Origin of the sequence: Citrobacter sp. Awk 4 (assembly GCF_028069725.1) — a bacterium.
Lineage (GTDB): Bacteria > Pseudomonadota > Gammaproteobacteria > Enterobacterales > Enterobacteriaceae > Citrobacter_D.
On the sequence record NZ_JANEWG010000015.1, the window covers coordinates 1 to 91,781 of the forward strand.

Genomic DNA, 91,781 nt, shown 5'->3' on the forward strand with positions numbered 1-91,781 from the left:
TCTTTTCGTCCCTCATTGGGACCCCCTGTTGATTTCTTGTTGAACATTTGCAGTTGCCAGACCGCAAGGTGTTTTAACAAATCAAAAGGGGTTTTAATAACTGGCTCAAAGCTGAAAGCTTTACTGAACCCCCAGCCTAGCTGGGGGTTTTCTATAGACAAAAAAGCCAGACAATGACTGTTCATGTCTGGCTTGCTGGAAGGGATCTCTCATTCGGGGGAATAAGGTAGATGTGGATTATCCAGCCAATGCGTTAAATAGTGAGAAACAGCCTGATTACGGCAATGCCCAATCACTGATAAATGAGGGAGCTCGGCAATCAGTTGCGGCATAGCGTTCCCCATGATCAAACCGCGTCCAACGCTCCCCAGCATTTCACGATCGTTCATGGCATCACCAAACGCCATACACTCAGCCAGCGTAAAGCCCAGATGATTGCTCAGTACCGTCAGGGCGGCTCCTTTATTACAACCCAGCGGCAAAACTTCCAGACAATCGACTGCGGAAAAACAGAGGTTTGCCCGTTCGCCCAGCGCGTCGTTCAGTTGAATACGAAGCCGGATCAGGTCATCGTGATCGCCACAGAAACAGATCTTCGTTACCTGATGAGCAGGGATCCGTTTTACATCCACGACCTGATAACGAAATCCGCTATAGACGTGAGCATGCAACATCGACGGGATTTCCTGCCCGGTGAACCAGCCGTTGTCATTGAATACGTGCATGCTGGCCTGCGTGTCCCACGTCTGATGCAGCACCAGATCCGCGATGTCTGGGTCAAGATCCTGCCGATGCAGAACCTCTCCTTCCAGCGTATGAACGCGCGTACCGTTACCGGTGATCAGGAAGGCTTCCAGTGAAAACGAGCCCAAAATATGCTGCATCTCCAGCACATGCCGACCCGTCGCAAATGTCAGGGTAATGTCACGTTCGCGCAAACGCGCCAGTGTTGAAAGGGTTTCATCGCCCAAATGGTGGTTTGGCATCAGTAGTGTGCCATCCATATCAAATGCTGCCAGACGAGCCATCTCTTTCTCCACTCTGTGACACGATTAACTTGTGGTTCAGTATCACCTGAGATATACGGAAGTAATAGTGAATAGATAAAAGGAATTGTTCCGGGTTTATGCGACTTCTCAATCGACTCAAACAATACCAACGCCTCTGGCAACCTTCTGCTGGCGAACCTCAGTTTGTGACCGTGGGCGAGCTGGCAGAACGCTGTTTTTGTAGCGAACGTCATGTGCGGACACTGCTTCGCCAGGCGCAGGACGCAGGATGGCTGACGTGGGAGTCGCAGTCCGGGCGCGGAAAACGAGGGCAACTCCGTTTTTTGGTCACGCCGGAATCATTGCGCAATACCATGATGGAGCAAGCGCTGGAGAAAGGGCAGCAACTCAATGTGCTGGAGCTGGCGCAACTGGCGCCAGGCGAACTGCGCGCCATGCTGCAGCCGTTTATGGGCGGGCAATGGCAAAACGATACGCCGACACTACGTATTCCCTATTATCGTCCTCTTGATCCCCTCCATCCTGGATTCCTCCCCGGGCGCGCTGAACAACATCTTGCCGGGCAGATTTTCTCCGGATTAACCTGCTTCGACCGTCATAATCAGCGTCCTTGCGGAGATCTGGCGCATCACTGGGATGTCTCCCCTGATGGTTTACGCTGGGATTTTTATATTCGCTCTCCACTTTACTGGCACAATGGCGATGCTGTGGCAACCTCGCAGCTACATGAACGGCTACTCATGCTGCTCAACCTTCCGGCGCTCAATAAATTGTTCATTAGCGTGAAGCGTATTGAAATCAGCCACCCGCAATGTCTGACATTCATTCTGCATCGGCCTGATTATTGGCTGGCGCACCGCCTGGCGAGCTATTGCAGCCTTCTGGCGCATCCGCAGCAGCCACTGGTCGGCACCGGTCCTTTCCGGCTGGCGTTATTTACGCCAGAGCTTGTCCGCCTTGAAAGCCACGATCATTTTCACCGAAGCCATCCGTTGCTAAAGGCGGTTGAATACTGGATAACACCGCAGCTTTTCGCACAAGACCTGGGGACCAGTTGCCGCCACCCGGTGCAGATAGCGATCGGGAAACCTGAAGAGCTGACCACGCTCAGTCAGGTGAGTAGCGGTATCAGCCTCGGATTTTGCTATTTAACACTCAAGAAAGGGCCGGGGCTGAGTGTGCAACAGGCGAGAAGATTGGTGGATATCATTCATCACACATCGCTACTGCAAACATTGCCTGTTGATGAAAACTTGATTACGCCGAGCCAGGCGTTGCTGCCCGACTGGAACATGCCCCGGTGGGAAAGGCTGGATGAGGTAGAACTGCCGGAAAAACTCACACTGGTCTACCATCTGCCCGTTGAACTGCATACCATGGCAGAACAGCTCAGGCACTATCTGGCTACGCTCGGTTGTGAGTTAACGCTTATTTTTCATAATGCTAAGAACTGGGACAACAGCACTATTCTGGCGGATGCCGATTTGATGATGGGCGACAGGCTCATTGGCGAAGCGCCAGAGTATACGCTTGAGCAATGGCTACGCTGCGATCCGCTCTGGCCGCATGTCTTAGACGCTCCCGCCTATTCCCATCTACAGGCAACGCTGGATGCGCTACAGATTCAGCCCGACGAGGACGATCGTTATGCGGCACTTGCGCAGGTGTTCGCAAATCTGATGAATGATGCCACGCTCACACCGCTCTTTAATTACCACTATCGCATTAGCGCGCCACCGGGCGTCAATGGGGTCCGACTAAACGCACGCGGCTGGTTTGACTTCGCCGAAGCCTGGTTGCCTCCTCCGCGTCATGAAGAAGCTGGTCGGCGCCCCCCTCAGACGCTACCATAGCGTTTTATCATTTGTCAGGATAAGCCATGAAACGTGCCGTCGTAGTATTCAGTGGGGGTCAGGACTCCACCACCTGCCTGGCGCAAGCACTACATCAATATGATGAAGTCCATTGCGTCACCTTTGATTATGGTCAGCGCCATCGCGCTGAGATTGATGTCGCACGTGACCTGGTCTTAAAACTCGGCGCACGTTCACACAAAGTGCTCGATGTAACGCTACTGAACGAACTGGCAATCAGCAGTCTGACGCGCGACAACATTCCTGTGCCGGACTACGAACCGGACGCAGATGGCATTCCCAACACCTTCGTGCCTGGGCGCAATATCCTGTTTTTGACACTGGCGGCCATCTACGCCTACCAGGTAAAGGCCGAGGCGGTGATCACCGGTGTTTGTGAAACGGATTTCTCCGGTTATCCAGATTGCCGCGATGAGTTTGTCAAAGCGCTAAATCACGCTGTCAGTCTGGGGATGGCAAAGGATATCCGCTTTGAAACACCATTAATGTGGATTGATAAAGCCGAAACCTGGGCGCTGGCCGATTACTGGGGCAAACTGGATCTCGTCCGTCAGGAGACGTTGACGTGCTATAACGGGATCAAAGGCGACGGCTGTGGGCACTGCGCCGCTTGTACCCTGCGCGCTAACGGACTGACCCATTATCTGGCGGATAAAGCTACAGTCATGGCGGCGATGAAGCAGAAAACCGGACTGAAGTAATTTCTGTCGGTTTCGCCAGATGACGGCGTAAAACACCTTATCCGGCCTACTCGTTACGCAAGATGAACATGTAGGCCTGATAAGCACAGCGCCATCAGGCAATAAGATGTTACTTCACCATCTGCTCCAGTTTTTCGCGTAACTCGCCTTCAAGCGGCAGCGCCTTTTGCGATTTCAGATCGATACACACAAAGGTAATCTGCGCATCCACTACGACCTGCCCCTCTGGCTCCAGTGTAATGACCTGACTTAAAACACCACTCTTACCGTTGATTTGCTGCACCTGACTGGTCACGGTCAGCAGATCACTCAGCACCGCCGGGCGACGGTAGTTGATATTGATGTTTACCACCACAAAAGCGATGTTATGGGCCGTCATCCACTGAAAGCTGTCGCTGTTTTCCAGGCCGTCCCAGCGCGCCTCTTCCAGAAATTCAAGATAGCGGGCGTTGTTGACATGCTGATAGACATCGAGATGATAACCACGGACTTTAATCTGTGTTTGCATAGCGCAGGAACCTTAGTTTGTTTTTATCGATTAGACGGCTGTATAGAGGTCACAACTGGTATGACCTCTATAGCATGGCAAATTTTTGCCACTACGCAAGTTATTAAAGTGTTAAAACTGCCAGGTTACGCTCCACCAGCGAACTCCCCATCCCTGGCACCTGTTTTAGATCATCAACGGTTTTAAACGGACCGTACTCTTCCCGATAGCTGACGATGGCCTGCGCCTTTTTCAACCCAACGCCATTCATTGCCCGCGCTAACTCCTCTGCAGAAGCGGTATTGATACTCACCCGAGTGCCCTCTTCATCACTGGCTTTCGCAGGGACTGATGCTTTAGTTTTAGCCGTAGCAGGTGCCTCAGCCTTAGTTTGTACTGCCGGATTTTTTGCCACTGGCTCTGCGGCCAGCGCACCGCCTGTCACACCTGTACAGGTCAGGGACAGCGCTACCAGCAAAGTTCTGATTCCACGTTTCATACTGTTTCTCCTTGTTTATTAACAGTGACGTCACGATAACGAGGCGAGGAAACAGGAACAAATGGCAAATATCAGAAATGGAAAAGGCCGCGAAAGCGGCCTTTGGGGATTACAACTTTTTGCAAATTTCTGCGAAGCGTCTCGATTACTGCTGCTGTTCCAGCGCATCACCGACTTTAATTTTCGCCGCTTTACGCAGGTTACTCATCAGCGCTTCAAAGACAATTTGAGCGTTGTTCTGGGTGATCCCCTGAACCATCGCTTTTTTCTGTTCTTCCGGCATTGAACCCGCTTTCACGGCATCCAGCGCCAGCAGCACCACGTTACCCTGCATATCATTGGCAACACCGTAGACAGGCTTATCCTTCGCAGGCAGGCTCAGAGCAAACGCGGCCTGACTCACCGGATCCTGACCTGTACGGCTCAGCGTTTTAGACTCACCAAAGCTCAGACCTGCCGCCTTCATCGCCTCAACGCCTTTACCGGCTTTCAGCTCAACCAGCAGTTTGTCCGCATCCAGTTTCGCCTGTTGCACCGCTTTATTGTGCTTCACAAGCGCAGTCACCTGTTCTTTCACCTCAGCCAGCGGTTTAACCGCTTCTGCTTTGTGCTCGGCAACACGCAGTACAAAGGCACGATCGCCATCGACGGTGATGATGTCGGAGTTGTTACCCGGCGCACCGTTCTGCCCTACCAGGCCACCATTAAAGACAGCATCGGAAACCGGTTTGAAATTCAGTTCTTCCGGCAAGCTGTCACGGCTAAACCAGCCTGTCTCAACGGCTTTCATACCAGCGGCCTGTTCTGCGCCCGCCAGAGATTCGTTGTCATTGCTTGCAGCATCGCTCACTTTCTGCTGCAACGCATAGTACGCATCCAGTGCTTTTTCTTGCTTCACTTTCGCAGCAATGTCGTCGCGCGCTTCGCTCAGCGGTTTGACTTTAGCAGGCTGGACGTCATCCAGACGCGCGACCAGATAACCGACAGACGATTTGATGACACCGGACAACTGGCCTTTTTCTTTCAGACCGGCATTTTTCAGCTCATCCGGCGTCGTAGCATCTTCCAGCCACCCCATATCGCCACCGTTACGGGCCGAAATGATGTCCGCGGATTTCTCTTTCGCCAGGGCGGCGAAATCACCGCCTTTATTCAGCGCATCCAGTACCGCTTTCGCGTCATCTTCCGTTTTGGTCTGAATGATGCTGTAACGGTTACGCTGCGGTTGAGTGAACTGCTCCTGGTGCTGGTCATAATAAGCCTGGATATCGGCATCGCTGGCCGTCTCCTGCATCGCTGCGGCATCCAGCTTGATGTAGCTCACGCGAAACTGCTCCGGCGTCATAAAGCTATTTTTATTCTGCTCGTAGTAGCTGGAAATTTCCAGGTCGGTAACCTGCTGCTTCGCCGCAAGGGCATTCACGTCGATAGTCGCTTCACGAACGACGCGCTGCTGGGCAACCAATTCCGCCAGTTCGTCAGTTTCGCCCTTCAGCATAAACTCGGTGCCTGCAACGCCGTTGATCACCTGTTGTGTCGTCAGCTGGTTACGCAGCGCCTGTGCGTATTGATCGGCCGTCATTCCCATCTTGTTAACAATCGCATTGTAGCGTTCGTTATCAAATTTACCGTCGACCTGGAAGGCTGGCGTTGCGAAGATAGTCTGCTTGACCTGCTCATCGCTGATGTTCAGTTTGAGTTCGCGGGAATACTGGTCCAGCAGCGCTTCGTCGATAAGACGGTTCAGCGTCTGCTGACGCAGCGTTTTCATGTAGCTTTCGTTCGCCGCCAGTTCAGAGAACTGATCGCCTAACTGTTGCTGCATGCGGTTGCGTTCATTGTTAAACGCATTCTCAAACTGCCCGCGGCTGATTTCCTGGCCATTCACTTTTGCGGCGTAGTTATTGCCTCCGCCAATCAGGTAACCACTCACGCCGGTCAAAATGAACGACACGATAATGATACCGAAAATAATCTTGAGCACGAGACTGTTAGCAGCCGTGCGTAAGCTGTCCATCATGGTGTAACCACACTCCGCTGTAGGTGATGTATAACCTCACGCAGCATAGCGTTTCCAAAACGCTGCGCGGAAAGGCCTATTGTGACAAGAAACGGGGGCAATTGTCAGCCCACAACGTGTAGAAAGTCCCGGATCACAAATAAAAAAGGCACATCTGATGATGCGCCCTTGTACTTTGCCACATCCCCTGGGGGGATCACTCTTAGTTTACCGCGTCTTTCAGTGCTTTACCTGCACGGAAACCCGGCACTTTAGCAGCAGCGATGGTGATCTCTTTACCTGTTTGCGGGTTGCGACCAGTACGGGCAGCACGCTCTTTAACAGCAAAAGTACCAAAACCTACCAGTGCAACATCATCCCCTTCTTTCAGAGATTCAGTAACAGAAGCAATAATTGCATCTAACGCACGTCCAGCCGCAGCCTTAGAGATATCAGCCCCTGCAGCAATTTTGTCGATCAGTTGAGATTTATTCACTCTTCTCTTCCTCTTTATAATTTATATCGCACCTGAATCCTTCAAAGTGCGACCGCGCAGCAGTTATATCAGGCCTGCCATGCCCTTACAACACCCGTTAATGATGGCAAGCCTAATTCAGCATCTAAGTTAGCGATACAAAAAAAGGCTGGCAAGTCCGAAATGGCCTGCCAGCCCTGTTTTTATTAGCGCTCTTTGCGCGAGGTCACTATTTTGCGGTTACAACTTGTATACCAGAGGGTTCATTTTGCAGCGCAAGCGTCAGAACTTCCTCAATACGTTTCACCGGATGAATATCAAGATCGGCAATAACATTATCCGGAATCTCTTCCAGGTCACGTTTATTTTCGTCAGGAATTAACACGGTCTTGATCCCACCACGGTGTGCGGCCAGCAGTTTTTCCTTCAAACCACCGATTGGCAGCACCTGGCCACGCAAAGTGATCTCACCGGTCATTGCCACATCAGCGCGAACCGGGTTACCGGTCAGACAGGAAACCAGGGCTGTACACATCGCAATACCGGCACTCGGACCATCTTTCGGCGTCGCACCTTCGGGTACGTGAACGTGGATATCGCGTTTCTCGTAAAAGTCCGGATTAATACCCAGTTTTTCCGCCCGCGCGCGCACCACTGTCAACGCAGCCTGAATGGACTCCTGCATGACTTCGCCCAGAGAACCCGTATAGGTGAGTTTCCCTTTCCCTGGTACACAGGCCGTTTCAATGGTCAGCAGATCCCCGCCCACCTCGGTCCATGCCAGCCCCGTGACCTGACCCACGCGATTTTCGCTGTCCGCGCGGCCATAGTCGAAGCGTTGTACGCCGAGGTAATCGTGCAGGTTGTCGCCATTGATCACAATGTGTTTCAGTGACTTATCCAGCAGCAACTGTTTAACGGCTTTACGGCACAATTTGGAGATTTCACGCTCCAGGCTACGCACGCCCGCTTCACGGGTGTAGTAACGAATAATGCCAATAATGGCGCTATCGTCGACCGTCAATTCGCCTTTTTTCAGTGCGTTACGCTCAATTTGCTTCGGCAGCAGATGACGCTTCGCAATGTTCAGTTTCTCGTCTTCGGTATAACCGGACAGACGGATCACTTCCATACGATCCAGCAGCGGCGCCGGAATGTTCATGGAGTTAGAAGTCGCGACAAACATCACATCACTGAGATCGTAGTCCACTTCCAGGTAGTGATCGCTGAACGCCACGTTCTGCTCAGGATCCAGCACTTCAAGCAGTGCAGAAGCCGGATCGCCACGCATGTCGGACGACATTTTGTCGATCTCATCGAGCAGGAACAGCGGGTTTTTAACCCCCACTTTCGCCATTTTTTGGATCAGTTTACCCGGCATAGAGCCAATGTACGTACGACGGTGACCGCGAATTTCAGCTTCATCACGTACGCCGCCCAGCGCCATACGGATGTATTTGCGCCCGGTCGCTTTCGCAATGGACTGGCCCAGAGACGTTTTACCTACCCCCGGCGGTCCAACCAGACACAGGATTGGCCCCTTGATTTTGTTCACACGGCTTTGTACCGCGAGGTACTCAAGGATGCGGTCTTTCACTCGCTCCAGACCGTAATGGTCGGTGTCGAGGATTTCTTGCGCCTGACGCAGATCTTTTTTGACCTTGCTACGCGCATTCCACGGTACCTGCACCATCCAGTCGATGTAGCCGCGTACCACGGTCGCTTCTGCCGACATCGGAGACATCATTTTCAGCTTCTGCAGTTCTGCTTCCGCTTTCTCTTTTGCCTCTTTCGGCATTTTCGCCGCGTCGATTTTGCGTTTCAGCGCTTCGTTTTCATCCGGCGCGTCGTCCATTTCGCCGAGTTCTTTCTGAATGGCTTTCATTTGCTCGTTCAGATAGTACTCGCGCTGGGATTTCTCCATCTGCTTTTTGACGCGGTTGCGAATACGCTTCTCAACCTGCAGCAGATCGATTTCGGATTCCATCATCGCCATCAGGTATTCCAGACGTTCGTTGACGTCGGACATTTCCAGCACAGATTGCTTGTCTGCCAGCTTCAGCGGCATGTGCGCAGCGATGGTGTCAGCCAGACGGGCCGGATCGTCAATACTATTGAGCGATGTCAGCACTTCTGGCGGAATTTTTTTGTTCAGCTTGATATAGCCTTCGAACTGGCTAATCGCGGTGCGTACCAGCACTTCCTGCTCACGCTCGTCAATAGCTGGCGACTCAAGGTACTCTGCCTTCGCAGAGAAATGCTCGCCATTATCAGACAGCGCAGAAATACGCGCGCGCTGTAACCCCTCGACCAGTACCTTTACGGTACCGTCAGGCAGTTTCAGCATCTGCAAAATAGAGGCCACGGTCCCGACGGTGAAAAGATCGTTTACACCCGGCTCATCCGTTGATGCTTCTTTCTGGGCGACCAGCATGATTTTTTTATCATGGTCCATAGCCGCTTCCAGACAACGGATAGATTTTTCCCGCCCTACAAATAAGGGTATGACCATGTGCGGATAAACCACCACATCGCGCAACGGCAATACGGGGATTTCAATGCGTTCAGAACGCTCAGGATTCATAGAGCTCTCTCTTAGTTTAGTGTCCGCCAGGTAATCTGGTTATGTGACTGTGTTTCACACGACCATTAACATGTAAGCAGTATATGGGGATGTTTCCCACACATTCAACGGCGTGTTTACAGGAAAAATAAAAGGGGGGATAAAATCCCCCCTTTTTGATTAACTGATTGTATGAAATGGCTAATTATTCGCCAGATGCTTGCTGCGCTTCGGGCTTGCCATAAATCAGCAACGGCTTGCTCTGGCCGCCGATGACGGACTCATCGATCACCACTTTTTCAACATCTTCCATTGAAGGCAAATCGTACATCGTGTCGAGCAGAGCGGCTTCTACGATAGAACGCAGGCCACGCGCCCCCGTCTTACGCGCCATCGCTTTACGGGCGATAGCGTCCAGCGCTTCATCACGGAACTCTAAATCCACACCTTCGAGATTAAACAGCGCCTGATACTGCTTGGTCAGCGCGTTTTTCGGCTCTTTCAGAATTTGGATCAGCGCTTCTTCGCTCAGTTCGTTCAGGGTTGCGACCACTGGCAAACGACCAATGAACTCAGGGATCAGACCAAATTTGATCAGATCTTCTGGTTCAACCTGCGACAGCAGTTCACCTTCGCTAGCCTTATCAGACTTCGCTTTTACCGTCGCGCCAAAACCAATGCCCGACCCTGTTTCTACACGATGGGAGATAACCTTATCCAGCCCGGCAAACGCACCACCACAGATGAACAGAATCTTAGAGGTATCAACCTGCAAGAATTCCTGCTGCGGATGTTTACGACCGCCCTGCGGCGGAACGGCGGCAACCGTCCCTTCGATCAGTTTCAACAGTGCCTGCTGTACGCCTTCACCGGAAACGTCACGGGTAATAGACGGGTTGTCTGATTTACGGGAAATCTTGTCGATTTCATCGATGTAGACAATACCGCGCTGTGCTTTCTGCACATCGTAATCGCATTTCTGCAACAACTTCTGAATGATGTTCTCAACATCCTCACCCACATAACCCGCTTCGGTCAGGGTGGTGGCGTCCGCCATAGTGAACGGTACGTCCAGCAGACGCGCCAGCGTTTCGGCCAGCAACGTTTTCCCGGAACCCGTTGGACCAATCAGCAGAATGTTACTTTTGCCCAACTCGACGCCATTGCTGGTGTCGCCGTTACGCAGACGTTTGTAATGGTTGTATACCGCGACCGCCAGCACTTTTTTCGCCTGCTCCTGGCCGATAACATAATCGTCCAGGTGATTGCGAATTTCATGCGGCGTCGGCAGCGCACTACGCTCACGGTGCGGTGCCACTTCCTTAATCTCTTCGCGAATGATGTCGTTACATAAATCAACACATTCGTCGCAGATATACACGGATGGACCGGCGATCAGCTTACGCACTTCATGCTGGCTTTTGCCGCAAAAAGAGCAGTACAACAATTTGCCCGAGCCATCTTTGCGTTTATCTGTCATGAGTCAAAACCTCTTCTTTGTTCTTTGTGCCGCACACGACGACGCAAATGCCATTCTCAGGCGCAAGTCGCTTGTCAGCGTTGTGCCGCCCTTAGATATTATAGCGGCACACTTGCGCCCTGGGCATCAATTACGATGGGTCAAAATCGAGTCGACTAATCCATACTCCACCGCTTCAGAAGCGGAGAGGAAGCGATCGCGCTCAGTATCACGTTCAATCTGCTCAAGAGATTGACCCGTATGGTGCGCCATAAGTTCATTCATGCGCCCTTTCACTTTCAGAATTTCACGGGCATGAATTTCAATATCCGTCGCCTGGCCCTGGTAACCGCCCAGAGGCTGGTGGATCATGACGCGAGAATTCGGCAGGCAGAAACGTTTACCTTTTGCACCTGCAGTCAGCAAAAATGCCCCCATTGAGCACGCCTGGCCCATACAAATGGTGCTAACGTCCGGCTTAATGAACTGCATGGTGTCATAAATAGACATCCCTGCGGTAATCACCCCGCCAGGGGAGTTGATGTACAGATAGATATCTTTTTCCGGGTTTTCCGCTTCCAGGAACAGCATCTGCGCCACAATCAGGTTAGCCATGTGGTCTTCAACCTGGCCTGTCAGAAAAATGACACGTTCCTTAAGTAGACGAGAATAGATATCAAAAGAGCGCTCACCACGTGAAGTCTGTTCAATGACCATCGGCACCAGCGCCATATGGGGTGCAAAGTTATCTCGTTCGCCGCTGTATGACATTTCCGTCTCCTGGATAAAAAATGAAAAAACCTGCTGTACCGATTGTAACCTTATGGACGGATTATCAGCTAGTCCCTCTGTTATGGGTACGGCATCGCCATAATTCAAGCATAACAATCTTTTGCTGTAACGCTAACACTGAAACGCTGTTTTCGCACTCTTCCCATGCAAAATGCGTGACAAAAAAAAACCCGCCACCGGGCGGTGACGGGCTTTTGTGCGAATTTCGTGCTACTTAAGCAACGAATTACGCCTGCTGGTTCATCAGCTCGTTGAAGGAAGTGGCTTTTTCAGTCACATTCGCTTTCGCCAGAACGGCTTCAACAGCTTGTTCTTCCAGAGCGACGTTACGCATGTTGTCCATAAGTTCTTTGTTTTTGCTGTAGAACTCAACAACTTCTTTCGGATCTTCGTAAGCGGAAGCCATCTCTTCGATCAGGCCTTTAACACGCTCTTCGTCAGCTTTCAGCTCGTTGGTACGAATCACTTCGCCCAGCAGCAGGCCAACAACAACGCGGCGCTTAGCCTGTTCTTCGAACAGTTCACGCGGCAGTTCCAGAGCTTGTTTCTCGTTGCCGCCGAAACGCTGAGCAGCCTGACGACGCAGAACGTCGATTTCGCTGTCGATCAGTGCCGCAGGAACGTCGATGTCATTCGCTTTTACCAGACCTTCGATAGCCTGAGATTTAACACGGTTACGTACCGCGCCTTTCAGCTCGCGCTCCATGTTTTTACGCACTTCAGCACGCAGACCTTCTACGGAACCATCTTCAACGCCGAAACGTTTGATGAATTCAGCAGTCAGTTCCGGCAGCTCACGCTCTTCAACTTTTTTCAGGTTGATAACGAATTTAGCCGCTTTACCTTTCAGGTTTTCAGCGTGGTACTCTTCCGGGAAGGTCACGTCGATGGTGAACTCTTCGCCCGCTTTGTGGCCTTTGATACCGTCTTCAAAGCCCGGGATCATACGACCCTGGCCCATCGCCAGTACGAAGTCAGTCGCTTTACCGCCTTCGAACTCTTCACCGTCTACAGAACCGGTGAAATCGACAGTAACGCGGTCTTCTGCATCAACAGCGCCGTCTTTATCTTTCCAGGTCGCCTGCTGCTTACGCAGAGTATCCAGCATCACGTCAACGTCAGCGTCAGTCACTTCAACAACCGGTTTTTCAACTTCGATTGCGTCCAGACCTGTCAGCTCAACTTCCGGATAGACTTCAAACTCTACCGCGTAGGTGAAGTCTTCACCCAGCTTGTATTCGCCCGGAACGTAGTTCGGAGCACCCGCCGGGTTGATTTTTTCTTTGATAATCGCGTCAACGAAGTGACGGCTCATCAGATCGCCCAGAACGTCCTGGCGAACAGAAGCGCCATAACGCTGAGCAACAACATTCATCGGTACTTTGCCCTTACGGAAGCCGTCAATACGTACTTTCTTCGCTACGTTGACCAGCTCGCTTTTCACAGCGGTCTCGATGCTGTCAGCAGCGATTGTAATCGTTACACGGCGGCCAAGGCCTTGAGTGGTTTCAACTGAAACTTGCATCTTGTTACCTCAAAAAATCACAGTGCTCGGTCAACTCTACTCCGCAAGCACAGGTTGTTGGCTTCGCGGAACTGGGATGTTCTCTTAATCAATCACATTCCCTGTCGTCAGAATCATCCCGAAGACATTCCGAAAAATAAGACGCCGCATTATAGCGGCATCACTTTTATGAGTCGAGAACGGTTATCGCGCGTTGCTGCGGCTTTTTTCACAATTCCCGGCTAATTTTTGTCTGAATACTGCACTACCCGTTCAAAATTCAGACAAAACAAAACGGCCCGCAGGCCGTTTTCACATAATCTGTAGCAACATACTGGAAAAGCGTCAGTTGTTGCAAATGCGTTTTTCTACGCGATGCTCCCTGCTCCACGACAAGGAGGCGACGCGAAAACCGTATCCTGCAACCCTTCCCACTCCTTAATGGTGTAGGTATGCAGCGCCAGCGCATGTACGGTTGTGGAGAGTTCCGCCGTTAACGTACTGTAAATCATCCGATGACGATTAAGAAAACGTTCGCCAGTGAAGCGATCGCTGACCAGCACAACTTTAAAATGGCTTTCAGAGCCTGCCGGAACATTGTGACGATAGCTTTCATCCACAACTTCAAGGAACACGGGTTGGAACGTTGTCCTTAATTTTTCTTCTATTTGCTCACGTATCATCATGAAATATCTCCTCCGACAACGCTGAGATGTCACCCATCCCTTTAAATACTAGCCGCTTTTACCGCTTCCATTACACTCTTACAACAAAAATTTAGCGTTCGTCTGATTTTCTCATTCAAACGTATGAAGTTTACTGACTTACCTGTCCATTTGAAGCTCAAAAACCGGGGTAGAGTGCCCCGAGGGTCAGAAAACCGACAACGCAATGAATTTACATGCGTTGAGCACTTCCCCTCGCCGTTGGCAATGTTATGATGGCGGGAATTTTTTTCTATCACGCTTAAGAGTCACTGAGAGTTCGAACATGTTAAAAAAAATCCTCTTTCCGTTAGTTGCTCTGGTTATGCTGGCTGGATGCGCAACACCGCCAACAACGATTGATGTCTCTCCCAAAATTTCCCTACCGCAGCAGGACCCGAGTCTGATGGGAGTTACCGTCAGCATTAATGGCGCCGATCAGCGTCCGGATCAAGCACTGGCGAAAGTGACCCGCGACAACCAAATGGTAACCCTGACCGCGTCTCGCGATCTGCGCTTCTTGCTGCAAGAAGTGCTGGAAAAGCAGATGACCGCACGCGGCTACATGGTAGGCCCGAACGGTCCGGTAAACCTGCAAATTATTGTTAGCCAACTGTATGCCGATGTGTCTCAGGGCAGCGTCCGCTACAACATCGCGACCAAAGCTGACATCGCTATCATCGCGACCGCGGCAAACGGCAACAAGATGACCAAAAACTACCGCGCAAGCTATTCTGTTGAAGGCGCACTGCAGGCCTCTAACAAGAATATTGCTGATGCCGTTAACAGCGTCCTGACCGACACCATCGCTGATATGTCTCAGGACACCAGCGTTCACGATTTCATTAAGCAGAACGCACGTTAATTTCTGCCCTCAGGCCCGGCATAACGCCGGGCCCGTAGAAGCCCATGTCCAGTCACTATTTACGTATATTTCAGCAACCGCGTTCCGCTATCCTGTTGATTCTGGGGTTCGCTTCCGGTTTACCTCTCGCGCTGACGTCAGGCACACTTCAGGCCTGGATGACCGTTGAGAACATCGATCTTAAAACCATTGGTTTCTTTTCCTTAGTGGGACAGGCCTACGTTTTTAAGTTTCTCTGGTCGCCCATCATGGACCGCTACACACCGCCTTTTTTAGGTCGTCGTCGCGGCTGGCTACTCACCACACAGTTTCTGTTGCTGATTTCCATTGCGGCAATGGGTTTCCTGGAACCCGGAACGCAATTACGCTGGATGGCCGCGCTGGCAGTGGTTATCGCCTTCTGTTCGGCGTCGCAGGATATTGTTTTTGACGCCTGGAAGACCGATGTGCTGCCCGCCGAGGAACGTGGGACTGGCGCGGCGATCAGCGTGTTGGGTTATCGCCTGGGCATGTTGGTTTCCGGTGGACTAGCTCTCTGGATGGCAGACCGCTGGCTCGGCTGGCAAGGCATGTACTGGCTGATGGCAGCCTTACTGATCCCCTGCATTATTGCCACACTGCTCGCCCCTGAACCCGCCGATAGCATCCCGGTGCCCAAAACGCTGGAACAGGCGGTCGCGGCGCCATTGCGTGACTTTTTTGGTCGCAACAACGCCTGGCTGATTCTGCTGCTCATCGTGCTCTATAAACTGGGCGACGCCTTTGCCATGAGCCTGACCACCACCTTTTTGATTCGCGGCGTCGGTTTTGACGCCGGTGAAGTTGGCGTAGTGAATAAAACGCTGGGATTGCTGGCCACCATTGTGGGTGCACTGTACGGCGGAGTGTTGATGCAGCGTCTTTCGCTGTTTCGCGCGTTATTGATCTTCGGCATTCTACAAGGCGCTTCAAACGCTGGATATTGGTTACTGTCAGTCACCGACAAGCACATGTTCAGCATGGGCGCGGCTGTGTTTTTCGAAAACCTGTGCGGCGGTATGGGGACGGCAGCATTTGTCGCGCTGCTCATGACCTTATGCAACAAATCATTTTCCGCCACTCAATTTGCATTGCTTTCCGCACTCTCTGCGGTAGGCCGCGTCTATGTTGGCCCCGTCGCGGGCTGGTTTGTCGAGGCCCACGGCTGGCCAACGTTCTATCTCTTTTCCGTCGCCGCCGCCGTTCCGGGGCTGCTGCTGCTGCTGGTTTGTCGTCAAACGCTGGAACACAGTTGGGAAAGCGAAAGCTTTATTCCGCGCACTGAATTTCGCCGGGCCTATAGTCTGGCCTTGCTCACACTGACAACAGGTTGTTGCTTACTGGTTGTGTGGCTGCTGTTGCTGACAATGAATGCCGCAGATTACACCAATTTCTCGTTCCTGCCTGCGATGCTGGAAACGGGCGTGGTGGTCGCCGTGTGCGGTATTGTGTTCGGCGGATTGCTCGATTATCTGGCGCTGCGGAAAACGCGCTTGCTGTAAAGAAAATGTTATTTGCCGTTGTAATAACATGCCGTAATTATAACGGTCAAATAACCATCAACTAATAAAAATTATATTTGTTCTTTTGTGCTCAATAGAATTTGGAAATTATTGACAATTTCACCGCCCCCTATTTTCCTTACACGATTCAGCCGATGAGTATTTAATTTTCCGTTTTTTAATTGTCCATTTATTGATAATGAGTTGTTAATTAATTGTTTTATTTTTGCATTGGTTATACCAATTGCCCTCCCTGTCTCAGTGGATCACCCACTTTCGTTATAACGTCATGTCGCAACAGGTTCTTAAAGTCAATTCAACACACCTTGCAACATATGTGACACGTGCGGCAGAACCCGGTAACACAGATCCAATCATGTTTACAGTAATGTAACCTTCCCGTAAAATGCCCACACACTTTAAACGCCACCAGGTCCCGTGGAATTGAGGTCGTTAAATGAGACTCAGGAAATACAATAAAAGTTTGGGATGGTTGTCATTAATTGCAGGCGCTACATTACTTAGTGGCTGTAATTCTGCGCTGCTTGACCCCAAAGGACAGATAGGACTGGAACAACGTTCGCTGATACTGACGGCATTTGGCCTGATGTTGATTGTCGTTATTCCCGCTATCTTGATGGCTGTTGGTTTCGCCTGGAAGTATCGTGCGAGCAATAAAGATGCGAAGTACAGCCCGAACTGGTCACACTCCAATAAAGTGGAAGCTGTGGTCTGGACGGTGCCTATCTTAATCATCATCTTCCTTGCCGTACTTACCTGGAAAACCACTCACGCACTTGAGCCAAGCAAACCGCTGGCACATGACGAGAAGCCCATTACCATCGAAGTGGTTTCCATGGACTGGAAATGGTTCTTCATCTATCCGGAACAGGGCATTGCAACCGTAAATGAGATCGCCTTCCCGGCGAACACACCGGTTGAGTTCAAAGTGACCTCCAATTCCGTGATGAACTCCTTCTTTATCCCGCGTCTGGGTAGCCAGATCTATGCCATGGCCGGTATGCAAACGCGTTTGCATCTGATCGCCAACGAAGTCGGTACCTATGATGGTATCTCCGCAAGTTACAGCGGACCAGGCTTCTCCGGCATGAAGTTCAAGGCTATTGCCACACCGGATCGCGCCGCATTCGACCAGTGGGTTGCTAAAGCGAAACAGTCTTCGAACACCATGAATGATATGGCGGCGTTCGAAAAAGTGGCTGCACCAAGCGAATACAACCAGGTGGAATATTTCTCCGCTGTGAAACCAGATTTGTTTAAAGACGTTATTAACAAATTCATGGCTCACGGTAAGAGCATGGACATGGCCCACCCTTCAGCCGAGCACAGCTCACATGAAGGAATGGAAGGCATGGACATGAGCCACGCGGAATCCGCCCATTCAGGGGGTTGAGGAAGAAAACGATGTTAGGAAAATTAACACTGGATGCAGTCCCGTTCCATGAACCTATCGTCATGGTTACGATCGCTGCCATTATCATCGGTGGAGCGGCCTTACTGGGCCTTATCACTTACTTCGGTAAGTGGACCTACCTGTGGAAAGAGTGGCTAACTTCGGTTGACCACAAACGCCTTGGCATCATGTATGTCATCGTCGCTATCGTCATGCTGCTGCGTGGCTTTGCGGATGCGGTCATGATGCGTAGTCAGCAGGCGCTGGCCTCGGCCGGGGAAGCAGGTTTCCTGCCGCCTCACCACTACGACCAGATCTTCACGGCGCACGGCGTGATTATGATCTTCTTCGTGGCAATGCCATTTGTTATCGGTCTGATGAACCTGGTGGTTCCTCTGCAGATCGGCGCACGTGACGTTGCCTTCCCGTTCCTGAACAACCTGAGCTTCTGGTTCACCGTTGTCGGTGTCATTCTGGTTAACGTGTCTCTGGGCGTCGGTGAGTTCGCACAGACTGGTTGGCTGGCGTATCCGCCGCTTTCGGGAATAGAGTACAGTCCAAGTGTCGGGGTAGATTACTGGATCTGGAGTCTCCAGCTCTCCGGTATCGGTACGACGCTAACCGGTATCAACTTCTTCGTGACAATTCTGAAGATGCGTGCGCCGGGGATGACCATGTTCAAGATGCCGGTATTTACCTGGGCATCGCTGTGTGCGAACGTGCTGATCATCGCTTCGTTCCCTATTCTGACAGTAACCATCGCGCTGCTGACCCTCGATCGCTATCTGGGCACCCATTTCTTTACCAACGATATGGGCGGCAACATGATGATGTACATCAACCTGATTTGGGCCTGGGGCCATCCGGAAGTGTACATTCTGATTCTGCCAGTGTTTGGGGTGTTCTCCGAAGTCGCAGCGACCTTCTCGCGTAAGCGCCTGTTTGGTTACACCTCACTGGTGTGGGCAACCGTGTGTATTACCGTGCTGTCGTTCATCGTCTGGCTGCACCACTTCTTCACTATGGGTGCGGGTGCGAACGTAAACGCCTTCTTCGGTATCACCACAATGATTATCGCCATCCCGACCGGGGTGAAGATTTTCAACTGGCTGTTCACCATGTACCAGGGGCGTATCGTATTCCACTCCGCGATGCTGTGGACCATCGGTTTCATCGTCACCTTCTCTGTAGGTGGTATGACGGGTGTTCTGCTGGCGGTACCGGGTGCCGACTTCGTTCTGCATAACAGCCTGTTCCTGATTGCCCACTTCCACAACGTTATCATCGGCGGCGTGGTCTTCGGTTGCTTCGCGGGTATGACTTACTGGTGGCCAAAAGCGTTTGGCTACACCTTGAACGAAACCTGGGGTAAACGCGCATTCTGGTGCTGGATCATCGGTTTCTTCGTGGCATTTATGCCGCTGTACGTGCTGGGCTTTATGGGGATGACCCGTCGTCTCAGCCAGCAGATCGATCCGCAGTTCCACGCCATGCTGATGATTGCCGCTTGCGGCGCCGCGCTGATTGCGCTGGGTATCCTGTGTCTGGTAATTCAGATCTACGTGTCTATTCGCGACCGCGACCAGAACCGTGACCTGACTGGCGACCCATGGGGTGGCCGTACGCTGGAGTGGGCTACCTCTTCCCCGCCTCCGTTCTATAACTTTGCCGTTGTGCCGCACGTTCATGAGCGTGATGCCTTCTGGGAAATGAAAGAAAAAGGCGAAGCGTACAAACAGCCTGCGCACTATGAAGAAATTCATATGCCGAAAAACAGCGGCGCGGGCATTGTGATTGCCGCCTTCGCGACACTCTTCGGTTTCGCCATGATCTGGCATATCTGGTGGCTGGCGATTGCAAGCTTCGCAGGCATGATCATCAGCTGGATTGTGAAAAGCTTTGACGAGGACGTGGACTACTACGTACCAGTCCCGGAAGTCGAAAAACTGGAAAATCAGCATTTCGCTGAGATTTCTAAGGCAGGGCTGAAAAATGGCAACTGATACTTTAACGCACGCGACTGCCCACGCGCACGAACACGGGCACCACGATGCAGGCCAGACCAAAATCTTCGGATTTTGGATCTACCTGATGAGCGACTGCATTCTGTTCTCTATTCTGTTTGCAACCTATGCCGTTCTGGTGAACGGCACTGCAGGTGGCCCAACAGGTAAGGACATTTTTGAACTGCCGTTCGTTCTGGTAGAAACGTTCCTGCTGTTGTTCAGCTCCATCACCTACGGCATGGCGGCGATCGCCATGTACAAGAACAACAAGAGCCAGGTCATCTCCTGGCTGGTGCTGACCTGGCTGTTTGGCGCAGGCTTCATCGGGATGGAAATCTATGAGTTCCATCACCTGGTTGTTGAAGGTATGGGTCCGGATCGCAGTGGCTTCCTGTCTGCGTTCTTCGCGCTGGTTGGTACGCACGGTCTGCACGTCACCTCCGGTCTTATCTGGATGGCAGTGCTGATGGTGCAAATCGCCCGTCGCGGCCTGACCAGCACTAACCGTACCCGCATCATGTGCCTGAGCCTGTTCTGGCACTTCCTGGATGTGGTGTGGATCTGTGTGTTCACTGTTGTTTATCTGATGGGGGCGATGTAATGAGTCATTCTACCGAACATAGCGGCGCGTCCCATGGCAGCGTAAAAACCTACATGACAGGATTTATCCTGTCGATCATCCTGACGGTCATCCCGTTCTGGATGGTGATGACAGGTTCTGCCTCTCCAGCCGTAATTCTGGGGACGATTCTTGCGATGGCAGTGGTACAGATTCTGGTGCATCTGGTGTGCTTCCTGCACATGAACACCAAATCTGATGAAGGCTGGAACATGACGGCTTTCGTCTTTACCGTGTTGATCATCGCCATCCTGGTTGTGGGCTCCATCTGGATTATGTGGAACCTCAACTACAACATGATGATGCACTAAGAGCGGCGAGTATGATGTTTAAGCAATACCTGCAAGTAACGAAACCAGGCATCATCTTTGGCAACCTGATCTCGGTGATTGGGGGATTCCTGCTGGCCTCAAAAGGCAGCATCGACTATCCCCTGTTTATCTACACGCTGATCGGTGTGTCACTGGTTGTGGCGTCGGGTTGTGTATTTAACAACTACATCGACAGGGATATCGACAGGAAGATGGAAAGGACCAAGAATCGGGTGCTGGTAAAAGGCCTGATCTCTCCTAACGTCTCGCTGGTGTACGCCACCCTGCTGGGTATTGCTGGCTTCATGCTGCTGTGGTTTGGCGCTAACCCTCTGGCCTGCTGGCTGGGGGTGATGGGCTTCGTGGTGTATGTTGGCGTCTATAGCCTGTACATGAAACGCCACTCCGTTTACGGCACGCTGATTGGCTCTCTCTCCGGCGCTGCGCCGCCGGTGATTGGCTACTGCGCCGTAACGGGCGAGTTCGACAGCGGCGCATTGATTCTGCTGGCGATCTTTAGCCTGTGGCAAATGCCGCACTCCTATGCCATCGCGATTTTCCGCTTTAAGGATTATCAGGCAGCCAATATCCCGGTTCTGCCGGTGGTCAAAGGCATTTCGGTCGCGAAAAACCACATCACGCTGTACATCATTGCGTTTGCAGTGGCCACGCTGATGCTAACCCTCGGCGGCTACGCAGGTTACAAATACCTGATCGTCGCAGCGGCGGTAAGCGTCTGGTGGCTCGGCATGGCGCTGCGCGGTTACAAAGTGGAAGATGATAAGGTCTGGGCGCGTAAGCTCTTCGGCTTCTCCATCATCGCCATTACCGCGCTCTCCGTGATGATGTCCGTCGACTTTATGGTGCCGAATTCGCAAAACCTGCTGACCTACGTCTGGTAAGTCAAACATCGCTTAAAAAGGGCGCTCCGGCGCCCTTTTTTATTTTTCGCGTTGTTTTTACTGACGTTAAGTATCGTCTTTTGAATTACTATTACCGATTTCAAATAACCATTTACCCGCCTCCGCTGATTCCGCAAACATCCTTACGGTTAAAGGCAAGCGTGTTGCCTCTACTTCTTCCCGTTTGGCTTTGAACCAGCGCGTCAGAAGTGGTGTATTTTCCCAGGGGAAGTAACGAGTCCAGTTAACCTCTGATAAATCAACATCAAATGCTTTCTGAAAAGCTTCAATTGCATCTGAAAGATCGTCTCGGGGCTCATTGAATAGATCTGTGTCCAGTTCTAACAGGATCTCTTTTCCGTTCTTATCCTCTTCTCCGGGTATCTCTTTCCTGAAAAGTTCCAACACGGCGTCTTGTATTTCCATTAGAAAGATGTCCACTGTATACGATCTTTTGAACGTGCAATCATATTGTATTTATTCTGCGTACGACGTGAGACTTGATAAATAGTATTCGTTAATGCCACCCACCCTATCCAGGGGCAGTAACGCCCAATCACTGTTGCAAGTTTGTTAGTTTTCCTCATAGAAAAACCAACAGGTGTTTTAACCCGAAGACCAAAAGGTAAACGCATATCTCTCAGTATGATTCTTGCATACTTTGAGGCAATACTTGTGCCCGGTTCAGCACCTCGAGGTTTCTGCCTTGTATTTAACCATGGCTGACCTGCGAGAATAGCTGCGCCAGAATTAATGCCAATTCCTAGCTCATCGCAAAACTGTTCCAGAAAAATCAAATCAAATAGCTCGCCGGCAGTAAGATTGGCATGCCCGTGATACCAATATGTTCCATTAGCTTCTTCAGTCGTGTCCATATGTTCCTCCAGTATCCATCTGAAATCTTTTTGCGTTGCTTTAACTCAACGAAAAACACACCTAAATTATATTAAAACTACTAATTTCAATTACAACTAATGTGTTTTTCGTTGTTCACACATCTACATATCGTTGTGGTTTACCCCATTCCTTCCCCGCTTTACACTAGTCGCGAAATTTATACAGAGGTGGGAATGAACGATTACAAAATGACGCCGGGCGAGTTGCGCGCCACCTGGGGTTTAGGGACCGTATTTTCATTGCGCATGCTCGGCATGTTTATGGTCCTGCCTGTTCTGACCACTTATGGCATGGCGCTACAAGGCGCCAGTGAAGCCTTGATTGGGATTGCCATCGGCATTTACGGGCTGGCGCAGGCCGTTTTTCAGATCCCCTTCGGATTGCTCTCCGACCGTATTGGCCGCAAGCCGCTTATTGTCGGTGGTCTGGCGGTGTTTGTCGCCGGTAGCGTGATCGCCGCCCTCTCCCACTCGATTTGGGGAATCATTCTGGGGCGCGCCTTGCAGGGGTCCGGCGCCATCGCCGCCGCCGTTATGGCGCTGTTATCGGATTTAACCCGCGAGCAAAACCGCACCAAAGCGATGGCGTTTATCGGCGTCAGTTTTGGCATTACCTTCGCCATTGCGATGGTGCTTGGGCCAATCATCACTCACGCACTGGGGCTGAATGCCCTGTTCTGGATGATCGCGGTACTGGCCACCCTCGGTATTATTCTGACTGTCTGGGTGGTGCCGAACAGTACTAACCATGTACTGAACCGTGAATCCGGGATGGTAAAAGGCAGTTTCAGCAAGGTACTGGCCGAACCCAAACTGCTCAAGCTCAACTTCGGCATTATGTGCCTGCACATCCTGTTGATGTCTACTTTCGTCGCCCTCCCCGGTCAGCTCGCCGCAGCGGGTTTTCCCGCCGCCGAACACTGGAAAATTTACCTGGTCACCATGTTGATCTCGTTTGGTTCAGTGGTGCCTTTCATTATTTATGCTGAAGTAAAACGCAAAATGAAGCGGGTATTTCTGTGGTGCGTGGCGCTGATCCTGATTGCGGAAATTGTTCTGTGGAGCGCAAACGTCCATTTCTGGGGACTGATTGCCGGGGTTCAGCTTTTCTTTCTCGCCTTCAACCTGATGGAAGCTCTCCTCCCCTCACTCATCAGCAAAGAGTCTCCCGCCGGTTATAAAGGGACCGCAATGGGCGTCTACTCCACCAGCCAGTTCCTGGGCGTGGCGATTGGCGGCTCGTTGGGGGGATGGGTCGATGGGATGTTTGACGGTCAGGCGGTGTTTCTGGCGGGTGCCATGCTGAGCATCGTATGGCTGGCGGTTGCCAGTACCATGAAAGAACCGCCGTATGTCAGCAGCTTACGTGTCGAAATTCCACCGGATGTTGCCGCTGATGACACCCTTAAACAGCGTCTGATGACAAAAGATGGGGTGAGTGAAGTGTTGATTGTGGCGAGCGAACATTCCGCCTACGTGAAGATCGACAGCAAAGTGACTAATCGGTTTGAGGTCGAACAGGCAATCAAGCTGGGGTAAGAGATTCGTTTGCCGGATGGTGGCTACGCCTTTTCCGGCAAACGAATCGACATCGCCCGTAGGCCCGGTAGGCGTCAGCACCACCGGGCAATGTGTCGGATGACGACTTAATCGCGGAAGTTTTTAAACTGGAACGGCTGCCCCAGATCGCCGCCGCGCACCAGCGCCATCACGGACTGCAGATCGTCGCGAGCCTTACCGGTCACACGAATCTCTTCGCCCTGAATTTGCGCCTGTACTTTCAGCTTGCTGTCTTTAATCAGCTTGACGATTTTCTTCTGCACGGCGCTTTCAATGCCTTGTTTCAGCTTTGCTTCAACAAACCAGGTTTTACCGCTGTGCACGAAAGTTTCCGGTACGTCCAGAGACGTCCCTTCAATGCCGCGTTTCAGCAGCTTGGCACGCAAAATATCCAGCAGTTGATTGACCTGAAAATCAGATTCGCTCAGGACTTTGATCGTCTTATTCGCCTCGTTCAGCTCAAAAGTGGCCTCAACGCCCCGAAAATCAAAGCGTGACTCAACTTCGCGGCTCGCATTATCGACGGCGTTACGCGCTTCCTGAAGATCAACTTCAGACACAATATCGAAAGATGGCATCTTTTCCTCTCCCTCTGTTTTTGATGCGAAGCATAATACCTGCAAAGTTCCTCGACAGACAGCGCTATACTATGTGGAAGAACACCCGGTGCTGTTGCGGGTGAGGAGGAAGAATGAAAATAACCGTATTGGGATGCGGAGCCTTAGGGCAGCTTTGGCTTACAGCGCTGTGCAAACATGGACATGAAGTACAAGGCTGGCTGCGGGTACCGCAACCTTATTGCAGCGTGAACCTGCTCGAAATCGATGGTTCGATTTTTAATGAATCCCTGACGGCAAACGACCCCGATTTTCTCGCGAAAAGCGATCTGTTGCTGGTGACACTCAAAGCCTGGCAAGTCTCGGACGCCGTGAAAGGGCTTGCGGCACTTCTGCCGGTGACCACGCCGATTCTGTTGATTCACAATGGAATGGGCACTATTGAAGAACTGCAAAGCATTTCTCAACCACTGCTGATGGGCACCACCACCCATGCCGCAAGGCGCGATGGCAACATTATTATCCACGTCGCCAATGGGACAACGCGCATTGGCCCGGCGCGTGAGCAGGATGGTGATTACAGTTACCTCGCCGATCTCCTGCAGAACGTGTTGCCTGATGTTGCCTGGCACAACAATATACGTGCCGAAATGTGGCGCAAACTGGCCGTGAACTGTGTGGTCAATCCGCTCACTGCCCTGTGGGGCTGTCCAAATGGCGAACTACGACAACACCCTGAACAAATCATGCTGATCTGTCAGGAGGTGGCCGCCGTTATCGAACGTGAAGGGCACCATACCTCGGTGGATGATTTACGCTATTATGTTGAGCAAGTGATTGACAGTACGGCACAAAACATCTCATCCATGCTGCAGGATATTCGTGCTCTGCGCCATACAGAGATCGATTACATTACCGGCTACTTATTAAAACGCGCCCGCGCGCATGGTATTGCCGTTGTGGAAAACGCCCGTCTGTTTGAAATGATAAAGCGAAAGGAAAGTGAGTATGAGCGCTCAAGCACTGGTATGTCTCGCCCCTGGTAGTGAAGAGACCGAAGCGGTCACCACTATCGACCTATTGGTTCGTGGTGGTATTCAGGTCACGACGGCGAGTGTGGCCAGCGACGGGTCCCTGACTATCGTTTGTTCGCGTGGCGTGAAACTGCTCGCAGACGCACCGCTGGTGGAAGTGGCTGACGGCGATTTCGACATCATTGTGCTACCGGGTGGTATTAAAGGTGCCGAGTGTTTTCGCGACAGTCCGTTGCTGGTTGAAACGGTCAAACAGTTTCATCGTTCCGGACGTATCGTCGCGGCAATCTGCGCGGCGGCGGCAACGGTACTGGTGCCGCACGATATCTTCCCGCTCGGCAATATGACCGGCTTTCCCGCGCTGAAAGATAAAATCCCGGCTGAACAGTGGCAGGACAAACGGGTGGTATGGGACCCGCGAGTTAACCTGTTGACCAGTCAGGGGCCGGGGACATCTATCGACTTTGGTCTCAAAATCATTGACCTGCTGGTCGGACGCGAAAAGGCCCACCAGGTTGCGTCACAGTTAGTTATGGCGGCAGGCATTTATAACTACTACGAGTAATTTCAAGGCCACTCCAGCGGCCGACGTAATCTTAATAAAGGAATAACAGATGAAGGGATGTCTGATCGGAGTGGCTTTATGGTTATTTTCTGGCTGTGTGATGGCGACGCAGTTAGACATTAAGAACCTTAACTTTAGCTATCCTGAGAGTACGGAAATTCAGTATCGTCTCCCCTGGTTCACCTCAGCGGATAACCCACAAGCCGCAAAACGGATCAACGATTTTATCTTCTCCCGTTTTCTGAACCAGTTGCCGGGTACCGATCCGCAGGCCACGTTGAATAAGCTGGCGAAAGCGGGCATTGATGCCACCGCCAATCTGGACTATACCGTCGTATATCGTGACGGTAAGATACTGACATTAAACATCTTTGTGGAAGGCTGCGGTGCCTATTGCGAGTCTTACAATGTTCCACTGAGCTTCGATTTAGCGAGTGGCGCGAGTATCACCCTCAACGATCTGCTTTCCCCAGCCGCCATTGCCCAGTTAAATACCCGCGTCAGGAAAGATATTCGTTCCCAGATAACTACCTTTGTTGAAAAGCATAAGTCCGAGTGGGCAGAGCAAACCAAAGCCGGAACAGAGGAAGATTTTAATTACGAGGAGCTCTATGCCTCATGTGCAACGTATGAGGGCGGGCTGTTCTATGTCGATAGATTCTCACTGCAGAAAGGCGATCTCGTCTTCATTAATGGACGTTGCAGCAACCATGCAAGCCGCGCAATGGATGAACTCGGTGATTTCACGACGAAAATCGCCGCCGCAACGCTACACGACCAACTGACCCCCTACGGGAAGTCACTGATTTCCGGTAACAGTGAGAAGTCCCTCTCCCCTGCCCCCTCGCTTAACGACAAGTTAGTCTACGGCACGTTGGGGAAAAGTATGCGCATCGTGATGAATATCAGTTGTGATGAATCGGCTGCCAGCGGAGCCTATTATTATGAAAAGTATGGCTCACCTATCGAACTGACCGGCAAATGCGGCACGGAGAGTCTTCAGCACTATGAGTTGAAAACTACCGTCTCTGCGGAAGTCGAAGAGAAGATTACGCTGGATTTAAAAGGTGGCATTTATCAGGGTGTCTGGGAATCGAACGGGAAAACGCTTCCTGTCCGCTTTCAATAACAGTGTCAGATAGCCGATCGGTTGGTGAGAAGCGTCGCGACGCTTGATTTGCAGGATTAAACTTACCCCGGCGCAGATGGCCGGGGTAATCAACGATTACGGGCGATAGACCTTCACGTTCTCAAAGCCTTGCTCGCGCAGATACAGCGCCTGCAAACGGCTCATCACACCGCGTTCGCACCACAACAGCCAGGTTTTACTCTGGTCGAGATCGCCGAATTTGGTGCTCAGTTTGTAGAATGGCAGAGACACCACATCCACGCCTTCAACTTTCAGCGGCTTGTCATCCTGCTCATCCACAGAGCGAATATCCAGAATCACATCGTTGGGGCCAAAACCGCTGACAGTCTCAACTTCCACCACCTCTTGCTGGGTCTGCTGCGCAATTTCGCGAATATCAACATTGTTCGCTTCCTCAACCACTTTATCGAGGATGCTAAAGTCGAAGTTCTCTTCTTCCGCTTCAATCTTCGCCTTGATCGCTTTCACGGTCGGGCTTTTCGAGATCACACCGCAATATTCCGGCATGGTCCGCGCAAAGTCTTCAGTACCGATCTGGCGCGCCAGGTTGATAATGTGCTCTTTATCGTAAGAGATCAGCGGACGCAGGATCAGCGTATCGGAGACGTTATCGATCAAACGCAGGTTGGTCAGGGTCTGGCTGGACACCTGGCCCAGCGCTTCACCGGTCACCAGCGCCTGTACGCCATAACGTTCCGCCACTTTCGACGCCGCACGCACCATCATGCGTTTAAGCACCACGCCCATCTGGCCATCATCCACTTTTTCGAGGATCTCGCCGACCACCGGTTCAAAGTTGATCGCAACAAAACGCACGCGGTGCGAACTGCCGAAGCGGTTCCACAGATAGTGAGCAACCTGGCGCACGCCGATTTCATGCGCAGCACCGCCGAGGTTAAAGAAGCAATAATGTACGCGGCAGCCGCGACGCATCAGCATGTAGCTGGAAACGCCAGAGTCAAAACCGCCAGAAATCAGCGACAGGACATCTTCCTGCGTACCAATCGGGAAGCCGCCGATACCTTCATAACGACCTTTGATCAGCAGCAGGCGATCGTCTTCCACTTCCAGATGTACCGTCACATCCGGGTGGGTCAGTTTCACACGAGCGGACTCAATGTGTTGATTCAAACCACCGCCGACATAGCGTTCGACTTCAATAGAGCTGAATGGGTGTTTACCACGACGCTTGACGCGGACACAGAAGGTTTTGCCTTCCAGTTGGTCACGATACTGGACCAGCGCTTTCTCGAAGATATCGTGCATGTCGGTGAACGGCACATCTTCCACTTCAAGAATATGGTGGATACCCGGGATACGGGTCAGCGCGTCGCGAATCGCCAGACGCTGGTTTTCATCTTTGGCGCGCACCTCAATATTGTCCCAGTGGCGGACAACGGCGAGCGTCTCATCATAGTGCTTTAAAACGTTACGAATGTTTCCGGTCAAAATTTTTATAAAGCGCAAACGCACAGATTGGCTTTTGATGGTGATTTCCGGGAACAATTTAATGATAAACTTCATGGCGGCAATGGTTCGTTGGCAAGTCTAAAGGACTTGTTATGGGAAAAATACAGCAGCCCACACCTGCGGCTGCATCCAGGCGCGCAAGTATACCACCATCGCGCGCCTCCTGTGCACATTGCGCGTTATTTGATAATTGCCCTGAGTCCGCTACCATGGTGGGGCTGAAAATATTGAGAGTCAGACATTCATTATGCCGAAGAAAAACGAGGCGCCCGCCAGCTTTGAAACAGCGCTGAGCGAGCTGGAACAGATTGTTACCCGTCTGGAAAGTGGCGACCTGCCGCTGGAAGAGGCGCTGAACGAATTCGAACGTGGCGTGCAACTGGCACGTCAGGGGCAGGATAAGCTGCAACAGGCGGAACAGCGTGTGCGGATCCTGCTGACTGATAATGAAGACGCCTCACCCACGCCGTTTACACCGGACAACGAGTAAGTACATGGATTTTACGCAGCAGTTACAGGCTTGCGTTGAGCAAGCAAACCAGGCGTTGAGTCGTTTTATCGCACCACTGCCCTTTCAGAACACTCCCGTGGTTGAAACCATGCAATATGGCGCACTATTAGGCGGTAAGCGCCTGCGCCCATTTTTGGTTTACGCCACCGGTCAGATGTTTGGCGTCAGTATCACCACGCTGGATGCCCCGGCAGCCGCCGTTGAGTGCATACATGCATATTCATTGATCCATGATGATTTACCGGCAATGGACGACGATGATCTGCGTCGCGGCCTGCCGACCTGTCATGTAAAATTTGGTGAAGCCAATGCGATCCTCGCGGGCGATGCCCTGCAAACTCTGGCGTTCTCCATCATCAGCGACGCGCCGATGCCGGAAGTCGCCGATCGCGACCGTATCGCCATGATCTCAGAACTGGCAAACGCGAGCGGTATTGCGGGCATGTGCGGCGGACAGGCATTGGATCTCGATGCCGAAGGGAAACAGGTCCCCCTGGAAGCACTGGAACGGATCCACCGTCATAAAACAGGCGCATTGATCCGCGCCGCGGTTCGTCTCGGTGCCCTAAGTGCCGGAGAAAACGGACGAAATGCCCTGCCGATACTCGACAAATACGCAGAAAGTATCGGTTTAGCCTTCCAGGTTCAGGATGACATTCTGGATGTGGTGGGTGATACTGCAACGCTGGGTAAACGCCAGGGAGCTGACCAGCAACTTGGCAAAAGTACCTATCCTGCACTTTTGGGCCTTGAGCAAGCCCGAAATAAAGCCCAGGATCTGATTGATGACGCTCGCCAGTCTTTACGCCAACTGGCAGCATTGTCTCTCGATACTTCGGCACTGGAAGCGCTAGCGGACTACATAATCCAGCGTGATAAATAATTGACTACCCTGAGCAATGAATTGCAGTAGATACACTGCAATTTGGGTAAACAAACGATGAGTCTCTGATGAGTTTTGATATAGCCAAATACCCTACCCTGGCACTGGTCGATTCCACCCAGGAGTTACGTCTGCTCCCGAAAGAGAGCCTGCCGAAACTCTGCGACGAACTGCGCCGCTATTTACTCGACAGCGTAAGCCGTTCGAGTGGACACTTCGCCTCCGGGCTGGGCACGGTGGAACTGACCGTGGCATTGCACTATGTCTACAATACCCCGTTTGACCAGTTGATCTGGGACGTGGGGCATCAGGCTTATCCGCACAAAATTCTCACAGGTCGCCGCGATAAAATCGGCACCATTCGCCAGAAAGGCGGTTTACACCCCTTCCCGTGGCGCGAAGAGAGCGAGTACGACGTATTGAGCGTCGGCCACTCTTCCACCTCCATCAGCGCCGGAATTGGTATTGCCGTTGCCGCTGAAAAAGAAGGCAAAGATCGCCGCACCGTCTGTGTCATTGGTGACGGCGCCATCACCGCCGGGATGGCGTTTGAAGCGATGAACCATGCGGGCGATATCAAGCCGGACATGCTGGTTATTTTGAACGACAACGAAATGTCGATCTCCGAAAATGTCGGCGCGCTGAACAATCATCTGGCGCAGCTGCTTTCCGGCAAGCTGTACTCTTCGCTGCGTGAAGGCGGGAAGAAAGTCTTCTCCGGCGTACCACCGATTAAAGAGTTGCTCAAACGCACCGAAGAACATATCAAAGGCATGGTCGTCCCCGGCACCCTGTTTGAGGAGCTGGGCTTTAACTACATCGGGCCGGTCGATGGTCACGACGTCGTCGGACTTATCACCACGCTGAAGAACATGCGCGACCTGAAGGGACCGCAGTTCCTGCACATCATGACCAAGAAAGGCCGTGGTTACGAACCTGCAGAAAAAGATCCGATTACTTTCCACGCCGTTCCTAAATTTGATCCTTCCAGCGGTTGTCTGCCCAAAAGCAGCGGCGGTCTGCCGAGTTACTCGAAAATCTTCGGTGACTGGTTGTGTGAAACGGCGGCCAAAGACAACAAACTGATGGCCATCACACCGGCGATGCGTGAAGGTTCCGGGATGGTGGAGTTCTCACGTAAATTCCCCGATCGCTATTTCGACGTGGCGATTGCTGAACAACACGCGGTGACCTTTGCAGCCGGTCTGGCGATTGGTGGTTATAAGCCAGTGGTGGCGATTTACTCTACCTTCCTGCAACGCGCCTACGATCAGGTGCTGCACGATGTCGCCATTCAAAAACTGCCTGTGCTGTTTGCTATCGACCGGGCGGGAATTGTCGGTGCTGACGGGCAGACGCATCAGGGGGCCTTCGATCTCTCCTTCCTGCGCTGCATTCCGGAAATGGTCATCATGACGCCGAGCGACGAAAACGAATGTCGCCAGATGCTTTTCACCGGCTATCACTACAACGAGGGTCCTGCCGCCGTACGTTATCCGCGCGGCAATGCGGTAGGCGTTGAACTGACGCCGCTGGAAAAACTGCCAATTGGGAAAGGTATCGTCAGACGCCACGGTGAAAAACTGGCGATTCTGAATTTCGGTACGCTGATGCCAGAAGCGGCCAAAGTGGCGCAGTCGCTCAATGCGACCTTAGTCGATATGCGATTTGTGAAACCGCTGGATGAAACGTTGATTCTGGAAATGGCGGCTCGCCACGAGGCGATGGTCACGATCGAAGAGAACGCCATCATGGGCGGTGCAGGCAGCGGTGTCAACGAAGTGCTGATGGCGCATCGTAAACCTGTGCCGGTGCTTAACCTCGGTTTGCCAGACCATTTCATCCCACAAGGTACTCAGGACGAAGCCCGTGCAGAACTGGGGCTCAATGCTGAAGGTATCGAGGCCAGAATCAAAGCCTGGCTGGCGTAACTCCCCTCCTCACTCCTGCTATGCTTGAACGATGACCAGCAAAGCAGGAGTGGTATCATGCAATACAATACGTTAGGAAAAACTGACCTCCGGGTCTCTCGCCTCTGCCTGGGCTGCATGACGTTCGGTGAACCGGATCGCGGCAATCACGCCTGGACACTACCAGAAGAAAGCAGTCGCCCCATCATTCAACGCGCACTCGCAGGCGGCATTAATTTCTTCGATACCGCCAACAGTTATTCCGACGGAAGCAGCGAAGAAATTGTCGGGCGCGCCCTGCGAGATTTTGCCCGTCGCGAAGACGTTGTGGTCGCGACTAAAGTCTTTTATCCCGTCGGCAACCTGCCGGAAGGCTTGTCCAGAGCGCAAATTTTGCGTTCCATTGATGACAGCCTCACCCGTCTTGGCATGGAGTATGTCGACCTCCTGCAAATTCACCGCTGGGACTACAACACGCCCATTGAAGAGACGCTGGAAGCCCTGAACGACGTGGTAAAGGCCGGCAAGGCACGCTACATCGGCGCTTCTTCCATGTACGCGGCACAATTTGCTCAGGCACTGGCGATCCAGAAACAGCATGGCTGGGCGCAGTTCGTCAGCATGCAGGATCACTACAACCTTATCTATCGCGAAGAAGAGCGCGAAATGCTGCCGCTGTGTTACCAGGAAGGTGTGGCGGTGATCCCCTGGAGTCCGCTGGCACGTGGACGCCTGACGCGCCCCTGGGGTGAAACCACCGCCCGTCTGATCTCCGATGAGGTTGGCAAAAATTTGTACAATGAGAGCGATGAAAATGACGCGCAAATCGCCGCACGTCTGGCAGGCGTCAGTGAAGAGCTTGGCGCGACGCGTGCCCAGGTCGCACTGGCCTGGCTGCTGAGTAAACGTGGCGTTGCTGCGCCGATTATCGGTACATCACGCGAAGAACAGCTGGATGAACTGCTGAATGCCGTAGATTTAACGCTGCAGCCGGAGCAGATTGCCGAGCTGGAAACACCGTACAAGCCGCATCCGGTGGTGGGATTTAAGTAATGTGGCAATGCCCGGTGGCGCTACGTTTCCCGTGCCTACACAAACCCGTAGGCCGGATAAGCGCAGCGTCGTCCGGCAAGATGCGTTTAAATCAACCCAATCGGCCAGTGATGTCCGATGAAATACAGTATCCCGGCGGAAATCACGCCCGCGACGATATCATCGACCATAATCCCCATCCCGCCATGAACGTTGCGGTCAAACCAGCGGATCGGCCAGGGTTTCCACATATCAAAAATACGGAAAATCACAAACCCTGCAGCCACCCACTGCCAGGCCGTGGTGGGCAACGCCATCAGGGTTATCCACATCCCGATAAACTCGTCCCACACAATGCTGCCGTGATCGTGTACGCCCATATCCTTCGCCGTCTGATGGCAAAGATAAACACCGATACAGATCCCGAGCATCACCACCAGAGAGTAAAGCTGCCAGGGTAAAAATGTCATCAGATACCAAAAAGGGATCGCCGCGAGCGATCCCATCGTACCCGGCACGACAGGACTCAGCCCGCTGCCAAATCCTGTCGCCAATAAATGCCACGGATTACATAGTGTTAACCGACTTTTCGCGACATCTTTATGGCGTGGCAAAATGGTCATATCCTTTCCAGTCAAAGGTGACAGGATTTCCGTCACGCACAAAATTCATGCCTTCCACATCCGCGCTCATTTGCCCAATGCAGGTAAACGGGACGCCAAGCTGACCAATGGCCACATCCAGCGCACCGCGGTTAATTTCCGGGACGGTGAAGCATAACTCATAGTCTTCACCGCCGGAGAGCGCCCAGCGCAGCGCCTGCTCGGGTGCCACATGACGGGAGAACGCAGTGGAGTACGGTAATGCGTCTACCTCAACGCGAGCGCCGCAACCGCTGGCAGTGACAATATGGCCCAGATCCGAGATCAGTCCATCGGAGAGATCGATAGCCGAGCTCGCCAGATCGCGCAGCGCCTGGCCGATCAAAATACGCGGCGTGGGGCGTAAATGGCGCTTCAGCAGATACTCTGCATCTTTCGCCTCTGTGACCTGTAATCGATTCTGTAAAATCGCCAGCCCTGCGGCGCTGTCACCCGGTGTCCCTGTCACGTAGATCCAGTCGCCCGGTTTCGCACCTGAGCGCTTTAAGGCGCGCCCCGTGGGGACATAACCATGAATACCCAGCGTCATCGACAACGGTCCACGAGTGGTATCGCCGCCGATCAACTGCATATCGTAATAATTGAGTTGTTCAAACAGACTGTCACTGAACGCGGCGAGCCAGGTTTCGTTCACATCAGGGAGCGTCAATGCCAGCGTTAACCAGGCAGGGTTGGCCCCCATCGCAGCCAGATCGCTTAAATTGACCGCCAGCGCCTTATAGGCCAGATCGGCAGGATCAATATCAGGAAGAAAGTGGTTGCCCGCCACCAGCGTATCAGTGCTGATTGCCAGGGTCTGTTTTTCAGGGATATTCAGGAGAGCGCAATCGTCACCAATGCCGGTTTCGACATCGAAGCGAGAACTTCTTACACGGTCAAAATAACGGGCAATCAGGGAGAACTCGCCGCATGCCATACGTTATGCCTCAGCAGGAAAAAAGAAAAGGCCGTCAGGCAAGCGGAAACATCCCGCTCTTCTGACGGCCTGGTGATTACTTTTTGTTGGGGCGAATCACAGGTGCTGCTTTATCCAGTACGCCGTTGACGAACTTGTGGCTATCTTCGGCACCGAAGGTTTTCGCCAGTTCGATAGCTTCGTTAATGGCCACTTTATAAGGCACATCACTACGTTTGGACAGTTCAAACAGCGCAATACGCAGCACCGCTTTTTCTACCTGACCCAGTTCATCCAGCAGACGAGACAGGTAAGGTTTCATCAATCCGTCCAGGTACGCGGTATTAGTCGCCACCCCGGACAGCAGTTCACGGAAGTACAGTACGTCTACATCTTTTACGTCCTGTTCCGCCAGGAACTGGTATTCAACATCAGCGATGTCGTTCTGGGACAACTGCCAGGAGTAGAGTGCCTGAACGGCACACTCACGGGCGCGGCGACGAGCAGCAGGTTTCACGGATTTCCCCTTACAAAAATCAGGCCTTAATGGCTTTCAATACATTAATCATTTCAAGCGCGGTCAGTGCAGCTTCAGCGCCCTTATTACCGGCTTTAGTGCCAGCACGTTCGATAGCTTGTTCAATACTTTCAGTGGTGAGAACACCAAAGGCTACCGGGATTTCGCTTTCCTGAGCGACATGCGCCAGGCCATTGCTTGCCCCGCCAGCGACATATTCGAAGTGTGCAGTACCGCCACGGATAACGGTACCCAGCGCAATCACCGCGTCATATTTACCGGTTTTTGCCAGTGCGCCTGCCGCCAGCGGCAACTCATACGCACCTGGAACCCAAACGACAGTAATGTTTTCATCTTTTACCTGACCAATACGTTTCAGGGCGTCAATCGCACCTTCGAGCAGGCTGTCATTGATAAAGTTGTTGAAACGCGCAATGGTGATGGCGACGCGAGCATCCGGGGTAGCAACGTTAGCTTCAATAATGTTCATACTCTTCCTTCGGGTTCATTTGTGGCCCCGCAGGGGGGCGGATTTTATCATAATATTTTGTGCGCTGCTTCCCTTTCGAACCGGGAGATCATGCACCCACTAAATGCAGGCAAATATCCGGACCTACATGGCGTATCTCGTTGAATTTAAAATGGGGGGCCTGACTTAATTTCTCAAGCCCCGGCAGTACACATAATCCCCGGGCGTCGCTTCCTAACAGTTTAGGCGCAACATAAACGATAAGCTCATCCACTAATCCAGCCTGTAACAGCGCTCCAGCCAGCGTCGGCCCGGCTTCTACCCAGAGACTGTTAATTTGCTGTTTGCCAAGCTGCATCATCAGCAGGACAAGGTCAAGATGACCGTTGTGCTCCGGGATGATGAGTGACTGCACGCCTTCCGGCCAGTTGCGATCGTCACGCTGTGTGCGGGCAAACCAGGTTTCACCCGGCTGCTGCACAATGCGATGTTCTGGTGTGACGCGGTTCTGGCTGTCGATAACAATGCGCACCGGCTGGCGCAGATTTTCCTGCGGATAAATCGCCTGCGTATCCGCATTCAGTTCATCCCAGCGCACCGTTAATGCCGGATCGTCAGCCAGCACCGTCGCACTACTGGTCAGAATGGCATGGCTTTGCGCGCGCAAACGCTGCACGTCACGCCGCGCCTGTGGCGAGGTTACCCACTGGCTTTCGCCGCTGGCCATTGCCGTACGGCCATCGAGTGAAGCGCCGAGCTTCAGCTGTATATACGGGAATCCCGTACGCATCCGCTTGAGAAAGCCTTTATTCAATGCTTCCACTTCGCTCATCATCAGCCCGTGGCTCACGTCAATTCCGGCTTGTTGCAGACGATAGAGCCCACGTCCCGCCACCTGCGGGTTGGGGTCCTGCATGGCCGCGACGACGCGGGTGACGCCCGCCGCCACTAATGCGTCACAGCACGGCGGCGTACGACCATGATGGCTGCACGGCTCCAGCGTGACATACGCAGTGGCACCTTTGGCTTTCTCACCTGCCATTCGCAACGCATGGACTTCAGCATGAGGTTCACCGGCGCGATGATGATAGCCTTCACCAACAATCTCGCCCTCTTTGACGATCACGCAACCTACGTTCGGGTTGGGATGGGTGGTGAACCGCCCGCGCGCAGCAAGTTTAAGCGCTCGCGCCATGTAAAACTCATCCATCATGGCTTAGTCCTGTAGGCGAGCGATCTCTTCGCCGAATTCTTTGATATCTTCAAAACTGCGGTATACGGAGGCAAAACGGATATAGGCAACTTTATCGAGCTTTTTCAGTTGCTCCATCACCAGATTGCCAATCATCTTACTGGGAACTTCACGTTCTCCAGTGGCGCGCAGTTGCGATTTAATGTGATTTAACGCCATTTCTACGTCGTCGGCGCTGACCGGGCGTTTTTCCAACGCTCTGAGCATACCGCTACGCAGCTTCTCTTCGTTGAAAGGTTCACGCACATCATTACTTTTTATCACGCGCGGCATCACAAGCTCCGCGACTTCAAACGTCGTGAAACGTTCATTACAGACCAGACACTGCCGACGGCGGCGTACTGAAGAGCCCTCGCCGACAAGACGAGAGTCAATAACCTTAGTGTCTACGGCGAAACAGAATGGGCAATGCATACGGCGTCCTGTACCTCAGTGGTTAACGAAATCTATTTTACCCTGAACTGACGTGACAACAAAGGCGGAGCGCTTTTGAGACAAAGGATCTATCCCTTTGCTCACCAGGAGATCTACCATTAGGTTATCCCGACAATGAAGGAAATAATCTACATGACAAGACGTTACCTAAGAATTATCCTGGTGGGAAGCCTCTTTAGTCTCAGCGCCTGTGTGCAACAGAGCGAAGTACGCCAGATGCATCAAAGCGTCAGTACGTTGAGTGCAGAAATGACTCAGTTGAACCAGGAAACCGTAAAGATTACGCAGCAAAACAGGTTGAATGCGAAATCATCCAGCGGCGTTTACCTGCTGCCGGGTTCCAAAACGCCAGCCCGTCTGAACAGCCAGATTGGTACTCTGCGCATGTCACTTATCAATATTGCCCCTAATGCCGACGGTACGCGTCTGACGCTGCGTATTCAGGGCGAGTCCAATGATCCATTACCGGCATTCAGCGGTACGGTGGAATACGGGCAAATCCAGGGAACGACTGAAAATTATCAGGAAGTGAATGTACGTAATCAATTGATTAACGCCCCTGCCAGTCTTCTGGCGCCCAGCGACATTGACATTCCGTTACAGTTAAATGGATTGACCCAAGACCAGCCAGCTTTTATTCGCATCCACGACATACAGCCTGTGACGCAATAAACGCCCGAGCGGAGCGTTTTGTTCGTTCCGCAACATATTCCCCGTCAACTTTGTTATTCCTCTTACATCACTCTCACTTTTTGTGAAAATTGGCTACATTCATGAAAGCCAGTACACTCTCACCGTTTAAAGTACGCAAACGTGAACGCAATCGATTACGTGAATGATAGAACTGTGAAACAAGACAGATTTTTGTGAGCAAGGGTTTTTATAATAGGCTCCGCAGAAACACGAAATATTTAGAAACGCAATTTGCGCCTTTTTCACTCCCGCAAGGGATTTTTAAACAGTGGCATACATATGAAAAAAACATTACTCGCAGCCGGTGCAGTGCTGGCGCTCTCGTCGTCTTTCACCGTTAATGCAGCTGAAAACGACAAACCGCAATATCTTTCTGACTGGTGGCACCAGAGCGTAAACGTGGTCGGCAGCTACCACACGCGTTTCGGACCGCAGATCCGTAACGACACCTATCTGGAATATGAAGCGTTCGGGAAAAAAGACTGGTTTGACTTCTATGGTTACGCGGATGCCCCGGTATTCTTCGGTGGTAACACCGATGCGAAAGGTATCTGGAACCACGGTTCCCCGCTGTTTATGGAGATCGAACCGCGTTTCTCTATCGATAAACTGACCAATACCGATCTGAGCTTTGGTCCGTTTAAAGAGTGGTACTTCGCCAACAACTACATCTACGACATGGGTCGTAACAAAGATGGTCGCCAGAGCACCTGGTACATGGGTCTGGGTACTGACATCGACACCGGTCTGCCGATGAGCTTGTCCATGAACGTCTATGCAAAATACCAGTGGCAGAACTATGGCGCAGCGAACGAAAACGAGTGGGACGGCTACCGCTTCAAAGTGAAATACTTTGTACCAATCACCCAACTGTGGGGCGGTAACCTGAGCTACATCGGCTTCACCAACTTCGACTGGGGTTCAGATCTGGGCGACGAAGATTTCTCCGATCTTAACGGCAACAAAGCGCGTACCAACAACTCTATCGCGTCCAGCCACATTCTGGCGCTGAACTACGATCACTGGCACTACTCCGTCGTCGCCCGTTACTGGCACAATGGGGGTCAGTGGAGCGATGACGCAGAGCTGAACTTCGGTAAAGGCGACTTTAACGTACGCTCTACCGGTTGGGGTGGATACCTGGTGGTAGGTTATAACTTCTAATTGCGCGAAGTAGCCGGATGGCGAACTGGCCTGCGTGATTATCCCAGGCCAGTTAAGCGAAGCGCCAGCGGGCAAAAAAAAGCACCGAACGAAAATATCGTCGGTGCTTTTTTTATTTCTTCTTATTCATCATCGCTTTCAGGTCAGCAAATGGATTGTACTTCGCTTCCCCGACATCCTTCTGCGCATCTTCCCCGGCAATGACCGTGGAACCATACAGATCGGCCTCAGTGTATTTTGAATGCTCATGATCGTGACAGTAGAGGCAAAGCAGTTCCCAGTTACTGCCATCTTCCGGATTATTGGTGTGATCGTGATCCATATGATGCACTGTCAACTCACGCAGGTTCGAGTAGACAAACTCGCGTGAGCAACGCCCACAGACCCAGGGAAAGAGTTTCAGCGCTTTTTCACGATAGCCGCTTTCCAGCCGCGCATAATTTTTGGGGATTATTGCCATGATGATGAAAAACCAGGGTTAACGATAAGGTCATGTGCAGTTTCCCGCGAAGTGCGCTTTTTAGCAATCCCGAAGAGAAGACAATTTATGTCCTGTCTTCACATTGCACTTTACGCAAGAAATCACGCAACGAGCGGTTCGCGTCTTCGCGGAAACGTCGGTCAAGCGGGGTAATCTGCAGGCAACGGTCAACGCGAAAACAGCGGTAATCTTCACGCCGCTCACACCAGGCAATCAGCAGCCAGTGTTCTGCCCAGAAGAACATCCCGAGCGGCTGCACATCCCGCCAACTGAGATGTCCGGCTTCATCGCGATAATGTAACGCCAGTACTTGCTGCGCCGAAACCGCCTGGTGAATGAGGTCAAAAGCACTGCGGGAATGCGGCTGCGTACCAAAATCAGGTGCAAATATCCTTGTCTGTTCCGCCCGACGGCGACTCTCTTCCGGCAATATCGCCAGTACTTTCTCCTGAGCAGACTCCAGTTCCCGCGAAAGGGAATTCCCTCCCCATGTTTTCAGCAAGCGAATGGCTACCATCAACGCTTCTGATTCGCGGTGCGTTAACATCAGCGGAGGCAGATCAAAGCCTGCAATTAAGCGATACCCGATCCCCGCTTCGCCTTCCACTGGTACGCCGGATAATGAAAGGTCGCGGATATCGCGATAGATTGTTCGCTCGGAAACCTCAAGCCGTTCGGCTAACAGCGCCGCCGTTGTCAGCCGTCTGCCACGCAGGATCTGCACAATCTGAAACAAGCGGTCGGCGCGTCGGGTCATTTTCACTCTCTGTATTAGCGATGATTACACGGGTTGATGCAGGCCCACACGGTTGCCTTCACTGTCGGTAAACAGCGCAATAGTGCCAATATCCTGCCCCAGATCAAGCGGCCCAAAGACGCACTCGCCGCCAGCGGTAGCGACGCGTTGAAGTGTTGCCGTCAGATCTGCCGTATGCAAATAAATGATAGCGCCCTGCGTCGATGGCGTAATCCCATCAAATTTTGCCAGTGCGCCCCCGGTCGCCGGTTCGACATACGGGAAAACCGCCAGATCGGCACTGTCCATTTTTTCACGGCGTAGCGACATCTGCATCACCGGCTCATAGAACGCAATGGCGCGTTCCATATCCGCTACCGGAATTTCAAACCAGTTAATGATGTTTTTCATGATTCCTCCTGCCTGTATGGGTGAGTTCAGGAGAAATCATAAAGCAGGGCTCCTGACAGCATACTGTCAGTAGGGATTGCCATTTTTACATTCCGCCGTTCCCCTCAGTGACGCCGCCCCTTGTCATATCACATCGTTGATTAAAGTTTTGTAAATGTGAATCAGTTGCATTTCACTATAATTGTCTCTGCTACTGATTATCATTTATTGTATGCGCGCCTGAAGAACAGGCTCCTGTTCGGATAACGATTAGTTCCAATTACTCCGGGATAAAAACGATGAATGCTCTGCCCAGCATCAGACTGCACCGAATCACTCTTGCATCAGCTCTGGCTCTCTGTTTCAGCGCCCCCGCGCTCGCCGAGGAGACGTTAACCCTCTACACCACGCGTGAACCTGGCCTGATTCAGCCATTACTCGACAGCTGGACGCAATCCAGCGGCGTCAAAGTGAACACGGTTTATATTAAAGACGGCATGCTCGAACGCGTGAAAGCGGAAGGTAAAAATTCCCCTGCGGATCTGCTGATGACCGTCGATGCCGGTAATCTCATCGATTTAGTCGAAGCGGGCGTGACGCAACCGGTACAGTCAGACGCGCTGAAGGCGGCCATTCCGGCCAATTTACGCGGTGAAGATAATCAGTGGTTTGCGCTGTCTATGCGCGCCCGTGTGCTCTATGCGGATAAATCCCTGCCTATTGATAACTGGCATTACGAACAGCTTTCCAGCCCGCAATACAAAGGCAAAGTGTGTATCCGTTCCGGACAGCATCCTTATAACACGGCGTTAATTGCCGCGATGATTGCCCACCACGGCGAAGCGAAAACCGAAGAGTGGCTGCGCGGCGTGAAGGCGAACCTGGCGCGTAAAGCCACCGGCGGTGATCGTGACGTCGCCCGGGATATTCTCGGCGGCATTTGTGATATCGGTCTGGCGAACTCCTATTACGTCGGCCACATGAAAAATGCGAAAGAAGGCAGTGATGCTCGCCGTTGGGGTGACGCTATTAAAGTCGTTAAGCCAACCTTTGAGCAAGGCGGCACGCATGTGAATATCAGTGGTGCCGCAGTGGCCCGCTACGCGCCGAATAAAGCAGAGGCCATAAAACTGATGGAATACCTGGTGTCTGCGCCAGCCCAGCAGCTCTACGCCAAAGCAAACTTTGAATATCCGGTGCTGAAAGGCGTTAAGCTTGATCCTGTGATCAGCGCGACGATCGGTGAGATTGACGTCGACAAAGTCCCGTTAACTGAAATTGTGAAATACCGTAAACAAGCAAGCCTCCTGGTTGATAAAGTTGGATTCGATCAATAAGTCACTTCATCTGACAACGTTACGCGGCCTGGTTTCCGGGCCGCAGTCGTTATTAACGCCGCTGCATCTTGGCGCGCTGTGTATCGCGCTGGGCGTACTCACCCCTATCGTGGCGCTTCTCTGGCAAGCCACGCAGGCTGACTTCTCCCACTGGGATAATCTCATCACCTTTGTACTGCCCTCAGTACTGAAAAATACCGTGCTGTTGCTGGCGGGGGTGGCGGTGATGGTGGGCGTCATTGGCGTCGGCAGCGCATGGGCGGTCACGGCATGGGACTTCCCCGGACGCAAAATCCTCAGTTGGGCGCTGCTGCTGCCGCTGGCAATGCCGACCTATATTGTGGCATTCGCCTGGCTCGATTTGATGCATCCCATCGGCCCGCTGCAAACATTCATCCGTTTTTTATTGGGATTTGACAGCCCGAGACAGTTCCGTCTGCCTGATTTACGTTCACTGCCAGGCGCCATTATTCTGCTCGGTTTAGTGTTGTATCCCTACGTCTACCTGACGACCCGGGCGATGTTTATTAGCCAGCCTGCGCACCTGCTGGAGGCTGCCCGTACGCTGGGCTGCGGTGCTGCCGGTACCTTCTTCCGCGTTGCGCTGCCGCTGGCACGCCCTGCGCTGGCGGTCGGTATCAGTCTGGCGCTGCTGGAAACGCTGAACGATATCGGCGCGTCGGAATTTCTCGGCGTGCAAACCTTAACCGTCACCGTGTATACCACCTGGATTTCTCGTTCTGATTTGGCATCCGCTGCGCAAATCGCCTGCATGATGCTGATGTTTATTTTCTGCATACTGACGCTGGAATTTTATGGTCGCAGAAAACAAGGATTTAGCAGCCGCAGCCTGCGGGAAATTCAACCCACACGCGTACACGGCTGGCGCGGATGGCTTCTCGGCGCGATCATTGCGCTGCCGGTTATTCTCGGGTTCCTGGCTCCGGTCCTGTTTTTGATTTGGGAAAGCCTGAAACGGTTAGGTGCAGAAAATCCGCTTTCCGCCTCGTTACTTTCGGCATTGCAAAACACGCTGACGCTCGCGGCGGGCACCACCCTGGTGGTCGTGTGCGTCAGTTTGCTGGTGGCGTGGAGCGCGCGCCATAGCGCCGCAGACAACGCGATGCCGGGATTTCGTCGCGGTGTCATGCGCCTCGCCTCCCTGGGTTACGCGGTTCCGGGGACCATTCTGGCGATTGGATTCCTGACACCGGCAATGGCGGTCGATAAATGGCTGGCGGATTTGTTGGAAATTCGCGGCTTACCGTTGATGTCTGCGGGCATACTACTGGTTATCTGCTGCGCCATGCGTTTTCAGGCGATTGCCATCGGCGCACTGGATTCCGGGCTCGGCCGTATCCCCCCTTCCCTTGAGCAAGCCTCGCGTTTGTTAGGAGAAAATGGCGCAGGAACGTTTGCCCGGGTTCACTTCCCGCTATTGCGTCCGGCGCTGGTGAGTAGCGCCTTGTTAGTCTTTGCCGATGCGATGAAAGAGCTGCCAACGACGCTGCTTTTACGTCCGGTTAACTTTGAGACGCTGGCAACGTTGCTTTATGCAGAAGCCGCTCGCGGAACCTATGAGGAAGGGGCCATTGCCGCCTTAATGATTGTTCTTGCAGGCACACTGCCGGTTATTTTGCTGGTGCGTCATCAACTGACGCGCCGCCACTAAAGGAACGACAATGTCAGAAATTGCATTACGCCTGGAGGATGTGCATGTTGCCTACGGCAACAGCCAGCAATCGGTCCTGAACGGGTTTTCAATGTCCTTGCGTAAAGGTGAGCTTGCCTGTCTGCTGGGGGCCTCCGGCTGCGGAAAAACCACCGTGCTACGCGCCGTTGCCGGATTTGAACGGCTGCGAAGCGGAGAGATCTATGTTTCACAACGGCGTGTCGCCGGAGGAGGCATACATCTGCCGCCAGAGAAACGTCACGTCGGCATGGTCTTTCAAGAATATGCATTATTCCCCCATCTGACAGCACAACAAAACGTGGCGTTTGGTTTACGCCGGATGCCGCGTGAGACTCAGCAGGCCAGAGTGACAGAGCTGCTAAGAATGGTGGAATTGCACAGTCATGCCGGTCGCTACCCTCATGAGCTCTCCGGCGGACAACAACAGCGTATTGCTTTAGCCCGTGCGCTGGCGCCGAATCCAGATATCCTGCTGCTGGATGAACCCTTCTCCAGCCTGGATAAAAAAACACGCGAGCGTCTCGGCACAGAAGTTCGGGATATTTTGCGTGACGCGGGGCAAACCGCACTGCTGGTGACGCACAGCGAGCACGAAGCGCAGTTAATGGCTGACCATATAGGTTATGTCCAAATGGGCCAATATCAGAAGCACAGAGACGCACAGTTCAACTGAAAATACCCCTTTCATCCTGATGGCATAAACGCGCCACCACGCGCAGGTAAATAACACATCCCCAGAAACAATGGGTTTTACTTCCGCAAACTCAAACGGATAAGCAAAAAAAATCCCGGTCATTTGACCGGGATTTCTATGACGGCATAAGCGTCAGTTTAAGGCAGAATTGACGGCTGATCCGCCCCTTCTTTCTCAACTTTCTGCTGCAGCATGTGCTCGCGTTTCATCCCCAGTTTCAACGCCAGCGCAGATGCGACGTAGATGGATGAAGCCGTACCGATAGATACACCAATCAGCATGGTCAGTGAGAAGCCTTCCAGTACCGGACCACCGAAGAGGTACAGCATCAGAATAACCACTAACGTCGTACCGGAGGTGATCAACGTACGGTGCAGCGTCTGGGTCAGCGACACGTTAAAGATTTCGTAAGGCGTCCCGCGACGGATTTTGCGGAAGTTTTCACGAATACGGTCAGAAACCACGATGCTGTCGTTCAGCGAGTAACCGATAACCGACATCAAGGATGCGACGATCGTCAGGTCAATCTCGATATGGAACAGCGACAGCACGCCCAGCGTAATGATCACGTCGTGCGCAAGAGAGATAACCACACCCGCCGCCAGTCGCCACTCAAAGCGGAAACCAACGTAAACGAGGATGGAGATCAGCGCCACAATCAACGCCATGGCACCCGTTTGCGCCAGATCGGCACCCACGCTGGGTCCGACGAACTCAATACGCTTCACAGCCGCATTCTGGTGGGTGGCTTCGTTGATGATCGTCAGCACTTTGCTGCCTAACACCTGACCGCCATTTTCACCTTCTGTCGGCGGCATGCGCACCATGATGTCATGGCTGCTGCCGAAGTTTTGCAGTTGCGGCTCTTCAAAACCCGCCTTCTGCAACGCGTCACGCATGACATCTATTTCTGCTGGTTTCTCCAGCGTTATCTCAATTACCGTACCACCGGTGAAATCCAGCCCCCAGTTAAAGCCGCGCACGCCCATAATCACAATGGCCGCGATCAGCAAAAGGCCAGAGATGCCGAAAGCCCAGTAGTCCCAGCGCATAAAGTCCCAGACTTTACGGCCATGGTTCAATTGTTCAACAGTATATTCCTGTGCCACAACGCACTCCTCAGATTGACAGCTTGTTGATGCGTTTGCCGCCATACAACAGGTTTACGATGGCACGCGTACCGACAATTGCGGTAAACATCGACGTTGCTACACCAATACCGGTGGTGATAGCGAAGCCTTTGATTGCGCCGGTGCCGACTGCATACAGGATCAGGACTTTAATCAGCGTGGTGATGTTCGCATCAAAGATGGAACTGAATGCACCCGCATAACCTTCGTTGATCGCCTGCTGCACCGAACGCCCGTTGCTCAACTCTTCTTTGATACGTTCGTTGATCAGTACGTTGGCATCGACCGCCACCGCAAGGGTTAGCACGATACCCGCAATACCCGGCATACTCAGCGTGGCCCCTGGCAGCAACGACATGATACCGACGATCAGCACCAGGTTAGCAATCAGCGCACTGGTCGCGATCAGACCAAATTTCTTGTAGAAGAAGATCATGAACAGAATAGAAACCGCCAGACCTGCCAGACACGCTTCCAGACCCTGCTTGATGTTCTGCATACCCAAAGTTGGGCCGATGGTACGCTCTTCAACAATCTGAATCGGCGCAATCAGCGCACCGGCACGCAGCAACAGAGAGAGCTGACGCGCTTCGTTCGGGTTGTCGATACCGGTAATACGGAAGCTGTTACCCAGGCGAGACTGGATGTTGGCGATGTTGATCACCTCTTCCTGCTTCACCAGAACCGAACGACCGTTAGCATCTTTCTTACCGCTGTCTTTGTACTCCACAAACAGGGTCGCCATCGGTTTACCGATGTTGTCCTTGGTGAAGTTAGACATGATGTTGCCACCCGCGCTATCCAGCGAGATGTTAACCTGCGGCTGGTTGTATTCGTCCTGGCTGGAAGTGGAGTCGGTGATATGGTCACCGGTCAGGATCACACGTTTGTACAGCACAACCGGCTGACCTTCGCGGGTCTGTTTCACTTCAGAATCGCCCGGAACACGCCCGGAAGCGGCGGCAGACTGGTCCACGTTGGTGTTGACCAGACGGAATTCCAGAGTCGCAGTGGCGCCCAGAATCTCTTTCGCACGCGCGGTATCCTGAATACCCGGCAGTTCAACGACGATGCGGTCTGCACCCTGACGTTGTACAACAGGCTCAGCAACACCCAGTTGGTTAACACGGTTACGCAGGATATTGATGTTCTGCTGCACCGCATATTCGCGGGCTTCGCTCAGGCGAGCATCGGTCATTACCGCACGCAGTACATTGCTACCCTGGCCTGTGATCACCAGATCGCGATGACGGGGCGTCAAATACGCGATCGCCTCATCGCGGGCCTTGTCATCACGGAACGTAATGCTCAGACCGTATTTGTCTTCTTTGCGTACAGTCGTATAAGGAATGCCTTTATCACGCAGTTCGCTGCGCAGGCTATCGATATTTTGCTCCTGCAGCTTACCCAGAGCGGTGTCCATATCCACTTCCATCAGGAAGTGAACGCCGCCACGCAGGTCGAGACCGAGTTTCATCGGTTCTGCATGAATAGCAGCCAGCCAACGCGGGGTCGCTGGAGCAAGGTTTAGCGCCACGACATATTTATCACCCAGCACGCCCACCAGCGCTTCACGTGCGCGCAGTTGGATGTCGGTGGTGTCGAAGCGCGCAAGAATAGCGCCCTCTTCCAGTGCCACAGACTTAGCAGTAATTTTTTCTTCTTGTAACGTTTTCTGGACCTGGATCAGCGTTTGCTCACTGGCGGCGACACCGCGCGCGCCAGTGATTTGAACAGCCGGATCCTCACCATACAGGTTGGGAAGTGCGTAAAGCAGGCCGACGACAATCACGACGACCAGCATAATGTACTTCCACAAAGGATAACGGTTTAACACGGCAGTTCCCTTTGGGAAAACAATAAATTACAGCGCCTTCATGGTGCCTTTCGGCAGAACGGCAGCTACGAAGTCACGTTTGATAACCACTTCAGTGGTGTCGTTCAGCGCGATAACAATGTAGCCAGATTCAGCTACTTTGGTCACACGACCCACCAGGCCACCATTGGTCAGCACTTCATCGCCTTTCGCAATGGAGTTCATCAGATTTTTATGTTCTTTGGTACGCTTCTGCTGTGGGCGAAGGATCATGAAGTAGAAAATCAGACCAAACACCACCAGCATCAGAATCAGAGACATCGGGCTGCCCTGCGCCGGAGCACCTGTTGCCGCTACCGCATCAGAAATAAAAAAGCTCATTCAAATTCCCTCATTATTAAAATTAATCAACGTTCAAAGGTGGAACAGGTCGACCCTGGCGTTGGTAAAAATCGGTCACGAAGCTCTCTAATTTACCCTCTTCAATAGCCTTGCGTAAACCCGCCATCAAACGCTGGTAGTAACGAAGGTTATGAATGGTATTGAGTCGCGCGCCCAATATTTCGTTGCAACGATCGAGATGATGCAAGTAAGCGCGCGAATAATGGCGACAGGTATAGCAATCGCACTCAGCATCGAGTGGGCTGGTGTCGCTTTTATGCTTCGCGTTACGAATTTTCACCACGCCGTCAGTCACGAACAAGTGACCGTTACGGGCGTTTCGCGTTGGCATCACGCAGTCAAACATATCAATACCACGACGTACGCCTTCAACCAGATCTTCTGGTTTGCCGACGCCCATCAGGTAACGTGGTTTATCCGCCGGGATTTGCGGGCAAACATGCTCCAGAATACGGTGCATATCTTCCTTCGGCTCACCCACAGCCAAACCGCCGACAGCGTAGCCATCAAAGCCGATATCTACCAGACCTTTGACGGAGATATCACGTAAATCTTCGTAAACGCTGCCCTGAATGATGCCAAAAAGCGCATTTTTATTGCCAAGGCCGTCAAAACGGTCACGGCTGCGCTTCGCCCAACGCAAAGACATCTCCATAGAGCGTTTAGCATAGTCCCAGTCCGCCGGATAGGGAGTACATTCGTCGAAAATCATTACGATATCGGAACCGAGATCGTACTGAATCTCCATGGACTTTTCGGGATCAAGGAAAATCGGATCGCCGTTAATCGGGTTGCGGAAGTGAACACCTTGTTCGGTGATCTTGCGAATATCGCCCAGACTGAACACCTGGAAGCCGCCGGAATCGGTGAGGATCGGGCCTTTCCACTGCATGAAATCGTGCAAATCGCCATGTAACTTCATGATTTCCTGGCCTGGGCGCAGCCACAGGTGGAAGGTGTTGCCGAGAATAATCTGCGCGCCAGTGGCTTCAACTTCTTCCGGCGTCATCCCTTTGACGGTGCCGTAAGTGCCAACAGGCATAAAAGCAGGCGTTTCCACTACGCCACGATCAAACACCAGGCGGCCACGGCGAGCGCGTCCGTCGGTGGTATCCAGTTCGAATTTCATTTTTTCTCCTGCATCAGAGAAACAGTCTGATGATTACACATTCGCCGTGGAATCACTCCACGGCGGCAAAATGGCACCTGAGATAGCTTTCTCAGGGTTGCTCAGAAACAGCCTGCGGATTGTACGTGATAAACATGGCATCACCGTAACTAAAAAATCGATATTCCGCTTTTACGGCTTCGTGATAGGCATGCATGGTGTGTTTATAACCCGCAAACGCCGAAACCAGCATAATCAGTGTTGATTCAGGCAGATGGAAGTTAGTCACCAGCGCATCAATCACTTTGTATTGATAACCAGGATAAATAAAAATCTGCGTATCGCCGAAGAACGGTTCGATAAGATCTTTTTTCGCCGCCTGTGCCGCGCTTTCCAGTGAACGCACGGAAGTCGTACCTACCGCAATCACCCGGTTGCCGCGCGCTTTCGCGGCCAATACCGCATCCACAACGTCTTGCGGCACTTCGGCGTATTCGGAGTGCATGATGTGGTCTTCAATGGTGTCCACACGCACTGGCTGGAACGTCCCGGCGCCGACATGCAGCGTAACGAACGCCATCTCGATGCCTTTGTCACGCAGTTTGGCGAGCAAAGGATCGTCAAAATGCAGACCTGCGGTAGGTGCCGCCACGGCACCCGGTTTTTCACCGTAAACCGTCTGATACAGCTCGCGGTCGGCGTCTTCATCCGGACGGTCAATGTACGGCGGCAACGGCATATGACCGATGGCATTGAGGATATCCAGAACCGGACGTTCGTCGTTAAATTCGACTTCAAACAGCGCGTCATGACGCGCGGTCATGGTGGCCTTGATGCTCTCATCATCACCCAGCAGTAATTCAGCGCCAGGCTTCGGCGCTTTAGAGGCGCGAATATGTGCCAGAATACGCTTGTCATCCAGCATGCGCTCAACCAGCACTTCAATCTTGCCGCCGCTGGCCTTACGGCCGAACAGACGCGCCGGGATCACGCGGGTGTTGTTAAAAACCAGCAGATCACCAGGGTTGAGCTTATCGAGTAAATCAGTAAAAGTACCGTGCGTCAGCGCGCCCGTCGGCCCGTCTAATGACAGCAAGCGGCAACTACTGCGCTCAGGCATCGGATAGTGGGCAATCAGGGACTCGGGTAATTCAAAGGAAAAATCGGCAACGCGCATGACACTGACTCAGACTAAAATAAGAGGCGGGTAGTCTAGTGCCGGGGCGTTCTCCCTGCAACCTTTACCCACTTTTGGACAGATAACAGACAATGAATTTTTTAGCTCACCTGCACCTTGCGTACCTCGCCGAAAGCTCACTTTCCGGCAATCTGCTGGCCGATTTTGTGCGGGGTAGTCCCGCTGATACCTGGTCTGCCGATGTGGTGGACGGTATTTTTATGCATCGTCGCATCGACGTGCTCACCGATAATCTGCCGGAAGTGAAAGAGGCAAAAGAGTGGTTTCGCCCCGAAACCCGACGCGTTGCGCCGATTACGCTCGACGTAATGTGGGATCATTTCCTTTCGCGTCACTGGGCGCAGCTCTCCCCGGACTTCCCCTTACAGGCCTTTGTGCGTTACGCCCATGCGCAGGTCAAGATTATTCTGCCGGAATCGCCGCCGCGTTTTGTGAACCTGAATAACTACCTGTGGTCGGAAAAGTGGCTGGAACGTTATGGTGATATGGATTTCATCCAGGATGTCCTCAACGGCATGGCCAGTCGCCGCCCCCGCCTTGATGCCCTTCGCGACTCCTGGCATGACCTGGATACCCACTACGCTGCCCTGGAGGCACGATTCTGGCAGTTTTATCCGCGAATGATGGTGCAGGCGAAAAATAAACAACTCTAATAGAGGGGCGATTGATAGGTAAAAGCTCACTGAACGATTGTCAGCGCCTCTTTGTCTTATTGCCGAACACCTTCTATACTGGCCCGCGTTGCGTTCCAAAAACCCTTAACTTTGCAGGAGAATTATATGGTACTGGTTACTCGTCAGGCTCCGGATTTCACAGCAGCTGCGGTACTGGGTAGCGGTGAGATTGTTGAAAACTTCAACTTCAAACAGCACACCAACGGTAAAACGACCGTTCTGTTCTTCTGGCCGATGGACTTCACCTTCGTTTGCCCGTCAGAACTGATCGCGTTCGACAAACGTTATGAAGAATTCCAGAAGCGCGGCGTTGAAGTGGTTGGCGTTTCTTTTGACTCTGAATTTGTCCACAACGCATGGCGTAACACCCCTGTCGACAAAGGCGGCATCGGTGCAGTGAAATACGCAATGGTTGCTGACATCAAACGCGAAATCCAGAAAGCCTATGGCATCGAGCACCCGGAAGCGGGCGTGGCGCTGCGTGGTTCTTTCCTGATCGACGCGAACGGCGTTGTTCGCCACCAGGTCGTTAACGATCTGCCGCTGGGTCGTAACATCGACGAAATGCTGCGTATGGTTGACGCGCTGCAGTTCCACGAAGAGCACGGTGATGTTTGCCCGGCACAGTGGGAAAAAGGAAAAGAAGGGATGAACGCATCTCCGGACGGCGTTGCAAAATACCTGACCGAAAACGTCTCCAGCCTGTAATTGGCATGAATTGAAAAAAGGCTCGCCCCGGCGAGCCTTTTTTATTGTCTTACGCCGCGCCACCCTTCTTCGCTTCACGCCAGATTCGCCACGCCATCGTCAGCAGGACCGCCACGCCAAGAATTAGCGCTCCCCAGACCAACAATGTTTTCCACAGACGCTGTTGTTCAGCCGCTGAGGTCGCCGTTAAACGTTCCTCTCCCCCCAGAACCACGCGGGTATGCGGGAAAACCTGCGGCAGAGCGTCGATCTTCTGCCTTTCACGCAGCGCTTTCGGGATCAGCATATCCATGCTGACATCCGCCTTGACTGCCGCCCCGTTTCCCCACGCCAGCATGTAAGGACTCGTCCCCTGGGCATTGAAAATCACCTGATAACTGTCGCGAACACCTCTCACCACCGGGAGCGTCTCCGGTAATTTGGCATTCAGGGTGGTCATGCGAACGGCATCGACCAACTCACCAGAGAGGGGAATACTGTCAGAAAACTGCCCATCCAGCCAAAAGAGCACCGTCTTGCTCAACGGTCGCCACGCCTCTTTTTCACTGCTGCGCCACTCCAGCTCGACAGGTAACAGCCCTTTGTTGTCCAGAAGGATGTCCAGCGCCGTCAGCGGCTGGGGATGATCCCATCGCCAGATAGCCTCGGTTGGCGACACTTTACTGCCACGGGCATTCAGCAAGACGCGCTCGGCGGCAGGTAGGGTTGTATCGGTGAGAGCGCTCACGCCGTTCAGAACCAACGCCGGGCTTTGCGAATCCAGGATCACCAGCAGATAAGCGACGCTATCCGTTGACAGTGTGATATCGGCACGGAGGGTGTCGATTTTCAGTCGATCATCGCCACGCTTCAGATCCATAAGCTGCGAGGCTTCCTGAAGCTCATCCCAACGATGTAAGTCACGACTGTAATACACCGAGGCTTTCCCCTGCCAGTTTTCCGCGGGATCGCGCCAGTCCAGGCGCAACCGGGAAACCTGCAGTGATTCCACCCCATTTTCCGGCAGCGTCAGCAGAAAACTTTGCCCAATCGCTTTGGCATCTTCGCTCTCAAAGTGGATTTCCAGCCCGCTTTTCGAACGCAGCAGTACCGTCTGCATGCCGCTATCGTCATTCGGTTTCACCGGGACGGGCGATGCCTCAAACGCAAAGAGTCGAAGCGGAACGGCTTTTGGTTCCGTGACCTGCGATTTCTGCACCTCAAGCGCGAAAGGCACCACGTCGCCCTGGCGGTTAAACACGCGCACATCACGTAAATCCGGCCAGGCGCTGGTGGTATAGACCTCCATTGGAAGCGGAACGCGATACCAGGGCGATTCTCCGGTCGTCTCCAGCGTCATCCCCACCGCGTAATCCTGCGGCGTCTCCGGCACCTCGTCGCGGCTGAACGCCGGAAACGCCATCCCCAACAGGACGCTCCATAATACCCCTTTCATCCATTTCATTTTTCGTCTCCTGCCCTGGGCGGTAACGGTGAGAAGTACCCCACGATTAAGACCAGAATCGCCACGCCAATAAAGGCGACTGCGCGCGCTAACCCGCCGCCATTCGCACTGTCCACCAGCATCAGTTTAATGATAACGATGCCCAGAAAGGTCGCGCCGCAAAACCATTCCCGTCGCGAACCACGTCGCGTGGCGCGGATCATGACAATTAACGCCGTGAGCATCCAGAACAGGGCAAAACAGGTCTGGATCAAACGTGAATGCCACAACGCTTCACTGCTCCACACAACATCGCCATACCACGATAACGCTCGCATAAGCGCCCCATTCAGCCACCAAAATGCCAGCGCCGCCAGCGCAACCAGCCCCCATGAACGGTACGCCGCGAACGGCGCAGGTAACACGTGCAGGGAAAAACGAACAAGAATATACAGTCCCAACAACGCGAAGGCCGCGCCCTCTTCAAGCGGGTTAACCCCAGGAATGTAACGTTGATGAAGCACCACGCCATCTTCCAGGTTAGCAAACAGCAGATACAACACCAAAATAACGGCCAGCGGTACTAAGGCGACAGCGCCATACAGCACAGGCCAGCGAGTAAACGGCCACAGTTTGCGGCGAATCGCCGTATGTACCAACAGGATAACGATCCCGCCCGCCGCCATCATCAGACCGCTGCGCCAGGCCTCCATTCCCCACGGCAACGCCTGCGTAAACCAGAATAATTCCATGGCGAACGCCAGTACGATCATCCAGAACAGAGAAAGATGCAGCGCCTGCGAGAATCGAGGCAACAAACGTGGACTATCGCGATACAGCATCAGCACCGCGCAGGGTAATGCCGCACACCACGCCAGATTTTGCCAGCCAGCGGCAAAAATCTGCTGTAAGTCAATTTGATACACCAGCAGCAACAGCATGGCGGGCCACAGCAGCCACTGACTATACCCCAGCTCTCGCCATGCGAATCGCCTGCCCAGATAACGCCAAAGTGCAACGGAAGCGGTCATCAGCGCCAGAACACCAAACCACTCAGAAGCCGAATCTTCAAGCACCAGTCGTGATGCGCCCACCAGTGCGACAATCCAGAATGCCACGCCCCCCACCAGCAGCGCCCAACTGATGTGTACCTTTTCACTGCGCCACAGCCACGCCCCTGCCAGCCAACACAGACTCAGCACCGAGAAGATAGTCATCACGGGTAGCGCTGCGGTATTTTCCGCCAGCGCCCAGCCTCCGCTGACCACCGCCAGCAGCATCAATGCGGTCCCGCTGTAGCTCATCCGCCGTTGTTGTTGCTGAATACCCAGCCACAGCACGCCCAATCCTTCGAGCGCCCAGGCCATCGCTGTCCAGCGCGCGGAAAGCGCCAGCGGGATGGCCAGCGTGGCAAATGCCCCGCCAAGCGCCAGCGCCGCCAGGGCCAGTGGACGTCCCATCGACGGAAAACGGCGTAATGCCAGCCACGCCAGGGCCATGTAGAAACCGCCAAATCCCAGCGCGCTGAGGGCCGGGCCGTATTCCAGATGCTGGGTCATCGCATACTGCATTCCAAAGCCAATCACCGGAGGCGCAAACACCAGTACGCCGTCAATAATACGCTTGCCCTTCTCCTGCGCCCGCAGCGAGAGCGCCACGCTCAACACGCCAAAAATGAGGATGTTGGCGATCAGGAAAAGCTGGCAGTTGAACCAGTACTCAGTCCGGTAATCACTCAGCCCCCAAAGCCCGCCGACCCCGAAGGTAAACAGCAGCCCCAACAGATTGAGCTCACGCCAGTGCTGCCAGATGCTGATGGCGAGAATGCCGAGCGAAAGCAGGAGATAAAACGAGAACAGCGCGACATAGTTGCCGCTCCCGGTTGAAAGCAGCAGCGGAGCGAGATAACCGCCGATGCTTGCCAGCATCGCCAGACTCAGCGCTTTTTGCAAAATTGCGAGCCCTACGCTTGCCGCGCAGATGAGCACCAGTAGTGCAAAAGCCAGCGTGAGCGGTAACATTTGCCACAGCCGGAATGCGCCAAAGACGGTCAAATACAGCGCGCCAGTCGCCCCCCCTTGCAGGATTAAGGCATAGACGGGCTGTTTATGCCGCAAACGCCAGCCAACCGCGAGCAACGCCACGGCAAACAGCGCCGCGGCCACAAGGCGCAGCTCAAGGGGAAACAGTGAATGCTCAACCGTATAGCGCAACAGGAAAGATAAACCGAAGAAGAGCAACAAAATCCCCAGTTTGGCCAGCGGATTTCCCTGCATAAACCAGCGCGCCAGCGAAGAGAAAACACCGCCAAACGCAGAGGGCTTCACCGGTTTCACCAGCGGCGCGTCGACTTTTTCAGGCATGACGATGGAGAGTTGAGGACGTTCAATCTCTGAGGTGGCGGCGGCAACGACGTCCTCTGATATCGGCTCCACAGGGCTAACCGGTTCCGGTGTCGCCTGTTGAACAGGCGCATTGTCCGCGCCACGCTGTTCAAGCTCCTCAACCCGTCGGCGCAGAATGGAGAGTTCATAACGGAGTACGGACGTACGATTCAGCGCGACAATCGCCAGTATCGGCACGACCAGCGCAAAAAACAAAGCAATGCAGCCAAGGATTACAAGATCATCCATGTTTCCACCTTCACTGTACAAGATGCGCGTAGATTGGCACACAATGTTACATTTGTGCCATCCCTGTAAGCTCAATGAAAACAATTCTAGAAAAGATCAGCGGGGTTTGCCGGATGAACGTGAGCGCCATCCGGCATGTCGTCCATTAAAATGCAAAACAGGAGCAGCCGAGCGCGCCCCAGAAGGCCTGATCATCTGACACCGGGATCCCCGATTTGCGCGCTTTATCGTGCTGATGCCCATGCACGCCACAACTGCCACAACACTGGTGCATCTGGACAATGGCCCCCACTTTAGCAGCGGTGGGTGGCGCGGATCGATAGTGACCGGGTACGTTCACCACTGGCGACCAGTCTGGCACTACCGGGATCGCGGGCGGTGCCAGCGGCGTGAAATGCCCAGCGGCGAAGACCACTTTGCCATCAACAAGGGTCATCACTGATTCAATACCCTTGATCTCCTCTTCCGCCACGCTGAAGTAATCTTTCGACAGCACCACCAGGTCGGCAAGCTGTCCTTCTTCAATCCGCCCTTTTTTCCCCTGCTCGCTGGAGAACCAGGCGCTGCCTGCCGTCCACAACTCCAGCGCCACATCACGCGGCAGACGGTTGTTCTCGTCATACATTGCCGTACCACCCACGGTACGCCCGGAAACCAGCCAGTAGAGCGCTGTCCAGGGGTTGTAGCTGGCGACACGCGTTGCGTCAGTACCGAGTCCGACAGGAAGTTCCGCCGCCAGCATTTTTGCCACCGGCGGCGTGTGTTTCACGGCCTCTTTGCCATAGCGATCGATAAAATACTCGCCCTGAAAGGCCATCCGGTGTTGCACCGCAATTCCGCCGCCCAGCGCTTTGACACGCTCAATGTTGCGTTCGGTGATGGTCTCAGCATGGTCGAAGAACCAGTGCAATCCGTTGAACGGGATATCGCGGTTGACCTTCTCAAAGACATCCAGCATTCGGCTGATGGATTCGTCGTAGGTCGCATGCAGGCGGAACGGCCAGCGATGTTCGACAAGATGGCGTACCACGCGCTCCAGCTCATCTTCCATCCCTTCAGGCAGATCCGGGCGCGGTTGCAAAAAGTCTTCGAAATCCGCTGCCGAAAAGACCAGCATTTCCCCTGCGCCGTTCGCGCGATAAAAATCGGTCCCTTGCCCCGGTTTGAGCATGTCAGTCCAGCGCTCAAAGTCTTCCAGTTCTTGCTTTGGCCGTTGGGTAAACAGGTTGTAGGCAATGCGCACCGTCATCTGATTGTTGGCGTGCAACTGCTCAATAATCTCGTAATCTTCCGGGTAGTTCTGGAAGCCGCCGCCCGCGTCGATGGCGCTGGTCAACCCCAGACGGTTCAGCTCGCGCATAAACTGTCGGGTCGAGTTTACCTGCATCTCCAGCGGTAACTTCGGCCCTTTCGCCAGCGTCGAGTACAGGATCATGGCGTTAGGTTTGGCGATCAGCATCCCGGTCGGGTTGCCATTGCTGTCGCGGACTATCTCACCGCCGACCGGGTCTGGCGTCGCTTTGGTATAGCCCACCGCTTTCAACGCCGCCCGGTTGAGCAACGCGCGATCGTAAAGATGCAGCACAAACACCGGGGTGTCCGGTGCCGCATCGTTCAGCTCTTCCAGCGTCGGCATACGACGTTCCGCGAACTGAAACTCACTCCAGCCCCCCACCACGCGGACCCATTGCGGTGATGGCGTTCGATCCGCCTGATCTTTTAGCATACGCAGTGCGTCCGCCAGCGACGGCACGCCTTCCCAGCGTAATTCCAGATTGTAATTGAGGCCGCCGCGGATCAAATGCAGGTGGGAGTCGTTTAAACCGGGGATCACCGTGTGACCTTTTAGATCAACAATCTGTGTCCCGTCAGCGGCAAAACTCATGATCCTGTCATGAGTACCGGTCGCCAGAATTTTTCCGTCGTTGATCGCCACCGCCTCTACTTGCGGGCATTGTCGGTCAAGAGTATGGATTTTTCCGTGCGTCAAAATGAGTGTGGCAGTTTGAGACATAACAATCTCCTGAAAAACCGGTCAGGCTTTTTTCAGCCAGCCGGCAAACAGACGGGTTACGATGGGCATCCAGAGCCAGACCACCAGCGCAACCACACAGGCATCATTAAGCAGATGCAATAGCATTGAGCCCTTCAGCGCGGGAAGGATCATGCCGGTTATCCACGGCACCAGGTTGGTGCTGGGAAAAATGACCAGCAGAGTTATCAGAAACTGTTTCCAGCGCAGCGGCTGACGGACGTGAGGCGCTGGCGGCGTAAACCAGAACGCCGCTTCGGTGCGGACTTCCGTTTTGTCGCCTTCAGCCAGCAGCGGGGCGACCTCTTCCACCAGTACCCGACGCGTATCCGATTGGGTCCAGTTGTAGAGATGCTCGAGGGTGTCAAAACGAATAATAATGTTCCACAGAGTTTGTCCCTCTGCGGGACGAATAACGTTTGCCCCCAGATGTCCGGGAAATTCCGCCGCCACCGGCATGATTTTCCCCAGCCATTGCTCATAGCGCTCCGCCTGGTTGGGCTGCAATGTATGCGTAATGACCAGCGTCACGTGTTTATTTTGTTGCGCCATGAAAGGTTCCTTACACAAGGAGAATGGCGGGATTGCCCCGCCATTGGCATCACGCTTTGCGTTCAGGGGCGCCATGCACCAGGGTGTAGGCGTAATCCACACCCATACCGTAGGCGCCGCTGTGTTCGCGCACCAGATCCATCACAGCGTCGTAGGTTTCTTTACGGGACCAGTCGCGCTGGTATTCAAGTAACACCTGCTGCCAGGTCACAGGAACCGCGCCTGCCTGCACCATGCGGTCAATAGAACGTTCATGCGCGTCAACAGAAGTACCGCCTGAGGTGTCAGTGACCACATACACTTCGTAACCCGCTTCCAGCGCCATCAACGCCGGGAATGTCAGGCACACTTCAGTCCACAACGCAGAGATGATCAATTTCTTACGACCGGTCGCTTCTACCGCTTTCACGAACGCCGCATCTTCCCATGAATTCATTGAGGTACGTTCAATGGGTTTCACATCAGGATGCACCGCCAGTAATTCTGGCCAGATATAACCGCTAAAACTTTTCGTTTCAACAGAAGTATAAATGACCGGAACTTTAAATATTTTCCCGGCTTTCGCTAACGCAACGGTATTATTTTTCAGAGTTTGACGATCAATATTTGCCACGCCGAATGACATTTGCGGCTGATGGTCAATAAAAATAAGCGTAGAATTGTCAGGATTAATGAGTTCCCGAATAGACATATCACACCTTCTTAATCAATGAGTTAAAAGGTGACGGTCTGTATCTTCCGTCAGTAGCAAGATCCTGAATCAGAAAGCCTGTTGAGTATAGCGGGAAATTTCTAATGAGTTATTAAAGAAAACTTACCGTTCGGTGACGATAATAATTTCGTATTAAGACGTGTCTCAATCATCATCAAAAAATTTACCAATTCCTCTCTAAAATATTCACTGGCTTTGTTTTTCTCTATTCGGTACAACTTACCTGTTTAATTTTCAGGATATTTTCTGCCCATGCGAATCAATCTGGACGTTCTGCTTATCCTCGACGCACTCGACAAACATGGTTCATTTGCCGCCGCGGCTGAGTCACTCTTTAAAACCCCGGCAGCACTCAGCTATATGATTCAGAAGCTGGAAAACGATCTGAATATTGAGCTACTCGACCGTTCCGGTCACCGGGCGAAATTTACCGACACCGGACGGATGATGCTGGAAAAGGGTCGATTACTGCTCAGCGCGGCAAAAGACCTGGAAAAGCAGGCGGTTCAGTTAAGTTCTGGCTGGGAAAAAGAGCTGGCTATCGCCCTCGACGATTCGTTTCCTTTTGAGGCGTTACTCCCGCTCATCGAGGCTTTCGACGCGCTCAACAAGCAAACGCGCCTCAATTTTACCCATCACACGCTGGCGGGTTCCTGGGAGGAGCTGACGCATAATGGCGCGGATATTATTCTCGGCGCCATCAATGAGCCGCCCACCTCTGCCGCGTGGTCGTACAAAATGCTTGGCACCCTGGATAATGTGTTTGTTGTCGCCCCCTCGCACCCGCTGGCAAGCGCGTCGGATGCATTGACCAACGAGCAGCTTTGCCTGCATCGGGCGGCGGTGATCAGCGACAGCGCCCGCTATTGCCAGCCGCTACAATCCAATTTGATGGAGGAGCAGGCGCAAATTCGTGTCGACAGTTTTAGCAGTAAAGTCACGCTGTTACGCGCGGGTATCGGCTGCGGATTTCTCCCCCGGCATATCGCCAGACCGTGGCTTGCCTGTGGTGAGCTGGTCGAAAAATCCGTGATCTCATTTCGCGAAAAGGATGTGGCCTACATGGCGTGGCGTAATCACAGCGACGGTCTTGCGCAGCGCTGGTGGCGTGAAGCGTTACTCACCAGCACTGAAATCGCAAAACTGTATCAGTGATTGACCCACACAGAAGCAGAAATGGCCGGCAAGCTGAGAATATCCTCCGCAAGCTGACCCTTCCCTTCATGACGTTGCCATTGCATGACATTGAGCAGTGGCGAATCAGGAAGCACCACTTCGCATGCCGCGCCCCGGTTAATCGCCACCAACACCCGCTGCTGATGTAAAACCCGGACAAAAACCACCACATTGTCTTCGGCATAAATCACCTGGCAGCCGCCATGACGTAGCGCCGGGTTGCGATGGCGCAGTTTTGCCAGCCGTTGATACAATGCCAGTAATTCGCCATCCTGTTTTTCCGCCTGCCACGGAAAAGGTTTACGGCAGAACGGATCGTTATTGCCGTCCAGCCCCACTTCATCCCCGTAATAGATGCAGGGGACGCCAGGCCAGGTAAACAACCAGATGACCGCCAACGGCAAACGCGCCACATCTTTGCCTAACAGGGATTTAAAGCGGGCGGTATCATGACTGTCCAGTTGATTAAACATGCGCAACTGCTGCTGGTGCGACAGACTGGCACGATAGTTGTCCATCCATGCCATACAGGTCTGGGCATCAATATGCTGCGGATCGTAAGAGATGTCGGTATTGGCGAGGAATCCCCAGAGCGGAAAGGTAAAACCGCGATAGTTCATCGCCGCATCTTCGGCATCATTCTGTAACCACTGACGCGCATCGCCAAAATGCTCGCCAACAATATAGGCCTCTGGCTGCGTCTCTTTTGCCGCCTGTGTAATGCCAGCGACGTGCTGAAGATTATTACGCGCGCCACCGCCTTCACCCAGCATATGCACCACATCCAGGCGCCAGCCGTCCATATTCCACGGCGCTTTGAGCCAGTGCCGAACGATGCTGTCCTCACCCCGGTAAATTTCATTCACCAGCGTTTCTGACTGGAAATCCAGCTTTGGCAAGCTCGGATACCCCAGCCAGTCCAGCGCCACGCCCTCTTCAGAGAAGTGATACCAGTCGCGCCACGGCGACTCCGGATTGTGACAGGCACCGCCGGTGCCCCGATTATGCCGGTCAAACCAGGCATGTGAATCACCGCTGTGGTTAAACACGCCATCCAGTATCAGCCGCATGCCGTGCTGCTGCGTATTACGTCGCAGGCGCAGCAACGCCTGATCGCCGCCAAACTGCGGATCAACATGACGATAATCTTCGGTATCGTATTTATGCACGCTCGGTGCGGTAAAGACAGGATTCAGATACAGCGCCGTCACACCCAGCTTTTTCAGGTACGGCAGCTTTTCACTGATACCGTCCAGATCGCCGCCATAGAACGTGGATCCCCCCGCCTGTGCGGTGATCGGCTCATCCCAGTCGCACAGCACGATATCCTGCCCGGCGGCATGGTGATAATAGACATTGTCCTGATCCGCGCCGCGCGGCTGACTGCGGGCGAAACGATCGGGGAAGATCTGATAAAAAATCTGATCGGCGACCCACTGCGGCCCCTTATCGGGAACATCTACCGCGAACTGTTCCAGCCGCGCGGGCGGGAAACGACTAAATCCTTGCGGGGTAAACCAGCACTGGCGATCGTGCCAGAGCAGTTTAAAACTGTAGCGTCGACGGGGCTGTCCACCAGAGAGATCAATTGCGGCGCGCCAGGCCGTGACGCCGGGTTGCGGCTGCGTGCGTAGCGGGTGCATTGCCAGCGAAATTTCTTCGTTGTCATTCTCTGCGCGTAGCGTCACGCGTTGAGGAGGATTGTCTGCGCGCAACCATAACGTAATGGTCAGTTTATCTTTGTTTTGCTTAACAAATGGGGCAACCGGAAGGTGCCAGGCGTTCAACATCACGTATCCCCTTTGATGAAAATGAGCTCACCTTGCCATAGCGTCATGCAGGATAACTCATCATCCTGATGTTTATTGGGGGAGGAGCCAGGGGGAGGAGGAGTTATGCCGGAGAGCAGTCCCTCCGGCAACAAATCAGTTCGCTTGCGCCAACTGACGATCGTAACGACGTTTAAACATCCAGCCAACCAGCAGCAGCGCAATCCACGCGAAACCAACGTACAGCGAGATACGCGTTTCTGGATGATAGCCGATAAGCGCGATGATAAAGACCAGGAAGATCAGTCCCACAACGGTCGTTGCCACACCGCCTGGCACTTTAAACTTCAGCGCCTTGATCTCTTCCGGCGACAGGCGACGACGGAAGGCAATCTGCGACAGCAGGATCATAATCCACACCCACACCGTGGCGAAGGTCGCCAGCGAAGCAATCACCAGGAAGACGTTCTCCGGCATGATGTAGTTCAGCCAGGCCGCAAACAGCAGCGCAATGGTCATGACCATGACGGTGACCCAGGGAATACCGCGGCGCGAAGTTTTGGCGAACACTTTCGGCGCGCTCCCCTGCTCCGCCATACCGTGCAGCATACGTCCCACGCCAAACACGTCAGAGTTGATGGCGGAAAGCGACGCCGTCAACACCACGAAATTGAGAATACTGGCCGCAAAGGCAATTCCCAGATGCTGGAACGTCAGCACAAACGGGCTACCGTTGGTGCCCACCTGATTCCACGGGTAAATAGACATAATGACGAACAGCGTACCGACATAGAACACCAGAATACGCATCGGAACCGAGTTGATAGCACGTGGAATCGACTTCTCCGGGTCTTTCGCTTCCCCGGCGGTGATACCGATAATCTCAATCCCGCCGTAGGCAAACATCACCATTTGCAGTGACATCACCATGCCCAGCCAACCGTTACTGAAGAAACCGCCGTTACTCCACAGGTTGTGGATCCCGGTCGGTTGCCCGCCGTTGCCGATCCCCCAAATGATGATGCCGAAACCCGCCGCAATCATGACAATGATGGTGGCGACTTTAAAGAACGAGAACCAGAACTCCAGTTCGCCGAACACCTTCACGCTCATCAGGTTGACGGCGCAGATAATCAGCACCACGCTGAGAACCCAAATCCAGTGCGGTACGGCAGGGAACCAGACGCCCATATAGATGCCAAATGCCGTCACATCCGCAATGGCCACAATCAGAATTTCAAAACAGTACGTCCAGCCGGTAATGTAGCCGGCGAGAGGACCGAGGTTCTCCTGGGCATAGCGTGAAAACGAGCTGGCAGAAGGGTTATGAACGGACATCTCGCCCAGTGCGCGCATAATAATGTATGCGGCTACCCCGCCAATAATGTAGGCCAGCAGCACACTCGGCCCGGCCATTTTGATGGCATCTGCCGAGCCATAAAATAATCCGGTGCCAATTGCTGAACCCAATGCCATAAAGCGAATATGCCGGGTGCTTAGCCCACGCTTTAGTTTGTTATTACTTTCCATTGATTCCTAACCCATCAACACAATAAAAAAACCACGGGGCCATCAAAAATAGCCCCGTGGTTAAAACATACTGTCAGTGAATTTAGTGAGCGTTTGAGGCCACTTGTCGACCTGCTGCACGATCCCAGATTATCGCCAGGACCACCATCACGACTGTTGGCATCAACCACGCCAGCCCTTGTTCCGCCATCGGTAAACGCTGGGTCCAGGCTGGTAACACGTCGCTAATTGCCGATGCTTTAATCCCGTCAAGGATACCAAAAATCAGGCTGATAAACATCGCAGGCGCGATAACGCGGGAAGAATTATGCCACCATGAGCGGGTAAAACTTAATACAACCAGTGCGATACAAGGCGGATAAATCGCCGTCAGCACCGGAATAGAGACCTGAATCAAGTGGCTGAGGCCCAGGTTCGAGACCACCATCGAGAAACCGCCGAGGATGAAAACCAGCGTACGGTAAGACAGAGGAACGTATTGTGCGAAGAACTCAGCGCACGCACAAGTCAGGCCAACCGCCGTCACCAGACAAGCAAGGAAAATCAGCCCCGCCAGCATCAGACTACCCGCGCCACCGAAGGTGTGCTGCACGTAAGCATGCAGGATAGCCGCGCCATTGGCAGACTGGTCTACCAGAATCGCACTGTCAGATCCCAGACGGAACAACGCGAGATACAGCAGGGTTAAGCCAACGCCCGCCATCAGACCCGCCCACACGGTGTAACGCGTCAGTAAACGCGCTTCCGTCACACCACGAGAACGCGCGGCGTTGACAATGACGATACCAAAGACAATCGCGCCCATCGTATCCATGGTCAGGTAGCCGTTCACAAAACCATTCGAAAACGCAGATTTTTGGTAGGCCTCCATCGCATCGCTGATCGGACCTGCTGGCCAGACAATCGCCGCAACAGAAAGTACCGTCAGCGCGATTATCTTCAACGGCGCCAGGAAATTACCGACGGTATCCAGCAATTTACCCGGATAGAGCGATACCAGAATCACAATGGCGAAGTAGACCACGCTGTAGATAAACAGCGGCATAGGAGAGTTACCGGTCAGCGGGGCAATCCCCACTTCAAAGGAGACGGTCGCAGTACGCGGCGTCGCGAACAGAGGACCGACAGCCAGATAACAGACGGTGGCCAGCACGAGTCCTGCCACTTTACCAATTGGCGAACTCAGGCTGTCTACGCCACCACCGACTTTCGCCAGCGCCACAACGGTAAGAACCGGCAGGCCAACTGCGGTGATAAGAAAGCCGAGCGCCGCAGTCCAGACGTGCTCGCCGGCCTGCAGACCCACCATAGGAGGAAATATAATGTTGCCTGCGCCAACGAACAGCGCAAATGTCATAAAGCCCAAGGCGATAATATCGCGTGATTTTAACTGATGGGTCATAAAATTTTACTGCCTGTGGATGTGGTGTTGAAAACGTTAAATTTTCTGCCTTTCCCTGGGGGACAATACAGCGGAATTTTTAATCAATTCCAGCGGGATATGCTCCCGACCTGGCGCGGCGAAGAATAGTTTTTCGATTTACCGCATAAATGCAGTCTGTATGACAGCATCTGAGGCGCAATTTAAACGCTTATAACGTTTTAAAGCAAGATGGGATCCCAAAACCAGAACAATATATCAAGATGAATAAACGGCTCAGAACAAAACACCATCCATAAGAAAAAGTCATGGCTAATCATGCGAACAAAAAAGAAGCAGACGTTGAAAAATTCAGCGGGTGAATCTTTACCGCAAAGAAAAAAAGCCAGCATTCGCTGGCTTATGGAAAGAAAATCTTACATTGCAACATTAAGCATTATTTTTGGCAATTAAACGTTCCGGCAGAACAAAACTAAACCGCGTTCCTTTCCCCACGGTGCTGTCGATAATCAATCGACTTTCGTGATGATTTAATGCGTGCTTAACAATCGCCAGCCCCAAACCGCTGCCGCCAGTTTGCCTTGAGCGCGCCTTATCGACCCGGTAAAAACGTTCGGTCAGGCGCGGAATATGCTCAGGCGCAATGCCTGGACCATCATCCTCAACGCTGAACTCCACGCCCTGCGCGGCGAGCTGCCAACGTACGGTAATATGCGTCCCCGCGGGGGTATGATTCACCGCGTTATACACCAGATTCGAGATCGCGCTACGCAACTGATCTTCGTTGCCCAGTACACAAAGCTGACTGTCGACCTCAAACGTAAAGCTGTGCTGCTGCTGACTTAACGTTTGCGCCTCGCGTTCAACGACACGCAGCATCATCGGTACGTCAACGCGTTCATTAAGCAGTACTACGGGCGCAGCCTCAATTTTCGACAGCGTCAGTAACTGTTTCACCAACCCTTCCATGCGGTGCGTTTGCTCGCGCATCGTATGCAACGCTTTTTCCCGCGTGGCGCCCTCCAGAGACTGCTCCTGCATCATCTCCAGATAGCCCTGCAGCACGGTGAGCGGCGTACGCAGTTCATGGCTGACGTTGGCGAAAAAGTTTCGCCGTGCCCCTTCGAGCTGGTGCATTTGCGTCACATCACGCGCCACCATCAACAACTGCTTGTCGGTGTAGGGCATCACCCGAATCTCCAGATGCCGCCCGGTGTTTAACACCAGATTGATCGGTCGGGTGAAATCGCGTGTTTTCAGATACTGCGTAAATTCCGGATAACGCAGTAAGTTGAGGATGTTCTGCCCACTATCATCTGGCCAGCGTAATCCCAGCACCTGCTGCGCCAGGCCGTTGCACCAAAAGATGCCCCCTTCTTCCGTGGTCAGCACCACCGCATCGGGCAGCGATTCCGCCCCGCTGCGAAAACGTTTAATGAGATTTCCCAGTTCACGGCGGCGCTTTTTGTTACGCAACTGCATCTGATGCAGGCCGTATAACAACGGTTCCCAGCTTCCACTTCCCGGCGGCGGGGTCATACTCCTGTCGACCCACAACCACCAGGAGAGACGTAATAAATTCCAGAAATGCCAGATGAGCAGTCCCGTTACCGACGCCAGTAAAAACCAGGGCAGATAACCAAAAAATACACTAAGGACAAAAGCCGGGAGACAGCAAAGTATCAGCTCCAGCACCAGCCTTTTCCATGACAGCCGTTCCAGCACGCGTCACACTCCATTCACGATTTGAAAGCCTTGCCAGCCTGACGGGCGACAAGGCGTCAGAAGCGGGTCGAAAAGCGATACCCTGTCCCACGTACGGTTTGTACCATGCGGTCATGACCGCTGTGTTCCAGCGCTTTACGCAGGCGGCGAATATGGACGTCGACCGTGCGGTCTTCCACATACACGTTGGTGCCCCAGACGTGGTTTAGCAGTTGCTCACGACTGTAGACGCGTTCGGGATGCGTCATAAAGAAGTGCAGCAATTTGAATTCGGTAGGTCCCATATCAAGCGGGTTTTCCCCGGTCATCACACGGTGCGATGTCGGATCGAGACTCAGTCCTTGCATCTCAATCACCTCTTCGACCGCCATTGGTGAAATGCGTCGCATGACCGCTTTGATCCGCGCGACCAGCTCTTTGGGAGAGAACGGTTTTGTGACGTAGTCGTCTGCCCCCGTTTCCAGCCCACGCACGCGGTCTTCCTCTTCCCCTCTCGCCGTTAGCATGACGACGGGGATCTCGCGGGTCATCGCTTCACGTTTGAGATGTTTAATGAACTGAAGGCCAGAGCCGCCCGGCAACATCCAGTCCAGCAGGATCAGATCCGGCCAGGGTTCATTCAGTTGGTTCACCGCACTGTCATAATCTTCGGCCTCGACTGGCTGAAAGCCATTTTGCTCAAGCACGAAGCAGACCATTTCGCGAATTGGAGCTTCATCTTCTACGACCAGAATACGTCTCGCCATGATTTGCCCTGTTATAGAGTTGCTAGTCATCATTATCAATGCGGCGCCATTATGCGTCAGATTTATGACAGTTTTATGAAAAAAAGTGTCAATCCCCACGCCAGATTGTTGATTTATGACACCCCATAAACAAGATATTAACCTCTCTGAAAGGTTATAATCCCGTTCACGCTTTTTCGCCATGGAACTGTTATGCGCATCCTACACACCTCTGACTGGCATCTCGGCCAAAACTTCTACAGCAAAAGCCGCGCCGCCGAGCACCAAGCCTTTCTTGACTGGCTGCTGGAAACGGCGCAATCACGTCAGGTGGATGCGATCATTGTTGCAGGCGACATTTTTGATACGGGCTCGCCACCGAGCTATGCCCGCGAGCTGTACAACCGTTTTGTCGTCAATTTGCAGCAAACAGGCTGTCATCTGGTGGTATTAGCCGGAAACCATGATTCAGTCGCCACGCTCAACGAGTCACGCGAGATCCTGGCGTTTCTGAACACCACCGTGGTCGCCAGCGCGGGACATGCGCCGCACTATCTTCACCGCCGCGACGGTACGCCAGGCGCTGTGCTGTGCCCCATTCCATTTTTGCGCCCGCGTGACATCATCACCAGTCAGGCGGGCTTCAGCGGTCGCGAAAAACAGCAGCATCTGCTCACCGCCATCACCGACTATTATCAGCAGCAATATCAACAGGCTAGCGAGCTTCGTGGCGAGCAACCGCTGCCGATTATCGCGACAGGGCACCTGACAACCGTCGGCGCCAGTAAAAGTGACGCGGTACGTGACATCTATATTGGCACTCTGGATGCGTTTCCGGCGCAAAATTTCCCCCCAGCCGATTACATCGCATTGGGGCATATTCACCGGGCGCAGGTGATTGGCGGGACGGAGCATATTCGCTATTGCGGTTCTCCCATTGCGCTGAGCTTTGATGAGTGCGGAAAAAGCAAATGCGTTCATCTGGTGAGTTTCGAAAACGGAAAACTGCAGTCAACAGAGAGCCTCACCGTTCCGGCTACCCAGCCGATGGCGGTGCTGAAAGGTGATTTAGCCGCTATTACCGAACAACTGGCGTCGTTTAACAACACGGCGGATCACCCGCCGGTATGGCTGGATATCGAAATCACCACCGACGAATACCTGCACGATATGCAGCGAAAAATTCAGGCGTTAACTGACGACCTCCCGGTAGAGGTCCTGCTGGTGCGGCGTAGTCGGGAACAACGTGAGCGAAGTATGGCGAATGAGCGACGCGAAACCCTGAGCGAGCTGAGCGTAGAAGAGGTTTTTGAGCGTCGTCTGGCGCTGGAAGAGTTGGAGGTTCCCCAGCGTGAGCGCCTCAACCAGTTGTTCAGCACCACCTTACACACACTCGCCGGGGAACATGACGCATGAAAATCATCAGCCTGCGCCTGAAAAACCTGAACTCCCTGAAAGGGGAATGGAAAATCGATTTTACGGCGGAACCGTTCGCCAGCAATGGACTGTTCGCCATCACCGGCCCGACCGGCGCGGGAAAAACCACGCTGCTGGATGCCATTTGCCTCGCGCTGTATCACGAAACGCCGCGCCTGAGCACGCTTTCACAATCGCAAAACGATCTGATGACCCGCGACACCGCAGAATGTCTGGCGGAAGTCGAATTTGAGGTCAAAGGCGAAGCCTACCGCGCGTTCTGGAGTCAAAACCGCGCCCGCAATCAGCCAGATGGCAATTTGCAAACGCCTCGCGTAGAACTGGCGCGCTGCGCAGACGGGAAAATTCTCGCCGATAAGGTCAAAGACAAGCTGGAGATGACCGCCGCACTGACCGGGCTGGATTACGGGCGCTTTACCCGCTCCATGCTGTTGTCGCAGGGGCAGTTTGCCGCCTTCCTGAATGCCAAGCCTAAAGAGCGCGCCGAACTGCTGGAAGAGCTGACCGGCACCGAAATTTATGGCCAGATTTCGGCAATGGTTTTTGAGAAACACAAAACCGCCCGTACCGAACTGGAAAAACTGCAGGCGCAGGCCAGCGGTGTTGCTCTGCTCGCTCCGGAGCAACTGCAGGCGCTCACTGAACGTTTGCAGGTACTTACTGACGAAGAAAAACAGTCCCTCACGCGCCAACAAACGCAGCAGCACCACGTGCAATGGCTGACACGCCAGAATGAACTGCAGACGGAAGTGACCCGTCGCCAGCAGGCGTTACAGTTGGCGCAAGAGGCGCTGGAAAACGCGCAGCCGCAGTTAGCAGCACTGAACCTGGCGCAACCAGCACGGCAACTACGGCCATTGTGGGAGCGTATTGAGGAACAAGCCGCTACCGTTACCCGCACGCGCCAGCAGATTCAGGAAGTGAACACTCGCTTACAGAGTTCATTATCGTTGCGCCATCGCCTGCGCGCCCATGCCCAACGCCAGTCTGCTGAACTGCACGCCACGCAAAAGACGCTAACGACATGGCTCACCGAACACGATCGTTTTCGCTTATGGGGCAATGAACTGGCTGGCTGGCGCGCGCTGTTTGCCCAGCAGTCCAGCGACAAAACGCAGTTGCTCAAATGGCAACAGCAACGGGAAAACGACACCCGTAAACTTGACGCGCTCCCGGCGCAAACGCTGGATCTGTCTGCCGAAGAGGTGACGCAAGCGCTGGCGCAACACACAGAGCGTCGCCCGCTGCGCCAGCGCCTCGCCTCGCTCCACGGGCAGATCGCGCCAAAACAAAAACGGCAGGCGCAGTTACAGGCGGCGATTCAACACAGCCAGCAGGAACAGGCTCAGCGTAATACCACGCTTGAGGAAAAGCGGCAGCGTTATCAAGAGAAAAACCAGCAATTCCTTGATGTCAAAACGATTTGTGAGCAGGAAGCGCGAATTAAAGACCTCGAGAGCCAGCGAGCATTGCTGCAATCCGGCCAGCCGTGCCCGCTGTGTGGTTCTACTGAACACCCTGCGGTAGAGGTTTATCAGGCTCTCGAACCCGGTGTGAATCAGGCACGGCGCGATGCGCTGGAAAAAGAGGTCAAAACGCTGGCAGAAGAAGGTGCTGCATTGCGCGGGCAACTCGACACCCTCACGCAGCAATTACAGCGTGACGAAAGCGAAGCGCAGACGCTGTTAAAGGAAGAGCAAGCACTTACTCAGGAATGGCAAACGCTGTGCGCCAGCCTGCACATTTCGCTGCAGCCGCAGGACGATATTTCGCCCTGGCTGGCCGCGCAGGATGAATACGAACACCAGTTGCACCAACTGAGCCAACGACACGTCCTGATGGAGAAAATCGCGGCAGACACTCAGCAGGTGAAGCAATTTGAACAGCAGATCGCGCAACGCCACGCGTCGCTGTTAGCCGATGTAACACGCTATGCGCTGTCACTGCCTGGCGAAGGTGAGGAGGATTCCTGGCTCAGCGCGAGAACGCAGGAAGCGCAAACGTGGCAGCACCGTCAGACGGAATTGACCGAACTGCAAACGCGAATCGCCCAATTAACCCCGCTGCTGGAGACGCTGCCCGCAACTGATATCAATGTCGGCGACGACGCGCCTCTGTCTCTGGAAAACTGGCGACAGGTGCATGACGATTGCGTTTCGTTACAGAGCCAATGGCAAACGTTGCAGCAGCAGGAAGCGCAGGAAACGCAGCGAGCCGCAGACGCTCAGACCCATTTCAACACCGCGTTGCAGGCCAGTATCTTCGACGATCAGGCCGCGTTCCTCGCCGCCTTGCTGGACGATGAAACGGTTAGCCGTCTTGAGCAACTCCGCCAGTCGCTGGAAAACCAGTTACAGCAGGCGCAGACATTAGCCGTACAGGCCGCCCACACGCTCGCAGATCACCAGCAGCAGCCTCCCGACGCGCTGGATCTCACCCTGACGGTGGAACAGATTCAACAGGAACTGGCGCAGGTCAACGCCCAGCTTCGTGAAAACACCACCCATCAGGGCGAAATCCGCCAGCAACTTAAGCAGGATGCCGACAACCGTCAGCAGCAGCAGTCTCTGATGCTGGAAATCGAAAAGGCGACGCAACAGGTGGAAGACTGGGGCTATCTCAATGCACTCATCGGCTCTAAAGAAGGGGATAAATTCCGCAAATTCGCCCAGGGACTTACGCTGGATAATCTGGTCTGGCTGGCGAACAATCAGCTGACGCGCCTGCACGGGCGTTATTTACTGCAACGTAAAGCCAGCGAAGCGCTGGAGCTGGAAGTGGTCGATACCTGGCAAGCCGATGCCGTGCGCGACACCCGTACGCTTTCCGGCGGCGAGAGTTTCCTCGTCAGCCTGGCGCTGGCGCTGGCGTTGTCGGATCTGGTCAGCCATAAAACGCGAATTGACTCCCTGTTCCTTGATGAAGGGTTTGGCACCCTGGACAGCGAAACGCTGGACACCGCGCTGGATGCGCTGGATGCGCTGAACGCAACGGGCAAAACCATTGGGGTGATAAGCCATGTCGAAGCGATGAAAGAACGAATCCCGGTGCAGATCAAAGTGAAGAAGATCAATGGACTGGGCTATAGCAAACTGGACAGGATGTTTGCGGTGGAATAACGCGTGTGTTGCCGGAGGCGCATCAACGCCATCCGGCAACGCGTTAATCCCTCACGCTTGCGGCCACAACCAGGCCGCACCGCGCACGCCGCTGGAGTCACCATGCAGCGCTTTACGAATCGGCGTCTCGCACTCACCGCCAAAAACAAACGGTTTGATTAACGACGGCAGCGTTTGGTACAGCCTGTTGACATTACTCATTCCACCGCCCAGCACGATGACGTCCGGGTCAAGAATGTTCACCACATGCGCTAACGATTTCGCCAGCCGCAACTCATAACGACTCAGCGCCAGTTCCGCTGTGGCGTTCTGTTCTTCCGCCAGTCGAATAATTTCACTGCCTTTCAGCGGGTTGCCGCTCAAACGATGGTAATCCGTGGCAAAACCGGTCCCGGAGATGAACGTTTCAATGCAGCCTTGTTTACCACAATAACAGGGGACTTCCGCACGATAGCGAAGCTCGTCTTCGTCCATCCACGGCAGCGGATTATGTCCCCACTCACCCGCCGTGCCATTTCCGCCAATATGCGCACGACCGTTCAGCGCCACGCCAGAACCACACCCGGTGCCGATAATCACGGCAAAAACCGTGTGTGCGCCCGCCGCCGCGCCGTCCACGGCTTCAGACACCGCCAGGCAGTTGGCGTCATTCGCCAGCCGGACTTCACGGTTAAGACGCGCACTCAGATCTTTATCAAACGGTTGACCGTTAAGCCAGGTGGAGTTGGCGTTTTTCACCACCCCGGTGTAGGGAGAAATGGAACCCGGGATCCCCATTCCCACCGTTCCCGTCTGGCCGGTCGCCTGTTCAGCCATTTCCACTAAGCTGGCAATGGTTTCAATCGTTTGTCGATAATCGTCGCGCGGCGTGGGCAGACGATGGCGAAACAACTGTTCCCCCGCATCACCGAGCGCAATCACCTCTGTTTTGGTCCCACCCAAATCAATACCTATACGCACACGACGTTCCTCATTTTATGAAATATCAACAGAGTAGAAGCGAGCTTCCTGATTGGCAATGCAAGCCCGTCGACAATTCGTTATTATACCCGGCATCCTTCAAGTTGCAGATGCGTCGGCTTTCCTCGCTCACCCCAGTCACTTACTTCAGTAAGCTCCCGGGGCTCTCCGCGTTGCCGCCTTCCTGCAACTCGAACTATTTGGGTATCAATACCCGCTGGATTTAACGACAAGGCCGTGGAAATTATCATGCTGTGGTTCAAAAATTTAATGGTTTACCGTCTTAGCCGCGACGTTTCTTTGCGTGCTGAGGAGATGGAAAAACAGCTATCCTCGATGACGTTTACCCCTTGCGGTAGCCAGGATATGGCAAAAATGGGCTGGGTACCGCCGATGGGATCGCACAGCGATGCATTAACGCATACCGCCAATGGCCAAATTATTATTTGCGCGCGCAAAGAAGAGAAGATCCTGCCCGCGCCGGTGATCAAACAGGCGCTGGAAGCGAAAATCGCCAAACTGGAAGCCGATCAGGGTCGCAAGCTGAAGAAAACCGAAAAAGATTCGTTGAAAGATGAAGTGCTGCACTCCCTGTTGCCGCGCGCCTTTAGCCGTTTTAACCAGACAATGATGTGGATAGACACGGTGAATGGCCTGATCATGGTCGACTGCGCGAGCGCCAAAAAAGCGGAAGATACGCTGGCGCTGCTGCGTAAATGCCTCGGTTCCTTGCCGGTGGTTCCGTTAACGCTGGAAAATCCTATCGAATTAACGCTCACCGAGTGGGTGCGCTCAGGTACAGTGGCCCAGGGATTCCAGTTGCTGGATGAAGCCGAACTGAAAGCCATGCTCGAAGATGGCGGCGTGATCCGCGCGAAGAAGCAGGATCTGGTCAGCGCCGAAATCGCCAATCACATTGAAGCCGGTAAAGTGGTCACCAAACTGGCGCTTGACTGGCAGCAACGGATCCAGTTTTTGATGTGCGACGACGGCTCGATCAAACGCCTGAAGTTTTGCGATGAACTGCGCGATCAAAACGAAGATATTGATCGGGAAGATTTTGCCCAACGTTTTGATGCCGATTTTATCCTGATGACTGGCGAGCTGGCTGCTCTGATTAAAAGCCTGGTCGAAGGGCTGGGTGGCGAAGCACAACGCTAGTTGCACAGTATTCCCTCTCCCGACGGAGAGGGAATCGCATTACAGATAGCGGCAAAGATAGGAGGTCGGCTCAGCCACCTGCAGATGGAATTCGCTATTGCCGGGAACGTTAAACACCTCGCCTGCGGCAAACACTTGCCACTGGGTCTCACCCGGTAGCAGAACATTCAACGCGCCGCTAACCACGGTCATTTCTTCAGGTGCTGCAGTACCGAAGGTATATTCACCTTCCGCCATCACGCCGACACTGGCGCGGCCAGTACTGCTGCTGGTAAAACCAATTGATTTCACTTTACCGGAAAAGTACTCATTGCTTTGTAGCATAAACGGGCCCTGTTTCATGATTAAGTTAATTCTCAATATAGGGGCCTGACCTTCTGCCTGTCACGCAAAATTAAACAAGTAATTCCGACGCCAGTCGCGCAATCAACACATTAGAAAGTAAAACCGGAACATCCAGCGCTTTTTGCAGCAAATCACGATGACGCTGGTTAAAACCGAGGCAATCCAGCATGATCACATCAGCGCCCTGTTCCAGCAACGCCTTCCCCGCATCAATCAATTGCTGTTCAGAACCGTGGATGGGGTTAGCCAGCGAAAAGACCGGCGGCGCCTGTAATACCTGCCATTTTTGGGTCTGGGCGTCCAGTAACGCCTCAACCGGAACAATCACCCCCACCTGATGCCCATCGACAATCGACGCCACCAGCGGCGGGATAATGCGTGATGGTTCAAGCAAAATCGTATTACGGGCCGTCATGTTGTTGATCGACGACGTGCTCATTAACAGGATCACGTCGTAGCCCTGGTTATCCAGCACTTCAACCACACTTTGCAGATCCCGCTCCACCTTCTGACGGGATACGTGGGCAAGTTTATTATCGCTGAGCAGCGTCAGCAGGGGGTCATCACCTGGCGCCACGGCATAATCCGTCATCACATCCTCACGCGACATTTTGCCCAGCAGACTATGGTGAGAGATATGTTGCTCGTCGATGTACTCAGTTAAGAGAGGTAAGACTTCACTCATTGGTACAACACCAATAGTGAGAATAGCCAACGACGTACTCATTTTTATGCTCCGCCTTCTTATACTTCTACTTCGTCGTTAATTCCCGGTAAATATACGAACACTTACCTGCGCTATAAATGCCAAAAAGCGTAGCAGTAGTTACGCAATACGTTGTGTAAAAATTCCAATTAATTCCAGTACTGTATTGTTATCGTTTAATTTTCAGTTTTAGCAGAACGCTACAGAGAGTGATAAATGTGATCCAGCACACTCAGAATCCTTTCTGAGTCATGATGTCATCAGGTTTTATCAGGGTCTTCATAGCGTTTTTTAGCATCCAGCGCGTCTTCTTCGCTGGCGTGCTCGCTGATCAAAGAGTCTGGTTTGGGATAATCGGCCCGAAGCTGGTAGCGGAGTATCGTCTGGCCTGGCGTCCCTTTTTCAAGAGTGACAATCCAGGCTTTTCGCGGGTAGAGGGAGTTGGGCATGGTTCCTCCTTTTTACAACGGGATGAACTTTAATTATAGACGCCGCCCTGCTGACGTAGCTGCGCTTGCGACAGTAACGCGAGAATTTCACCCACCACCTGCTCCGGATTTTTCGTCGCATCAACAATGTAATGCGCCGCTTCACGGTACAGCGCGTCGCGTTGTTCAAGCACGTCCCGCACCTCTTCGCTCAACGGTTTACCCGTTAAGGTAGGACGCAGTCCCTCTTCCGGTGCCGCCACCAGACGCTCAACCAATACCGACACCGGAGCGCATAAATAGAAAACAATACCGTTATTACGCATGTAATGACGGTTGTATTCCGTAAGAATAATCCCGCCACCGGTAGCCACAACCTTTGACGGCGCAGTGACCGCCTCAAGCGCCGTCGTTTCTCTGGCGCGAAAACCGTCCCACCCTTCTCTCTCGACCATTTCCGCGACGGTCATTTGTACATGTGACTGCAACCACTGGTCGGTATCAACAAACTGGTAATTGGTCGCCTGAGCAAGCGTCATACCGGTGGTTGTCTTACCACAGCCTCGTGGGCCAACAAGAAAAAGAGGTTGCGTCATAACGGGAGTTCCCAGGAGAACCGCAAACATGCGGGATCGGATGTCGTTAAAGTAATAATCATACCACCAAACTAGTACATCGTTAAGTGTAAATAAATCATTCCAAAAAGAATGTGATATACCGTACGTCCTTACTATAACAAGAAATCGCAGGCAATGAAGTGTAAAGATAAAATTGCAGTTAACGCGTCCTGCGCTGAACTTCCAGCCACCACTTATCCAGTTCAGCAGCGAAGTGTTGGCGATCGCGTGGAGAAAGACTATCCGGGCCGCCGGTCTGGATCCCACTGGCGCGTAACGTGTCCATAAAATCACGCATCGTCAGACGTTCACGGATGGTTGATTCGCTGTACCGCTCTCCGCGCGGGTTTAATGCCGCAGCCCCTTTTTCCAGGACTTCGGACGCCAACGGAATGTCTGCCGTGATAACCAGATCGCCGGGTTCACACTGGCGTACAATCTCATTATCCGCCACATCAAAACCGGCAGGTACGCGCAACGTGCGGATAAATCGTGATGGCGGGACACGTAAATTTTGGTTCGCAACCAGGATCAACGGCATCTGCATCCGCTCCGAGGCACGGTATAAAATTTCTTTGATTACATTCGGACACGCGTCAGCGTCCACCCATATTGTCATAATCGCTCCTTACTGATGTACATTTTTACATTGTCTCGTGCTTTTGCCTTCCGTCAAAGTGCTGTTTCTCCTTCTGAACATTCTCATTCCGCGTTAAGCTACGCTTTACTCATCAAAACAATGAATATCACCCAGGGGGAGTGACGTGATGGAGAAGAAAATCGGTTTTATCGGTTGTGGCAACATGGGAAAAGCGATTCTTGGCGGCCTGATTGCGAGCGGCCAGGTTCTCCCGGGGCAAATCTGGGTCTATACCCCCTCCCCCGACAAGGTTGCCGCCCTGCATGAGCAGTACGGCATTAATCCAGCGCAGACCGCGCAAGAAGTGGCGCAGGTTGCTGATATCGTCTTTGGCGCTGTAAAACCCGGCATTATGATTAAAGTGCTGAGTGAAATCACCTCCAGCCTGAGCAAAGATTCGCTGGTCGTCTCGATTGCCGCGGGGGTCACTCTCGATCAGCTCGCCCGGGCGCTGGGGCACGATCGTAAAATTATTCGCGCGATGCCAAACACGCCTTCGCTGGTCAATGCCGGGATGACCTCCGTGACGCCGAATGCCCTGGTCACCCCGGAAGACACCGCCGATGTACTGAATATTTTCCGTTGCTTTGGCGAAGCAGAGATCATCGCAGAACCGATGATCCACCCGGTTGTCGGCGTCAGCGGCTCTTCGCCAGCCTATGTCTTTATGTTTATTGAAGCGATGGCGGATGCCGCTGTGCAGGGAGGGATGCCGCGCGCTCAGGCGTATAAATTCGCGGCGCAGGCTGTCATGGGTTCGGCGAAAATGGTTCTGGAAACCGGTAAACATCCTGGCGAGTTGAAAGACATGGTGTGTTCACCGGGAGGCACCACCATTGAAGCAGTCCGGATCCTCGAAGAACGTGGCTTCCGTGCCGCCGTTATCGAAGCGATGGCGAAGTGTATGGAGAAGTCGGAGAGTCTCAGTAAATCCTGAGGATACCGCTGGACGTCAGGCCGCCACTTCGGTGCGGTTACGTCCGGCGTTCTTTGCTTTGTAAAGCGCAATATCCGCAGATTTCAACCACTCACGATAGTGTCCGAGTTGTGAGGTCAATGGCGCAATCCCCACGCTAATACGTAACGTTACCTGCGGCGCACATGACAACCGCAATGTGTTCAATTTTTCGTGTACCCGCGACATCGCGGCAATGGCGTTTTCCGCAGGTGTTCCACACATGATGACCGCAAACTCATCCCCGCCAAAACGGCCAATCACATCGCTTCCGCGTAAGGTCATCTGCAGTTGTCGCGTCAGCGCCACAATCGCCTCGTCGCCAACGTCGTGACCCCAGGTGTCATTGATGCTCTTAAAGTGGTCGATATCGATGATCAGCAGCGTGGCTACGCGGTTATAGCGACGACAATTATCGAATTCGTTACGTAATAAAACTTCCCAATGGCGCCTGTTATAAACGCCCGTCATCCCATCCCGTGTACTCATCACCTGCAACCGGCGCTTATGCTCCGCCAGTTTCGTCGCCGTCTGATAACTGACCCAGGCAAACAACAACGGGTACATCACAATCACCGGCAGGCAGAGCCACCATTCCAGCTGCGCGCTGCCAAAAGCCACCGTGGTACCGGTTAGCTGCAATGTCACCAGACCAGAAACAATCATCAATACGATCCCGGCGACGAACAGCCGTACACCGCCAGCCCCCATCAGATTCATACACATCATCATCAGTAATGCCGTTGAGGGGAGGATATTGACGCCCATCACGCCGACCCAAATTCCCGCAAGGATTGCGTCAGCTTTTAAGTTGTATATTTCACGGCTTAAAGGATCGATGGCTTTGCTCGCCAGCTGCCACGCCAGATGCGGCCAGACAAAAGCCCATCCCACCAGAAATAGCCACCACCCTCCTGCGACAGACTGATCAACCAGTGCGGCCGAAATGGGGAAGAACATCCATCCCAGTCCTACTGCTCGCGGCAGCCTGACTCGCCGGGCGAAGCGCAACCCGGAACGCTGGTGGTCATTGGGAGGCGGTATAGCGGGCTCTCCTCCCGGCGTTACCTTTTTTTTGTAAAAGCTTTCATCATTCATAATTATTGGGAACATTCTGAAACAATTTTCCCAAATTATAGAGACGGAGCTTGCGGTGAAAGTATGATATTTCGGGTGAGTGATTTTCTCATCTCACCCGTTAGCACTACTGCTTACGGTGCGGTATCAGGCCGCTTTTTTCAGGCAGGCACTCATAAACTTGTTGCGATCGTCCCCTTTCAGGGATTGTTCTGTCGCCTGGACATTGCATTCACGCATTTTCTGCTGCTGTGGAGTCAAACTTTTCTCACCAGGCGCAGACGTGCTGTTCTTCAGGCAATCACTCATATAGGTTTTACGGGCATCCCCTTTCAGCGCCTCTGCTGTCGCCTGCTGATTACAGGTCGTCATTCGCTGTTGTTGCGGCGTTAAGGTTTTCTCGGCAGCGCCGACGGTGGTTAAAAACACCAAACCAAAAAGCAAGGCAACCAATAATGTTATTTTCATAGCACCATCCTTTTGTGGGTATTTGCACACTGAATCCTTCAGGAAACTCGAATTATTTAACCACTATAATTTGAAGGATTTCGTGCCATTAAGTCTGGCTGCTTACGACGAAATTACCACCCGACGGTAAAAGTATTACCGTCGGGCGCTGTTTACTTCAGGCCCAGGGCCGCTTTCATGGTGTAAAACAGATCGGTCTGGTCCGTCAGTCCCACCACATTGGCGGCATGTGGGCCATAGGCGGCAATACGCAGTTGGCTACCGGTATGTTCCTGTGATTCTTCTTCAGAGTTACCGTAACTTAACACCATTACCGCGCCGTCTTTGGTGTTCAGCGCCTGCGTCAGGCCCGGCGCTTTGGTGTCCGGCGCAACAATCTGACTGGCGTGTGCATGATCGGCGGTCACCACCACCAGCGTGTTGCCATCTTTCTTCGCAAATTCCAGCGCGCGCTGCACAGCTTCATCGAGATCGACCGTTTCGCCAATCTGCCCGCACGGATTAGCCGCGTGATCTTGCTTATCGATAGATGCCCCTTCCACCTGCAGGAAGAACCCCTTCTCATTTTTGCTCAGCAGTTCGATCGCTTTGTCGGTCATCTGCGCCAGCGTCGGCACGGTGTCGTTACGCTTCACATTAGGCGTACAGGTCACTGCCGGTTTATCAATATTGCCGTGGTATGACGCTTTCGGACCTTCCCAGCGTACGGGCATGTTGCCGTCGGAAAATAATCCCAGCAGAGGTTTATCCTGGTTGGCTTCGCTCACATCAGCCAGCGCCGCGGCATCGCTGACCAACTGATAGCCGCGAGCCTGAGCCTGTTCACGCAGCGTTTTTCCCTGCCATTCGCCCGCCTTCGCCGTTTCAGAGAAGGTTTTTGCGCCGCCACCAAGCGTGACGTCTGCGCGCGCATTCAGTAATTGTTCAGTAATGGAGCCTCTGCCGCCCTTTTCCAGCGCATTTGTCGGGCATTTTTCGCTGGTGACGTCTGGACCGTAGCATTTACGGGAGGTCACATGTGCCACCAGCGCCGCCGGTGTCGCATCCTGTAATTCCGCCGTGGAGACATTCCCGGTTGCCAGTCCCGCTGTTTTTGCCATTTCCAGCAGAGTAGTGTGATCTTTTTCGTGGATATCGACACCCAGCGCGCCGTTATAGGTTTTTACCCCCGTCGTCCAGGCCGTAGCAGAGGCCGCAGAGTCCGTCACATAATCGGGTTTGCCGGTTTTTTTATCCAACGCATAGTGCGTGTACTGCCCTGTCAGGGGTAATGCATCAATGCCTTTAAAATAGCCACCCGCCCCTTCAGCATAATTTCGCGCGGCTGTTATTTCCGAATCCCCCATACCATCGCCAATCAGCAGAATAATATTTTTAGCGGGTTTGTTACTGAGTGAATCCCGCAGAGCAGAGGTTTGATCGGCCGCTAAACGGCGAGCACCACCTGGGGTCGTAATATCGCCCTGGGCCGCTCGGTTCTCCAGGACAGCCACGGATGAAGACCCGGCATACGTTGCGGGGATAAAAAACAGAGAGACCAGGGCAATCGCAATAGCGCTTTGTTTCACTTTATTTTCTCCATGTATAAATACATAAAAATATGCTCTGAATAATTCGAATTGCAGTAAATGCAATGTGAAGTATGAAAAGCATAAAAACAAAGCGACTATAGGTATTTGATATGACAGCAATATGACAGTTATTACCCCTTAATACGATCAGCTACGAGGGTGCCTCAATAACTTTTTTACGTACTGGCGCAGCAATTCCGTATCGTTATCCGGAACGCTGGCATCCGGCTTTACCCCGTCAAGTGCGCCCTCTATCTGGTGAATCAGCCTTTGCTGCTCAGCCTGCGCCATATTACGCAGCATTGCAGTGACAATAATCTCTAACGCTTCTACCTGAGCAACCAGTTCTTTCGACTCTTCTTCTTTTTGGGCGAGTTTAAACAACAACTCTGAAATGAGGTTTTTCATAGACGCATTTCCTTATCCGAAGTAGGCAGACGGTATCATTATGATTCATCACTGCCTAGAGGATGAAAGTAGTATTTTTATGATTAAGGAAAGACTTTGTGTTAATAATCACATTGAATTAATCAGCGAAACGTTTCTCAAACCAAAATAGTTTCATGTTAATAAAATACGAAAATCAATGTTCACGCTATTCCATAATATAAAGTTATGATAAATCGGCTGATTTAACTTAAGTTGCAGAACAATAATAAGCCGCTGATGTTAACAAGTATAATGGTTGAGCAGGTGAGGCATGAATAGTGCGGTACAACCTGTGCGTCTGAGGATGATGCTTTCCCCCTTTCAATCTTTCTGAAGAGCGCAAAAGTGGAATCCACGGTACTGATACCCACCACTGACATTTTATCTCCCCGTTCATCAGATTTGTGAAATACATCACGAGAACCCATGCAACTCGCAGGGAATTGTGCTTTGACCTGCGTGTGGCGGAGTCGTTGTCTCCACGCTGTTCGAAACAATATGGCAGAAGCTCGCGAAACCCTCGTTTTGTCGTGGTAATGTATACGCTTTGCGTTTCACGGAATGGGTTTTTAAGATGGCGAAATTGCGGGTAGGAATCGTATTTGGTGGTAAGTCGGCGGAACATGAAGTGTCTTTGCAATCGGCAAAAAATATTGTCGATGCCATCGACAAGACCCGCTTTGATGTTGTGCTGTTAGGCATTGATAAACAAGGACAATGGCACGTTAACGATGCCAGTAACTATCTGCTGAATGCAGACGACCCCGCGCATATTGCGCTGCGTCCTTCAGCCACAAGCCTGGCGCAAGTGCCTGGCAAACAGGAGCACCAGCTCATCGACGCGCAGAACGGTCAACCGCTGCAGACAGTTGATGTCATTTTCCCTATCGTTCATGGAACGCTGGGTGAAGACGGTTCGCTACAGGGCATGCTGCGTGTGGCAAATTTACCGTTCGTTGGTTCTGATGTACTCGGCTCTGCAGCTTGTATGGACAAAGACGTCACTAAGCGCCTGCTGCGCGATGCCGGGTTGAATATCGCCCCCTTTATGACGCTCACTCGCACCAACCGCAATACGGTCAGTTTTGCAGAGGTAGAAGCGCGTCTCGGTCTGCCGCTGTTTGTCAAACCGGCGAACCAGGGCTCCTCTGTTGGCGTTAGCAAAGTCACTAACGAAGCGCAGTATCATCAGGCGGTGGCTCTGGCGTTTGAGTTTGATCATAAAGTGGTGGTTGAGCAAGGCATCAACGGTCGCGAGATCGAATGCGCCGTTCTCGGCAATGATCATCCACAAGCCAGTACCTGCGGTGAGATTGTCCTGAACAGCGATTTTTACGCCTACGACACCAAATACATTGACGACAACGGCGCGAAAGTGGTTATCCCTGCGGCGATCGCCCCTGAAGTGAACGAAAAGATCCGTGAGATCGCCGTTCAGGCGTATCAAACGCTGGGTTGCGCAGGTATGGCGCGCGTCGATGTTTTCTTAACGCCAGACAATGAAGTCGTGATCAACGAGATCAACACGCTGCCTGGGTTTACCAACATCAGCATGTATCCGAAACTGTGGCAGGCAAGCGGTTTGGGTTATACCGATTTGATCAGCCGTTTGATCGAGCTGGCGCTGGAGCGCCACGCGGCTAACAATGCGCTGAAAACCAGTATGTAAACGGAGCATTGTCATACGTCGAACGGGATCTTCTGCCCCGGACGTTTTGACGCAGATAAAGCCCGATAGCTAAGCGTTATCGGGCATCTTCCACTTCATCTTCCACACGACGGCGAATAATCAGCCCGGAAAGCCAGAAACTGATGCCCCATGTCACCAGACCGACGGCATAGGTTTGCCACCCTTTGGCTTCAAAACCCAATAACCCCACCACCCCATTCAGGATGAAGATAAGCCCAATGGCAAAGGCATAGTAGTGCCAGTCACGGCGAATTTTTACAGGCAAGTTCATGACAGCTCCGGGGACAGGGCATAAAAGAACATCCTCGCACATTTACACCTGACGGTCTGTGGCAGAAGCGGGATTTCTGAAATGTTACACAACTTAACGTAAAGATCGTGTTTTGTGACAGCGAACAGAAATCTGCAATCCAGGAGTAATCCCTGGGCGAAATTACCATCATTCTGATATTGACAAATCTGATGACCTGCCAGAATTACGGCGAGCCACTGGTATGACGCCAGAGTTGCAGAATTCCCCCGGAGGTCTTTATGGCTGATTTCACTCTCTCAAAATCCTTGTTTGGCGGGAAGAAGCGGGATACTAGCTCCACTCCAGGTAACATCGCTTACGCCGTCTTTGTGCTGTTTTGCTTTTGGGCAGGGGCGCAGATTTTAAATCTGCTGGTTCACGCGCCGGGCGTCTATGAACATTTGATGCAGGTACAGGAAACCGGACGACCTCGTGTCGAGATCGGTTTAGGCGTTGGCACCCTTTTTGGTCTGGTGCCGTTCCTCGCGGGATGTTTGATTTTCGGTGTGATTGCCGCGTTCCTACGCTGGCGCCAGCGTCATCAATAAACCCAAAACTAACTGACTCCGGGGCTTATCCGGCCGGAGAATTCATACAGCGAGCCCGACGTTCGTCTACCCGTTTTGCAAACCATGCGGTGGTCAGATTACGCGTGATCTTCGGGCTTTCCAGTTGAATACCCGGCAACATCTCTCTCGGAAGCTTTTTGCCTGCCTTGATTTCTGCCAGCTTATACACCTTTTCGTACAGCGCTGTCTCTTCGAATGCCAGGCTGTCACCCTTCTCCAGCTGACGACGAATCTCGCTCTCACTCATTCCCAGAGTGTTTGCCAGTTTGCGTATCGCCAGCTCCGTTTTGCCCGGCTCTTTGCTATCGTAACGGATCAGATCGCCATCAAGGGCCAGTTTCACACCGCTGGCTTTGGCCACCGCATTCTGGAAAGCCGCATTACGACTGGCGTACCAGCCGGCGTTAAAATCGGCGAAACGGAAAATGGGCGCACTGTAATTCGCGGGATAATTCAGCAGATGGTACGTACCGAACCACAATCCGCCCCGACGGGTGAAGACCTCCTGGCGCACCGTGCCTTCCATTTTCCACGGATAGCCTTTGGTATGCTGCTCGGCAAACGCGATGCTGACCTGCATTGGGCCGCCCGTGTGAACCGGATTAAGCGAACCAAACAGCGTCTGCCCCATGGGCACCATATTAATAAAATCATCAAAAATGGCGCTGAGCTGTTTCTCCGTTTTCACCGAGTCCAGACGTTCGCTGTAGCTCTTCCCTGTCGGGGAGTTGATTTTCAACGCTGTATGAACCAGAAAAACGGGGATATGCATGCGCTCGGCACGTTTGTCGATCTCCTGCCAGGCAATCTTACTCAGGCCTGGCACGGCGGGGTCCGCCTGATAATTTGACTCTTGTTGTGTCACTGCCAGCACCGAACAGACATTTTCGACCGTCGGTGCCAGACCCTGACTCTCAAAAGTCGTTGCCAAATCCTTCGCCCAGGCATCCCGGTCTTTCACGCTTGTCGGCATTTTCTGGCGCACCACGCTTGCCACATCCACGGGTTTTTCACCCTTTTTTAAGGGCTGCGGGGGTTGGGTACTACAACCTGCCAACACCAGCACAGCCAGTAATGATAAGGGGTAAAGACGGGATACCGCCGGCATAACGTTTCCTTTTGTTAGCTAAATGTGTTGGTCACTTCCTGAATTTCTTGCCCATCCAGTTCACGTTCAAAGCTGCGTAAACGTTTATAGATAGACATCAACTCAACCAACGTGGTCCAGGAATTGATCAGATACTGGAAGGAGCCGCGCACCTGACCAAACACGTTGGTGATTTGCGTCATCAGACCCAACGTAATGGTACCCGCAACAATCGACGGAAACAGCAGGAACAGACCGAAAACATTATCCACTTGCAAATAGAGAATGCGGGCAATGTTGAAGTACATATAGTGGAAATAGAGGCGGAAATAGTTCTGGCGCACCGCGCTGAATAATTCCCGTATGGTAGGCGGTGTAGCGCGACTGCCGTCATCTTCGCCATAAACCAGTTCTTTACGGTAAGCCGCTTCAACGCGCTGGTTTTTAAATTCCAGCCCCGGCAGTTTGATCCCCACGACGGCAAGCAAGCCGGTGCCCATCAGCGACCAGACAATCGCCGCAATCACCAGACCGTAAGGAATATGCCCCACCACCGGCAGTTCCGGCACATGTGCAGAAAGCGTGACCAACACCGGCAAAAAGGCGATCAACGTCATGATGGCATTGATGAAACTTACGCCCATGTCTTCCAGGGTTGACGCAAAACGCATGGTGTCTTCCTGCACACGCTGCGCGGCGCCTTCAATGTGTCGCAAGTGCTGCCAGTGCGCCATGTAATGTTCGTTCATGGCGGTACGCCAGCGGAACACATAGTGGCTCACAAAGAAATTGTTCATCACGCCAATGACCACAGCGATCAGTGCAATACCGAGAAACACACCCACTTCATGATAGAACTGCCCGATGGTCACCTTATGCGGCGAACTTAATGCCGTCTGGATCAAGTCATAGAATGGGGCATACCAGGCGTTGACAGCGACCCCCACTTCAACCAGAAACCAGGTGACGAAGATAATCAACGACGTGCCAAGAATTGACCAGTACTGCCAGCGGTGCGGGCTATAGATAAACCAGAACAGCGCAAACAGCCCCACACAAATAATGTAATAAGCGTAAAAAACCAGATAATCCAGCGACCAGAATCGCGCGGCGCTGATGGGAATATTACCGGACGCACCAGTCATTTGAGCAACCCAGGCTCCCCCACCCGCTTGCCAGAATATGACGGCAACCAACGCCCAAATAAATGCCGAGATAAAAAACGGACCCGGCTTGGGGAAAAAAGACTTAAACATGATGCTCTCCTGCTAACTTCTCATCGTTATGACGACTGCTGTCTATTTTTTGCGCCATAAACGGCGGTAATGCAGATCCGCTCCCGCGAAACACGAGACGGAACCGACCATTGTGACCAGGATCGTGGAGCTTAGTTCGCTTTCCAGGTTTCAGGAATTGTTTCGACGGGTTTCACAAAAACGAAATTCTCCGGCGTCATGAGGTTACCACAAGCGTGGGATCACAAAAGCGAACTTTCACTCTCGAGAAAAAAAGCTCCATTTACTCGCCGTTACGTTTTTCACACTATCATTGCTCTATTTAGCGCTTTGCAGGCGCCGCTGAGTAGTATATACAACAATTCGTTCAGGTCGCGTCGAGGCGATCTGAAAGAAGAAGGGTGTAAACTCGAACTGTTCTCTTCAATTAACTTATGGACACCACCGTTGAAACGTAGTCTGCTTTTTTCTGCCGCGCTGTGTGCGGCGTCATTGACACCTGTCCACGCGGCCCAGCCTGGCCTCGATCCGGTTTTTGCTTCCGATATCGTCGATCGATACGCCGAACATATTTATTACGGCAGTGGCGCCACGGGAATGGCGCTGGTTGTGATAGATGGAAATCAACGTGTGTTCCGTAGCTTTGGTGAAACACGACCAGGCAATAACGTCCATCCACAATTGGATTCAGTCATTCGTATTGCGTCACTCACCAAATTAATGACCAGTGAAATGCTGGTGAAATTACTCGATCAGGGTACGGTGAATCTGCACGATCCGTTGAGTAAGTATGCGCCACCAGGCGCACGTGTTCCGACATATCAGGGAACGCCAATTACGCTGGTGAATCTGGCGACCCATACCAGTGCATTGCCGCGTGAACAGCCTGGCGGTGCGGCGCATCGTCCGGTCTTTGTCTGGCCAACCCGTGAACAGCGCTGGAACTATCTCTCTACCGCAACATTAAAAGCAGCGCCGGGTTCGCAGGCATCTTATTCTAACCTGGCGTTCGACCTGCTGGCCGACGCACTGGCTACGGCCTCAGGCAAGCCTTACACCCAGATTTTTGAAGAGCAGATCACCCGTCCGCTCGGAATGAAAGATACGACGTTTACCCCCTCGCCCGATCAGTGCAAGCGCCTGATGGTCGCTGAAAAAGGTGCCAGCCCCTGCAATAACACGTTAGCGGCCGTTGGCAGCGGCGGCGTGTACTCAACGCCAGGAGATATGATGCGCTGGATGCAGCAGTATCTCTCCTCTGATTTCTATCACCGCAGCAACCAGGCTGACCGCATGCAGACACTTATCTATCAGCGTGCGCAGTTGAGGAAAGTGATCGGCATGGATGTCCCTGGCAAAGCTGATGCCCTGGGGCTGGGTTGGGTGTACATGGCACCGAAGAATGGGCGTCCGGGAATCATTCAGAAAACAGGCGGCGGCGGCGGTTTTATTACCTACATGGCAATGATTCCGCAACAAAATGTCGGCGCGTTTGTCGTAGTGACACGCTCTCCGCAGACCCGCTTTACCAGTATGAGCGATGGTCTCAACGATCTGGTTACGGAATTGAGCGGTAATAAACCCCGGGTGGTCCCTGCATCCTGAGTCAGTATTCTGAAGGCAAACGGGTGATGCCGACCAGTTTGCCTTTACTCATTACGATATAACCGCCCTTACGTAGAGCAGCAAGCACCTCGGCAACAACAGAGCGTGAAATCCGCGTTTTCTGGTGAATATAATTCATAACACCAATTCGAAAACGCAATTCTTCATCCCACTCATTCATTGAGAGTAATGTGGCACGGATTTGCTCGTAAGAATTATGACCAATCAATTGTAAGTCACGCAATTCCATAATACGGTTTTTCCATGCCAGCCAGCAAAACGCCTCACGCCACAGATTATTTTTTTCTATTATTTTTATCGTTTGAGAAGAAGGGAGATAATATCCAGCGCAGCGACCTTCTGTGATTATTTTATACTGCACATCATTTTTCACCACACCATCAGATAGCCCAACGAGAAAGGGGGCCTGAGCAATACCTATAAGTATATGTTCACCTCTCCAGAGAGAAATAGCGCCACTTAAGATAACAAATGTATTGTCCTTATGTATTTCATTAGAAAATAAAATTTGTTTTTTTTCATATAACTCGAAGCGAGTGCCATATTCAGACAAACATTGATCGAGCTTACCAAATTCATTCACTGGTTTACTCAACGAGAGCATTTTTCATCCTATGCAATAATGCCCGTCGAATCCTTGACGGGCATTTCTTAGATTAAATAGCTTTTAGTAACTTCCTCAGGAGGAAATAATTACCAGGTGTATTTGACACCCACGTTTGCAGCCCAATCTTGATCTACGTCGCCGCCACCGAGGTAGTTAGCATCGGTATAGGCGCTGAAGTTCTTGGTGAAGCTGAACTGAGTACCCAACCCAACACGTACCGCAGAACCTTCGGTGCCGTTGTCGATAGAGTCGCCGTTTACGTCAGCATCGTTATTAGCATCATCGTAAACGTAGGCCAGTTTGAAGTATGGAGTCAGCGCCTGATCCTGGCTGTAAGTGAAGGTATAACCTGCATCTACACCCAGTTCATAGCGCATACTGTCGTACGACTGACCATCAACTTTCATGTCGTTGCTCAACTGGTAGTCGTCGCCAGACTGGAACAGGCCGGATACGCTGCCGTACGGAGTGACATAACCTGCATCACCCAATTTCCAGTCATAGCCCAGTTTCAGACCGAAGCCCCAGGCATCAGAGTCAGTGCTGCCGTCAACGTAAGTACCGTCGCTCATGGAGGCAGACAGATCGTTGTTGAAGTGAGAATAGCTCAGGTTGCCATCAACAAAAATGTCGTTTGCGAAGTGGGCAGAAGAGTAGATGTAGGCAGTCTGGCTGTCTTGATCCACCTGACCAGTACGGTCACTCATATCGCCTTTCCCAAAGCCTGCTGCCGCACCCACAATCCACTTAGCGTTGTTACCGTCAACTTTGGTATCAACACCCACCATGATGCCGTTGACATCCTGGTCGTAGCTAATCGTGTCGTTGTCGCCGTTGAAGCTACCACCGAAGTAACTTACCCAGGCGCCACCGTTATCTGCCAGACCATGACGGGAGTTGCTCAGACGCGTACCGACGGTATCCTGCTCCAGATTCCAGATATTGCTGTTAGCAGACGGAATACTCAGCGCCATGTTCGCGTAGTCGGTCAACTCCATCTGTTGCATCACAACAGTGTTACCTTTCTGCTCGGCCTGATAAGTGTAAGCGCCCAGATCGGCTTTGTTCGCCGCAGAGAAGGTCGCGGTGCTGTTCTTGTCATTCACATAGATCAGCTCTTTGCCGCTGTAGTCAGCAATAGCGCCAGCGCCTGTGCCGTTGTCGATACGTACTTTGTAGTTACCGGTTGCAGCTGCGACGTGGTCACCCGCGTTATCCACTTCGGACTGGTCAGCAGAATTGTCGGCGTCGCCATTACCATTAACGGTCAGATGACCATCAGAGTTCATCGCAATAACACCGTAGCCGTAGTTAGACTTAGTGGTGTCATTAGTACGGTCGTTGCTCAGGTCAGCGTTCAGCACATAGTTGTTGCTGTGAATGTCAAACACACCGGCATTCACGTTACCGTTTGTATCTGTCGTGCTGGTCAGATTCAGGGTATCCATCTGCAACGCGTAATCAGCGCTGTTACCCACATCCAGCACGCCGTTATTCGTCACATTGATGGTATTGGCATACAGTGCGGCATCATCAACGCTCCACCCTGCAGAGACATCATCGGCAATGGTGACAGTACTGTTGTCAACAGTCAGCGTGTCGGTCGCCACATGACCATCTTCGTTGATGTTCAGAGCTGAACCACTAGCCAGATTAATGGTGTCTGACACCAGGGAAGAATCCGCAACGTTGACTACAGAACCACTGTTGATGCTTAGGGTGTCAATCAAAGAGGATTTGGTGGTATCCCACTGGGAGCCATTTTTCAACGTTACGTTAAACAGCCCGCTTTGATAAACTTCATTGCCCACAACATGACCATCTTCGTCATAGGCGGTGTTGCCATCGCCAGTGCCGAAAGTAGAGGATGGCCACAGGCTGTTGGCCGCAATATCGATAAGCGTAGATGTTGCATCAGTACCTGCTGCAACGTCGTCATAAGTCCCATCGCCATCAGTATCAACCTGATGTACGGACATCGCCGCACCCACCCATTTACTGCCGTTATCCAATGTCAGATCCAGACGGTCAGTACCATCCCAGCCGTTAGTATCGACAGCCGCGTCAGTATCACGGTAGCTATCCGCACCGTTAGGGTAGAAGTTTTCGTCGAAATTGCTGGAGAAAACAACATCGCCCATCAGGGTCGAGTTGCTGAAATACGCGGTAGTCTGCATCGCATTGTCTGCCGTCGGATTGGCCGTAACGGCTAAAGCGATGTCATCTGCCGTGTTGGTACCGCTGTAATCGCTGGCATTACCGTTATTGCCGAACCAACCTGAAGTGCCTTCATCTGACCATGAACCTGACGTCACGGTAGAATTCGTCACCGTAATGGTGTTATTAAACACTTCGCTACTGTTTACACCTGTGCTAACGGTATTATTGTCAACATCACTCCACTCGTAACCCTGAGTCAGCGTAATCCCTGCAACATGAGAGTTGTTACTGATGGCCAAATCAACTTCCTGATCCAGCGTAATTGCTGTCCCAAGGTTGTAAACGTCAACAACATGCGTATCTGCAGTACCGTCAGTATTTGTACCGTTGTAAGTATAGTGCTCGTAGTTATCGTCAATCGTTGAGTTATCAACGGTCAACGCCAGGCGGTCATAGACATAGCCCGTCGCATCGCGACCTGTGCAATCGTTGCTCATACACTCGGACGTAATCATTCCGTGTACGGTGCTGTTTTTAATTGTCAGGCTATTACTATTAGTGTTAGTTGAAAGACCATCATCCAGATAGTAGGTTGAGATGACACCGTTAACGGTCGAGTTATTGATTACCGGATAGATATCTCCGTTATAAACGCTATCGGTCGCGTAGTTGTTCCAGCCGACATAGCCATCATAATAAACGCCATCCGCATAAGTGGCGTCGTTATAGTGCGTAAACGTTGTGTACGTCGTACCGGATATATCAGTAGAAGCATTTGCCTGAGAAGTGATTGCCAAAGTGCAGGCTAATGCTAATTTTGAGACTACGAGTTTCTTTTTCCAGGAGTGCATTTGTCATCCCTCCTCAGGGACGTAATAGTGTTGATCCATCAATTACCAAGACGTAGAAAACATTATATTTTGCAAGGAGGATTATGCGGCACTCACACTAAAAGGTTCAATTCTTCTTTCCCATCAGTCCGGATTCGGACAATAAACAAAACACTTAAACCCACAGAACAAAAACCAACAACAACATTAAGAATCAATCTCTTACACACAAAACAAAGAAAACACATACATTATCTTAATAATTAAATAAAATAAGATAAAATCATCCATTAAAATAACTATGAATTATTTCATGGATATAAAAACAAAATAAATAGACATTTCAAAAATACAAAAAAACAACAATCACACACATCAATATAAATAT

At 52.7% G+C, this 91,781-nt stretch carries 86 protein-coding genes; 32 read left to right on the forward strand and 54 right to left on the reverse strand.

Features of this window, described 5'->3' with window-relative positions; translation table 11 throughout:
• Together NNO04_RS08375 and cof are read right to left on the reverse strand one after the other, a co-directional pair.
• The coding region (locus NNO04_RS08375) for a hypothetical protein (protein WP_271444268.1) at positions 1–185 on the reverse strand (185 nt) is incomplete at its 3' end.
• A gap of 24 nt (positions 186–209) precedes the next feature.
• Complete coding sequence (cof, locus tag NNO04_RS08380; protein ID WP_271444269.1) at positions 210–1,028, reverse strand: HMP-PP phosphatase; 819 nt, start codon at positions 1,026–1,028, stop codon at positions 210–212.
• Between the two features lie 98 nt (positions 1,029–1,126).
• Here cof and NNO04_RS08385 point away from each other — a divergent pair, with 98 nt between their 5' ends.
• Positions 1,127–2,863, forward strand: a complete 1,737-nt coding sequence (locus NNO04_RS08385) for an SgrR family transcriptional regulator (protein WP_271444270.1) — start codon at positions 1,127–1,129, stop codon at positions 2,861–2,863.
• A 26-nt stretch (positions 2,864–2,889) separates the two neighbouring features.
• The gene (gene queC, locus NNO04_RS08390; RefSeq protein ID WP_271444271.1) at positions 2,890–3,585 is read left to right on the forward strand and encodes a 7-cyano-7-deazaguanine synthase QueC; all 696 of its coding nucleotides are present in this window, start codon (positions 2,890–2,892) and stop codon (positions 3,583–3,585) included.
• Between the two features lie 109 nt (positions 3,586–3,694).
• On the opposite strand, the gene NNO04_RS08395 is transcribed toward queC, so the two are convergent.
• From NNO04_RS08395 to bolA, 9 genes are all read right to left on the reverse strand, one after another.
• Positions 3,695–4,093 carry a YbgC/FadM family acyl-CoA thioesterase gene (locus tag NNO04_RS08395; protein WP_271444272.1) on the reverse strand — a complete coding sequence of 133 codons (399 nt, stop codon included), beginning with the start codon at positions 4,091–4,093 and terminating at the stop codon, positions 3,695–3,697.
• A gap of 103 nt (positions 4,094–4,196) precedes the next feature.
• The gene (locus NNO04_RS08400; RefSeq protein ID WP_271444273.1) at positions 4,197–4,571 is read right to left on the reverse strand and encodes a helix-hairpin-helix domain-containing protein; all 375 of its coding nucleotides are present in this window, start codon (positions 4,569–4,571) and stop codon (positions 4,197–4,199) included.
• 145 nt (positions 4,572–4,716) lie between these two features.
• Positions 4,717–6,591 (reverse strand): peptidylprolyl isomerase, encoded by a 1,875-nt coding sequence (ppiD, locus tag NNO04_RS08405; RefSeq protein WP_271444274.1) that lies wholly within the window; start codon positions 6,589–6,591, stop codon positions 4,717–4,719.
• A gap of 202 nt (positions 6,592–6,793) precedes the next feature.
• Positions 6,794–7,084 (reverse strand): nucleoid-associated protein HU-beta, encoded by a 291-nt coding sequence (gene hupB / locus NNO04_RS08410; RefSeq protein WP_219352570.1) that lies wholly within the window; start codon positions 7,082–7,084, stop codon positions 6,794–6,796.
• A 190-nt stretch (positions 7,085–7,274) separates the two neighbouring features.
• Entirely contained in the window at positions 7,275–9,629 is a 2,355-nt protein-coding gene (lon, locus tag NNO04_RS08415; RefSeq protein ID WP_162378942.1) for an endopeptidase La, read from the reverse strand.
• Positions 9,630–9,813: 184 nt separating this feature from the next.
• On the reverse strand, positions 9,814–11,088 hold the full coding sequence (gene clpX / locus NNO04_RS08420) for an ATP-dependent protease ATP-binding subunit ClpX (RefSeq protein WP_192611383.1): 1,275 nt from the start codon (positions 11,086–11,088) through the stop codon (positions 9,814–9,816).
• Positions 11,089–11,214: 126 nt separating this feature from the next.
• Entirely contained in the window at positions 11,215–11,838 is a 624-nt protein-coding gene (clpP, locus tag NNO04_RS08425; protein WP_162378944.1) for an ATP-dependent Clp endopeptidase proteolytic subunit ClpP, read from the reverse strand.
• 247 nt (positions 11,839–12,085) lie between these two features.
• Complete coding sequence (tig, locus tag NNO04_RS08430; protein ID WP_162378945.1) at positions 12,086–13,384, reverse strand: trigger factor; 1,299 nt, start codon at positions 13,382–13,384, stop codon at positions 12,086–12,088.
• Between the two features lie 347 nt (positions 13,385–13,731).
• Positions 13,732–14,049 (reverse strand): transcriptional regulator BolA, encoded by a 318-nt coding sequence (gene bolA / locus NNO04_RS08435; RefSeq protein WP_271444275.1) that lies wholly within the window; start codon positions 14,047–14,049, stop codon positions 13,732–13,734.
• 304 nt (positions 14,050–14,353) lie between these two features.
• Here bolA and NNO04_RS08440 point away from each other — a divergent pair, with 304 nt between their 5' ends.
• The 7 genes from NNO04_RS08440 to cyoE all read left to right on the forward strand — a co-directional run bounded on the left by NNO04_RS08440 (position 14,354) and on the right by cyoE (position 21,704).
• On the forward strand, positions 14,354–14,932 hold the full coding sequence (locus tag NNO04_RS08440; RefSeq protein ID WP_162378947.1) for a lipoprotein: 579 nt from the start codon (positions 14,354–14,356) through the stop codon (positions 14,930–14,932).
• Between the two features lie 44 nt (positions 14,933–14,976).
• Positions 14,977–16,452, forward strand: a complete 1,476-nt coding sequence (gene ampG / locus NNO04_RS08445; RefSeq protein WP_271444276.1) for a muropeptide MFS transporter AmpG — start codon at positions 14,977–14,979, stop codon at positions 16,450–16,452.
• Positions 16,453–16,909: 457 nt separating this feature from the next.
• Positions 16,910–17,866 (forward strand): cytochrome o ubiquinol oxidase subunit II, encoded by a 957-nt coding sequence (cyoA, locus tag NNO04_RS08450; protein WP_271444277.1) that lies wholly within the window; start codon positions 16,910–16,912, stop codon positions 17,864–17,866.
• 11 nt (positions 17,867–17,877) lie between these two features.
• Complete coding sequence (cyoB, locus tag NNO04_RS08455; RefSeq protein ID WP_271444278.1) at positions 17,878–19,869, forward strand: cytochrome o ubiquinol oxidase subunit I; 1,992 nt, start codon at positions 17,878–17,880, stop codon at positions 19,867–19,869.
• Positions 19,859–20,473: a cytochrome o ubiquinol oxidase subunit III gene (locus NNO04_RS08460; protein ID WP_271444279.1), complete on the forward strand. Its 615-nt coding sequence runs from the start codon at positions 19,859–19,861 to the stop codon at positions 20,471–20,473. Before cyoB ends, NNO04_RS08460 begins: the two co-directional genes overlap by 11 nt.
• A complete protein-coding gene (locus NNO04_RS08465) occupies positions 20,473–20,802 on the forward strand; it encodes a cytochrome o ubiquinol oxidase subunit IV (protein ID WP_162378952.1) in 330 nt (109 codons plus the stop codon). The genes NNO04_RS08460 and NNO04_RS08465 overlap by 1 nt, the downstream gene beginning before the upstream one ends.
• 11 nt (positions 20,803–20,813) lie before the next feature.
• Complete coding sequence (cyoE, locus tag NNO04_RS08470; protein ID WP_271444280.1) at positions 20,814–21,704, forward strand: heme o synthase; 891 nt, start codon at positions 20,814–20,816, stop codon at positions 21,702–21,704.
• A 66-nt stretch (positions 21,705–21,770) separates the two neighbouring features.
• On the opposite strand, the gene NNO04_RS08475 is transcribed toward cyoE, so the two are convergent.
• Together NNO04_RS08475 and NNO04_RS08480 are read right to left on the reverse strand one after the other, a co-directional pair.
• On the reverse strand, positions 21,771–22,130 hold the full coding sequence (locus tag NNO04_RS08475; RefSeq protein WP_271444281.1) for a DUF1493 family protein: 360 nt from the start codon (positions 22,128–22,130) through the stop codon (positions 21,771–21,773).
• Complete coding sequence (locus tag NNO04_RS08480) at positions 22,130–22,579, reverse strand: STM2901 family protein (RefSeq protein WP_271444282.1); 450 nt, start codon at positions 22,577–22,579, stop codon at positions 22,130–22,132. Before NNO04_RS08480 ends, NNO04_RS08475 begins: the two co-directional genes overlap by 1 nt.
• 195 nt (positions 22,580–22,774) lie before the next feature.
• Between NNO04_RS08480 and NNO04_RS08485 the strand changes: the two genes are divergently transcribed.
• Positions 22,775–24,139: an MFS transporter gene (locus NNO04_RS08485; protein ID WP_271444283.1), complete on the forward strand. Its 1,365-nt coding sequence runs from the start codon at positions 22,775–22,777 to the stop codon at positions 24,137–24,139.
• A gap of 107 nt (positions 24,140–24,246) precedes the next feature.
• On the opposite strand, the gene NNO04_RS08490 is transcribed toward NNO04_RS08485, so the two are convergent.
• Entirely contained in the window at positions 24,247–24,738 is a 492-nt protein-coding gene (locus NNO04_RS08490; RefSeq protein WP_162378955.1) for a YajQ family cyclic di-GMP-binding protein, read from the reverse strand.
• A 113-nt stretch (positions 24,739–24,851) separates the two neighbouring features.
• Here NNO04_RS08490 and panE point away from each other — a divergent pair, with 113 nt between their 5' ends.
• From panE to NNO04_RS08505, 3 genes are read left to right on the forward strand one after another with little or no spacing between them, the layout of a single operon-like run.
• Entirely contained in the window at positions 24,852–25,763 is a 912-nt protein-coding gene (gene panE / locus NNO04_RS08495; protein ID WP_271444284.1) for a 2-dehydropantoate 2-reductase, read from the forward strand.
• Positions 25,726–26,316 carry a protein deglycase YajL gene (gene yajL / locus NNO04_RS08500; protein ID WP_271444285.1) on the forward strand — a complete coding sequence of 197 codons (591 nt, stop codon included), beginning with the start codon at positions 25,726–25,728 and terminating at the stop codon, positions 26,314–26,316. Before panE ends, yajL begins: the two co-directional genes overlap by 38 nt.
• A 49-nt stretch (positions 26,317–26,365) precedes the next feature.
• On the forward strand, positions 26,366–27,445 hold the full coding sequence (locus tag NNO04_RS08505; RefSeq protein WP_271444286.1) for a hypothetical protein: 1,080 nt from the start codon (positions 26,366–26,368) through the stop codon (positions 27,443–27,445).
• A gap of 96 nt (positions 27,446–27,541) precedes the next feature.
• Here the strand turns inward: NNO04_RS08505 and thiI are convergent, their stop codons facing one another.
• Complete coding sequence (thiI, locus tag NNO04_RS08510) at positions 27,542–28,990, reverse strand: tRNA uracil 4-sulfurtransferase ThiI (protein ID WP_271444287.1); 1,449 nt, start codon at positions 28,988–28,990, stop codon at positions 27,542–27,544.
• 193 nt (positions 28,991–29,183) lie between these two features.
• On the opposite strand from thiI, the gene xseB reads away from it, so the two are divergent.
• From xseB to NNO04_RS08530, 4 genes are all read left to right on the forward strand, one after another.
• Positions 29,184–29,426, forward strand: coding sequence for an exodeoxyribonuclease VII small subunit (xseB, locus tag NNO04_RS08515; protein ID WP_162378960.1), 243 nt, complete (start codon positions 29,184–29,186; stop codon positions 29,424–29,426).
• A 4-nt stretch (positions 29,427–29,430) separates the two neighbouring features.
• Positions 29,431–30,330, forward strand: a complete 900-nt coding sequence (gene ispA, locus NNO04_RS08520; protein ID WP_162378961.1) for a (2E,6E)-farnesyl diphosphate synthase — start codon at positions 29,431–29,433, stop codon at positions 30,328–30,330.
• Positions 30,331–30,398: 68 nt separating this feature from the next.
• Positions 30,399–32,261, forward strand: a complete 1,863-nt coding sequence (dxs, locus tag NNO04_RS08525; RefSeq protein ID WP_271444288.1) for a 1-deoxy-D-xylulose-5-phosphate synthase — start codon at positions 30,399–30,401, stop codon at positions 32,259–32,261.
• Between the two features lie 57 nt (positions 32,262–32,318).
• A complete protein-coding gene (locus tag NNO04_RS08530) occupies positions 32,319–33,293 on the forward strand; it encodes an aldo/keto reductase (protein ID WP_271444289.1) in 975 nt (324 codons plus the stop codon).
• 86 nt (positions 33,294–33,379) lie between these two features.
• Here NNO04_RS08530 and pgpA read toward each other — a convergent pair whose 3' ends face one another.
• From pgpA to nrdR, 6 genes are all read right to left on the reverse strand, one after another.
• Entirely contained in the window at positions 33,380–33,895 is a 516-nt protein-coding gene (gene pgpA, locus NNO04_RS08535) for a phosphatidylglycerophosphatase A (protein WP_162378964.1), read from the reverse strand.
• Complete coding sequence (thiL, locus tag NNO04_RS08540; RefSeq protein WP_271444290.1) at positions 33,873–34,850, reverse strand: thiamine-phosphate kinase; 978 nt, start codon at positions 34,848–34,850, stop codon at positions 33,873–33,875. The genes pgpA and thiL overlap by 23 nt, the downstream gene beginning before the upstream one ends.
• 76 nt (positions 34,851–34,926) lie before the next feature.
• Complete coding sequence (nusB, locus tag NNO04_RS08545) at positions 34,927–35,346, reverse strand: transcription antitermination factor NusB (protein ID WP_162378966.1); 420 nt, start codon at positions 35,344–35,346, stop codon at positions 34,927–34,929.
• 19 nt (positions 35,347–35,365) lie between these two features.
• Positions 35,366–35,836, reverse strand: coding sequence for a 6,7-dimethyl-8-ribityllumazine synthase (gene ribH / locus NNO04_RS08550; protein WP_046476205.1), 471 nt, complete (start codon positions 35,834–35,836; stop codon positions 35,366–35,368).
• 88 nt (positions 35,837–35,924) lie between these two features.
• On the reverse strand, positions 35,925–37,028 hold the full coding sequence (gene ribD / locus NNO04_RS08555; protein ID WP_271444291.1) for a bifunctional diaminohydroxyphosphoribosylaminopyrimidine deaminase/5-amino-6-(5-phosphoribosylamino)uracil reductase RibD: 1,104 nt from the start codon (positions 37,026–37,028) through the stop codon (positions 35,925–35,927).
• Positions 37,029–37,031: 3 nt separating this feature from the next.
• Positions 37,032–37,481, reverse strand: coding sequence for a transcriptional regulator NrdR (gene nrdR, locus NNO04_RS08560; protein WP_162378968.1), 450 nt, complete (start codon positions 37,479–37,481; stop codon positions 37,032–37,034).
• A 153-nt stretch (positions 37,482–37,634) separates the two neighbouring features.
• Between nrdR and NNO04_RS08565 the strand changes: the two genes are divergently transcribed.
• Together NNO04_RS08565 and tsx are read left to right on the forward strand one after the other, a co-directional pair.
• Positions 37,635–38,174 (forward strand): DUF3251 domain-containing protein, encoded by a 540-nt coding sequence (locus NNO04_RS08565; protein ID WP_271444292.1) that lies wholly within the window; start codon positions 37,635–37,637, stop codon positions 38,172–38,174.
• 300 nt (positions 38,175–38,474) lie between these two features.
• Entirely contained in the window at positions 38,475–39,359 is an 885-nt protein-coding gene (gene tsx, locus NNO04_RS08570; protein WP_271444293.1) for a nucleoside-specific channel-forming protein Tsx, read from the forward strand.
• Between the two features lie 112 nt (positions 39,360–39,471).
• On the opposite strand, the gene yajD is transcribed toward tsx, so the two are convergent.
• From yajD to NNO04_RS08585, 3 genes are all read right to left on the reverse strand, one after another.
• Positions 39,472–39,819, reverse strand: a complete 348-nt coding sequence (yajD, locus tag NNO04_RS08575) for an HNH nuclease YajD (protein ID WP_162378971.1) — start codon at positions 39,817–39,819, stop codon at positions 39,472–39,474.
• Positions 39,820–39,904: 85 nt separating this feature from the next.
• Positions 39,905–40,597, reverse strand: a complete 693-nt coding sequence (locus NNO04_RS08580; RefSeq protein WP_271444294.1) for a helix-turn-helix transcriptional regulator — start codon at positions 40,595–40,597, stop codon at positions 39,905–39,907.
• Between the two features lie 24 nt (positions 40,598–40,621).
• Positions 40,622–40,987 carry a VOC family protein gene (locus NNO04_RS08585; protein WP_271444295.1) on the reverse strand — a complete coding sequence of 122 codons (366 nt, stop codon included), beginning with the start codon at positions 40,985–40,987 and terminating at the stop codon, positions 40,622–40,624.
• 278 nt (positions 40,988–41,265) lie between these two features.
• Between NNO04_RS08585 and NNO04_RS08590 the strand changes: the two genes are divergently transcribed.
• The 3 genes from NNO04_RS08590 to NNO04_RS08600 are packed head-to-tail and all read left to right on the forward strand — an operon-like array spanning position 41,266 to position 44,669.
• A complete protein-coding gene (locus NNO04_RS08590; RefSeq protein WP_271444296.1) occupies positions 41,266–42,303 on the forward strand; it encodes an extracellular solute-binding protein in 1,038 nt (345 codons plus the stop codon).
• Positions 42,287–43,975, forward strand: coding sequence for an ABC transporter permease (locus NNO04_RS08595; protein WP_271444297.1), 1,689 nt, complete (start codon positions 42,287–42,289; stop codon positions 43,973–43,975). Before NNO04_RS08590 ends, NNO04_RS08595 begins: the two co-directional genes overlap by 17 nt.
• Positions 43,976–43,985: 10 nt before the next feature.
• Positions 43,986–44,669: an ABC transporter ATP-binding protein gene (locus tag NNO04_RS08600; RefSeq protein WP_271444298.1), complete on the forward strand. Its 684-nt coding sequence runs from the start codon at positions 43,986–43,988 to the stop codon at positions 44,667–44,669.
• A 158-nt stretch (positions 44,670–44,827) separates the two neighbouring features.
• Here the strand turns inward: NNO04_RS08600 and secF are convergent, their stop codons facing one another.
• The 5 genes from secF to queA form a co-directional block, all read right to left on the reverse strand.
• Positions 44,828–45,799 (reverse strand): protein translocase subunit SecF, encoded by a 972-nt coding sequence (secF, locus tag NNO04_RS08605; protein ID WP_271444299.1) that lies wholly within the window; start codon positions 45,797–45,799, stop codon positions 44,828–44,830.
• A 10-nt stretch (positions 45,800–45,809) separates the two neighbouring features.
• Positions 45,810–47,657, reverse strand: a complete 1,848-nt coding sequence (gene secD, locus NNO04_RS08610) for a protein translocase subunit SecD (protein ID WP_271444300.1) — start codon at positions 47,655–47,657, stop codon at positions 45,810–45,812.
• A gap of 27 nt (positions 47,658–47,684) precedes the next feature.
• Positions 47,685–48,017: a preprotein translocase subunit YajC gene (gene yajC / locus NNO04_RS08615; protein ID WP_162378979.1), complete on the reverse strand. Its 333-nt coding sequence runs from the start codon at positions 48,015–48,017 to the stop codon at positions 47,685–47,687.
• A gap of 22 nt (positions 48,018–48,039) precedes the next feature.
• Positions 48,040–49,167 carry a tRNA guanosine(34) transglycosylase Tgt gene (gene tgt, locus NNO04_RS08620; RefSeq protein WP_162378980.1) on the reverse strand — a complete coding sequence of 376 codons (1,128 nt, stop codon included), beginning with the start codon at positions 49,165–49,167 and terminating at the stop codon, positions 48,040–48,042.
• 91 nt (positions 49,168–49,258) lie between these two features.
• Positions 49,259–50,323 carry a tRNA preQ1(34) S-adenosylmethionine ribosyltransferase-isomerase QueA gene (queA, locus tag NNO04_RS08625; protein WP_271444301.1) on the reverse strand — a complete coding sequence of 355 codons (1,065 nt, stop codon included), beginning with the start codon at positions 50,321–50,323 and terminating at the stop codon, positions 49,259–49,261.
• Between the two features lie 92 nt (positions 50,324–50,415).
• Between queA and acpH the strand changes: the two genes are divergently transcribed.
• Both acpH and NNO04_RS08635 read left to right on the forward strand, forming a co-directional pair.
• Positions 50,416–50,997, forward strand: a complete 582-nt coding sequence (gene acpH / locus NNO04_RS08630) for an ACP phosphodiesterase (protein ID WP_271444302.1) — start codon at positions 50,416–50,418, stop codon at positions 50,995–50,997.
• Between the two features lie 126 nt (positions 50,998–51,123).
• Complete coding sequence (locus tag NNO04_RS08635; protein WP_003021524.1) at positions 51,124–51,726, forward strand: peroxiredoxin; 603 nt, start codon at positions 51,124–51,126, stop codon at positions 51,724–51,726.
• A gap of 49 nt (positions 51,727–51,775) precedes the next feature.
• On the opposite strand, the gene NNO04_RS08640 is transcribed toward NNO04_RS08635, so the two are convergent.
• From NNO04_RS08640 to NNO04_RS08660, 5 genes are all read right to left on the reverse strand, one after another.
• Complete coding sequence (locus NNO04_RS08640) at positions 51,776–53,170, reverse strand: DUF3999 domain-containing protein (protein WP_271444303.1); 1,395 nt, start codon at positions 53,168–53,170, stop codon at positions 51,776–51,778.
• Entirely contained in the window at positions 53,167–55,782 is a 2,616-nt protein-coding gene (locus NNO04_RS08645; protein ID WP_271444304.1) for a DUF2339 domain-containing protein, read from the reverse strand. Before NNO04_RS08645 ends, NNO04_RS08640 begins: the two co-directional genes overlap by 4 nt.
• A gap of 145 nt (positions 55,783–55,927) precedes the next feature.
• The gene (locus NNO04_RS08650) at positions 55,928–57,796 is read right to left on the reverse strand and encodes an amidohydrolase (RefSeq protein ID WP_271444305.1); all 1,869 of its coding nucleotides are present in this window, start codon (positions 57,794–57,796) and stop codon (positions 55,928–55,930) included.
• Positions 57,797–57,817: 21 nt separating this feature from the next.
• Positions 57,818–58,366, reverse strand: coding sequence for an antibiotic biosynthesis monooxygenase (locus NNO04_RS08655; protein WP_271444306.1), 549 nt, complete (start codon positions 58,364–58,366; stop codon positions 57,818–57,820).
• 49 nt (positions 58,367–58,415) lie between these two features.
• A complete protein-coding gene (locus NNO04_RS08660) occupies positions 58,416–59,057 on the reverse strand; it encodes a hydrolase (RefSeq protein ID WP_203358697.1) in 642 nt (213 codons plus the stop codon).
• 273 nt (positions 59,058–59,330) lie between these two features.
• Here NNO04_RS08660 and NNO04_RS08665 point away from each other — a divergent pair, with 273 nt between their 5' ends.
• Positions 59,331–60,233, forward strand: coding sequence for a LysR family transcriptional regulator (locus NNO04_RS08665; protein WP_271444307.1), 903 nt, complete (start codon positions 59,331–59,333; stop codon positions 60,231–60,233).
• On the opposite strand, the gene malZ is transcribed toward NNO04_RS08665, so the two are convergent.
• From malZ to phoB, 5 genes are all read right to left on the reverse strand, one after another.
• A complete protein-coding gene (gene malZ, locus NNO04_RS08670) occupies positions 60,227–62,044 on the reverse strand; it encodes a maltodextrin glucosidase (protein ID WP_271444308.1) in 1,818 nt (605 codons plus the stop codon). The two genes, NNO04_RS08665 and malZ, sit on opposite strands and share 7 nt — an antisense overlap.
• Before the next feature lie 135 nt (positions 62,045–62,179).
• Positions 62,180–63,553 (reverse strand): proline-specific permease ProY, encoded by a 1,374-nt coding sequence (gene proY / locus NNO04_RS08675; RefSeq protein ID WP_271444309.1) that lies wholly within the window; start codon positions 63,551–63,553, stop codon positions 62,180–62,182.
• Positions 63,554–63,635: 82 nt separating this feature from the next.
• Positions 63,636–64,955, reverse strand: a complete 1,320-nt coding sequence (brnQ, locus tag NNO04_RS08680; protein WP_271444310.1) for a branched-chain amino acid transporter carrier protein BrnQ — start codon at positions 64,953–64,955, stop codon at positions 63,636–63,638.
• 408 nt (positions 64,956–65,363) lie between these two features.
• Positions 65,364–66,659, reverse strand: coding sequence for a phosphate regulon sensor histidine kinase PhoR (phoR, locus tag NNO04_RS08685; RefSeq protein ID WP_271444311.1), 1,296 nt, complete (start codon positions 66,657–66,659; stop codon positions 65,364–65,366).
• Between the two features lie 56 nt (positions 66,660–66,715).
• Positions 66,716–67,405 (reverse strand): phosphate response regulator transcription factor PhoB, encoded by a 690-nt coding sequence (phoB, locus tag NNO04_RS08690; RefSeq protein ID WP_162380135.1) that lies wholly within the window; start codon positions 67,403–67,405, stop codon positions 66,716–66,718.
• A 192-nt stretch (positions 67,406–67,597) separates the two neighbouring features.
• Between phoB and sbcD the strand changes: the two genes are divergently transcribed.
• Positions 67,598–68,800 (forward strand): exonuclease subunit SbcD, encoded by a 1,203-nt coding sequence (gene sbcD, locus NNO04_RS08695; RefSeq protein ID WP_271444312.1) that lies wholly within the window; start codon positions 67,598–67,600, stop codon positions 68,798–68,800.
• Positions 68,797–71,940: an exonuclease subunit SbcC gene (sbcC, locus tag NNO04_RS08700; RefSeq protein WP_271444313.1), complete on the forward strand. Its 3,144-nt coding sequence runs from the start codon at positions 68,797–68,799 to the stop codon at positions 71,938–71,940. The genes sbcD and sbcC overlap by 4 nt, the downstream gene beginning before the upstream one ends.
• Before the next feature lie 51 nt (positions 71,941–71,991).
• Here sbcC and mak read toward each other — a convergent pair whose 3' ends face one another.
• Complete coding sequence (mak, locus tag NNO04_RS08705) at positions 71,992–72,900, reverse strand: fructokinase (RefSeq protein ID WP_271444314.1); 909 nt, start codon at positions 72,898–72,900, stop codon at positions 71,992–71,994.
• Between the two features lie 249 nt (positions 72,901–73,149).
• Between mak and rdgC the strand changes: the two genes are divergently transcribed.
• Positions 73,150–74,061, forward strand: coding sequence for a recombination-associated protein RdgC (gene rdgC / locus NNO04_RS08710; RefSeq protein WP_271444315.1), 912 nt, complete (start codon positions 73,150–73,152; stop codon positions 74,059–74,061).
• A 39-nt stretch (positions 74,062–74,100) separates the two neighbouring features.
• On the opposite strand, the gene ppnP is transcribed toward rdgC, so the two are convergent.
• The 5 genes from ppnP to NNO04_RS08735 all read right to left on the reverse strand — a co-directional run bounded on the left by ppnP (position 74,101) and on the right by NNO04_RS08735 (position 76,776).
• Positions 74,101–74,385 (reverse strand): pyrimidine/purine nucleoside phosphorylase, encoded by a 285-nt coding sequence (ppnP, locus tag NNO04_RS08715; protein ID WP_162380130.1) that lies wholly within the window; start codon positions 74,383–74,385, stop codon positions 74,101–74,103.
• A 70-nt stretch (positions 74,386–74,455) separates the two neighbouring features.
• Positions 74,456–75,133, reverse strand: a complete 678-nt coding sequence (locus NNO04_RS08720; protein WP_271444316.1) for an AroM family protein — start codon at positions 75,131–75,133, stop codon at positions 74,456–74,458.
• A 239-nt stretch (positions 75,134–75,372) separates the two neighbouring features.
• Positions 75,373–75,561: a YaiA family protein gene (locus NNO04_RS08725; protein WP_271444317.1), complete on the reverse strand. Its 189-nt coding sequence runs from the start codon at positions 75,559–75,561 to the stop codon at positions 75,373–75,375.
• 29 nt (positions 75,562–75,590) lie between these two features.
• Positions 75,591–76,136: a shikimate kinase AroL gene (aroL, locus tag NNO04_RS08730; RefSeq protein WP_271444318.1), complete on the reverse strand. Its 546-nt coding sequence runs from the start codon at positions 76,134–76,136 to the stop codon at positions 75,591–75,593.
• 181 nt (positions 76,137–76,317) lie between these two features.
• Positions 76,318–76,776 carry a YaiI/YqxD family protein gene (locus tag NNO04_RS08735; RefSeq protein ID WP_271444319.1) on the reverse strand — a complete coding sequence of 153 codons (459 nt, stop codon included), beginning with the start codon at positions 76,774–76,776 and terminating at the stop codon, positions 76,318–76,320.
• A gap of 148 nt (positions 76,777–76,924) precedes the next feature.
• Here NNO04_RS08735 and proC point away from each other — a divergent pair, with 148 nt between their 5' ends.
• A complete protein-coding gene (gene proC / locus NNO04_RS08740; protein WP_271444330.1) occupies positions 76,925–77,734 on the forward strand; it encodes a pyrroline-5-carboxylate reductase in 810 nt (269 codons plus the stop codon).
• 15 nt (positions 77,735–77,749) lie between these two features.
• Here proC and adrA read toward each other — a convergent pair whose 3' ends face one another.
• The 4 genes from adrA to iraP all read right to left on the reverse strand — a co-directional run bounded on the left by adrA (position 77,750) and on the right by iraP (position 81,276).
• Positions 77,750–78,865, reverse strand: coding sequence for a diguanylate cyclase AdrA (gene adrA / locus NNO04_RS08745; RefSeq protein WP_271444320.1), 1,116 nt, complete (start codon positions 78,863–78,865; stop codon positions 77,750–77,752).
• Positions 78,866–78,976: 111 nt separating this feature from the next.
• Positions 78,977–79,297 carry a phosphate starvation-inducible protein PsiF gene (psiF, locus tag NNO04_RS08750; protein WP_192611324.1) on the reverse strand — a complete coding sequence of 107 codons (321 nt, stop codon included), beginning with the start codon at positions 79,295–79,297 and terminating at the stop codon, positions 78,977–78,979.
• 152 nt (positions 79,298–79,449) lie between these two features.
• A complete protein-coding gene (gene phoA / locus NNO04_RS08755) occupies positions 79,450–80,865 on the reverse strand; it encodes an alkaline phosphatase (protein ID WP_271444321.1) in 1,416 nt (471 codons plus the stop codon).
• 150 nt (positions 80,866–81,015) lie between these two features.
• Positions 81,016–81,276: an anti-adapter protein IraP gene (gene iraP, locus NNO04_RS08760; RefSeq protein WP_271444322.1), complete on the reverse strand. Its 261-nt coding sequence runs from the start codon at positions 81,274–81,276 to the stop codon at positions 81,016–81,018.
• 595 nt (positions 81,277–81,871) lie between these two features.
• On the opposite strand from iraP, the gene ddlA reads away from it, so the two are divergent.
• Complete coding sequence (gene ddlA, locus NNO04_RS08765) at positions 81,872–82,966, forward strand: D-alanine--D-alanine ligase (RefSeq protein WP_271444323.1); 1,095 nt, start codon at positions 81,872–81,874, stop codon at positions 82,964–82,966.
• Between the two features lie 76 nt (positions 82,967–83,042).
• Here the strand turns inward: ddlA and NNO04_RS08770 are convergent, their stop codons facing one another.
• Positions 83,043–83,258, reverse strand: coding sequence for a DUF2754 family protein (locus tag NNO04_RS08770; protein ID WP_271444324.1), 216 nt, complete (start codon positions 83,256–83,258; stop codon positions 83,043–83,045).
• A gap of 260 nt (positions 83,259–83,518) precedes the next feature.
• Here NNO04_RS08770 and NNO04_RS08775 point away from each other — a divergent pair, with 260 nt between their 5' ends.
• Positions 83,519–83,827, forward strand: a complete 309-nt coding sequence (locus tag NNO04_RS08775) for a YaiY family protein (RefSeq protein ID WP_192611319.1) — start codon at positions 83,519–83,521, stop codon at positions 83,825–83,827.
• A 25-nt stretch (positions 83,828–83,852) separates the two neighbouring features.
• On the opposite strand, the gene NNO04_RS08780 is transcribed toward NNO04_RS08775, so the two are convergent.
• On the reverse strand, positions 83,853–84,956 hold the full coding sequence (locus tag NNO04_RS08780) for a DUF1615 domain-containing protein (protein ID WP_271444325.1): 1,104 nt from the start codon (positions 84,954–84,956) through the stop codon (positions 83,853–83,855).
• 14 nt (positions 84,957–84,970) lie between these two features.
• Positions 84,971–86,191, reverse strand: a complete 1,221-nt coding sequence (sbmA, locus tag NNO04_RS08785; RefSeq protein ID WP_271444326.1) for a peptide antibiotic transporter SbmA — start codon at positions 86,189–86,191, stop codon at positions 84,971–84,973.
• Positions 86,192–86,617: 426 nt separating this feature from the next.
• Here sbmA and ampH point away from each other — a divergent pair, with 426 nt between their 5' ends.
• Positions 86,618–87,775: a D-alanyl-D-alanine-carboxypeptidase/endopeptidase AmpH gene (ampH, locus tag NNO04_RS08790; RefSeq protein ID WP_271444327.1), complete on the forward strand. Its 1,158-nt coding sequence runs from the start codon at positions 86,618–86,620 to the stop codon at positions 87,773–87,775.
• Position 87,776: 1 nt separating this feature from the next.
• Here ampH and iprA read toward each other — a convergent pair whose 3' ends face one another.
• Positions 87,777–88,400, reverse strand: a complete 624-nt coding sequence (gene iprA / locus NNO04_RS08795) for a hydrogen peroxide resistance inhibitor IprA (RefSeq protein ID WP_271444328.1) — start codon at positions 88,398–88,400, stop codon at positions 87,777–87,779.
• 89 nt (positions 88,401–88,489) lie between these two features.
• On the reverse strand, positions 88,490–91,414 hold the full coding sequence (gene ehaB, locus NNO04_RS08800) for an autotransporter adhesin EhaB (protein WP_271444329.1): 2,925 nt from the start codon (positions 91,412–91,414) through the stop codon (positions 88,490–88,492).
• Positions 91,415–91,781 lie beyond the last annotated feature (367 nt).

Excerpts from the sequence above, each read along its gene's own strand:
- proY (WP_271444309.1), bottom strand. The coding sequence starts at position 63,553 with ATGGAAAGTAATAACAAACTAAAGCGTGGGCTAAGCACCCGGCATATT.
- cyoB (WP_271444278.1), top strand. The coding sequence starts at position 17,878 with ATGTTAGGAAAATTAACACTGGATGCAGTCCCGTTCCATGAACCTATC.
- panE (WP_271444284.1), top strand. The coding sequence starts at position 24,852 with ATGAAAATAACCGTATTGGGATGCGGAGCCTTAGGGCAGCTTTGGCTT.
- dxs (WP_271444288.1), top strand. The coding sequence starts at position 30,399 with ATGAGTTTTGATATAGCCAAATACCCTACCCTGGCACTGGTCGATTCC.
- cyoA (WP_271444277.1), top strand. The coding sequence starts at position 16,910 with ATGAGACTCAGGAAATACAATAAAAGTTTGGGATGGTTGTCATTAATT.
- NNO04_RS08465 (WP_162378952.1), top strand. The coding sequence starts at position 20,473 with ATGAGTCATTCTACCGAACATAGCGGCGCGTCCCATGGCAGCGTAAAA.
- NNO04_RS08660 (WP_203358697.1), bottom strand. The coding sequence starts at position 59,057 with ATGTCTATTCGGGAACTCATTAATCCTGACAATTCTACGCTTATTTTT.
- NNO04_RS08720 (WP_271444316.1), bottom strand. The coding sequence starts at position 75,133 with ATGAGTACGTCGTTGGCTATTCTCACTATTGGTGTTGTACCAATGAGT.
- NNO04_RS08725 (WP_271444317.1), bottom strand. The coding sequence starts at position 75,561 with ATGCCCAACTCCCTCTACCCGCGAAAAGCCTGGATTGTCACTCTTGAA.
- ehaB (WP_271444329.1), bottom strand. The coding sequence starts at position 91,414 with ATGCACTCCTGGAAAAAGAAACTCGTAGTCTCAAAATTAGCATTAGCC.
- NNO04_RS08485 (WP_271444283.1), top strand. The coding sequence starts at position 22,775 with ATGAACGATTACAAAATGACGCCGGGCGAGTTGCGCGCCACCTGGGGT.
- yajL (WP_271444285.1), top strand. The coding sequence starts at position 25,726 with ATGAGCGCTCAAGCACTGGTATGTCTCGCCCCTGGTAGTGAAGAGACC.
- thiL (WP_271444290.1), bottom strand. The coding sequence starts at position 34,850 with ATGGCATGCGGCGAGTTCTCCCTGATTGCCCGTTATTTTGACCGTGTA.
- clpX (WP_192611383.1), bottom strand. The coding sequence starts at position 11,088 with ATGACAGATAAACGCAAAGATGGCTCGGGCAAATTGTTGTACTGCTCT.
- psiF (WP_192611324.1), bottom strand. The coding sequence starts at position 79,297 with ATGAAAATAACATTATTGGTTGCCTTGCTTTTTGGTTTGGTGTTTTTA.
- tig (WP_162378945.1), bottom strand. The coding sequence starts at position 13,384 with ATGCAAGTTTCAGTTGAAACCACTCAAGGCCTTGGCCGCCGTGTAACG.
- malZ (WP_271444308.1), bottom strand. The coding sequence starts at position 62,044 with ATGTTGAACGCCTGGCACCTTCCGGTTGCCCCATTTGTTAAGCAAAAC.
- ppnP (WP_162380130.1), bottom strand. The coding sequence starts at position 74,385 with ATGCTACAAAGCAATGAGTACTTTTCCGGTAAAGTGAAATCAATTGGT.
- sbcD (WP_271444312.1), top strand. The coding sequence starts at position 67,598 with ATGCGCATCCTACACACCTCTGACTGGCATCTCGGCCAAAACTTCTAC.
- nrdR (WP_162378968.1), bottom strand. The coding sequence starts at position 37,481 with ATGCATTGCCCATTCTGTTTCGCCGTAGACACTAAGGTTATTGACTCT.
- iprA (WP_271444328.1), bottom strand. The coding sequence starts at position 88,400 with ATGCTCTCGTTGAGTAAACCAGTGAATGAATTTGGTAAGCTCGATCAA.
- NNO04_RS08650 (WP_271444305.1), bottom strand. The coding sequence starts at position 57,796 with ATGTCTCAAACTGCCACACTCATTTTGACGCACGGAAAAATCCATACT.
- NNO04_RS08475 (WP_271444281.1), bottom strand. The coding sequence starts at position 22,130 with ATGGAAATACAAGACGCCGTGTTGGAACTTTTCAGGAAAGAGATACCC.
- proC (WP_271444330.1), top strand. The coding sequence starts at position 76,925 with ATGGAGAAGAAAATCGGTTTTATCGGTTGTGGCAACATGGGAAAAGCG.
- yajC (WP_162378979.1), bottom strand. The coding sequence starts at position 48,017 with ATGAGCTTTTTTATTTCTGATGCGGTAGCGGCAACAGGTGCTCCGGCG.
- acpH (WP_271444302.1), top strand. The coding sequence starts at position 50,416 with ATGAATTTTTTAGCTCACCTGCACCTTGCGTACCTCGCCGAAAGCTCA.
- NNO04_RS08460 (WP_271444279.1), top strand. The coding sequence starts at position 19,859 with ATGGCAACTGATACTTTAACGCACGCGACTGCCCACGCGCACGAACAC.
- aroL (WP_271444318.1), bottom strand. The coding sequence starts at position 76,136 with ATGACGCAACCTCTTTTTCTTGTTGGCCCACGAGGCTGTGGTAAGACA.
- NNO04_RS08645 (WP_271444304.1), bottom strand. The coding sequence starts at position 55,782 with ATGGATGATCTTGTAATCCTTGGCTGCATTGCTTTGTTTTTTGCGCTG.
- NNO04_RS08735 (WP_271444319.1), bottom strand. The coding sequence starts at position 76,776 with ATGACAATATGGGTGGACGCTGACGCGTGTCCGAATGTAATCAAAGAA.
- phoB (WP_162380135.1), bottom strand. The coding sequence starts at position 67,405 with ATGGCGAGACGTATTCTGGTCGTAGAAGATGAAGCTCCAATTCGCGAA.
- brnQ (WP_271444310.1), bottom strand. The coding sequence starts at position 64,955 with ATGACCCATCAGTTAAAATCACGCGATATTATCGCCTTGGGCTTTATG.
- queA (WP_271444301.1), bottom strand. The coding sequence starts at position 50,323 with ATGCGCGTTGCCGATTTTTCCTTTGAATTACCCGAGTCCCTGATTGCC.
- iraP (WP_271444322.1), bottom strand. The coding sequence starts at position 81,276 with ATGAAAAACCTCATTTCAGAGTTGTTGTTTAAACTCGCCCAAAAAGAA.
- NNO04_RS08635 (WP_003021524.1), top strand. The coding sequence starts at position 51,124 with ATGGTACTGGTTACTCGTCAGGCTCCGGATTTCACAGCAGCTGCGGTA.
- NNO04_RS08585 (WP_271444295.1), bottom strand. The coding sequence starts at position 40,987 with ATGAAAAACATCATTAACTGGTTTGAAATTCCGGTAGCGGATATGGAA.
- NNO04_RS08400 (WP_271444273.1), bottom strand. The coding sequence starts at position 4,571 with ATGAAACGTGGAATCAGAACTTTGCTGGTAGCGCTGTCCCTGACCTGT.
- queC (WP_271444271.1), top strand. The coding sequence starts at position 2,890 with ATGAAACGTGCCGTCGTAGTATTCAGTGGGGGTCAGGACTCCACCACC.
- cyoE (WP_271444280.1), top strand. The coding sequence starts at position 20,814 with ATGATGTTTAAGCAATACCTGCAAGTAACGAAACCAGGCATCATCTTT.
- cof (WP_271444269.1), bottom strand. The coding sequence starts at position 1,028 with ATGGCTCGTCTGGCAGCATTTGATATGGATGGCACACTACTGATGCCA.
- xseB (WP_162378960.1), top strand. The coding sequence starts at position 29,184 with ATGCCGAAGAAAAACGAGGCGCCCGCCAGCTTTGAAACAGCGCTGAGC.
- NNO04_RS08530 (WP_271444289.1), top strand. The coding sequence starts at position 32,319 with ATGCAATACAATACGTTAGGAAAAACTGACCTCCGGGTCTCTCGCCTC.
- sbmA (WP_271444326.1), bottom strand. The coding sequence starts at position 86,191 with ATGTTTAAGTCTTTTTTCCCCAAGCCGGGTCCGTTTTTTATCTCGGCA.
- NNO04_RS08490 (WP_162378955.1), bottom strand. The coding sequence starts at position 24,738 with ATGCCATCTTTCGATATTGTGTCTGAAGTTGATCTTCAGGAAGCGCGT.
- tsx (WP_271444293.1), top strand. The coding sequence starts at position 38,475 with ATGAAAAAAACATTACTCGCAGCCGGTGCAGTGCTGGCGCTCTCGTCG.
- NNO04_RS08505 (WP_271444286.1), top strand. The coding sequence starts at position 26,366 with ATGAAGGGATGTCTGATCGGAGTGGCTTTATGGTTATTTTCTGGCTGT.
- ribD (WP_271444291.1), bottom strand. The coding sequence starts at position 37,028 with ATGATGGATGAGTTTTACATGGCGCGAGCGCTTAAACTTGCTGCGCGC.
- NNO04_RS08580 (WP_271444294.1), bottom strand. The coding sequence starts at position 40,597 with ATGACCCGACGCGCCGACCGCTTGTTTCAGATTGTGCAGATCCTGCGT.
- NNO04_RS08780 (WP_271444325.1), bottom strand. The coding sequence starts at position 84,956 with ATGCCGGCGGTATCCCGTCTTTACCCCTTATCATTACTGGCTGTGCTG.
- NNO04_RS08440 (WP_162378947.1), top strand. The coding sequence starts at position 14,354 with ATGTTAAAAAAAATCCTCTTTCCGTTAGTTGCTCTGGTTATGCTGGCT.
- thiI (WP_271444287.1), bottom strand. The coding sequence starts at position 28,990 with ATGAAGTTTATCATTAAATTGTTCCCGGAAATCACCATCAAAAGCCAA.
- ribH (WP_046476205.1), bottom strand. The coding sequence starts at position 35,836 with ATGAACATTATTGAAGCTAACGTTGCTACCCCGGATGCTCGCGTCGCC.
- NNO04_RS08480 (WP_271444282.1), bottom strand. The coding sequence starts at position 22,579 with ATGGACACGACTGAAGAAGCTAATGGAACATATTGGTATCACGGGCAT.
- ampG (WP_271444276.1), top strand. The coding sequence starts at position 14,977 with ATGTCCAGTCACTATTTACGTATATTTCAGCAACCGCGTTCCGCTATC.
- NNO04_RS08590 (WP_271444296.1), top strand. The coding sequence starts at position 41,266 with ATGAATGCTCTGCCCAGCATCAGACTGCACCGAATCACTCTTGCATCA.
- ddlA (WP_271444323.1), top strand. The coding sequence starts at position 81,872 with ATGGCGAAATTGCGGGTAGGAATCGTATTTGGTGGTAAGTCGGCGGAA.
- adrA (WP_271444320.1), bottom strand. The coding sequence starts at position 78,865 with ATGTTCCCAATAATTATGAATGATGAAAGCTTTTACAAAAAAAAGGTA.
- lon (WP_162378942.1), bottom strand. The coding sequence starts at position 9,629 with ATGAATCCTGAGCGTTCTGAACGCATTGAAATCCCCGTATTGCCGTTG.
- pgpA (WP_162378964.1), bottom strand. The coding sequence starts at position 33,895 with ATGACCATTTTGCCACGCCATAAAGATGTCGCGAAAAGTCGGTTAACA.
- NNO04_RS08600 (WP_271444298.1), top strand. The coding sequence starts at position 43,986 with ATGTCAGAAATTGCATTACGCCTGGAGGATGTGCATGTTGCCTACGGC.
- tgt (WP_162378980.1), bottom strand. The coding sequence starts at position 49,167 with ATGAAATTCGAACTGGATACCACCGACGGACGCGCTCGCCGTGGCCGC.
- NNO04_RS08385 (WP_271444270.1), top strand. The coding sequence starts at position 1,127 with ATGCGACTTCTCAATCGACTCAAACAATACCAACGCCTCTGGCAACCT.
- rdgC (WP_271444315.1), top strand. The coding sequence starts at position 73,150 with ATGCTGTGGTTCAAAAATTTAATGGTTTACCGTCTTAGCCGCGACGTT.
- yajD (WP_162378971.1), bottom strand. The coding sequence starts at position 39,819 with ATGGCAATAATCCCCAAAAATTATGCGCGGCTGGAAAGCGGCTATCGT.
- NNO04_RS08640 (WP_271444303.1), bottom strand. The coding sequence starts at position 53,170 with ATGAAATGGATGAAAGGGGTATTATGGAGCGTCCTGTTGGGGATGGCG.
- NNO04_RS08770 (WP_271444324.1), bottom strand. The coding sequence starts at position 83,258 with ATGAACTTGCCTGTAAAAATTCGCCGTGACTGGCACTACTATGCCTTT.
- clpP (WP_162378944.1), bottom strand. The coding sequence starts at position 11,838 with ATGTCATACAGCGGCGAACGAGATAACTTTGCACCCCATATGGCGCTG.
- ispA (WP_162378961.1), top strand. The coding sequence starts at position 29,431 with ATGGATTTTACGCAGCAGTTACAGGCTTGCGTTGAGCAAGCAAACCAG.
- NNO04_RS08565 (WP_271444292.1), top strand. The coding sequence starts at position 37,635 with ATGACAAGACGTTACCTAAGAATTATCCTGGTGGGAAGCCTCTTTAGT.
- NNO04_RS08655 (WP_271444306.1), bottom strand. The coding sequence starts at position 58,366 with ATGGCGCAACAAAATAAACACGTGACGCTGGTCATTACGCATACATTG.
- bolA (WP_271444275.1), bottom strand. The coding sequence starts at position 14,049 with ATGATGATACGTGAGCAAATAGAAGAAAAATTAAGGACAACGTTCCAA.
- ppiD (WP_271444274.1), bottom strand. The coding sequence starts at position 6,591 with ATGATGGACAGCTTACGCACGGCTGCTAACAGTCTCGTGCTCAAGATT.
- NNO04_RS08395 (WP_271444272.1), bottom strand. The coding sequence starts at position 4,093 with ATGCAAACACAGATTAAAGTCCGTGGTTATCATCTCGATGTCTATCAG.
- sbcC (WP_271444313.1), top strand. The coding sequence starts at position 68,797 with ATGAAAATCATCAGCCTGCGCCTGAAAAACCTGAACTCCCTGAAAGGG.
- NNO04_RS08665 (WP_271444307.1), top strand. The coding sequence starts at position 59,331 with ATGCGAATCAATCTGGACGTTCTGCTTATCCTCGACGCACTCGACAAA.
- NNO04_RS08775 (WP_192611319.1), top strand. The coding sequence starts at position 83,519 with ATGGCTGATTTCACTCTCTCAAAATCCTTGTTTGGCGGGAAGAAGCGG.